Origin of the sequence: Methylocystis rosea (genome assembly GCF_003855495.1) — a bacterium.
Lineage (GTDB): Bacteria > Pseudomonadota > Alphaproteobacteria > Rhizobiales > Beijerinckiaceae > Methylocystis > Methylocystis rosea_A.
Genome location: NZ_CP034086.1, coordinates 1,235,992 through 1,346,486, shown reverse-complemented (window position 1 = coordinate 1,346,486; position 110,495 = coordinate 1,235,992). Strand labels below are relative to the sequence as shown.

Sequence of the window (110,495 nt, the reverse complement as noted above, 5' to 3'; positions counted from 1 at the left end):
GAATCGAAAGCGCCCCTGGCGAGGGGACCAGAGCGCGAATTTATCTGCCGGGACACGCGCCGCTTCCATCCCCAGCCGCCAAAGACCAGCCGCCGACCGGGGCGAAATTCGATTCCCCCTTCGCTACGCATCAAGGAAAAACCCTGGTCGTCGAGGATCAAGAGGAGGTGCGCTCTCTAATTGTCGGCGCCCTCGCTGAAATGGGCTACGATACAATTGAAGCCGGTGATGGGACGGCAGGATTGAAAATAATAGAGTCAGGCGAGCCGTTGGACCTCTTGATCAGCGATGTTGGCCTCCCCGGGTTGGGCGGACTTCAATTGGCTGACGCCGCCCGAGCCGCGCACCCTGATCTGCCGATCCTGCTTATCACCGGATACGCGGGCAAATCGACGGAGACATTACAACTGGCCCCGAATATGGAGCTCTTGCGCAAGCCATTCACGCTCGATGAATTGGCCGAGAGGGTTCAGGCGATGCTCAAAGGGACCTTCCATGCAGAGTGACCCGACTTGCGACGCCGTCCACACGCCGCTGAGTCATCGGTGAGTTCCTCGATTACATTGAAATTCGCAAACCACAACGCGGTTCCGCCAACATCACGCGTCGCGCGAAGAGCTGATTCTGACCTTGTTGCAGCGGCACGCCTTCGCGCACCGTCCCGCCGCGCTGCATGAGATTGACGCTTCCGCCGCGCCGACGCTAAGCCAACACAGTCTTCGACGCCACCGTCGAATCGGCGTTGAGCTGATAGATGATCGGAACGCCGGTCGTGAGTTCGAGGGTCGTTACGCTCTCGGGCGTCATCTGTTCCAGCACCATGCAGAGCGCGCGCAGCGAATTGCCATGCGCCGCGACCAGCGCCCGTTCGCCGCGCATCACGGGGGGCAGAATTCGCTGGACATAGAAGGGCACGACCCGCGCGACCGTGTCCTTCAGGCTCTCGCCGCCTGGGGGCGGCACGTCATAGGAGCGGCGCCAAAGATGCACCTGCTCTTCGCCCCATTTGTCGCGCGCTTCGTCCTTATTGAGCCCGGAAAGGTCGCCGTAATGGCGCTCGTTCAACGCGCGGTCCTTGATGGTCGGGACGTTCGTCTGGCCCAGCTCCTCGAAAATCAGATCGATCGTGTGTTGCGCGCGCAACAAAGCGGAGGTGAAGCCGACGCTGAATAGAATGTCCCGCTTCTTCAGCTCGCGGCCGGCGCGGCGCGCCTCTTCGATGCCGAGCGGCGTCAAATCAGGGTTTTTCCACCCGGTGAAAAGGTTTTTGGCGTTCCACTCGCTTTGACCGTGGCGTACCAGAACGAGGGTGCGATTCATGCTCATAAATACTCGTCGATCAGGCGCCGGAAAGGCCAAGCACGTCGGCCATCGAGTAGAGCCCCGGGGCCTTCTCGCGGGTCCATAGCGCCGCGGCCAGGGCGCCGCGGGCGAACACGCCCCGATCCTCGGCGCGGTGCGAGAGTTCGATGCGCTCGCCGGCCCCGGCGAAGACGACCGTGTGATCGCCGACGACCGTGCCGCCGCGCAGGCTCGCAAATCCGATCTCGCCGATCCGCCGCGGACCTGTCAAACCATCGCGCCCACGCGCGCTGTTCTCGCCGAGATCGATTCCGCGACCGTGCGCGACCGCCTCGCCGAGCAGCAGCGCCGTTCCTGATGGCGCATCGACCTTGAGGCGGTGATGCATTTCGACGATTTCGGCGTCCCAGGCCGGTCCAAGCGCGCGCGCCGCGCGTTCGACCAGCACGGCGAGGAGATTGACGCCGAGGCTCATATTGCCGGAACGCACGATCGCCGTTTCGCGCGCGCATTCGGCGATGGCGGCCAGATCTTCCTGAGACAGTCCGGTCGTGCCGATAATGTGCGCCACCCGCACGCGCGCCGCCGCCCGAGCCATTTCCACGCTGTTGCTCGGAGCCGAGAAGTCGACGATCGCGTCAGCGTCGCCGAGGGCGGCGCCGACGTCACTCGTGATCGGCACGCCGTTCGGCGCGCCGCCGCCGCTGTCGGCGCCGAGCGCCGCGGAGCCGGGACGCTCCAAAGCGGCAGTCAATCGGACGCCCAAAGTATCGGGTATGATCTGGGTCAGCATACGGCCCATGCGGCCCGCCGCGCCGACTACCACCAAACGCAGTTCGTTCATGTTCAGTCGCCCTCGCCTCCCGCAGCTAAGCGGCTTCGATTCGGTTTTTCTGACGCGCCATTTTCCTATACAGGCGAGGCGCCGCGATGAGAAGCGCGCAGCTTGGATCCGGACGTCTGACGCTGCCCGAACGGGCGGCTATTTGGCTTTGGGACGGAAGCTTTTGACAAGCGCCGGATCGGTCTCGACATAGGCCGCGCCGATGAGATCGAGGCAGTACGGCACCGCGGGCATGACGGCGTCGAGACAGAGTTCGATCGCCCTTGGCTTGCCCGGAAGATTGATCACCAGACATTTGCCGCGATGGGCGGCCAATTGTCGCGACAGGATCGCAGTTGGCGTCTGCGCCAGGGAGACCTGTCGCATCAGCTCACCAAACCCAGGCAGTTCGCGCGAGCAGGCCGCGAGCGTCGCCTCGGGCGTCAGATCGCGGGGGCTCGGGCCTGTGCCGCCGGTCGTGACGATGAGGTCGCAGCCGACAGTATCGGCTAGGTCGATAAGCGTATCGCGCACGCTTTCAAGCCCATCGGGGATGATCCGCCTCTCGATGCGGAAAGGCGTCGTCAGCGCCGCGCGGAGATAGGCCTCGACCGCCGGACCGCTCTCATCTTCATAGACGCCGGCGCTGGCGCGATCGGAAGCGGTGACGACGCCGATGATCGCGGCGCGCTTTTCGTCTGTCATTGGCGAGTCTCCCCGGCGCGCATGTTTGCCGCCTCTGCTCGCTCTTGTCACTCCCCGTCGCCGCAGCGCTTAAGCCAGTTTAGACTGCACAATTGTTGCGCAAAAAGCAATACGTAAAGGTTATTTAGCGCCAGCAGATCGAATACATCGGCAAGCAGCCGAGAATAATTGGCACTGTCATGAGCTAGTACGTCATTATATTGGCAACACATATTTTGCCACATTTCACAATTAACTAATTTGTCTTCGCCTCCATTCAGACGGATGGAAACTGTGCGCTTGACGAAGCCAACGCGCTCGTCAGCATCCCTCACGCATTGTGCGTAAACGGAGCAATCCTGAATGAATCGTATCTGTGGCGTACTGACGATCCTTGCACTGACGACGGCGCCGGCTCTGGCGCATCACCATCACGCCTCACGCCATGCTTCGCATCACGCGGAGGCTTCGCAGGGCTTCACCGCCAACGCGTCATTCTACGGCGGCGGCCCGCGCCGCTACGAACCCAACAGCCACACCGCTAATGGCGAACTGTTCAACATGTGGGACATGACCGCGGCGCACCGGAGCCTGCCGATGGGCACGCGTCTGCGCCTGACCTACGCCGGGCGTTCGGTTGTCGTGCGTATTAATGACCGCGGACCGGCGGTCTGGACGGGGCGCAGCCTCGACGTCTCGCGCGGCGCGGCGACCCAGCTCGGCCTCATCGAACGCGGCACCGGACAGGTGCGCGTCGAGGTCATCGGAAAGAGCTAAGCAATTTAAAGCGCCCGGTTTCGGCCGGGCGTTTTTTCGCCTTAAGGGCCTACTTCGCCTCGACGTATATGCTGGCACCCTTTTCCAAAAATTCCGCGCTCTTTTCGGCCATGCCCTTCTGGCGTTCGATCTCTTTCGCCTCCTCGCGCAGGTCGCGAGTGATCTGCATCGAGCAGAATTTCGGCCCGCACATCGAGCAGAAATGCGCGACCTTGTGCGCCTCTTTCGGCAGCGTCGCGTCATGGAATTCGCGCGCCGTGTCGGGATCGAGTCCGATCTCGAACTGATCCTCCCAGCGGAAATCGAAACGCGCGCGGCTCATCGCGTCGTCGCGTTCGCGCGCCGCCGGATGACCCTTGGCGAGATCGGCGGCATGCGCCGCGATGCGATAGGTGATGACGCCGGTCTTGACGTCGTCGCGATCCGGCAGGCCGAGATGCTCTTTCGGCGTGACGTAACAGAGCATCGACGTGCCGAACCAGCCAATCATCGCGGCGCCGATGCCTGACGTGATGTGATCGTAGCCCGGCGCAATGTCGGTGACGAGCGGACCGAGCGTATAGAACGGCGCCTCGCCGCAGACTTTCAGCTGCTTGTCCATATTGGCTTTGATCTTGTGCATCGGCACATGGCCGGGGCCTTCGATCATCACCTGACAGCCCTTGTCCCAGGCGATCTTCGTCAATTCGCCAAGCGTCTCCAGCTCGGCAAATTGCGCCGCGTCATTGGCGTCGGCGTTGCAGCCGGGGCGTAGACCGTCGCCGAGCGAGAAGGACACGTCATATTTGCGCATGATGTCGCAAATCTCGTCGAAGCGCTCGTAGAGAAAGCTCTCCTTGTGCTTCGACAGGCACCAGCGCGCCATGATCGACCCGCCGCGCGAGACGATGCCGGTGACGCGATTGGCGGTCAGCGGCACATAGGCGAGGCGCACGCCGGCGTGGATGGTGAAGTAATCGACCCCCTGCTCCGCTTGCTCGATCAGCGTGTCTTTAAAAACTTCCCAGTCGAGCTTCAGCGCATCGCCGCCGACCTTTTCCAGAGCCTGATAGATCGGCACGGTGCCGATCGGCACGGAGGCGTTGCGGATGATCCAGTCGCGGATGTTGTGAATGTTGCGGCCGGTGGAGAGGTCCATCACCGTGTCGGCCCCCCAGCGGATCGCCCACACCATCTTTTCGACCTCATCCGCAACGGACGAGGTGACGGCCGAGTTGCCGATGTTGGCGTTGACCTTCACCAGGAAGTTGCGGCCGATGATGACCGGTTCGAGCTCCGGGTGATTGACATTGGCCGGGATGATGGCGCGGCCGCGCGCGACTTCCGCGCGCACAAATTCGGGCGTGATGAATTCGGGAATGGCGGCGCCGAAGCTCTCGCCATCAGCGATGCGCTCGCTCGCGACGTCGAGCGCGCGCTCGCGGCAGAGATTCTCGCGATGCGCGACATAGATCATTTCTTCCGTAATGATCCCCGCGCGGGCGAACTCGAACTGAGTGACGGGGCTGGCCCCGGCCGCTCGATGAAGCCTGCGCTCTGCCGGGCAAGGCGGCACCAGACGCTCGCCTTCGGCGAAGCCATTGTCCTCTGGCTTGACGCCCCGGCCCTGGTAAGTTTCGAGACCTGTGCGCATCGCGAGCCAGGGACGCGCCGAGGGCAATCCCGCCGAAAGGTCGGGCGCAAAGGATGCGCAGGTATAGGGTCCCGAAGGGTCGTAGACCCGGAGCGGGGGCTCGCCAGAAGACGGGTCCAACGGGATCTCGCGACAAGGCACTCGAATGTCGTCGCGTCCCTTGGGCGAGGAATAGACCTTGCGCGATTTTCCGATCGGCCCGGTGGTGACGCTCGCCGGCATGCGCTTGTCGTGGATGTTCATGATCGCGCTCCTTCATCGCGCTTCTTCAAGGGAAGCGGACGCTGAGTCAGGAAGACGCAGGAGGGATGCGCTATCATAGCGTCGACGCGGGCGCGCCGTTCGCTCTTTCGCTGGCCTTCCCTACGCCGGCATGACCCGGATCAGGTTCGACGGGTGCTTCTCAGCCGCGCTAGCGGCGCCCCTCGCCATTATGGAAAAATTACCGCGTTCCCGCGCGCGTCGCAAGTTTCGCGCGGCGTACCGGCAAATAGCGTCTGGCCCCGCTGAGCCTAGACGCTGACAATTTAGAATTTTCAGGCCTGCTGAATCCTGGAGCGGCCTTTGAATACGGATCAACCGCGGTGGGAGCCCCATCAGCCCTTCGGCGACTCCCCCGTGTCCGACGCGACGTGAAAAAAGCGCTTGTGTTGCAAAGACGTAACAGGCGGACAAAATCTGCGCCTGCGAAGAGTTATTTACGCTGCACGGCCAGGCGCCTCTGGTAACCTCTAAAACAACGTGAGTATGCGTCGGTTCGGTGCGACGGGGCGAACGCCGCCACGCCGTTTGAAAGCGTTGCGCTTCGGGACTCGCCCCAATGAAAAACACTGTTTCGCGCACTTTCCTGTTCGCACTCACGGCCATCGCCGCGCTTGCGCCATCCCTCTCCTTTGCCGCCGACGGCTTTTTTGCGACGGGATACGGCCCGCGGCAGAGAGCGCTTGCCGGCGCCAGCGTGGCCGATGGTCGGGACGGCATGGCCGCCTCGGTCAATCCCGCGACCATTGTTGGCCTTGATCGGCAGTTTGCGTTTGGCGTCGCCGCCAATCTTGCTTATCGCGGTTACCGCACCGAAGGACTTCCGAGGCTCATCGCGGCGGGCGACGTGCAGAGCGGTCGTCCATGGACGCCAATCCCCAACTCGGGCAACATTCGTCCGATCGACGCCGACTCCGCGTGGAGCTTTGTCACCTATTCGAATGGCGGCATCAACAGCGCCTATGACGTGAGATATGCTCGGCCGCCGCTGGGTGGACCGTTCGGCGGCGGCTTCGTTGGCCTAGATTTGAGACAAGCCTTCGCCAGCGTCGATTATGCGCGTCGCTTCCACACGGCGATCGGCCCTATTACGATCGGCCTTGCGCCGACGATCGCAGTGCAGATGTTGAACGTTCAGGGTGTGAAGACGTTCGCGCCCTTTTCAATAAATCCGTGGGAGATGTCAGACATGGGGTTTGACTGGTCCTACGGCGGCGGCTTTCGCTTAGGGTTGCTGTGGGGAATCACGGACAGCCTGCGCTTCGGCTTTTCCGGCTCGACGCCCATGTGGATGTCGCGTTTCGACAAATATTCGGGTCTTCTCGGCGGCCAGGGCAGTTTCGACATCCCCGCCCAATTGCAGGCCGGATTCGCCTACGACATCCTGCCCAACCTTACGCTCATGGCGGATTGGCGACATGTCTTCTATTCCGCCGTTCCCTCTTTAGGCAATTCCAACGCGCCCCTGTTTGTGCGCTCGCTCGGCGACAGCGCCGGCATCAATATGAAGGATACGGATTCGGCATCCTTCGCCGCCGAGTGGCGCGCGACGCCGACGCTGGCGCTTCGACTCGGTTATCATTACGCCACCAGCTCGCTGATCGCGCGTTCGTTGAACTTTGCGGTGCTCTCGCCGAGCGTGAACCGGCATCATCTCGGAGGCGGGTTCAACTACGCGATCACGAAAAACTCGTCGTTCGATTTTTCCGTCCTTTGGGCTTTCAAGAATTCCCTGTCCGCCTTTGAGGCGATCCCGCAGTCGGCAGGACGGCCTTTTGGCGGGTTCAATCCCGCCGCCACTGTCAATGTGTGGGCCTATGGCGGCGCATTTTCAGTCGGCTACAATTACAAGTTCGACCAAGGCGACGATTCCTGGTTCCCGACGCATTTCTGAACTCCCTGACGGCCGGCAGCGATCGGCCCGCCTGGCGCGCCTCCCTAAAAGGAGGCGCGATTTTTTTACGGATGCGCCCTCTCTAATCGACGCGGGTGGCGATCCACCAGGTTGTGCCGCCGGCGTCCTTGACGCCGCCGCGTTTGTCTTCGTCGTGTTTCTGCACGGGCGCCTGAACAGACGCCGCGCCAGCCCGCAACGCGCGCGCATAAGTTTCGTCCACGGAGGGCACATAGACGTGGACATGCGCTTCGATCGCTGGCCATTGCGGGGCGGCGTCGGCGAGCATGATAACAGTATCGTCGATGCGCGCCTCCGCATGCATCAATCGCCCATCCGCATCAGGAAAGGTTCGAAGCACGGTGGCGTCGAAAACGGCCTGAAGGAATTTGATCGTCGCGGAGGCGTCGGCGACGACCAAATAGGGAGAGACGCTGTTTTGTCCTGCGGGCTTGAAGGACATTCGACTCAAGCTCCGTCAAGTTCAGCCGACGACGATCTTTGGCGCAGCGCGCTGTTTTTGCGTTTCGAGCAGCGTTTTAACCTTCGCCGCAAGATTGAGATAGACGGCGGCCTGTGGGCTGTCGGGCTCGGCGCCCACGACCGGACTCCCGGCGTCCGAGGTTTGACGGATCTTGATGTCGAGCGGCGCCTCGCCAAGAAAAGGCACGCCCATCTGTTCGGCGTCATGGCGCGCGCCGCCATGCGCAAAAATTTCCGAGCGGCCGCCGCAGTGCGGGCACAGGAAGTAGCTCATATTTTCGATGACGCCGAGAATCGGCGCCTCGACTTTCTGGAACATCGACACGGCGCGCCGCGCATCGATCAGCGCCAGATCCTGCGGCGTCGAGACGATCACCGCGCCGGCGAGCGGCACCTGCTGCGCGATGGTGAGTTGAACGTCGCCCGTCCCAGGCGGCATGTCGATGACGAGCGCGTCGAGTTCTCCCCAGGCGACTTCGCCGAGCATCTGCGAAATCGCCTGCGACACCATCGGACCGCGCCAGACCATCGGCACGTTCTCGTCGACAAGAAAACCCATCGACATGATCTTCAAGCCATAGGCTTCGAGCGGCGCGAGCTTGCCGCCTTCGACCTTGGGTTTGCCGGTCAAGCCGAAAAGCCGGGGCATCGAGGGGCCATAGACGTCGGCGTCGAGCAGGCCGACGCGCCAGCCCTGAGCGGCGAGGCCGAGCGCCAGATTGGCCGACGTCGTCGACTTGCCGACGCCGCCCTTGCCCGAGGCGACGGCGACGATGAAGCGAATTTTTTCGAGCGCCGGAATTCCGGCTTTTTGCTGAGGCGGCGGCGCGCCGGGCCCAGGCCCATGGGCATGCGCATGGGCATGGGCTTGAGCCCGAGGCGCCGGAGCCTCGGGGCGCGAGGCGCGTTCAGCCGTCAGGGTCACGATCGCCTGCTCAATGCCGGGCGCCGCCTTGATCGCGCGCTCGGCCGCAACTCGCGCCGCCTCCCAGGCCTGCGTCTGGCTCGGATCGCCGGCCAAAGAAACGAAGGCTTTGGCGCCCGATAGGTTGACGCCGCTCACCGCGCCGGCGAGCGGCGCGCCGCCCGGCCCGTAGAGCCCCTCCAGAGCCTTCAAAATGTCAGCTTCCGTCGCCACGCGCCCGCTCCTTGCCTGTTTAGAGCTGTTCCAGGCAAGCCATATGCCGCGATTAGGGACCCGCGTCCATCGGCGCGCCGCAACAATCGCCCTCCTTCTGCACGGGCGGGCATGGAACGTCGCCATAGGAGCAGAACACGCAGCAGTCTCCCGTCTTTGGCGTCAGCCGCGCGCCGCAGCCGGCGCAGACATGCACGACGACGCAGGCGTCCTGCGGCATATCGAGCGTTTCCGCGCGCGCGCAGTGCGGACAGGTGAGGGTCGACTGAAGCGTCAAATCACCCATTGTTACGCGAACATCATCGCCGGATGTTCGATGACATGTTTGAATTCCGCCAAAAGCTCGGCGCCGAGCGCGCCGTCGACGGCGCGATGATCGCAGGAGAGCGTCACGCTCATCATTGTCGCCACAACGGGCGCGCCGTTCTTCACGATCATGCGCTGCGCGCCCTGCCCGACCGCCAGGATCGTCGACTGCGGCGGATTGATCAGCGCGGTGAAACTCTGCACGCCATACATGCCGAGATTGGACACCGCCGAGACGCCGCCTTCATATTCATGCGGCTTCAGCTTGCGCGCGCGGGCGCGGCCGGCGAGGTCCTTGATCTCCTCGGAAATCTCGCGAACCGATTTCGCCTGCGCGTTACGGATGATCGGCGTGACGAGCCCGCCGGGGATCGACACGGCGACGCCGATATCGGAGGATTTGTGGCGCAGCAACGCGTCCGGCGTGTAGGTGATATTCGCTTCGGGCTTGCGCTGCAGGGCGATGGCGAGCGCCTTGACGACGTAGTCGTTGACCGACGTCTTCCATGTCGGCTTGCCGTCGGACCCCAGCGGCGCGGCGGCGTTGAAATCCTCGCGCAGGCGCAGCAGCGCGTCGATCTCGCAGTCGACGTTGAGATAGAAAAGCGGAATGGTCTGTATGGCCTCAGTCAGCCGTCTCGCGATGGCCCTGCGTACATTGTCATGCGGGATTTCTTCGAAGGAGCCGGCTTCGAAGAATTTGCGCGTTATGTCGGCCGAGGGCGCCGCGGCGAGCGGCGCCGCCTTCGTCGTCTCTCCGCGCGCGAGCGCCGTCTGCACGTCGCGTTCGATGATCCGGCCGTGCGGCCCTGAGCCTTGCAGCGCGGAAAGATCGAGTCCGCCCTCCTTCGCCAGACGGCGCGCGAGAGGCGAAGCGAAGATGCGGTCGCCGGCGGGGAATTGAGCGGGAGCGTTCATCGTGCGGAATCGCCTTTGGCGGCGGAAAGTTCGCTATATATTAGAGGCCTTGCCGGGAGCAGTCCATGAACGCGCCGCGCCGAGCGAATAAATCCCCCGAGGCAAAAATGGCCGCGAGCCAGCTTTACGACCGAGATTTTTACGCCTGGGCCAATGAGCAGGCGGCGCTGCTGCGCGCCGGAAAGCTCAGCGAGGCGGATATCGAGCATATCGCCGAAGAGGTGGAGAGCTTGGGCAAGACCGAAAAGCGCGAACTCGTCAGCCGCCTCATCGTCCTGATGGTTCACTTGCTGAAATGGCGCTTTCAGCCGAGCCTGCGCGGGCGCAGCTGGAAGCTGAGCGTCGACGAGCAGCGAATCGCGATTGACGCGCATCTTGCGGACAATCCCAGCCTCAAGACGGTCATCGCTGAAGCGACGGCCCTCGCCTATCGGCAGGCACGGATCGGCGCGCAGCGCGAAACCGACCTCGACGCCTCTCTGTTCCCCGCGCAGTGCCCCTGGACCTTCGAAGAGATGATGGCCGAGGACTTCTGGCCGGAGGGGTAGCGTGGCGGGCGCTTGGATATGTTGACGGCGTTGGCGAGATCCTAGTTATTCTGCCACACGACGCCACTGATCTAAGATAGTTTCGCACACTCTGCTGTTACAGAGCAGGCCGCTATCGAGAACAGGTAGCATGAAGATTAAACCCAAGAGCGAAATTTTTTTTGCGGTCACCTTACGGGCATTCGGGTTCGCGCCTCGCGCCGAGAGGTCGGCTTCGACGTGCGCGGGATTTCTGAATATATAATTCGACGGCACCACGGCTTCGCGCCCGATAAATTGGGTCATTTCAGAAATTGGAGGAGGCTCATGTTCAAATGCTAAAATTACGCAGCTATCCGAAACTTTCGAGACCCGCACCGAACGGACATTTCTATATAAAGTCTCCCTGATCGTGCCAAAAATTTTATCTTGGCCCCTTCGTCTGATCAACATGCACAGACAAATACCGTCAGAGTGACCGACATAAATATACCTTTGACTAAAAAACATGAAAGTGAATACAATCGCCAATATACAGAATAAACCGAATAAAAAATCTTCAGCCGAGAAACTTGATTTCGATCCAACACTATTTACTGCGTAAACTAATATTATAAGACTAATTGAAATCTTGGCTCTGTCGATCACATATAAACACATATTCGGCCGCGCGAGCCAAATGATGGCACGTCCGTCTTGGTCGAAACGAAGGCTCATTTCTAACAAGCGCCTTTGTACATTTAGAGCAATTGATCTCAGCCGATTTCTGGAAGTAAGCAGGAACGCTGCCCAAGTGATTGGTCAAGTTTTCTCGATCACCGATACAACACCGCCTTCGCCGCCGTGATGACATCCGCGACGCTCGGCAGCGCGAGCTTTTCGAGATTGGCGGCGTAGGGCATCGGCGTGTCCTTGCCGGTGACGCGCAGCACCGGCGCGTCGAGATAATCGAAGGCCTCTTGCTGCACGCGCATGGCGATCTCGGCCGATACGCCGCACTGCGGCCAGCCTTCTTCGATCGCGACGCAGCGGCCGGTCTTCTTGACGGACTCGATGATCGTCGCCGTGTCCATCGGACGCAGCGTGCGCAAATCGATCACCTCGGCGTCGATCCCCTCTTTGGCGAGTTGTTCGGCGGCCTGCAGCGCATAGGTCATGCCGATCGAGAAGGAGACGAGCGTCACATCCTTGCCGGGCCGGGCGATGCGCGCCTTGCCGATCGGCAGAACGAAATCCTCCAGCGCCGGCACTTCCGACGTCTTGCCGTAGAGAATCTCATTCTCGAGAAACACGACCGGATTGTCATTGCGGATCGCCGCCTTCAACAGTCCCTTCGCGTCGCTGGCGTTCGACGGCGAAATCACGATCAGTCCCGGCACCTGCGAATACCAGGCGGAATAATCCTGGCTGTGCTGCGCGGCGACGCGGGCCGCGGCGCCATTCGGTCCGCGGAAAACGATCGGACAGTTGATCTGTCCACCGGACATGTACAGCGTTTTCGCCGCCGAATTGACGATGTGGTCGATGGCCTGCATCGAAAAATTGAAGGTCATGAATTCGACGATCGGCCGCAGCCCGGCGAAGGCCGCGCCGACGCCGACGCCCGCGAAGCCATATTCGGTGATGGGCGTATCGACGACGCGTCTGGCGCCGAATTCCTGCAGAAGGCCCTGCGTGACTTTGTAGGCGCCCTGATATTCGGCGACCTCCTCGCCGATCACGAAGACGCTCGGGTCGCGCCGCATCTCTTCGGCCATCGCGTCGCGCAAGGCTTCGCGCATGGTCATCGACACCATCGTCGTGCCTTCCGGCACCTCAGGGGCGACGCGCGGGGATGGCTGCGCGGCGACGCTTGTCGCCTTGGGCGCGGGCGTCGCGGCCTCGACAGCGGCTTTGGTCGCGGCCTTATTGGCTTCGCCGGGTTCGTCCTGCGGCGCGGTCTGGCCCGGAACCGGTGGGGCGGCTTCAGCCTGCTTTTGCGCTTTGTCCTCTTCGCCGACGCGATCGACCGGCGCGTGGTCGGCCGTATCTGCGACCTCCTCGCCCTCCTCGGCGATCACCGCGATCGGCGTGTTGACGGCGACATTCTCGGTGCCGCCGGGAACGAGGATGCGCGCCAGCACGCCTTCGTCGACGGCCTCGACCTCCATCGTCGCCTTGTCGGTCTCGATTTCGGCGATGACGTCGCCGGCTTTCACCGCGTCGCCTTCGTTCTTGAGCCATTTGGCGAGCTTGCCCTGCTCCATGGTGGGAGACAGCGCCGGCATGAGGACATTGACGGTCATTGACTCAATCCCTCACGACGCCAGCACGTCCGTCCACAACTCACTCGGGTCCGGCTCCTTGTCCGCAGTGGCGAAATCCGCGGCTTCGGCGACGATCTTGCGCGCATTGGCGTCGATCTTCTTGAGTTCGTCCTCGCTCATGCCGTCGGCGATCAGCCGCGCGCGGACTTGCTCGATCGGATCATGCTCCTCGCGCATCTTCTGGACTTCTTCCTTGGAGCGATATTTCGCGGGGTCGGACATCGAATGGCCGCGATAGCGATAGGTCTGCGCCTCTATGAGATAGGGGCCCTTGCCGGCGCGGCACCATTCGATCGCCTCGTCCGCCGTAGTCTTGACGATGCGCACGTCCATGCCGTCGATCTGCTTGCCCGGAATGCCGAAAGCCGCGCCGCGTTTGGAGAGGTCGATTTGCGCGGAGGCGCGGGAAATCTCTGTCCCCATCGCATAACGGTTGTTCTCGACAATGAAAACGACCGGCAGTTTCCAGAGCGACGCCATGTTGAAGGCCTCATAGACCTGGCCTTGGTTGGCGGCGCCTTCTCCGAAAAAGGTCAAAGATACGCGGCCGTCGCCGCGATAGGCGTTGGCGAAAGCGACTCCCGCGCCGATCGGCGCCGGCGAGCCGACGATGCCGTGCCCGCCGTAGAAATTCGCTTCGCGCGAAAACATGTGCATCGAGCCGCCCTTGCCCTTGGAATAGCCGCCGCGCTTTCCGGCGAGCTCCGCCATGACGCGCCTGGGCTCCATCCCTGAGGCGAGCATATGTCCGTGGTCGCGGTAGCTCGTGGTGAACTGGTCGCCGTCGCGCGCCGCCATCTTAACGCCGACGACCACAGCTTCCTGGCCGATGTAGAGATGGCAGAATCCGCCGATGACGCCCATGCCGTAAAGCTGTCCGGCCTTTTCCTCGAAGCGCCGGATGAGCAACATTTCGCGAAAGGCGGTGAGCTCCTGCTCGCGGGTGAAAGGGGGAATCATTGGCGCGCTTGCTGGAGCGACGCCGCTTTCCTCGACCATTTCACCGCTCCCGTCGCTAAGCTTTGCTGTGCAGCATAATCGAAGACGCCGCCGAAAACGAGCGTCTCGCCTGCATTCAATTTGGGGAGCGCGCTAGCGCGCGTCGAGCTGTGACTGAAGTTCCTCGGCGAAAGCTGCGATTCTTTTGGCGTTCACGCCAAAGTCATGGCGTCCGTAACGCGACGCCGAGCGCAGATCGATGCGCGTCTGACCGGGCAGCGGCTTGAAGCGGACGGTGATGTCGTCGTCAAATCCCATGACGAGCGTTTTGTCGATGAAATCGATATGGCCGTCGCCGCTGCGTCCGCCCGGCGGCCGCTTGTCGACGAGCGTCCAGCCGCGGGCTTTGGCCGTTTTCAGCACCAGAGCATAGGCCTCGTCCGTGTCGAGATCGACGACGATCGGTTCGACGTCGGGATAGGCCGGCCGCTGCGCCTCCCGCGCCCGGGACGGGAGACCCGGAGGCTGGAAGCCGCTGCGCGCCTCGAAGGCGGCTTTGGAGAAGGAAAAATAAGGAGGATCGGCGACGTCCGTCGAAATGTCGGAAAGCACCGGCAGCCGCACCGCCTCGAAAGCCAGATAGGCGGGGTAGCCCAGCGTCAGCGCCGCGATGACGAACGCGGTCGCCGCTGCGCCCGCCCCCCGCCGTCCCGTCCGCCAAATCACGTTGCAAGCGGCGAAAAACAGAAGCAGTGAAACCAGCGCCAAGGCCATGGCGCCGCCCAGCGACGCGAGCGCGGACGCCGGGTCAAGGGCGCCAAGTCGCCCTAGCAGAATCGCCAAAATCGCCACAGTTGCGGCGAAAATCGCGAACCGTCGGCTCCACAGCGCGACTTTCGACCAGGGCTCGGGCGGAAGATGACGTCGCATCGGTTCAAAGACTCGCGTGACCGCCGCCAAGGGGCCAAGGGGTCAAGGGGTCAAGGGGCGGCTCGGGCGCATTTTTCGCAATTTCACGGCGAATGCAACGGCTCTCGCGCATTTGAAAAAAAGTTGGGCGAGCGCCGCCTCGGCCCCGGTTCCTTAGCGGCTCGTTAACTTGCGAAGGACAATCCTAGGAAAACGTCCCTTGAGTTCCCCTCCTGTCGTCGAGCGCGCCCATGTCCGACAAGTATTCCGTCGAGTTCAACGAGCCCCAATCCAGCGGCCATCCCCATGACCTTCTCGCGCGGCTTTACCGCGAGATCGGCATTTCCGCCGTCGCCGCGGCGCTGGAAGTCGAGCAATTCGCTCAGCAGCCGACGGCCACCGTCGAGCGCCTAGACGAGCGCCGCCTGCCCGCGGTGCTTCTGGGCGACGAACTCGCCGCCTGAGCTGGCGCGAAGCAGGGCGGCTCTTGATACGCCTTTTACGGCTGCCGGCCTGCTTCCTTGTGACCCCGGACCCCTATATGCTTCGGGCAGGAGGACAACGCCATGCGCAAGGCTGTCGCCCTATTCCTGCTCATCGTCCTCGCCACGGTTGGTCTGACAACCGCCGCCGCTGCCGACGTGCGCGTGCGCGGCGCGCACGCCCGGGTTCATCGCGTGGTGGCGCCGCCGCCATATGCTGACGACGGCTATTTCGCAGACTATGTGACCGGACCAACGGGAGCGCCAACCCCCGTCATGCAAGTGCCGGGCTCCACCAGCGTCATCACGCGAAAAATGATGGACGACTTCCAGTCGCGCAATCTCTGCGACGCGCTGCGGCTCGCGCCGGGGGTCAGCGGCGGAGGCTGCTAGTCACCGGCGTTCGCTCCCAGCTATTCGTCGGCCTACGATCGCGCGCGTTACTCGAAGAGTTCAGGACGCCGAAGACGCAGCGCCTGAACCAGCGCGAGCGTTTTCATGTCAATGATGCCGTCCGCCGCCATCAGCTCGGAAAGTTCCTTGAGGCTCAGTTCGACGACGCGAACCTCTTCGTCTTCATGCGCGACCCCGCCGCCGTCGCCGACGCGATCCTCGGCCCGGTATTCGGCGAGATAAAGCGTCATGCGCTCGGTCGAGACGCCCGGCATCGACCAGGCGGTCGCGACATGCTCCAGCGCGCCAAGCCGCAAACCGCCTTCTTCGAGCGCCTCGCGTTTCGCCGTGGCCGCCGCGTCATCCTCGCCCTCGACGAGACCGGCGATCGCTTCTAGCGAATGCGTCGCGCCGACCGCGATCAGCTGAGCGGCGCGCAGCTGCTCGACGAGCAGCGCCGTCTTGCGCGCAGGATCGTATGGCAGCACGGCGGCCGCGCAGCCATGGTCCTCGACATCGCGCAGTAGGGTTATTCCGTCGGGCATGCGGATGGTCGCGATCGACATCGTCGCCCAGCGCTCATGCGTGCGTTCAAGTTTGACGACGGACGGCTTCATCGCGGATGTCTATCCTCGCCGCTGTCAGAAATGGGTCTAAAAATGAAGGGGCAAGAGCGCGGCTCCTGCCCCCTTTATCCTTTAGCGCGCTACAGCGACGATTACTCGATGATGCTGGCGACGACGCCGGCGCCGCATAGGAATGCGGTTGATCGCATTCCGTCGTCGCATCGATCATTCAATGATCGATGCGACCACTCCAGCTCCAACCGTTCTGCCGCCTTCGCGGATGGCGAAGCGCAGCTTCTCCTCCATGGCGATCGGCACGATCAGCGCGACTTCCATCGTCACATTGTCGCCCGGCATCACCATCTCCACGCCCTCGGGCAATGTGACGATGCCGGTCACGTCCGTCGTGCGGAAGTAGAATTGCGGGCGATAGTTGGTGAAGAACGGCGTATGACGGCCGCCCTCTTCCTTGGTGAGGATATATGCCTCAGCCTTGAACTTCGTATGCGGCTTCACCGAACCCGGCTTGCACAGCACCTGGCCGCGCTCGACGTCCTCGCGCTTCGTGCCGCGCAGCAGGCAGCCGACATTGTCGCCCGCCTCGCCCTGGTCGAGCAGCTTGCGGAACATCTCGACGCCCGTCACCGTCGACTTCGTCGTCGGACGGATGCCGACGATCTCGACTTCCTCGCCCACCTTGATCACGCCGCGCTCGATGCGCCCCGTCACCACCGTGCCGCGGCCCGAAATCGAGAACACGTCCTCGACCGGCATCAGGAACGGCTGATCCTTCGGACGCTCCGGCTGCGGGATGTAGGCGTCGACCGTCTCCATCAGCTTCAGGATCGCGTCATGGCCGATCTCGGGGTTCTTGCCCTCGAGCGCGCACAGCGCCGAACCCTTGGTGATCGGAATGTCGTCGCCAGGGAATTCATATTTGCTGAGCAGCTCGCGCACTTCGAGCTCGACGAGCTCCAGAAGCTCCGGATCGTCGACCATGTCGACCTTGTTCAAGAACACGACGAGCGCCGGCACGCCGACCTGGCGGGCGAGCAGGATGTGCTCGCGGGTCTGCGGCATCGGGCCGTCGGCGGCCGAGACCACCAGAATCGCGCCGTCCATCTGCGCCGCGCCGGTGATCATGTTCTTCACATAATCGGCGTGGCCGGGACAATCGACATGGGCGTAATGGCGGTTCTTCGTCTCATATTCGACATGCGCCGTCGAAATCGTGATGCCGCGCGCCTTCTCTTCCGGCGCCTTGTCGATCTGATCATAGGCCGTAAAGGTCGCGCCGCCCGTCTCCGCCAGAACCTTGGTGATCGCCGCCGTCAAAGACGTCTTGCCATGGTCGACGTGCCCAATCGTCCCAATGTTGCAGTGCGGCTTCGTGCGTGAAAACTTTTCCTTGGCCATGATCCTCGTTCCGAGTGGTCACGAGCCCGTCGCTCGCGCGCGGCGAGGCTTTAAGGCTATTGGCGGAATTCTTCAAGGGGCGGAAAGCCTTCGGCTCGCAACAGAAGTTTGAGCCAAAGAGCAATCGCGGAAATCACCTACATCCGGAATGACAGGTTACTTCCGTAATCACCGGCTTCGTTTCGCCCACCGTATTGACGTCGATGACGACGTCCTTGCGCTTCCAGCGAAAAATGCAATTGGCCATTCCCGTTCCGGCGCAAGACACCGTCTCGGGTCGTCCCTTGCAGCGAGGATCGCCTTTTTGACAGACGAATCCAGCCTCGGGCGCGTGAACAGGCTTCCAACCTTTTTTGAGGAGAGCCTGGCGCGCCTTCGCGTAAGGCTCATCCTTTGGAAAGCTCGGAACGTGCGCGAGCGCGCTCGAACAGAGAGAGATTGCGACGAAAACGGCGGCTGTGGCGAAAAGCGCTTTCATAAATTCACTCCTAATTCTTAGAAGCCTTAATTCTTAGAAGCAGTCATATGTTCATAAGGCGGCTCACGCATTCCTCAAGAGTCGCCGATAGCCTTCCCAGGAGCATCGTCGCAGGAGCCCTCGCCTTGTCTGGCGTTTGTTCAAGCGGACACCGCTGCACTGCTCGCGTTGAAATCGCCGCCGCGCGCGCCAACTGGTTGTGTGGCGGGGCCTAAATGCGGCTTTAAAAAATTGCGCTACGATTTCTTCGATGATCCGGTCGATTGGGCCTTCGCCGCCCTGTTCGCCTTGCTCACCCTCGTCGCTTGGGGTCTGCGGCTGTGGGAGCCGTCGATCGGCGGACCGCTCACAAATCTGGCGCTGAACTTCGCCGCGCTCGTCGTCATCCTGCTCGCCGCTCAATATCTGTGGCGCAGCTGGTTTCCGAACTACCCTTTCGGGGTCGGCGCGGCCTGGAGGCGGTTCGCCGCCTATCCCCTGCGCCAGTTCGTCTATGCGGCCGCGGGCCTGCTCATCGTCAGCGGCGGATTCGAAGCGATTTTCAGTGGCGCTGCGTTTGACGTCGTGGGGATCTCGGTCGGATCGCCGGCTCTGGCGGATCCTGGCTTCGCCGAAGTCGCACGCGCATTGAACCGGATCGCCGCTTTCGCGCTGCCGGCCGGATTGATCGCCTATCTCGGCTTCGTCGCTTTGGCCGGACCGGCGCGGCGCGTGACGTCGACGGCGCTTGTCGCCGCCGCGCCGCCAAAGATGACGTTGACGATTTCGCCGGAATCAGTCCTGGTCGGGCAGGATCTTGGCCGTCGCATCCGCCTCATGGGTTGGCTCGGATTTTGGCTGGATTTCGTTCTGGCGTTCCTGACCGCGCCGCTCCTCGCCTTTGGCGCGGTTGGCCAATCCATCAGCTCCACCGTCTGGGTCAGCGATCCGATCCATTGGGGGTATTTCGGACTGGGACTCTTATTCGCTTCGCTGTTCCTGGATCTCTTCTCGACGATCGCCTCGGGCAGGCTGATGCGCGATCCGGCCAGCGTGCTCGGCGCCGACCAGTCCGCGGCGTTGTGGTTTCTTGGGGTCGGTTCGCTCGTCAATGTGCTGGGCTCGGTGGTCTCGTTCATCGGCGTCGGCTTGAGCATCGCCCTGCTTGTCGCCAAGACCGTGTCGCAGCCGCCGGGGATCGCGATCACCGATCCGGACAGGATCGTGCGCGCGCTCGACGTCTTCATCTTAATGGCGAACTTTAACTTGCTTCTTGCTCATTTCGTTGGGGCTGGAGCTGCAGTCTGGCTCAGTATGCAGGCGCTGAAGGCGCGACATAGGTTCGCTGTCACATTGGGATAAAGGGCTACGAGGGCGCAAAAAAAGGGCGCCGGACGGAACCTCGAACGGTCGCAGCGGTTGAAGGCGAGCTGGGGATAGGACCAAAGGAGAGTGTCATGACTGATAGCTATGGCTGGTTCGTTCCCGCCTGGATCCTGGGCGCGCCGTTTCTGCTGATGATCGCGGAAGCCGTCCGGTCGTCGAGCCGACACGTCCGCTGACTCTGGCCGGCGACAAGCGCCAAGCGCTGTCGCGGCCTTTATTCCTCGTAGACGATTGCGCCCCCGACGACGGTCGTCTTGACCACGCCCTGGAGCAGCGCCCCATCGAACGGCGTGTTCTTGGATCGCGAGTGCAGCGTTGCGGGATCGACGACGAAGGGCGCGTCGGGATCGAAGCGTATGATGTCCGCGGGGGCGCCTTTTTGCAGTCTGCCCTGCCGTAGCCCTAAAATTCCCGCCGGGCGCGACGTCATCGCCTCGAGCAGGCGCATCAGCGTAACGTCGCCCGAATGCACGAGTCGAAGCCCCGCCGCGAGCATCGTCTCGACGCCGATCGCCCCATATTCGGCTTCCGCGAAGGGCAGCCGTTTGGTTTCGACGTCCTGCGGATCATGATCGGATACGATGACGTCGATCAGACCTTCGCCGAGCGCGCGAACGAGCGCCTTGCGTTCATCCTCGTGGCGCAACGGCGGTCTGAGCTTGAGGAAGGTGCGGTAGTCGCCGATGTCGTTCTCATTCAGCGTCAGATGATTGATCGAGGTCCCGCAGGTGACGGCCAAGCCCTCGTCCTTGGCTGTGCGCAACGCGTCCAACGAGAGCGTCGTCGTCACGATCGCCGAGTGGTAGCGCGCGCCGGTCAGCGCGACGAGCCGCAAGTCGCGATCGAGCATGATCGCCTCTGCTTCACGCGGCGCGCCGGCGAGGCCGAGCCGATGCGCAAATTCGCCTTCGTTCATGACGCCGACGGAAAGGTCGGGGTCTTCGGCGAAATGAATGACCAGCGCATCGAAATCTCGCGCATAGGTGAGCGCGCGTCGCATGACCAGCGCACTTCGCACGGAGCGCGCGCCGTCGCAGAAAGCGATCGCGCCGGCCTGCTGCAGCAGGCCCAGCTCGGCGATCTCCCTGCCCTCGCGGCCTCTGGTCAGCGCCGCCATCGGGGCGACGCGCACGCGCCCGGTGTCGCGCGCGCGGCGCAGCACGAAATCGACGACGGCGGGATCGTCGACGGGCGGCGCCGTCGCTGCAGTTGACACGATGGTCGTCACGCCCCCCGCCGCCGCGGCGAGAGTCGCGCTGGCGATGGTTTCGCGATGCTCCGCTCCCGGTTCGCCGACAAAGGCCTGCATGTCGATGAGGCCCGGCGCGACGACGTCGCCGGCGCAATCGATGACGCGCGCGCCTTCGGGAGCGTCGCCCTGACGAACGGATTCGCCGACCTCCGCGACGACTCCGTCGAGCGTCACGAGACCGCCGCGCATTTCGCGTCCCGAGCCCGGATCAATCAGCCGTGCGTTGAGAAAGAACAGCGGCGCTGGGGCTTGTGTCGGCGACATGGCGTCTGCTTAGGCCATTTCTCGGCGGTTGAAAATGCGCCTGGGTCGGGGGTATTGGGGTTGAACTCGCCCCGCCAGCGCCTAGCTACCGCAAGTTGGGGCTGCGAGCGGCGCGCGCCGGGCGCCCCCGGGGAAATCGTATGCGTTCCCTCAGCCCTCCAGACTCATTCGCGCCAAGCGTAGCGGAAGGCGAAGAACGCCCTGATCTGCCCCCGATCTTGAACGCCGCCTTCGACGGAAACATTGCGCTCGACGAGCAAGGCGTGGTGCGATCGATCAGCGCGGAAGCGGCGTCGCTTTTCGGCTACGCGCCCGGCGACGTTGTTGGGCGGGATTTCGGCATGCTGACGCCAGAGGCGAACCAGCGCCACCGCGACTATCTGCGGCGGGGAACTCCAAGCATTCGCCACGAGATCGAAGGCTTGCGACAAGACGGTTCGGTGTTTCCCGTGGAGCTCGTCGTCAGCGAAGTCGCCTGCGACGGGGAGCGGCTTTTCATCGCTTTGATCCGCGATCTCAGCTCCAGGCTCCGCTGCGAGCAGGGGGTTCAGGAACTTCAGGCGAACCGCCTTGAGTTGATTGAGAATATGGCGACCGGATTGGCCCATGAGCTCAAGCAGCCTTTGACGGCGATCGGCGCCTATCTCAACTTCGCGCGTCGGCATTTGAACGAAAAAGACCTCTCGATTGAGAAGGTCGAGGAGATGTTGGACAACGCCGATGCGCAAGTCTTCCGCGTCGCCGAAATTATGGACAATCTGCGCCAGTTCATCGCGCGCGGAGAGACCTCAAAAGCTCCCCAAAATCTGAACGCCGTCATCCGAACCGCCTGCGAGTTCACCGATGCGCTCGCCAGGGAACATCATGTCCAAACCGCAATCGACCTCGAAGCGTCGCCGGACACGGTGGTGATCAACAAAGTTCAGATTCAGCAGGTCGTCGTCAATCTTAAGCGTAACGCCGTCGAGGCGATGCAAAACTGCGAGCGACGCGAGATGAGGGTGTCGACCCGCCTGATTGAAGGCAATCTCATCCGCGCCGATGTCGCGGACACCGGCCCAGGATTGCCCGAGGAGATCAAAGACAGGCTCTTCGAGCAGTTCACGACGACGAAGCCGCACGGTCTGGGGGTCGGCCTCTCCATTTCGCGCTCGATCATCGAAGCGCATAATGGAAAGATCTGGGCGGAGCCCAACCCCGAGGGCGGAACCATCTTCAGCTTCGTATTGCCTCTAGAAGATCGCTGACGGGTCAGGCGGGTGATCGTGACGCCGCCGGCGATCCGCGGCGCGAAGCGCCGTCGCATGCATAGAAGCTCCAAGACAAGAGATCGTTAAGAGTGATGATGGCTAAGCAGGGGTGAACTGCTATTGTCGCGACTCGCGCATCCGTCCCGAGCGTCATTCGAACCCCCGCCGTTGGGGCCATCTTTGGGGAGAAGACGGCGTCGTGTTGACCTTTGAGAATGTCGGCTTGCGCTATGGCGTCGGCGCCGAAACGCTCCGAGACGTGAATTTCCAGATCGAACCGCGTTCTTTCCAGTTCCTGACGGGCCCGTCAGGCGCAGGCAAGACCACCCTGATGCGATTGATCATCATGGCGCTGCGGCCGACGCGCGGGTTGATCAATATCTTCGGCAAGGACACGGCGGCGCTCAGCAATGAAGACGTCGCCGAGACGCGCCGCAAAATCGGCGTCGTCTTCCAGGACTTTCGCCTTCTGGATCATCTGACGCTTTACGAAAACGTCGCCCTGCCCTTGCGCGTGCTCGGGCGCGAAGAGTCGACCTATCGCGCCGAGGTGCTCGAACTGTTGCGCTGGGTGGGTCTCGGCGAACGCGCGCATGCGTTCCCAACGGTCCTTTCGGGCGGCGAGAAGCAGCGCGCGGCGATCGCCCGTGCGCTGATTTCGCAACCCAAACTGCTGCTTGCCGACGAACCGACGGGCAATGTCGACCCGACGCTCGCGCGCCGGATCCTGCGCCTCTTCATCGAACTCCACCGATCCGGAACCGCCGTCATTATCGCCACTCATGACTTGAGCCTGATGGACCAGTATGAAGATGCGCGGCGTCTTGTGCTTGCCGACGGCCGGCTTCACATCTTCGAATGAGCAGACGATGGCCTTGATGCGATTTTGGTCCTCGATTCGCCCGGCCGCGTCTGACGTCGATGAAGACGCCGAAGAGTTTCCGGCGCAGAGCGCGCTGGTGCCCGCCGATTCCGTCGCCGGCCGCTCGCTCGTCATCGTCATCGCGATCATGACGTTTCTCGCCGCGCTCGCGGCTAACGTCGCCATTCTGGTCGCCGATGCGAGCGTCGAATGGCGCAGCGACGTCGCGCGCGAAGCGACCGTGCAGGTGCGTCCGGTCCCCGGCCGCAACGTCGAGGCCGATGTTAAGGAGGCGGCGGAGGCGATGCGGCGAACGCCCGGCGTGCGGGAAGCCCGAATCTACGGCAAGTCCGAATCCGAGGCGCTGCTGACGCCGTGGCTCGGCGAGGGTCTGGATCTCTCTGAATTGCCTACGCCCCGCATGATCGTGCTGAAGCTCGACGTCGAAAATCGGGCGGATCTGGACAAGCTGCGCATGGAGCTCGAGCGCGCCGTTCCTAACGCCGTGCTCGACGATCATCATGTCTTCATCGAGCGTCTTGGCGATATGGCGCGCGCCGCCGTGGCCATAGCCGCCCTCATTTTCGTTTTGATCCTCGCCGCCATGGCCGTCGCCGTGGCCTCAGCCACACGCGCCGCGGTGGCGACTAATCGCGAGATCGTCGAAGTGCTGCATATTGTCGGGGCCGCCGACTCGTTCATCTCGCGAGAATTTCAGCATCGCTTCATGGCGCTCGGCTTTCGCGGCGCCCTGATCGGTGGCGGCGGCGCGATCGCCTTTTTCGCCCTGGCGCAGTTCCTGGCGCAGCGGTGGCGCGCGACCGGCGGCGGCGATCAGATGGAGGCCCTGTTCGGCGATTTCTCGATTGGCCCGAGCGGCTTTGTCGTCATCGTTCTGCTCTCGGGCGGCGTCGCCGCGCTGACCGGCTATCTCTCGCAGTTCATTGTGCTGCGCCACCTGCAGCGGCTCGGTTAAGCGCATTCACCCAAAACAGCCGCCCCGATAACATCGGCGCAGAAATAGCCCTATAGTCGCGTCAGAATCGCGCCTCGCGCGTTTTGGGCAGGAAGCATGGGCGAAGGACCCCAAGATTGACGACCTCCGCACGCCAGGGAGTGAAGAATGGGTAGCGCCGTCCGCAAGGCCGCCTGCGCGATCCTCGCCGGCGGCGCCTTTCTCGCCGCGGCGCTCCTGTTGGGTTTTGTGGGCTTCGCGCTGTCGCTGCCGCGAGAGGAGTTCTCCATTCCGGTGCAGGCGGAAGGCGTGGTCGCGCTGACCGGCGGCTCGGATCGCGTGCTCGACGCGGCGACGCTTCTCGCCAGCGGTCAGGCGCGACGCATGCTGATCACCGGCGTCAATCCCTCTACCCGCAGCTCCTTGCTAGCGAAAATACTGCCCATGTCGCGCGAGCTCTTCGACTGCTGCGTCGACCTCGGCTATCAGGCGCTCGACACCGCCGGCAACGCCAAAGAGACGCGCGATTGGGCGCGCGAGCACAACATCACCCGCACGCTCATCGTGGTGACGTCGAACTACCACATGCCGCGTGCGCTGGTCGAAATCTCAGCCGCCTTGCCGAATGTCGAGCTCTATCCCTTTCCGGTGGTCAGCGAACATATCGACGTCGCCGACTGGATCAGCGATCTGCGCGTCGCCCGATTTGTCGGAAAGGAATATGTGAAATACGTCGGATCGCTGCTGCGCACCAAGCTTTTCAGGAGATACGAGGAGTCGGAGCCTCCCCCGCAGCTTCGCCACAGCGTCGCATCTGAGTGAGAGCTTGTTCCAACGCCTCCTGGCGCCGTAAAAGCGCGCCACGCTCCTCCGCCCAGATCTCGCCCATGCTCCTCCTGCGCTCCCTCATTTTCCAGATCGTGTTCTTCTTGAACATGTTCACGCTCATGATCGTCTGGCTGCCGGGCCTGATGATGCGGCGCCAGATCAACCAGGAGCTTGGACGCACTTGGGGACGCACGACCCTCTGGCTGCTCGACAAGATCTGCGGCGCGAAGGTTGACTGGCGAGGTCTCGAGAATATCCCCAAAGGCGCAGTGATCGTCGCCTGCAAACATCAGTCGATCTGGGAAACCTTCGTTCTGCCGATTAGATTTCCCGACTTCAGCTACATCTTGAAGCACGAACTGATTTGGCTGCCTTTTTTCGGCTGGTACCTGCTGGCGGCCGAGCAGATCGCCATCGATCGCGCAAAGGGCGGCAAGCTGCTGCCGCAGCTGATCGCCAAATCCAAGAAAATTTTCGCCCAGGGACGGCAGCTCTTCATTTTCCCCGAAGGCACGCGTCGCCCGGCCGGCGCGCCGCCGCAATATAAATTCGGCATCGCGCATCTTTACGCGGCGACCGAAACGCCGGTGCTTCCCGTCGCCGTGAATTCCGGGCTGTTTTGGCCGCGCCGCTCGTTCCTCGTCCGGCCGGGGACCGTCGTGATCGAGTTCCTGCCGCTGATCGCGCCCGGCATGGAGCCGCGCGCCTTTTTCGACAAGCTCTCGACGGAGATCGAGGCCGCGTCCGACCGATTGATCGCCGAAGCGCTCGCGAAAGACCCTTCCTTGGCGGAAATCGTCGCCAAAGGACGTGCGAGCGCTCAAAGTATGGCGTCGGCGCAGGAATGAAGGACGCCGTATCCTCCGGCCGAATCTAAAGAGTGTCCTGTTCAAGGTTGAGATGCTGCTCGACCCGCCGAAGACGCGCTTCAAGTTCACTGATAAGGACGCCGTGGCCGATCGCGGACGTATGATATTTGATCACCGCTCGGCGCAATCGACAATCTGCTCGCTTAAAAAAGCGGTTCTTAATCTCCTGCAATTGTTTACCCGTTTCTGCGTGCGCCTAACCTCGCGCCGTTCCTGTCAGCGCTTGCGGCGCCACAAGCAGCGGATATTCCGCCTCGACGATGTAGGGGCCGCCCCCCACGGAATCGCGCGACGAATAAAGCACGAAGCGCTCCGCCGTGAACCGCAGCGGCGGGAAATAGCCGCGCGCGCCGAGATAGGCGGCGACGGCGCCAGCGCTGGCGCCGCGCAGACGCGCGAGCGTCACATGTGGGATGAATTTGCGCGGCTCGGGCGGCGCGCCGAGCCGACGCAATAGCCGCTCCTGCTCCGCCTGCATGTCCATGAGGGTCGGCTCCAGCCGCGCGCGCGCCACGATGGCGCGAGGCTTGTCGCCGCCAAACGACGTCAGCTGGTCGAAGGTGACGGTGACTTCCGGACGGCGGATGAAGGAGAGCGCATTCGCCGCGTCGCGCGCGAAAGCGTCATCGACGTCGCCGATGAAGCGCAAGGTGACGTGATAATTCTCAACGTCGATCCAGCGGCCGCCGGGGATTCCGCCGCGCAGGCGCGCGAGGCTTTCGGCGATTGATCGGGGAATCTCCAGGGCCGTAAACAGTCTGGGCATGACATCCTCCCCAAGCGGGATCGCGCAGCCTCATTGCGCGCGCGAGGTCCTACTCGCCCCCATGGAAACGAGCGTTCTTTCAACATAGGGTGCGATTTTTTTGACGATCTTCGCCACGCCAGCGGCGTTGGGATGAATGCCGTCCGAGATGAGGAGCGCGGGAGAGCCCCAGACGCCTTCCAAGATAAAGGGCACAAGCGGCGCCTCATGTTTGGCGGCAAGATCCGGATAAACCGAATCGAATTCCTTCTTGTAAGCTTGCCCGTGATTCGCGCTCGAGACCATCGCCGTCAGCACCGGGCGAACGCCTTTCTGCTTCAACGTCGCAAGAATCCGGTCGAGATTGGCGCGCGTGATCTTCGGATCATGCCCGTTCAGCATGTCATTGGCGCCAAGTTCGACGACGGCGATGTCGAATGGTCCGGCGCCGAGCGTATAGTCGAGGCGCGCGAGCCCGGTCGTCGTCGTGTCGCCGGAAACGCCCCCTTGGACGACCTCGACATTATATCCGTCGTCGCTCAGGCGTCTCTTGAGCTGCGCTGGAAGCGAGTCTTCGGCGCCGATGCCGGGCCCCGCCGTCAGGCTGTCGCCAAAGGCCAGGATGCGCACGGGTTCGGCGCGCGCCGATGTAAGCGCCATCGTCAACAGGGCCAAGGACGCGAGAGCCGCGGCTTGGAGAGAACGGCGGAAAGCGCAATAAGTCGACTGGACTGCGGGCGTCGAATGCGGCGCATCATTCAAGGTTTTGCTCCGTGCTGCGACAAGTCATCGAAGTTGAAGGCGTCGATCTCACGCTCGGCGAAGGCGCCGCCAGCGTGCATGTGCTCAAGACCGTCAGCCTGAGCGTACACCAGGGCGAAACCGTCGCTCTTCTGGGACCGTCCGGCTCGGGCAAATCGACTTTGCTCATGACCCTCGCCGGACTGGAGCGACCCGACGCCGGAAGCGTCAGGATTGACGGGCGCGATCTTGGCGCCCTTTCGGAAGACGCGCTCGCGCGTTTCCGCGGAGAAAACATAGGGATCGTTTTCCAGTCTTTCCAGTTGATCCCCACCATGACGGCGCTGGAGAATGTCGCCATTCCACTGGAACTCGCCGGGAAATCAGACGCTTTCGCGCTCGCCGAGGCCGAGCTTGCGGCGGTCGGGCTCGCTGAGCGCCTGGCCCACTACCCGGCTCAGCTTTCGGGAGGCGAGCAGCAGAGGGTGGCGCTCGCCCGGGCGCTCGCGCCCGACCCGCTGATCCTCGCGGCGGACGAGCCCACGGGCAATCTCGATTCGGAAACCGGGGCCGCCGTGATTGAACTTATTTTCGCACAACAACGGCGCCGCGGCGCGACGCTCGTGCTCGTCACCCATGATGCGGCGCTCGCCGCCCGCTGCAGCCGACGCGTTCTGCTGCGCTCGGGCCGCATCGAGGCGAGCGAGCGGGCGGCGTCATGAGAGCGTTACGATTCCCCGCCCTGCCCTTCGCCTTGCGCTTCGCCCTGCGCGATCTGCTCGGCGACCCCCGCGGGTTTGGGGTCTTCATCGCCTGCATCGTCATCGGCGTCGCCGCGATCTCCGGCGTGTCCGGCCTTTCACGTTCCCTGGCGCAGGGGCTCGCGCGGGAGGGCCGAACAATCCTGGGCGGCGACGCCTCCTTCAGCCTCGTCTCGCGGGAGTTTTCCCCGGAGCAACGCGCCTTCTTCGAGGCGCGCGGCCGCCTTTCCGAAATTTCGCTGATGCGGGCGATGGCCCGGCGCGACGACGGCGAGGCCGCGCTGGTGGAGATCAAAGCCATTGATCCGGCGACTTACCCAACTTTCGGCGCGGTCGCGCTCGATCCCGACATGGCGTTGGCCGAGGCGCTGGAGATACGAGACGGGCTGCCGGGCGTCGCGGTCGATCCGATGCTGCTCGCACGCCTCGACGCCAAGCTTGGCGAAACCGTGACGATCGGCGTTTCGCGCTTCACGCTGCGCGCAATACTGCACAGCGAACCCGACAAGCTCGCAGGCGGCATTGGCTTCGGACCGCGCGTCATGATGACGCGCGCCGCGCTCTCAGGCGCGGAACTGGCGACGCCCGGGTCGATCGTGCGGCATGTCATCCGCGTCACGCTCCGCGAGGGCGCCGACGCCGACCTCAAGGCGTTCGCCGCCGCCGCCGCGAACGCCTTTCCGCAAGCCGGATGGGAGTCGCGCACGCGGGACGCCGTCTCGCCGCAGTTCTCACGCAATCTCGACCGGTTCGCCCAGCTGCTCACCCTCGTCGCGCTCACCGCCCTCGTCGCCGGCGGCGCCGGCGTCGCGAACGCCGTGCAGGGCTTTGTCGAGCGCAAGCGCGCACAATTCGCCATTCTCAAGGCGCTCGGCGCCGAGGGCTCTCGGGTCTTCCGTATCGCCCTCGCTGAGGTTTTAGCGGCGGCGTCCTTGGCCATCCTGCTCGGACTCGTCGTCGGCGCGGCGATTCCATGGGGCGCGGCGCAAGCGCTGCGCGATCTCGCCGATCTCCCCGTATCGGCGTCGCTCGACGCGCAAGGCGCGCTCTATGGGGCTCTGTACGGGCTGCTCGTCGTCCTGATCTTTGCGCTCGTTCCTCTGGGCCGCGCGCATGAAGTTCCCGTAGCGGCGCTGCTGCGCGACGACCAGCGGGGCGCGACGCTCGCACGCTACCGCGCTGGCGCAGGGGCCGCGGCGATTGCGCTCGCGGCCCTCGTAATGGCCACGTCCTTTGACGTGAAGCTCGGCGCGGCCTATGTCGCCGCCGCTGTCGCGGCCTTCGCCCTGCTGCGCGGCGCAGCCTGGGTCGCCATGCGGCTGGCCCGCAGCTTTCCCCGTTCGCGTGACGCGCGGCTGCGATTCGCGCTCGCCAACATCTGGCGGCCGAAAAGCCTGACGCCGGCGCTGATGATCTCCATCGGCCTGACGCAAACGCTGCTCATTTCGCTCGCGCTGGTGGAAGGCGCGATTCACAACGAGTTGGCGCGGGCCGACTCCGGAGAAATCCCCAACTTCTTCTTCATCGACGTGCCGAAGGCGCAAACTGAGGCTTTTGTTGATTTCCTCTCTGCCGAGGCGCCCGGCGCCCGCATTGAACACGTGCCGATGATGCGGGGCCGCATCGTCGCCGTGAAAGACGCGTCTATCGACAAGACCGCGGTGGCGGACGACGTTAAATGGGCGCTCGAGGGCGACCGCGGCGTGACGTTTTCCCCCAAAATTCCGGCGAACTCCGCGCTCGCCGAAGGAGAATGGTGGCCGGCGAATTACGTCGGTCCGCCGCTCGTATCGCTGGAGCAGAAGGTCGCCGAAGGATTGGGTCTGACCGTTGGCGACTCGATTCGAGTCAATGTGCTCGGCAGGGAGATAACGGCGAAGGTCGCCAATCTGCGCCGGGTGGACTGGCGCAGTTACGCGATCAATTTCATCATGGTGTTTTCGCCCAATGTTTTTGCCGGGGCGCCCTACACCGAACTCTTCACCGTGGCTTACGGCGCGCCATCTGTGGCGGCCCGCGACGCCAAAGACGCGCGGCTCGCGCGCGAGGCGGCGAAACGCTTTCCGAGCATCGTTTCGGTGCGGGTCAAGGATGCGCTCGCCGCGATCGACAAGATCGCCGGGCAGTTGGCGCTGGCCGCGCGCGCCGCGGCCGGACTCGCCATCGTCACGGCGGTGCTGGCGCTTGCGAGCGCGCTCGCGAGCGGCCAGCGCGCGAGGCTGCATGACTCGGTGGTGCTGAAGACGCTCGGCGCGACCCGCCTCTGGCTCGCCTCAGCCTACGCTCTGGAATTCGGGCTGGTCGGCCTCGCCGCCTCCCTGATCGCGGTGGCCGCGGGATCCGCCGCCGCCTACGCGATGACAACGATCCTCATGAAGATCGATTTCGCTTTCCTGCCCTGGACCACGGCGCTGATCTCGCTCGCCACTCTCGTCGTCACCATCGCCCTCGGCCTCACCGGCGCCTGGCGGGCGCTCTCCAGACGTCCCGGACCGGAGCTGCGCCGGCCTTAGAGCGCGTCCCGGTCACATGGAATCATTTGATCGGGGCTCAGGCGGAGAGGGAGGGCTCGACGATGAAGGGAAACGCGCCCTCCACGATCGTTCCATCCGTCGCGAGCACACGATAGTCGACTTCATAAAGTCCGGGCTGCAGAACCGGCGTGTCGAGGATCAACTCTTTAGAGGCTTGTTTCTGGGTCGCTTTGGCGACCACCATGCCATTTCTGCTCTTGAGCGTTATCGTTGAGATGACGGCGTCGGCCTTCCCCTCAAACACCAGCTTAATCTGACTCACTGGCTTAACGACCCGCTGTCTAGAGGCAGGGAAAGATTCGACGAGGAATTGATGATGAGCCAGCCCGGCCGTCGCAGAGCACAAGCCCAGCCCGGCGGCGAGGAACGCCGCCCAAGCGTATCTGATCAGCTTCATTTGTCTTTCTCCTGACCGGCAAACCGCCGCCCGCCTCGATGTCTGGAGAATTAACTTTCCCACGCGCGATTTGTTCGAGCGCGGGCGCACGCATGAAGCGCGGCGCGACGAGAGGAAATTTGCCGGAAATTTGCCAACGGCTGCGCCGCCTTGCCCTTTGGGCTGCGACCTCCTAAAACCCATGAGCGTCGACGGCCCCGCCGGGCGGCGCCTTTCGCGTCATGCGCCAATGCGCGACGCGCCGTCAGCGGAACCCAGACTTGTCCGACAAGAACGCCCTCTCCTGGCCGAATTTCGCCGTGTCGATTCTCGGCGGCGTCGCAGCGGCCGTGATCTTCGCCGTCGTCGCGCGCGGCGGCGTCGGCGGGCTCCTCTTGGCGCATCTGGCGCCCCTGCCGATTATGATCGTCGCCTTCGCCTTTGGCCTGATCCACGGCGCGACGTCGGCAATCCTCGCCACGATCATCCTGGTTTTCTGGCCGCATCCGGTGATCGGCATGGGCTATGCGCTGCTGATCGCTGCGCCGGCGTGGTCGGCTGTCTACGCGGCGCTCGGGGCGCCCCGCGGCGGCCGGAACAGGCTGACGCGTTATCTGCCGGCCTGGTCGGCGCTCGCGCCAGCGACCTTTTTGGCGACGGCGATCATTCTCTGGCTGATTGTCGCCACCCTCGCGTTCGGATCGCTCGACGAAGCGCTAAATCCGATCCGGGCGCGCGCTTTCATCCTGCTCGACATGATGGTGAAAGAGCGCGACCTTGGCGATAAGATCGATCCGACGACGCTTTCAGGGTCCGTCGCGCGCGCTATCCCCGCCTTTCTTGCCGGTTATGGCCTGCTGATCCACGTTATCAATTTGTGGCTCGCCGCAAGAATTGCGCAAGCTTCCAAGCTGCTCAGCCGCCCCTGGCCGGACATCGCCAATGAATTCCGCCTGCCCAAGCCGGTGGGCGGCCTTTTTCTGAGCGGAGTCGCGCTGGTCTTCTTCCAGGGCCTCGCCGGCGCGATTGGACTGGTGCTGGCGACGACCATGGGATTGCTCCTTGCGTTCCAAGGGCTCGCCGTCGCGCATATCTACCTGCGCGGTTCGCGCTCGAGCGCTCTGGTGCTGGCGGTCATCTATTTCACCCTCGGATTTTTGGGGTGGCCCCTCCTGTTTTTCGCCGCACTCGGCGTCGCCGACCTGATCTTCAACTATCGCGCCCGAAAGACGGACGCCGGGCCCACCGCGATGCAAAAACCGGATTGACTTTCGCCCGGTTTTTCTCGACATAGCCCGCAATCTCGGAGAAGTAGCAAAGATGGACGTCATTCTGCTGGAACGCGTGGCCAAGCTCGGCCAGATGGGCGAGACCGTGCGCGTGCGCGACGGCTACGCCCGCAATTTCCTGCTGGCGCGCGGCAAGGCGCTGCGAGCGACGGAAAACAACAAGAAGCATTTCGAGACGCAGCGGGCGCAGATTGAAGCGCGCAATCTCGAGGCTAAGAAAGAAGCCGAAGCCGTCGCCGAAAAGCTCAACGGACAAAGCTTCAATATCATTCGCCAGGCGGGCGAGAGCGGCCAGCTCTATGGCTCGGTTTCGGCGCGCGATATCGCCGAGGCGGCGACCACGGGCGGCTTCTCGGTCAATCGCGATCAGATCGTCCTGGTGCACCCCATCAAGACTCTCGGCCTTCATCAGACGCCGGTGCATCTGCATCCGGAAGTCGATGTGAAGATCACGATCAACGTTGCCCGTTCGGAAGAAGAGGCTGAGCGGCAGGCGCGTGGCGAAAGCGCTACGATCCGGGAAGAGACGTCGATGGACGATCTCGGCTTGGAAGTCGGTGCGGCTCTTGCAGAAGCCGGCGACGTCGAGATGTAATCTCCCGTAATGCGAACGCATCGCCGGCGGCCTTTTGGCCGCCGGTTTCGTTTTCCCGGGCCGATCTCTGATTCTCTTTTCAATGCAAGAGGAGTCGGACACGCGCCGAGCGAATCTTTTTTCACCGTGTGAATAAGACTCGCTTCTCGCCGCGGCGGACAAAAGCCTATGGCGGCGCCGACGCGTTAATGTATTGTTAACGGCGTCTCAGGCTCGCGCGTCGCGTTTGCAGCCCGGAACAGTCTCAAACAAGTCCGATCATCGATGCCACCAATCGAACAATTGGCGGGCCGGCGCGCGTTTCAGGTCGCGCAGCCGGACGCGCCTGCCTATCGCGCGCCGCCGCACAATATCGAGGCCGAGCAAGCGCTGCTCGGCGCGATTCTCGTCAACAATGACGCTTTCGACAGAGTTTCGGACTTCCTGAAGCCCGAGCATTTTTCCGAGGACTTGCACCGGCGCATCTTTGAACTTGCGGCGCAGCTCATTCGCGCCGGCAAGCTCGCGACCGTCGTAACGCTGAAGACGTTCCTCGCCGACATCGAGCTTCCCGCCGGCGTGACGATCCAGGCCTATCTCGCCCGACTTGCCGCCGAGGCGACGACGATCATCAACGCCGAGGACTATGGCCGCACCGTTCATGATCTCGCGGTTCGCCGGGATCTCATCGTCATCGGGCAGGACATCGTCAACACGGCCTATGATTCGCCGATCGATTCGCCGCCGCGCGCGCAGATCGAAGAAGCCGAACGGCAGCTCTATTCGATCGCCGAGACGGGACGCTATGACGGCGGCTTTCAGCGATTTGCCGAAGCGCTCACCACGGCGCTCGACATGGCGAGCAGCGCCTATATGCGCGACGGGCATTTGTCCGGCGTCGCCACGGGCCTGCTCGACCTCGATGAAAAGATGGGCGGTCTGCAAAAATCCGACCTCATCATCGTCGCCGGGCGACCGGGCATGGGCAAGACCGCGCTCGCCACGAACATCGCCTTCAATGTCGCGCGGGCCTATCAATTCGACGCTGAGCCCGACGGAACGCATAAGACGATCAACGGCGGCATCGTCGGCTTCTTCTCTTTGGAAATGTCGGCCGAACAATTGGCGACGCGCGTCATCGCCGAGCAATCCGGCGTGCCGAGCTATAAGATTCGCCGCGGCGACATCAATGAGGACGATTTTCGGCGCATCGCCGACGCCGCACGGGAAATGCAGAGCATTCCCTTCTACATCGATCAGAGCGGCGGCATCTCGATCGCGCAGCTCACCGCGCGGGCGCGGCGCCTCAAACGCCAGAAAGGCCTGGACCTGCTCGTCGTGGACTATCTCCAACTGCTCGCCGGTTCGCGATCCCGCAATGAAAATCGCGTGCAGGAACTCACCGAAATCACGACAGGCCTCAAGGCGCTTTCCAAAGAGCTCAATGTGCCGATCATCGCGCTGTCGCAGCTCTCACGCCAGGTCGAGAACCGCGACGACAAGCGGCCGCAGCTTTCCGATCTGCGCGAGTCAGGCTCGATCGAGCAGGACGCCGACGTCGTCATCTTCGTCTATCGGGAAGAATATTATCTTCGTAACCGCGAGCCGCGCGAAGGCACCGAAGAACACATTCAATGGATGGCGGAGATGGAGCGCGCGCATGGCCGCGCCGAAGCGATCATCGGCAAGCAGCGTCACGGTCCGACGGGAACGGTGCAGCTCGCCTTCGAGGCTGAGGTCACCCGCTTCTCCAATCTTGCCGACGAGGACAAGCTGCCGGCGCGTATGTGAGCGCTAGTTGCGCATGATTGGCCCGTGCCAACCGCGCCGGATGAAGGCTCGAAACGATCCGCATGCGCATCTGTCGACGCCGCCGTCATGCTAGCATCTGGCGCCCCTGCTTGAGAATAGCAGTGGCGCGGTTCGCATGATCATCTTGCGACCAAGCCACTCCTTTAGGCCGGTCAATTTGCCTGCGAGCGACGGTGTCGGCGTCGGCTTCGCGCGCGTCTCTGCGATGATGCTTCCGCCAACCTTCGAAGGTACGGCTCAACAATCCAGTCAGGCGGCGAACTCGTGAGCTAAGCCCCGCACCGCGGCGAGGCTTAGCTAGAGCGTCGACGGCGGCGGTTACTTGCTGCCGAGCGTCCAAAGGCCCTTGTTCTTGTCGAAGCGGAAGCCCGTTGCGTTCTTCAGCTCGTCCTTGGTGGCGTTGATCGTCAGCCACCATTTGTTGTTGCGCTCTGTGGCGCGAAGATCGCTGAAGGCGACGGCGATGTCTTTTTCGCCCATGCCAAGGAAGCCGCCGACTGAGATGATCGCCGCGGTGACTTTGCCGCCGCGATCCAGCACGAGATCCTTCACTTCGCCGATCTTGTTCTCCTGCGGATCGTAAACGTTCTGGTCATGGATATTTGAGACCAGCAGCGCATTCTGCGGAAGCGTCGTCAGGAAATCCGGACGACCGGCGGCCCCAGTGGTCGAACGATCCATCGTCCCGGTCGTTGACCGGTCCATCGCCCCGGTGGGACGGTCAGTCGTGCGATTCATCTGCTCGGCCAAAGCCGCGCCTGACAGCGTCGCGATAAGCGCGCCTGCGAGGAGGTAGGACTTGAGCATGGTTGTCTCCGGTGCATGTTGTTAGCGCCACAGCGAACGGCGTTCGTGTGTGTGCCTAGAACAAGCATCGAAGACCCGATGTTCCAAGCTTCGCGGCAGATATCCGACAGGAGGACAGGCCGCCGTGCGCGTCTGGAACAGTTCAGCCGATCAAATCGGGTCCCAGAGACCGGTGGCTTTGTCGAACTTATACGCGAGGGCCTTCTTCAGCAGGTCCTTCGTCGTGTTGAGCGTCAGCCAGGTCTTGTTATTTTTCTGGGTGATGGTGATCGCGGATACGGGAATCGCAATATGCTTCACGCCGAGCCCGAGAAAGCCGCCGACGTTCAGCATCACGGCGTTAATGGAGCCGTCAGCGGAAAACAGCATGTCCGCGATCGAGCCGAGCTTCTTTTCATTGGGATCATAGACCGGCTGCTTGTACCAGGCGGAGACCACCGAACCGTAGACCGGCAGCCTTTCGAGCGGCACGACCACAACGGTTTCGGTTTGGGCATTCTGGGCGCCGGCCGGTAGCGGGGCGAAAGCGGCAATGGCGAGCGAGGCTGTGACGAAGACGCGTTTCAGCATAGAAAAAATCCTTTTTGGAACGAGCGGCAGCCGGACGGCGCGCTACGCGAATTTCTCACGGCGCGGCGCCCTTGCTACTTCACCTTCCAGGCGTGCTCGGCCGCATCATATTTGTAGCCGGTCGCCTTCTTCACGATGTCCTTTGTCGTATTGATGGTCAGCCAAGTCTTGTTGTTCTTTTCCGTGACCGTGATGTCGTTGGCCGGAATGGCGACGTGCTTCGCGCCAATGCCGAGAAAGCCCCCGACGTCGAGCATGACGGCGTTGATCTCGCCACCTGAAAACAGCATGTCGGTGATCACGCCGACCTTCTTATCGTTCAAATCGTAGACGGGCTTTTTGTACCAAGCGGAAACCAGCGAGCCATAACGCGGCAACGCTTCCATAGGCACGACGACCTTGCTGTCCGGCGCGGCGGTTTCCGCGCGGACGGGATGGGCGACCGCGATGGCCATGCAGAATGAGAGCGCAACAAGCAAAGTTCTGTTCATTCGACCAATCTCCCCAACATCCTTGATACGGCTGCGATCATAGCTGATTCATCGCGGCAGCACGCCCCAATAATCAAGATCAAGCAGCACCGCCGGATCGGGCTTGCCGTCGGCGCCGTGGAGCGGAAAATCGGCGCAGGGCTTGTCCTTGGTTGCGACGAGCCGCAGGCGCAACGCGCCGATATCCTGACGGCCGGGAATCTCCGCCTTCTCCAGAACCTCCGACCAGGCGAAGACCGTGCCCCCCGCGAACAGCGGATTGACGTGGCGTCCGCCGTTCACGGCCGAGATATGGAAGACGTTCTCCAGGCCGTTGAAGGAAAGCGCCCGGGCGAGGGAAATCACGTGGCCGCCGTAGATGATGCGCTTGCCGAAACGGCCCTGCGCTTCATAGTACTGATTAAAATGAACTTTCGAGTTGTTCTGGTAGAGCCGGGTCGCGAGTTGGTGCTCCGCTTCCTCGACTGTCATGCCGTCGATATGGTCGATTTTCTCGCCCTGGTCGTAATCTGCCCAAAAATAGCGGGAGCCGGCGAGCGCCTTGTCATAGGCGCCGACATTGATCGCCGGCGCGGCCTTGCCAAGTTCGGAAGGGGCGACGGATTTCGGCAGATCGGGCACGATCTCCGGTCCCACGGGGGCGTCACGGTCGCGCTTTTTCACCATCACCCAGCGCGCATAGCTCAGCACGGTCTCGCCGCGCTGATTGGCTCCTGTCGTGCGCACATAGACGACGCCGGTTTCCTTGTTGGAATTCTCCTTAAGGCCGATGACTTCCGAGGTCGCCGACAGCGTGTCGCCCGGATAGACGGGGATCAGAAATTTGAAATCGGCGTAGCCGAGATTGGCGATGGCGTTGAGCGAGACGTCGGGCACGGTCTTGCCGAGCACGAGATGAAAGACGAGCAGATCGTCGATCGGCGCGCGCTCATAGCCGATCGCCTGCGCAAAGGCGGTCGAGGACTGCACGGCGAAGCGCGGCAAATACAGCGCCGTATACAGTGCGACCTCGCCGACCGTGACCGTGCGCGGCGCGGCGTGACGAATGATTTGGCCGATTTTAAAGTCTTCGAAAAAATTGCCGACATTGATCTTCGACTTGCTCATGTCCTAACCGTGTGTTGGCGCCAGCTTCGCCAGCGCATCGAGATAGAGCGCGGGCGCGCCCGCAACGAAAACTGTTTTGACGCGGCTGGTCGCGCCGGCGCGGATCGAAACCGCGCTTTTAGGGGTTCTTAGCGTCGAGGCGATCAGCGCGATCAGCGCCGTATTCGCCCGGCCGTTCTCCGGCGCGGCGCGCACCCGCGCCTTCAGGACGCTGCGACCGTCGGCGAGAGTCTCCACGCCTTCGACGGCGTCGCGTCCGCCTTTCGGCGTCAGCCGCACGTATAGCGCGACGCCTCCCGATTCGATCGCCCAGGCGGAAGATGCATTCTCCGCGCCTCCTTCACCCAAGCGCGTAGGCGCCGGCGCTGTTGGCGATGAGATCGCGGAGGAACTGCATGAGCAGCAGCAGAATGAGCGGGGAGATGTCTAATCCGCCGACGCTGGGCAGCACCGAGCGGATCGGACCCAGCAGCGGCTCGGTCATGGCGTTCAGCCATTTCCAGATCGAATAGGCGACGTTCGAGCGCATATTGATGACGTCGAAGGCCGTGAGCCAGGACACGACCACCGTGGCGAGCAGAATCCACCAGTAAATATCGATGATCGTGAGAAGAAGTTTGACCATAGCGTAGGACATGACGGCTTCCAGCGGATGAGGTTCCGCCCTGTCTAGCCTCCCTGCCCCGTCGCGGCAATCCTTCGGCGTCCCCCTCATGCGACAGGAATTCGCGATGGCAAGCGCTGGGCGGCGCTTGGCGGCGCCAAGCCGATTGACAGGATATCGCCCCCCGTGTACCCCACGCGCCGGAGCGGGGCTGTAGCTCAGATGGGAGAGCGCTGCAATCGCACTGCAGAGGTCCGGGGTTCGATTCCCCGCAGCTCCACCACCCGATCGATGGATTGAACGGCTCAATCGCCGCAAACCGGCCGCAGTCCGCAAAACGCGCGCCGCCTCATCATTGTTTCGAGCGGGTCCCGCGCCATATCCGGAGAATCTCCCGGAGCGCGCCGATGTATCGCAAAATTCTGCTGCCGATCGATCTCACCGAACCTGAGATGACCGACCGGGCGATCTCCGTCGCACAGGCGCTGGCGAAGGCGTTCGACAGCGAGATGCGCGTCGTCAACGTGCAGTCGCTCCTGCCCATCTCTTTTCTCGACTACGTGCCTGAAAATTTTAATGTTCAGGTGCGTCACGGCTTGGAGAAGGAAATAGCGGCGATCGCCGCCAAGTTTGACTGCGCGCCCGAACGCGTGTCCACGACGCTGCTGTTCGGCCCCGTTTATCAAAAGGTCTTGGCCGAGGCCGAGGACTGGGGCGCCGATCTCATCGTGCTGTGCTCGCATCGGCCGGGCATGGACCGTTTTCTCATTGGCTCCAACGCAACGACCATCGTCAATCACGCGCAATGCTCGGTTCTGGTGGTGCGCGGGCTCGTATCTTAAGGCCTCCAAAACTTCGGCAGCCTTGGTTCGGGTTCGCCATTGGCGACCGCGGCGACGCCCGCGCGTGTGAACCTAAAGTGGCGCCTCGGTGACGCGGGCCTTCACGAAACTCTCATCACGCTCTCACATGACTTTGCTACCGACGCGTCGATGCGGCGATCAGTGATGTCTCGCGAGGATGCCATGTCGAAAGAGGCGATGCAGAACGCCGGCGGTTCGGCGACGGAAAAACCTGAGAGCAACACCGGCAAGATCGTCGGCGGCGCGATCGCCGCGGCGATCGGCGGCGTCATCGGCGCGCTGCTGATGGGCAGTTACGCAATCCTGCCGGCGGCGGTCGTCGTCGGCCTGCTTGGCGTCGCGCTGGGCGCGGTGTTCGACTGATCACGCTGCATTTGGGCGGAATCGCCCCAATGCAGATAACGTGATCGATTGCCAAAGTTTAGAGCGCTCTCTACGCGAAAAACCGGTTCCCACTTTTTCGCAGCGCGCTCTAGCAGAGTTTCGGGCCGGGCGTTGCGCGCACGCGCGTCCGGCTCGGAAGCGTGCGTTTCGAGTTCGCGCGTGAGAAACTTGGCGGCTGAGTCTTCCTTAACCGGCAGGCGAAGCCGCTTCTTTTTTGCCTCGACATGTTCTTTTGCCCCGCCCCCGAGCGCGACCGATAACTCTAATGAAATTTGGTCGGCGCAAGCTCGGCCTTTCGCTTTGCTAAAGCCAGGCGTAGGAATATGTGTATTTCGAGGACTGCGGTGTTGGGCGGAACTGTTTCGCTCCGGTTTCGTTAGTCTTCGGAAACACGGGCCTTGCTAATCGGCCCAGTTTTCATCTGGGAGGATAGATATGAAGAAAATTATCGGATTCGCAGCGGCGGCTGCCGTTCTGTTCGGCGCTTCCGCTTTTGCCAGCCCGCTCACCAGCGCCGCGAACGTCCGGTCCGGCCCGAGCCCCAAGTGGCCCGTCATCGGCCAGCTGCCCGCCGGCGTCGACGTCACAGTGCTCGATTGTGGCGGCGGCTGGAAGCGCGACTGGTGCCAAATCCAGGCCGGCGACATGAAGGGCTTCGTCGCCGCGGGCGTGCTCGGCACGCAAGGCAACAATGTCGAAATCGCGCCGGTGACCACCAACAACGACGTCGCCATCTACAAAGGCCCTGGGGTCAATTACAAGATCCTCGGCAGCATCCCCGAGAACACGACGGTCAATATCGGCTCCTGCGTTTATGGCTGGGGCGAGACGACCTGGTGCAAGGTGAACTACGGCGGAAAAAAGGGCTATGCTCTGCAATCCGAGCTGCAGCGTCAGAACTCGCTTTTCCCGATGTAATCTGCGCGGCGTGGCGCTGGGACGTCCCACCGCCGCGCCGCTCTTTCGAGCGCGCCTCCGACGCCTTATGATGCTTTGCGGCCCCTCGGCCGCAATGAGGGCGCCGTCATTCAAGCCGGAACACACCCAGACGTTTCGGCGCGCGTCTCACCGCTGACGCGACGCGCACTTGCGCCAAATCCCGGTCCGTTCACCTACAGGGGAACATGCAGCTACCTCGTCGGAAACGGCGATGTGGCGATCATCGACCCTGGACCTGACGACCCGCGTCACATCGGGGCGCTGCTGGCAAGCATCGGCGGCGAAAGACTGCGTTACGTGCTGGTGACCCATACGCATCGCGATCACTCGCCGGCGGCGCGCGCCTTGAAGGAGGCGACGGGCGCCATAATCGCCGGCTGCGCTCCCCACATGCCCCGCGAGTCGCAATCCGTCGACGCCCCCAACCTCGACGCAGCCCACGATCGGAGCTACGCGCCGGATATCTTGCTGAGAGACGGCGATACGCTCGAAATCGGAGGCGCTTCTCTTGTGGCCCTGGCGACGCCGGGCCATACGGCGAATCATCTCTGCTTCGCGCTCGCGAAGGAGCAGGCGCTCTTCACCGGCGACCATGTGATGGCCTGGGCGACCACCGTGATCGCGCCGCCGGACGGCTCCATGGGCGCCTATATGGCGTCGCTCGAACGGCTGCGCGGGCGCGGTGACCGCATCTATTGGCCGGGGCACGGCGAACCGGTGCACGATCCCCAGCGTTTCCTGCGCGCCCTGCTTCATCACCGGCGCGCGCGCGAGGCCGCCATTCTTCAGCGTCTTGAATTGGGGGACGAAACGATCGCTGAGATCGTCGCCCACATTTACGAAGGCGTCGACAAACGTCTCCACGTCGCGGCGGCGATGACCGCCCTCGCCCATCTTGAAGATCTGATCTCGCGGGACCTTGTCGACTGCGCGGGACCGCCCGGCTTGCAGGCGCGTTTCTCGCCGCGCCGAGGTTAGGGCGCGCCCGGCGCCGGCAAAAAGATCACGACGTCGTTCTTGTGCGCCCGCCCCAGTCGCTTGCGCGCCTCCTCGTCGAGGATGTCGGCGTCTACGGTCTCGCCCTTGATGAGCGCCAGGCGACTTTCCCAGTGCATGCGTTGAAGCTTGAGCAGGTTGCGCTCCAGACGCAGCTGATCGAGCTTCTGCTCGTATTCCTCGCCGATCTTCAGCCCGCGCTGGCCGTTAACGCCGTGCCAGATGAAATAGGCGGCCAAGACGCCAGCCACTGTGTAGAGGCTGAGCGGGAGGACGAGCGTATGAATCATGACTCGGAGCCGATGCATGGCCGCGAGGATAGCTTCGACCCGTTTAAAGCGTCGTTAAGGCTGACTGGGTTTGCGCGCCGAAGCCGCAAGACGGTTTGCAGGCCGGGCGATCCGTTCGATTTCGGCGCGCACCAGCTGCTCCACGAGCGACGGCAGATTCGCCTCGAGCCATTGCCGCAGTATCGGCTGCAGCAATTCTTTTGCGCATCTGTCGAGAATGTCGCTCTCACTGAACGCTACGCCAGCGGCGAGCGCTTGAAATTTTGACGCGACCGTCGCAGCGGATTTATCTGACAGCAACGCCTGCTCGACAACCGGCGCAACATCGCCGATCTCCATGCCCGCCTCTTGGCGCTCAACCACGCGTTCAATCTCCCATGACTCTTCGGCTTCCGTCAGCTCGGGTCCCGTTTCCTGAGGAGCGTCGCCCGCGACATACATCAGCCGAACGTCCCCTGCTTCCGCGATCTCGTCGAGGTCGCCGTCAAGGAGCGACAACGGCGGTTCGTCCTCGCGTCGCTCGAGCACGGGCGCTGGATAGGCGCTGCGCGCCCCGTCGATGTCGCGCGCACGCCGGCGATCATCGCGACGCGCGTCCGGCAGGCTGTCGTCGTCGGCGATGATCCGACGGATGGAAGCGAGAATTTCCTCCATCGACGGCTCGTTCGCGCGCGCTTCGTCCTGCAACGAATGCGACGGGGCGGATGCGTTCGCTGCGCTCATGGAGTTCTGCCGCTTTGCGCGGAAAGGCCGCGCATGAGGGTGAACCGGATCTCTGACCGCGCGAAATCCGCGAATCAACTCGGTCCGAACGAATTCCACACTTTTCGCGCTATGATGTCACCCGCATTCGCGAAATTCTTATCGGCCGTCGGGCGTGTCGAGACCGAACCACAGGTCGTGCACCTGATTGAGATGAACGCTCGGGTCATAGAGCGCGACCGCGAGGTCGAGTTCTTGCGCCGACAAGCGTCCGATCGACCCCAGCGCCGCATAAGAGGCGACGACCCGATCGCGCTGCGACGTGACGAGGTTGACCCTGGCGTTGAGCAGCGACTGCTGCGCGTTCAACACATCGAGGGTGGTGCGTTGCCCGACCTTGGCCTCCTCGCGCACCCCGGCGAGCGCGGTCTCCGCCGCCTTCACCGCCGCCTGCCCAGAGATAATCGACGCCTTGGCGGTGTCGAGCAGCCCGTAGCTCGAAACGACGCTGGCGCGGACGCTCTCGCGCTGAACGTCGGCGTTAAGCCGCGCCTGGCCGAGTTGCTCCTTGGCTTGGCGAACTGAGGCATATTCGACGCCGCCCTGATAGAGCGGGACGTTCAACTGCGCTGTCGCCGATGCTGTGAACTGCTTCGATCCCGGCAATCCGAGAAACGAGTCATATTGATTTGACACCTGGCCGTTGACGGAGAGATTGGGCGCCAGGGCGCCTTCCGCGACCTTGACCGCGAGCGCCGCCGCGTCCACCTGGTGAAAGGCTGCGGTCACGCCGGGATGCTCCACCAATGCGATGGCGATCGCCTGCTCCAAAGATTTTGGCAATAACGGCTCGAGGCTGCGCCCCGGCTCAAGGTGTTTTGGCTCGGCGCCGATGATTTGGCGGTAGTTCGCCATGCTGTTCTTGAGCTGCGCCTGCGCGGCATAGAATTCCGAACGCGCCAGCGCGACCGAGGCTTCGGCCTGGGAGACGTCGGTTCGAGTCACTTCGCCGACCTGGAAACGGTCGCGGCTCTGCTTGAGCTGTTCCTCAAGCACCGAAATATTGTTTTTGCGCAGCGACACCACCGCCGTGTCGCGCAGCACGTTCATATAGGCGGTTGCGCCGTTCTGAAGGGTCGCCTGCTCGGTCAGGCGCATCGTCGAGCGCGCCGCGAAGACGCCCGATTCCGCCTGGCGCACGGAGTTTTCAGTGCGGAAGCCGTCGAACAGCGTCTGCGACATGTTCAGAGTCGCGCCGCGTGGGTAACCCACGTAGGTGTCCTGAAAATCGCCGCTCGCGCCGGCCGCGGCGCCGGCCTGCTGGCTACTGCTGCCGCCAAAGGGAATCTTGATCGCCGCATATTGCGCGCCAGCCTGTGCGGTGATGCTGGCTTTCGGTCGAAGGCCCGATTTCGCTTTCGGCGCGTCTTCGTCGCGCACCCGCACATTGGCGCGGCTCTGGTTGAGATCCGGGTTGCCGTAATAGGCACGCGCCAGAGCCGACCTAAGGCTCTCCGCAGAGGCCCGGCCCGGCGATAGAGCGACCGCTGCAAGCGCCAATGCGGCGGCGGACGTGCAGGACAGGACGTTGGCCGACCGCCGCCACCCGAGGCCATACCCGTCGATTGTCATTGTTCTCAACCTATCTTCGCGCGTCGACACGCACGCCAATCTACGGCGGCGATCAGTCTCGACGATGACACCCGAACGCTACGCTAGAAACGCGATTAAGGCGAAATGGCGGCGCTAGAGGTTGAAGGCGGGCGCCTGTTCGAAGCCATCGAGCACCGGCGCCGTCGCCGAGAACAACGGCAGTTCGCCCGCCGAACGGCCGTCCTGGCGCTCGAAGCGTACGACCTGCTGGCCGGCGCGCGTCTCCGGCGTGACGATCGCCAGCAGTCGACCATCGGGCGTCAGCTGTTCGAACAACGCCTCGAGTCCTGCCTGAACGCGGCCTTGAATAATGATGACGTTGTAAGGGGCGCCGCCTGCGAAGCCCTTTTCCAAAGGCCCCAGCTCAAATTGCACGTTTTCGCAGCCCAGAGCCGCGAGGCCAGTCTTGGCGCGGGCGGCCAGACCGGAATCGCATTCCAGCGCGACAACCTTTTCGGCGAGGCCAGAGAGCAGTGCGGACGAGTATCCCACGCCCCCAATATCGAGCACCCTATCCGTCGCTTTGACGTCGGCGCTTTGAAGCATCCGGGCCAACACGAGCGGCGGAAGCAGGTTGCGTATGCGTCCGCTGGCGCCCTTTAGGGAAACCGCCATATCCGAATAGGCGAGCGAGGCGAGTGAGTCCGGCAGGAAAATCTCGCGCGGCGTCTCGAGGAAGCGCTCAAGCAAAGGCACATCGGTCACATCAAACGGACGAAGCTGGCGTTCGACCATGGTGTGGCGCAAAATCGCTGTCGCCTCGCCCGTCTTCGTCACTTGCGCCACCCTGTCCAACATTCGCTTTCCGGCCTTAGCCGGCCCCTTGGAGGAGATGCTGCGGCGCGGAACCGCGCCGGCGTTTTATAGGCGCCGGCTCACGCCATGTCCATGGCTTGGCGCGCAGCTTCCCCACCGACGAGCAGACGGACGCCGTCGCCGCTCTCGCCCAGTCCGCGCATCTGCTCAAGCGAAGTCTTGTCGAGCACTTCGGCGATCGCCTCTCTCGCGCGCAGCATGACCAGGCGAACCGCGCATCGCGTCTCGTCCGTGCAGTCGTCGCAACGACGATACACGGTTTTACTGGCGCATTGGATGGGCGCCAGCGGTCCGTCGAGCGCGCGCACAATATTGCCGACGCCTATGTCTGAAGGCGGCCGCGCCAACATATAGCCCCCGCCCTTGCCTTTTTTCGAATGGACGAAACCGGCATTGCGCAGTTCGCCCAAAATTGCGTCGAGAAACTTTTTCGGAATTTGGTTTGAGGCGGCGATGTCCGCGACCAAAGCGGTTTCTCCCGGCCGCACCCCCGCCAAGTGAACCATGGCCTTGAGGCCATATTTGGCTTTTTTTGTCAGCATTTCCCTTTTTGACCTTTAGGGTCTAGGTCCGGACCGGACGCTCTTTGCGCCGGCATACTACTGCAGTCGACCGGCATGTTCATCTTTCCCCAAATGTGGCGCGTCAGATTTGACAAAGTTGACTAGATTTATAGAGTAGGATTAGCACTGCCGACGAAAGAAAGAAATGCCCGCCTTGTTGGACGCGCTCAGCGCGATCAATCTCCTTTATTCCGCTTCTGGCTTCTTCGTTGGCGCGCTTGTCGGCTTTACGGGCGTCGGCGGCGGCTCGCTGATGACGCCGATCCTGATGCTGGTTTTCGGCGTGCCCCCGACGACCGCCGTTGGCACCGACCTGCTTTACGCCGCCGTCACCAAGACGAATGGCACGCTCGTTCACGCCCTGCACGGGACGGTCGACTGGCGCATAACCCGCCGGCTGGCCTATGGCAGCGTGCCCGCGAGCGTCGCGAGTCTTCTCGTCCTCTCTTGGCTCGGCAAGTCCGGCGGCCATGCGGCGAATGGGCTCATCACCTCGGCGCTTGGATTCGCGCTGCTGCTGACCGCCTTCTCGATTCTCTTCCGGCGGTGGATCCTCGATCACATCGCGAAACACACGAACGACATGAGCGATCGGCGCTTGTTGTGGTTGACGGCGATTCTCGGCGTTCTTCTCGGCGTGCTGGTCTCGATCTCTTCGGTCGGCGCCGGGGCGATCGGCATGACCGTGCTGCTGGCGCTGTATTCGCACACGCCGACGGCGCGTCTCGTCGGCTCCGACATCGCGCATGCCGTGCCGCTGACGCTGATCGCCGGCTTCGGGCATTGGCTGATGGGCGGCGTCGACTGGTTGCTGCTGCTTTCGCTCCTCATCGGATCTCTTCCAGGCATCGCCATTGGCGCCCATTTCGCTGCTCGGGTTCCCGACCGCTATTTGCGGCCGGCTCTTGCCAGCGTCATGGCTCTGGTCGGAATCAAACTCTCAATCTAGATCTATTCTTCTTTCCCTGGGGGCGAGACATGTCGCAGGCAGCACCAAGCTTCACGCCGCCGGCCAAACCTGGCCGAGGCCGAATCTATGAATCCATCACACAGACGATCGGCGATACGCCGCTCGTCCGGCTCGATCGGTTCGCGCGAGAGCGCGGCGTAAAGGCGAATCTCCTCGCCAAACTCGAATTCTTCAACCCGATCGCGAGCGTCAAAGACCGCATCGGCGTCAGCATGATCGAATCGCTCGAAAAGAGCGGCAAGATCACGCCGGGGAAAACGGTGCTGATCGAACCGACGTCGGGCAACACCGGCATCGCGCTTGCCTTCGTCGCCGCCGCGCGCGGCTATCGACTCATTCTCATTATGCCGGAATCAATGTCGATCGAGCGGCGCAAGATGCTGGCGCTGCTCGGCGCCGAGCTTGTGCTCACCCCCGCCTCGCAGGGGATGAAGGGGGCGCTCGCCAAGGCCAGTGAACTCGCCGCCCAAAATCCCGACGCCGTGATTCCTCAACAGTTCGAGAACCCGGCCAACCCCGATATTCACCGCGTGACGACGGCGGAGGAAATCTGGAACGACACGAATGGCGAGGTCGACTATTTCGTGTCGGGCGTCGGCACCGGCGGCACAATCACGGGCGTCGGCCAGACGCTGAAGGCGCGCCGGCCCGGCTTGAGAGTCGTGGCTGTGGAGCCCGAAGATTCCGCCGTGCTTTCCGGACGTCCGCCCGGTCCGCACAAGATTCAAGGAATCGGCGCGGGCTTCGTGCCGCCCATTCTCGATCGCAGCGTCATCGACGAGATCATCACGATCGGCAATCAAACGGCGTTCGAGACGGCGCGGCTGCTCGCTCGGCTGGAGGGAATTCCCGGCGGCATCTCATCGGGCGCCGCCGTCGCCGCCGCCTTGGAGATCGCCGGGCGACCTGAGGCCGAGGGCAAGAATATCGTTCTGATCATCCCGTCGTTCGCCGAACGCTATCTTTCCACGGCGCTGTTCGAAGGGCTGTGACAGTCACGGCGCGGGCGGGCATTTGTAGGCGAAGCCCGCCTTCGCATCCGAGCGAAGCGAACTTTCGCGAAAAAGCAGGATTGTGGATTTCCGACCGCTACGCGCACTCTGGCGATGAGCGGCTTTTCTTATCGGCATTCTTGCGTGCGAATGAGCGCAAACCTCGAGCCGTCGAACCCCTCGGGAAACTTTGTCGCGCAATCAACCGACGCGTTTTTCAAGTTCGCGCCGGACAGGTCCGCACGCGACAGATCGGCGCCGCGCATGTCGACGCCGCGCAAATCGGCGTTGCGGAGATTGGCGCCGCGAAGCGACGTTCCGTCGAACGTCGCCTCCCGCAAATTTGCCTCGGAAAGATTGGCGCCGTCGAGCTTCGTCCCGACCAGCCGCGCGGCGCGCAGGTCGGCATGGCGCAGATCAGCGTCTTCCAGGTTGGCGCGAGAGAGGTCGGCGCGCGTGAGCCGGGCGTCGAAGAGGGACGCCTGCGGCGCGACGAAACCGCGAAGATCGGCCCCGGCGAAGGCGCATGAAACACAAGTGAACTCTCGGGCTTCGACGCCCGACAGATCGGCGGCGTTGAATTCGACTGAATGAAAAAACGCCTTGTTCAATCTGGCGCCGGCGAAATCGCCCCCCTCGAAGCCGACATGGATGAAGCGGGAGCCGGTGAAGTCGGCGCCGCGCCCATCGAAATTTTGATAAAAGACGACCTGGCTCAAGATAGTGTTTGAGAGGTCTGAGTGGTTAAAATCGTCGCGGCTGGCGAACGTTAAATAGCCGGTGCCGTCGTCTTCCGTTGCCTTCTTACGCGGCTGCCTCAACTTTATATCGAGCAATTCCGCACGTGCGCGCAGATCGGGCGACTGCCACGCCTTGCTTTTTGCGGCATACGCTTCCTTAGGCTTTCCAGCCGCCGTAAGGGCTTCCGCGAGACGCAGTTGCGCCAACGGATTATCGGGCCAGCGGCGCGCGACCTCCCTCGCGAGCGGAAGAGCGAGCGCAGGCTCCTGCCAATAGAGATAATGGGCGAGGAGCGCGAGCTGCGCATCGGAATCGTCCGGCGCGGCGCGCGCTTTCGCCTCCAGAGCTTCGCGTTCGGCGGCGAAATTCTCGACCAGGGGCGACGACAGTCCGCCAAAACAGATTGGCGACCAGTAGAGAACTGCGCGCGCACGTTTAAGCAAACTCAAAGGCGCCTTTTGCGCCGTCGCACCGATCTCGGGAATGCTCGTCGCGCAGGTGCTGTCTCCGCCGAATTCGACATCGAGGCGCGCGCCGGTCTTCGCGCCTTTCCAGCCTCGGGTGACCCTGACGGTCGCGATTTTGTCGGAAGGGTCGGGCCCCGGCCGCAGCTTCTCGACGACGTAATCGGCGACGACATCCGCTTGGCGCAGATTTCCCGCCCAGTCCTTCACGACCGGCGACGGGCAGGAGCAGGCGCGCGCCGCGGGCGTCGCCAGCAACACGAGGAGAAAAGCACAAGCTCTAAAAAAATACGTCATGGCGCCGCCCAAAACGTCCGACGCGCAGGCCAAACGACGATTGAGCGCGTCACAGTCGGCGTCGAATACAGCTTACAAAGCGAAGCGGCGACGCCGCAAGCCTCCCTCTTTCGCCGAGCGCTATCTTTCGACGGCGCGGTTCGAGGGGCTGTGACAGAAGCGCGCCGAAAATCGGCGCGCATTCCTCTACGATCAGCTGCGCTTGCGCTTTTGCGGCTGCTTGGTCGCCGCGCTCGCGGCCTGCGGCTTCGCCACGGGGCTCGGCGTCGCCTGCGCGATCTTGCGGCGATGCACCGCCCCGCGCGCATAAGCGCCTGTGACATAGCCGACGGCGACAATGACGATGTAAACGATCACCAGGAAGCCGCCGCGCTGATTGGCGGACGCCGCCCGTTCGAGAAGGGCGATGACTTCCGTCTGGTCAATGAATTTGTCGGCGATGATGCCGCAGACAATGCCGACGATTGGCACGAGCCAGGACGGCAGCCGGAAATAGCCGAGCGCCGCGGCGAGAAGAAACGCCACGAGCCCGAAGACGTGCAAAAACTCGATCAAGATTGACTGGATGATGAGCCCAACAAAGCGGATGAGCTTGATCATTTCTACTCCCCTACCATCATTGATTTTGGAGAAGCTTACACATTTGGCAGGTGCTGCGCGAGCGCTTCGAGCACCGCCATGCGCACCGCGACGCCCATCTCGACCTGTTCGCGGATAAGCGAACGCGGGCTGTCGGCGACGGCGGTGTCGATTTCCACACCGCGATTCATCGGCCCGGGATGCATGACCAGCGCATCGGACGCCGCATAGGCCAGCTTCTCTTCGTCCAGCCCGAAGAAGTGAAAATATTCGCGGGCGCTCGGCGTCAGCGCGCCGGCCATGCGCTCGCGCTGAAGGCGCAGCATCATAACGATGTCAGCGGCCTCAAGTCCGCGTCGCATGTCGTGAAACACCTCGACGCCCAGCCGCGACAGACTATCCGGCGCAAGCGTCGAAGGCCCGACGACGCGCACCCGGGCGCCAAGCGCGCCAAGCAGCAGAATGTTTGAGCGCGCGACGCGCGAATGGAGAATGTCGCCGCAGATCGCGATCGTCAGCCCCTCGATGCGCCCCTTATTCCGCCTGATCGTCAGCGCGTCGAGCAGCGCCTGAGTGGGATGTTCATGCGCGCCGTCGCCGGCGTTGACAACGGAACAGTCGACCTTGCGCGCCAGAAGATGCGCCGCGCCTGCATGCGCATGGCGAACGACGATGATATCCGGCCGCATTGCGTTCAGCGTCACCGCCGTGTCGATCAGCGTCTCGCCTTTCGACTCCGAGGAGCGCGCGACCGACATGTTCATCACGTCGGCGCCCAGACGCTTGCCGGCGATCTCGAAGGACGCCTGCGTGCGCGTTGACGATTCGTAAAACAGATTGATTTGCGTCCGCCCGCGCAAACTCGAACGCTTCTTGTCGACCCGCCGCGACACTTCGATCGCCTCCTCGGCCATGTCGAGAAGGGTGACGATGTCAGGACGGCTCAATCCTTCAATGCCGAGAAGGTGGCGGTGCGGGAAAGAAGCTGGCGTCGCCCCTGATTGCATGCGCCGTCTATAGCAGTTTTGGCCCGCGCCGAAAGCGCCATCCGCGAAGCCAGAACGATCCCCCCGCCGATCCTTCCCTTGACATATACTCGTGCCGAGCACATGTCTTGCGTGACGAAGTTGCGAGATCCTCGTCCGCGGCTTAGTTTTGAAAGCTTGAGCGCTCCGAGCGGGGATCCGTCTCGGAAATTTATTGGGGGCTACTTATACTCACTCTGAGTATAAGCGTGAGGCGCCAGACAATGACACTCCTGACCAGCGACGTTCGAAGCGCGCCGAGCGCGAGGCGCGAGCCTCCGGCGAGCGCCCTTGGCGTTGGCCCGCGGGGCCGCTTTCCGGCCCTTCCCCGCCCCGCTCTGGAATGGACGCCGGAGGTCGAGGCCGCGACCGCTCACCTTTACGAGCGCGTGGCGCGGGTCATCCCGCCCGTCGAATGGCCATTCCATGCCCCTTACGTGAAGGCGATCAACGATCTCAAACATGTGCGCAACGCCACCATCCTTGCGCACAACTACATGACGCCGGAGATCTACCATTGCGTCGCCGATCACATCGGCGACAGCCTCCAGCTCGCCAAACTTGCCGCGAAATCCGACGCCGACATCATCGTTCAGGGCGGCGTGCATTTCATGGCCGAAACCTCGAAGCTGCTCAATCCGAACAAGGTCGTGCTCACCCCGGACATGAAGGCGGGCTGCTCGCTTGCGGAGTCGATCAGCGGCGCCGACGTGCGCGCGCTGCGCAAACAATATCCCGGCGTTCCCATCGTCGCCTATGTCAACACCTCAGCCGATGTGAAGGCGGAGGTCGACATCTGCTGCACGTCGTCGAATGCGGTCAAGGTCGTCGAGAGCCTCGGCGCCGATCGCGTGATCATGGTTCCCGACCGCTATCTCGCGCAGAACGTCGCCGCGCAGACGAAGGTGGAAATCATCGCCTGGAGCGGCGCCTGCGAGGTGCATGAGCGCTTCACCGCCGAAGAGATCCAGAACTATCGCGCCGATCATCCGGGCGTGCAGGTGCTCGCGCATCCGGAATGTCCGCGCGAAGTTGTGGAAGTCTCCGATTTCGCCGGCTCGACGGCGGCGATGATCGATTTTGTGCGCAGCAGGAAGCCGGCCCGCGTGCTGCTCGTCACCGAATGCTCGATGGCCGACAATGTCGCCGCCGAAACGCCGGACGTCGAATTCGTGCGGCCGTGCAACTTCTGCCCGCATATGAAGCGCATCACGCTGCCGAAAATCCTCGACAGCCTGCTTTACGTCCGCGAAGAAGTGATCGTGGACCCCGCAGTGGCCGAACGCGCGCGCCGCAGCGTGCAACGTATGATCGATCTGGGCTAGGCTGGGGCCTGACTTGAACAGGGCGGACAATGCTGGCGCTCGATGCGACGATTGCGGCCATCGACGCCGCCAATGCCGACGATCCGCGCCGGCTCGAGGGCCGAGCCTTTGAGCAGGTCTACGCCGAGCGCATGAGCGCGCGGCTTGCCGCGCTCTATCCCGACGCCTCCGATCTCCTGAAGATTGCGACGCGCGCGCAACATCTGCGGCGCTGGGAGATCGCCCGTGCGGATTATGAGGAAGGCCGTCGCGGCTACAACGAGTGGCGGCGCGCCTGCCGCATCCACCATGCCCATCTGGTCGCGGAGATCATGTGCGCGCATGGCTACGACGAAGCGGCGATCGCGCATGTCGGCGCGCTGATCCGTAAGGAACAGCTCAAGAAAGACCCGGAGTCGCAGGCGCTCGAAAACATCGCCGCGATCGTCTTTCTCGAGCATTACTTCGACGAATTTCTTGAAAAGCACCGGGAGTATGCCGACGACAAGCTCGTCGACATTCTCGGCAAAACCTTGTGCAAAATGTCGCCCAAGGGCCATTCGGCGGCCCTCGCCCTGCCCTTGCCGCCGCGCGCGCGCAGCCTGGTAGAAGCGGCGATCGCCCGTGAGGCCGCCGCGCTCGCGCGGCTCGCTGCAGTCGCGGTCGACTAAACGGTCGATGCGCGAGAATTTGCCTCCCATCCTCATCATCGGCGGCGGACTCGCAGGCGTGTTCTGCGCGCTGAAACTGGCCCCGACACCGGTGGCGATCTTCGCGCCGACGCCCGTCGGATACAGCGGCTCGTCCTTTTGGGCGCAGGGCGGCATCGCCGCGGCCGTAGAAGAAGGCGACACGCCGGAAAGCCACGCCGACGACACGGTGGCGGCGGGCGGCGGCCTCGTCGACCGCGACATCGCGCTCGGCATGGCGCAAGAAGCGCGCGCGCGCGTCGAAGACCTCGCGGCGATGGGAACCCCCTTCGATCGGTCGGCCCTCGGCGCCTTTCTCCCCTCGCAGGAAGCGGCGCATTCGCGTCGGCGCATCGTGCGCGTCCAAGGCGATGTCGCCGGGCGGGCGATCATGGACATTCTGGCCAAGGAAGTCGCCAGAACCCCATCGATCCAGATCGTCGAAGGCTATTCCGCGCAGGAGATCGTCGTGCGCGGCGGTCGCGCGGTTGGCGTGCGCGCCCGCGACAACGCCGGCATGATCCACGAGACGCCCTGTTCGGCGCTCATCCTCGCGACGGGCGGGATTGGCCATCTGTATCGGGTCACGACCAACCCGTTGGAGGCGCGCGGCATCGGCGTCGCTATGGCGGCGCGGGCGGGCGCGCTGATCGCTGACGCGGAGTTTGTTCAGTTTCACCCGACGGCGATCGACATTGACGCCGATCCGGCGCCGCTCGCGACCGAGGCTCTGCGCGGCGAAGGCGCGACGATCGTGGATCGGGATGGCCGACGCTTCATGCTCGACATCGATCCAAATGGCGAGCTTGCGCCGCGCGACATTGTTGCCCGCGGCGTTTTCGCCAGCGTCAAGGCTGGAAAAGGTGCGTTCCTCGACGCCCGTTCGGCGATCGGCGCCGAATTCCCGACGCGCTTTCCCACCGTTTACGCGAGTTGCATGAGCGCCGGGATCGATCCCTCGCGCGAACTTATTCCGATCGCGCCGGCGGCGCATTACCATATGGGCGGCGTCTGGACCGACGACCGCGGGCGCACGAACCTCGATGGCCTCTGGGCGGTCGGCGAAGTCGCTTCGACCGGCGTTCACGGCGCGAACCGGCTCGCCTCCAATTCTCTTCTCGAGGCGATCGTTTTCGGCGCCCGCGTCGCTGCGGACGTGCGCGCGACGCCCCTTTTGCCGGTCGAATGGCTCCCGAAGGCGGAGCGTATCGAGCCGGCGCCGCGCGACAAGGATTTCGCAGTCATCGAAGAGCTGCGCGATCTCATGTCCGCGAATGTGGGCGTCATCCGTAACGGCGCTGGGCTCGCCGTCGCGGTAAGGTCGATCCGGCGCATGATCTCGCGAACCAGCGATATTGAGGCGCGCAATATGTTGACCACGGGTCTGTTCATAGCGGCGGCCGCGCTCCAGCGACGCGAGAGCCGCGGCGCGCATTTCCGCTCCGACTTTCCGCAGCCCGTCCCGGCGCTCGCGCGCCGCTCGCTCACGACGCTCGACGCCGTCCTGCGCATCGCCGACGAGGTTTAAGTCATGATCCCCGATTTGCCCCCGCTGCTGATCGAGGAGGCGGTTCGCGCCGCGCTCGCCGAAGATTTGGGGCGCGCCGGCGACGTCACGACGCAGGCGACGATCCCCTTGGGCGCGCAGGCCAGGGCGGGGATCGTCGCGCGCGACTCGGGGGTGGTCGCCGGACTTCAGGCGGCGCGCGCCGCCTTCGCGCTGATGGACCGAGAGATCATCTTCGAAGCGCAGGCGGCCGATGGCGCCCGCGTCGAGCCGGGAACGCTGGCAGCGATAATTTCCGGCCCGGCCCAGCCCATTCTTTCCGCCGAGCGTGTGGCGCTCAATTTTCTTGGCCGGCTGTCGGGCGTCGCCACGCTCACGGCGCGCTACGTCAGCGCCATCGCCGGCACATCCGCGCGAATCTGCGACACCCGCAAAACGACGCCCTTGTTGCGCGCCTTTGAGAAATACGCCGTGCGATGCGGCGGCGGCGTCAATCACCGCTTCGGCCTCGATGACGCCGTGCTCATCAAGGATAATCACGTCGCCATCGCAGGCGGCGTTCTCCCGGCGCTCAGAGCCGCCAAGCGGAATATCGGCCATCTCGTCAAAGTCGAGATCGAAGTCGATACGCTCGACCAGTTGCGCGAGGCCCTCGACGAGGGGGCGGACGCCGTGCTGCTGGACAATATGACGCTCGACGATCTGCGCAGCGCCGTGGCGCTCGTCGGCGGCCGGATGATCTGTGAAGCCTCGGGCGGCGTCACGCTCGCGAGCGTGGCGGAAATTGCGAAAACCGGCGTCGACTTTATTTCCGTTGGCGCGCTGACGCACTCCGCCCCAGTCTTCGATTTCGGTTTAGACGTTGAATTCGTATGAATTTATTCGTCAGAGGGACATAAGCGGCTGGCTGCGGCCGATCGCTTCCTTGGCGAGGCTTGCGCTGCTATAAGCCGTCAACCTTTCGCGGACCCTTGAGAAACATCAGGAGCCATGCCCTCGTTCTTCGCCCGAAAGTTGATCAATCGCGTGCGGCGAAGGCTTTGGAGCTCTCCAATCTCTTCAATGCCGCCGCCGCTTCGCGCCGAGGCGACGCGCGACAAAAGCCTCGCCGCCGAAATCGGGGACTATGAGCGCGCCTTCGGCTACGCCCATAGCGCGGGATCGATGCCGCTTCGCACTTTGCTGCGCATCGAGCGGCTGCTGACCGGAACGCAGATCTTCTCGGCCGAAACCGGCTGCGGAAAATCCACGATCTTTCTTTCGCGCATCGCCGAACGGCACAAGGTTTTCTGCTTTGACGATCGTGGACAAGACGCGTCAAGCGTCGACTACTTCATGAACTGTCCCGCGACGCGTTCGGACCGCCTCGACCTTGTCTTTGGGCCAACTCAGCTCACGCTGCCGCGACACGACGACCATTTTCGCTACGACCTTGTCCTGATCGACGGTCCGCACGGCTTTCCGTTCCCCGAACTCGAATATTACTACTTCTACCCGCACCTGAAGATGGGTGGGCTGCTCGTCGTCGACGATATTCATATCCCAACCATCAGCCGGCTCGCGGACTTCCTGAGCGAAGATCAGATGTTCGAAAAGGTGGAGTTTGTCGGCTCGACCGCGATCTTCCGCCGAACCGACGCGCCGGTCTTCGATCCACTGGGCGACGGATGGTGGCTGCAGGCCTTCAACCGCCGACGCGCGTCGTTCTCGAAAGACATCTATTTGGAGGACGGCAAGAAACGGGCGCCGATCTCATTTGAAGGGATCTACTGAGCCGCCGTTTGCTCGGCGCTTAGGTTCCGGTTCGCCTGCGATAGACGACCCAAACGCAGGCCGCGCTTCTCCAGCATCTCCGGCAGTCGAGTCGACAGCAGGAAAGCAAGCTCCTGCTCGCGCGTGATCGTCACCGGATCGAGCCTTCGAAGCTCTTCGTCCACATGGCCAGGATGGCACATGATGAGATGTCTGCTGCCGGGCGCTCGAAGGTAGCTCTGAAAGATCTTCGCGTAATCGAAGCTCGGATGGAAATTCGAGAATCCGGCGAAGCCATCGTTGACGCCGAAGCCGCGCTGGCGCACCTCCCGGCGAAAGCCGCCGGCCAACGAGAGCGCAGAGAGCGCCTTGCGGGCATTGGCTCCGCGCACGAGAATGCGGTGTAAGCCATCCCCGGCGTCGCGAACCCAGGCCCGGCCGCCAAGCTTTCGCGCCTCCATCGCGTCAAGCAGCGCCGTCCTGATGCCGGGAAGGACGTGTATGTGCTGGTGGCCGTCGACATGGTCCGGCGGGCGGTCGATCACCGCTTCGAAGCGGTCGAACTGACGATCGATCTCTGTGCGAATCTCGTCCATTGGCAACCGCCGGCCGAAAGCCATCTGGACAACTTTGGAAAGCGGGGGAAACTCTCCATTGGGCGCGAACTGCGGCATGGACGAAAGAGGCCGCCCGAGGGTGAGATTGAAATGCAGGCCAACGTCCGCGTTTCGCCCGCGGCGAGACAGCTCTAGCCCCATGGCGGGCCAGCGGGGGCCATTCACCAAAGCCGAAACCGCAGTGAGCCTCCCCGCGTCGAGCGCTTCCAAAATGCCGGCGCTCACCCCATAAGACAGGCTGTAATCGTCCGCGCAAACCGCAACAATCTGGTTTTCAACCATAGCCTGCTCCCTGCGCCGCCCGACGACTTCGCCTATGCTGCGCCCGTTAATCCTATGCTCCGCCTATAAATATTGGTTTAAACGCCGCCATGAACAGGCCCGATATATCGCTCGTGATCCCCGTCTTCAACGAAGCGCAAAATCTTCGCTCTCTCGCGGCCAGACTCGCTCCGGCCGTCGACGCATGCGACGTCTCCTATGAAGCGATCTTCGTCGATGACGGCTCCAGCGACGAGAGTCTGGAGATATTGCGCGACCTCTGCGTCGAGGAGCCGCGCTTTCGCGCCCTGTCGCTTTCCCGCAACTTCGGCAAGGAGGTGGCGATCGTCGCCGGGCTTGACGATACGCTGGGACGCGCGGTCGTCATCATGGACGCCGACCTGCAACACCCGCCGGAAGTCATCCCGCTGTTCATCGAGAAGTGGCGGGAAGGCTACAAGAACGTCTACGGAGAGCGCATCGACCGAGCGACCGATCCCAAGCTGCGCGCGGCGTTCACGCATGTTTTTTACCGTTTGCTGGAGGACTTTGGCGATGTGCGCCTGCCGCCAGGCGCCGGCGACTTCCGCCTTCTCGACCGGCGGGCGGTCGACGCGCTGCTGTCGATGCGCGAGCGCGCGCGCTTCAATAAGGGCCTCTTCGCCTGGATCGGATTCAAATCGATCGGCGTTCCCTTCTTCGTCGAAGACCGCGCTGGCGGAACGTCAAAATTTAATTTCTTTCGGCTTGCGCGATTTGCGCTCGACGGGCTGATGTCCTTTTCGTCGATTCCGCTCAAGGTGTGGACCTATGTAGGCCTAGCGATTTCCGCCTTCGCGATCGCGATGGCCGTCTACTATTGGGCCCGCACCATGGTTTTTGGCGTGGACACGCCGGGTTTTCCCACTCTGGTGGTCTCGATCGCCTTCTTCTCCGGCGTTCAGCTGATTTCGCTTGGCGTGCTCGGCGAGTATGTCGCCCGCATCTTCAATGAGGTAAAGGGAAGGCCGCTCTATCTCGTCGCCGAGAGGCTGGGCGAGAACGAAGTAACCAACAGCAAAGCGGGCGACTAGGGCGTCGACAAACTGAAAGCGGGCTTTCACAGATGCGTCACGCGCTGCGACGGCACGAAGGGACGAGGCGTGAATCCATGAACACCGAGCGCCGTTCGCCATTGCGCGGCAGAAACCTCTTGATCGCCGCGGCCCTGATTGCGCTATTCGCCGCCTTCGGCGTCCGCATGTGGCGCTTCGTGGCGGCCCCCGCCCTGCCGACCCTGCTCGACGGCCTCCCCGAATCGAAAACCGAGGCCGATCAGCGGGTCTTCCAGGCGCGGCTCGCCCAACGCTTTCACGTGGGTTCGACGGAAGTCGACGATCTCATTGATGAACTGCGCGACGACGGATTCACGGTCGATGCGGATCAGGATGTCGCCACATATGAGCGCCGAGCCGACATTTCCGACAAATGCCGACGCAGCGCCAACATTCGCTGGTCGCGGGGCGAAGGCGACGAGCTTGCCACGATCGCCGGCGGATACTCCCTGCACTGCCCGCAGCACTGACGGGAGCGCAGGCTTAACCGAATCCTGATAGGACGATTGCGATGATTCGCAATCTGCTCTCGGTTGGCGGCTTCACCCTGCTCTCGCGCGTGACGGGCTTTCTGTCGCTCGCCATGCAGTCGGCGATCATGGGCGCCGGCGCTGTCTCGGACGCCTTCTTCATCGCCCAGCGGCTGCCTAACAGCTTTCGCGCGATCTTTGGCGAAGGCGCGTTCAACGCGGCTTTCGTTCCATCTTATTCGATGGCGATCGAGCAGAAGGGCGACGCGGCGGCCGAGGAATTCGCCGGAGAAGTGTACACGCTGCTCCTTGCCTCGCAGATCATATTGCTCGCCATCGTCTGGACGCTGACGCCCCAATTCGTCTCGCTGCTCGCGCCGGGACTCGACGACCGGCCGGAAAAATTCGAGCTGGCCGTCAATCTGACGCGCATCACCTTCCCCTATCTGCTTTTCATCACGCTCTTCGTCTTGCACATGGGCGCCCTGAACGCGCGCGGCCGCTTCGCGCTTCCCGCATTCGCGCCCAACCTGATGAATTTCTCCGTGATGGCGGCGCTCGCCGTCGCCTTCCTTTTTCCAAACGCCGGCTATGCGGCGAGTTGGGGCATCACCATCTCAGGCGTTCTGGAGCTCGGGCTGTTGATGTGGCAGGCGCGGCGTATCGGCGTCCTGCAGCGGTTACGCAAGCCGCATTGGGCGCGCGTGCGGGATTTCTTCATTCGCCTGGGGCCGGCGATCATCGGTTCGGCCAGTCCGCAGATCGCCGTGCTCGCCGACACAATTCTCTCATCGATGCTTCCCGATGGAGGCGTCTCGTCGATTTCTTATGCGGAGCGGCTGTATCAGCTTCCCGTCGGAGTCATCGGCATCGCCGCCGGCACGGTGCTGCTGCCCGAAATGAGCCGCCGGCTCGCGGCGGGCGATGAGGCGGGCGCGCATCACGCGCAGAGCCGAACCATGGCGCTCACCGTCGCGCTGGCGGCGCCATTTTTTATCGCCTTCGACACGATTCCCGAACTGATCGTCGCCGGGCTCTTCCAGCGCGGCAAATTCTCAGCGGCCGACGCCTACGCCGCCGGGGACGTGCTCGCCGCCTATGGCGCCGGTCTGATGGCGCTCGTGCTGATCGCTTCGGCGCGCGCGAGTTTTCAGGCGCGCGGCGACACAAGAACGCCGATGCTCATCGCGCTGGCGGCGCTCGCCGCAAATGTCGCGTTGAAGATCGTGCTGTTTCGCCCGCTCGGGGCGGTTGGGCTGGCGACGGCGACATCCGTCGGATTGTGGATCAACCTCGCCGCGCTCGTCGGACTCGCGCTCGCCCAGGAAGGAATGCGATTCGACGCCGTTTTCGTCAAGACGCTCGGCGCGACATTTGTCGCCTGCGCCTTTCTCGCCGCTGTCGCCATTTTCGGGCGTTCATCCGCCTTGGCGCTCGGCGCGCATTTCGGCGCTCTCGCCAATCTCGTCGCGCTCACCGCGCTCGCGCTCGTCGGCGCGCTCGTCTACGCCGGCGTCCTTCTCGGGGCGCTGCGCGCGAGCGGGGTGACGATCGCAAGCCTTAGACGATAGGGATCAAACGAACTGCGCGATGCCGGGGATCGAATCGACGATCTCCCGCAGCTTTTCCGGCCCGACTTGCTCTTCGGCGTAGCCGAAAATCTCATGGCCCAGTTTTGGAATCTGGCTCATATCGACGCCTGCGCCATTCAGCTTGGCGGCAAGACCCATCAGCCCGCCCATGCCGCCCATCAAACCTCCAAGCCCGCCCCCGCCGCCTACGGATTCAGCGGACTGGATCGCCTCAGGGGCGCCGGGAAGCTTATCGAGTAGCTCCGATACGGCGCCGTCACGCGATTCCTTTTGAAGGAATCCCAGAACAAGACCCACCGCCGTCCTGGCGACCTCTGCGTCAACGCCAAGAGCCGCCGAGACGCGCGCCACCAGTTCATCCATTGCAGGCCTCCCCTTCGCAAACCGAAAACCGCCAGACTGTCGCCGCGACAGGGAGGAAAATCAAGCGCTCTAATTGCGCTAAACGCCGCCAGATGGCTGACGCGCGCGGCGCGCGCGTCAGTCAAATTGTTATGCCGAGTGGCGTAGATCCGTCGGCAAGTCGCTGCGCTCACGCAACGCGGGCAGAATGCTCTTGATCTTCTCGGCGCCCTCGGCCCCAAGAATATTTTCAGCGCGATTGACCACTTGGCGAACCAAGGCATCGGTCTGCGCTTCACTGATCCCGAGCTTTTCGAGCTGACCAGCGAGAATATTCAGATCTGCGCGGCCGTGGCCAATAAAGCTTGTCATGCCTTCGATGACCTGCGTGACCCCGCCGTCACCGGTGTACTGAGCTGTATCAATCGCCTCTTGAGCGCGCGGCATCTTGGCGATCATTACCTGCATATTGCCCGTCGTATCCTTGTCGCGAAGAAAACCGAGCACAAGGCCGAGAGCCGCTTTGGCGACCGTCGGATCGAGCTTCGTCTCGGCGACGACGCTCTTGGTAAGAACTTCCATTGGACATCCTCCACGCGAACCATTGTGGCAGCGGTAGATGTCGCGGCAACGCTCGCTTTCAAGCGTAGCGATACTGCTCGCCTAAGCGGCGTCGAGGCCGTAGAGCGAGTGCAGCGTGCGAACGGCGAGTTCGGTGTAGGCCTCGTCGATCAATACCGAAAACTTGATCTCGGACGTGGTGATGGCGCGAATATTGACGCCCTTCTGCGACAGGGCGCGAAACGCCTCAGCGGCCACGCCGGCGTGGCTGCGCATGCCAATGCCGATCGCGGAAATCTTCGCGACGTCTTTTTCGCCCGTTATGCTCGCGAAGCCGATCGCATCCTTGACCTTCTCGATGATCGCAAAGGCGCGCTCGTAATCAGCGGTTCCTACGGTGAAGGTCATGTCGGTCATGCCCTCCTCGGAGACGACCTGCACAATCATGTCGACGTTGATTCCGGCCTCAGCCAAGGGCATGAACACCGCTGCCGCGACGCCCGGCTTGTCGGCGACGCCGCGAAGCGTGATCTGCGCTTCGTCGCGCGAGAACGCGATGCCTGTGACGACTTGCGCTTCCACAATGTCCTCCTCGTTGCAGATTAACGTCCCCTGCCCCGGATTTTCCGGATCGTCGAAGGACGAGCGCACATAGGTCGGCACGCCGTGCACCATGGCGACCTCGACCGAACGCACCTGCAGGACCTTCGCGCCAAGCGAAGCCATTTCCAGCATCTCTTCAAAAGCGATCTTGTCCATGCGCCGCGCCTTCGGCACGACGCGCGGATCGGTGGTGTAAACGCCGTCCACGTCCGTATAGATGTCGCAGCGGCTGGCCTTGATCGCCGCCGCGATGGCGACGGCGCTTGTGTCCGAGCCGCCACGTCCGAGCGTCGTGATCCGCCCGGTTTCTCGGTGCACGCCCTGAAAGCCGGCTATGACGGCGACTTCACCGCGGTTGAGGCCCTCGATGATGCCCGAGCCGTCGATCGATTCGATCCGCGCCGCGCCATGCGTGCAGTTGGTGTAGATCGGCGCCTGCCAGCCGAGCCAGGAGCGGGCGGGCACCCCCGCCTTCTGCAGCGCCATCGCCAGAAGCCCGGCCGTCACCTGTTCTCCCGAGGCGACGACGGCGTCATATTCGCGCTGATCGCAAAGCGGCGCCGCCTCCTTGCACCAGGCGACAAGCTCATTGGTCTTGCCGGCCATCGCCGAGACCACCACAGCAACCTCACGCCCAGCATCCACCTCGCGCTTCACATGGCGCGCGACATTGTGGATGCGTTCGACAGTGGCGACCGAGGTGCCGCCGAATTTCATAACCAGGCGTGACATGGAGACCGAAAATGGGCGAGGCGCTCGCGTCTCGCGGGAAGCGGCGCTATATGTGTCCGCGTCGGCGGACCTGTCAACGGCAGCGCTCCGCCAAGGGAATCATGCGCAAGCTTTCGTCCTTCGAGGCGCGGGCTTCGCGCGCTCCTCAGGATGAGGAGCTTGCACATATTTCTCCGCATCTTCGCGAGGTTTCTATTGCCCCAACAGTCCGCTCCCCACTCCGCCAGCGTCGACCCCGAAGACGTCGCGCGTTTCAACCGCCTGGCCGAGCTCTGGTGGGACAAGAATGGCAAGATGGGGATTCTCCACGAGATCAATCCCATCCGAGTCGCCTATATCCGCGATCACGTGCGCCGGCTCATCCGACATGACGCCGGCGCATTGAACGCGCCCGGCGACCGACCGCTGGAGGGCGTGCGCATCGCGGATATCGGCTGCGGCGGCGGCATATTGAGCGAGTCGCTGGCTCAGCTCGGCGCTCAGGTGACCGGGGTCGACCCCGCGACCAACAACATCGCCATCGCGAAACGGCACGCCGAAACGTCCGGGCTGGACATCGATTATCGCAATATCACCGCCGAAGACCTCGCCGCGGCCGGCGAGCAGTTCGACGCGGTGGCGGCGCTCGAAGTCATTGAGCATGTGGAAGGGCCGCGGGAATTCGTGGCCATGCTGGGGCGGCTGCTGAAGCCCGGCGGGCTCCTCTTTCTGGCGACGATCGACCGGACGACGAAAAGCTATCTGCTGGCCATCGTCGCCGCCGAATATGTGCTCGGCTGGGTGCCGAAAGGCACCCATAACCATGACAAATTCATCCGCCCGGACGAACTCTCCTCATGGGTGCGTCAGGGCGGCATGCGGGAGATTGATCGTGTCGGGATGAGCTTCCAGCCGCTGACCAGGAGCTGGCGAAAAAGTCACGATACGGACGTCAATTATCTGATGGCGGCTCGAAAAGAGGGTTAGGCTCCGGTCGGCGGCGTAGCGAGAATGCGCTGAAGCTCTTGTTCGCGCCCCCTGTCCTCGGTAAAATCTGAGCCTATGCTTAGAGATTCTCGCACGCGCTCCCGTCTTCTCCTCGCTGTCGCCGCCATCGGACTGGCGATCGCTTTCGCTTTTGACGCTGCCGAAGCGAAGCCCAAGCCGGGCGCGGAAGACGCTCCGGCCGAGGATGCAAGCGGCAAAGCCAACAAGCGAAAGCCGGCCAAGAACGAGAAAGCCGAGAAGGCCGAGAAGCCGGCGGACAAAGGCTCGGACAAGCCGGAACAGCTCGGAAACTTCGGAGAATGGGGCGCCTACGCCGCCCAAAGCGGGCGCAACCGAACCTGCTATGCGCTCGGGCAGCCCAAGGAGCGGACGCCGAAAGCGAAGCTCAAAGACGCGACCGCCTACATCTTTATCTCGACGCGGCCGGCGGAAAATATCCACAATGAGGTCGCGATCAATCTGGGTTATGCGACGAAAGACGGATCCGCCGCCGTCGCCGATATCGACGGCGACAGCTACGAACTGATCACCAAGGGAACGAACGCCTGGGTGAAGGATCAGTCGCGGGAGAAAGAATTTGTCGGCGCGCTGCGCGGCGGCGCCAAGCTCATCGTGAAGGCCGCTTCGTCTAAAGGGACGAGCACCACCGACAGCTATTCCCTCAAGGGAATGTCGGACGCGCTCGCGCGCGCCGTGCAGGAATGCAAGTAGCTCCTAGCGCGGCTGGCCTGCCGGTATCGGAACGCTTTTGACCGAAGCCGCGATTGAGCGGATCTCGGCCGCTACGCCAGGATATTTCGACGCCAGTAGATCGAGATCGCCGATCTCAACGTCCTGCGGCGTGACGCCTGGCCATTCGGTGCTCGCGCCCAAAAACCAGCGTCCGCCGCCCAGAAGCCGCGCCGTGTGAAAAGTGTCGCCGGGAATTAGCAGCTGAACCCTCTGGCCGGCGCGCAGATCCGGTCCGACCACCACGCGCTCGGTTGAGCCGTCGCCATGGAGCATGAACAGCTCCAGCGGATCGCCGAGGTAATAATGATAGAGCTGATCGTTGCGAATCCGGTGCAGCCGAACCGGCGCGTGCGGCGTCACCAAAAAATAGAGCGCTGAACCCACTGGCCCGCTGCGCGCGAAGGGCGCCGGCAAGGCGTCCGCGCCCAAGGACAGCTTGCTCGTATAGGTGATGCGGACAAAGCCGCACGTCGCATTGGGCTCGAGCGCGAGCAGATCGACGATCTCTTCATAGCTCAGAGCTTCGGACATGGCGGCCCCTTCGGCTTGAACGAATGGCGATGGCTGAAAAGTCGATAGCACGCGGGTAAGCCGAACGGCAGGGCTTCCAGCGTCTCGCGCGACGCCTGGATCCAGCAAGTATAAGTTTCATGATACCAAGTATTTGACCAACGGAAATACTGTCTGTGGTCCTTGTTTCCGCGGACCGTTTTCGCAGACTACGCCCAGCCATGGCAGTCCCCCTGTAGCTGTCCTGGTGGACGGCGGCGGTTTTCATCGCTGCATCATCCGCCGCCGTCCCTGTCCTTCCGGCGAAAGCCGAACAACATAGAATGGGAGAGGCAAATGGCGGTTAATGTTCACGACGGCGAAGTCGGCAAGATCCTCGTGTATCTGATAGGCTTCACCGCTTTCGTCATCGTCGCTCTTACCTGGGTTCCGCATTGGATCTCGCCTGACAGCGCGAATATCACGGTGGAAACCGGCAACACGGCGCGCATGATCCAGTGACGTCGCGACGCTCCGGGAGCCGTCCCTTCCGGAGCGTCGACGCAGGCGCGTCGCGCCAGTTGCAAAGCAAATTTGTTTCCGGCATAACGACGCCCGCGACGGCTGCGCGACTTGCTTTGCCGGCGCGACGGATGCGGGTGTAGCTCAGGGGTAGAGCACAACCTTGCCAAGGTTGGGGTCGAGGGTTCGAATCCCTTCGCCCGCTCCAATTCAACGCTCCGCGAATCCCCCACTTGCGGAGACCGGGGTCAGATGCTGACGACGCGCGCCCCCGCGAAGATCAATCTTACGCTTCATGTTCTCGGCCGTCGGGAAGACGGCTACCACGCGCTCGAAAGCCTCGTGGCCTTTTCCGGCGCGGGGGACACATTGTCCTTCACGCCGGACGACGCGCTGTCCCTCGAAATTTCGGGCCCCACCTCCTCGGCCGCCGGCGCCGGCGACGACAATCTCGTGCTGCGCGCCGCACGGCGGCTCGCCGAAGAGATAAAGGGGCTGCGGCTCGGCCGATTTCGACTTGAAAAGCGCCTGCCTGTCGCGGCGGGCATTGGCGGCGGCTCGTCGGACGCCGCCGCGGCGCTGCGGCTTTTGGCCAAGGCGAATCATCTCGCGCCGGACGACCCGCGAATCCTCGCGGTCGCGCGCGCCATTGGCTCGGACGTGCCGGTCTGCCTCGACCCGCGGGCGCGGATGATGCGCGGCGCCGGCGAAACGCTCGGCGAACCGATTCGCCTGCCGCTCCTGCCGGCCGTGCTGATCAACCCCGGGGCGCCGGTCGCAACCGGACCGGTCTTCGCGGCGCTGGGACTGCGACCCGGCGCGTTGCGGGAAGGCGCCGCGCATGCCGACATCGCGGCGCGACCAGGCGCGGACGAACTCCTTGCGGCGCTGGCGAAGGGGCGCAACGACCTCGAAGACGCCGCCTGTCTGCAGGCGCCCGTGATCGTCGACGCGCTCGCCATGTTGCGCGGCGCTCGGGGCTGCAGGCTGGCGCGGATGTCCGGCTCGGGCGCGACATGCTTCGCGCTGTTTTCGGCCCGGCGCGAGGCTGTGCGCGCCGCCAGCGTCATTCGCGCCCAGCATCCGGGATGGTGGGTCAAGACGGCCGTGCTGAGATGACCCGTCGGCCCCCGCCAAAGGACCGCAGCGGGCATGAGCGGGGCCGCCGCACGACGGTCGCACGGTCCGAGACGCGCAGCCCATTCCGCGCCGCCTCGCCCGACCTCGTCACGCTGTACGGCGCTCACGCCGTGCGCGCCGCGCTGACGGCGCGCAAGCGCAAGCTGCTGACGCTTTACGCGACCGACACCGCGCTCCCGCGCATCAACGAGCTTGCGCAGGCGGCGGGACTCGAGCCGCGCCTCGTCGATTCGCGCGATCTCGAGCGGCGGCTCGGCGCAGATGCCGTGCATCAGGGCTTGCTGCTCGAAGCGCGCCCGCTGCCGGAAGCGGATATTTCCGACATCGTCAACGTCAGCGGCGTGGTGCTGGCGCTCGACCAGATCACCGATCCGCATAATGTCGGCGCGATCCTGCGCACGGCCTGCGCCTATAACGTCGACGCGGTGATCGTCACGGAGCGGCACAGTCCGGAATTTTCCGGCGTCCTCGCCAAAGCGGCCTCGGGCGCGCTGGAGTTCGTGACGATCGTCTCCGTCGTCAATCTGGCGCGCGCGCTCGACGACCTCGCCGAGCGCGGCTATGCCCGCGTCGGGCTCGATTCGGACGGCGCCGAGTCGCTCTCGACCCTAACGCTGTCCAAGCCGCTGGTGCTCGCGCTCGGCGCCGAGGGCAAGGGATTGCGGCGCCTCACGCGCGAACGCTGCGACGCCGTCGCGCGGCTCGATCTTCCGGGCCCGATCAAGAGCCTCAATGTGTCCAATGCCTGCGCCGCCGCGTTGAGCGTTGTGACAACCCGCCTTGGATAAAACCCGGGATTGACCTCTCCGCCGGCTTGGACGCATAGAGAAGTCGCGCGATGCGCCTGGATGACGCCACGGGCCGGTTTAGCTCAGCTGGTAGAGCAACTGATTTGTAATCAGTAGGTCAGGGGTTCGAATCCTCTAACCGGCACCAACAAAATCAAACAGTTACTGGAAATTTCCCGCGAGTTGCGTCCAGCCAAACGCCATGTGGACAACGCTGGGGACAACAATAGAGAAATTTCGTCAGTGGGGTTCGGGCCCCACAGCCCATTGCCGAGTGCCAACAAGGAGCCCCATGCCAACGTTAGCTGTAAATCTGACCTTGGAACTTGCGGCTCCGATCGTCTTCCATCGCTGGCTACCCATGAGATTGCCGGAAGAGTCCATCGAGATGGTCGAGGAGGGCGTCCAACTCGCAATAATGTTTCCTCTGAAGAGCACGCGGTGGGCCTTCCAACCCTCCGAAGAGGAAATTCTTCGAACACAGAACAATCAGGCCCACCGGGTAATGGTCGAATTGACAGTCGAAATATCTCAGCCGCTGGCTGATTACATGCTGCAGGGAACGAAGGAAGCCGGCGCGATTGCCGATGAATACAAGCAACTTGGCCATAATCTTCAGAGAATCGTAACGAAGCGCGTCAATCGCTTGCTCGTATACGCGCGATCTGTGAAAGGGCAATTCTGGCTCGAGGAGTTCGAACCTGACATCGATAACCCAGGACAATTTTTTATCAGGAATGACGGACGAGCAACGATCGATGGCACCCCGACAAGATTTAACCCCGACCAAGTAATTACCCTCAGGGCGTCCGTGCACTCGGTCGAGCACATGCTAACAGCTCAAGATTGGCCCGCGGTTCGTGAGTTCGTGATCGGAGAGAGCCGCCCTCCGCTTATCGGATCTCTATTGGCGAACGCTCGTCACCTCGCCAGGCAGGGGAACCGACGAAATGCCTTGGTTGAGGCGGTGACAGCGCTCGAGGTGGCGTTGGGAAAGTTTACTCGCCGAGTTGACGCTGGCGCGCTCGAGCGATTCAGGCCCGGCCTAGAGGTGGCCAGCATCAAATCTTTGCGTGAGAAAGTTGGCTTCAGGGGCTCCTTCGGCATCGTGATACCTTTGCTTTTTTCCGAAGCCGAGTTCCCTGCCGCACTGCTGGAGACATGTCGTGAAGCAATAGACCTGAGGAATAACGTAGTTCACAACGGCAAGCGCGACGTCAATTCCGATCTGCTCTGGAAAATGATTTCGGCCATAGAAAGTTCTTGTCGCATTCTGCAGAGCCATGCCACCTCAAGCGACGATAGGCCGGCCCTACATCATGCCTCTACGCATCCGTAAAAGCGCAGAGTCCTTCGCCGTCGAGGATGCCGGCGGCGTCGCCCTCGCCTATGTCTATTTCGAGGAAGATCCGGGTCAGCGCGGCCTCGTCAACCGCCTCTCCGGCGTCGACGCCAAGGCCGTGGCGCAGGCGATCGCCCGGGCGCTGACGGCGGAAGCTGTTCAGGCGCTTCCGCTGGCCGGATGACCGCCTTGGCGGCCTGCCACCTCGAAATGCTTGTGCTCTCCCCGCCACGTTAATATCGTGCCGGCCAGGATCGGCTGGGGAGTTGGAGAGAAAAGTGGCTTGGGTTGCCAAAGTTCATAGGCTCTCGACTAAGCTCCAGGGTCCGCAGGCGTGGCTTGTCGCCGGCGCGTTCTTTGGAGCGAGTTTGGCGATTCGAATCGTGCTTACGCCCTGGCTCGATCCAATAAAATTTCTGACCTTCTATCCCGCGATCGCCGCGGCGACGCTGCTTTGCGGATGGACGCGAGGCCTCGCCGTACTGCTGCTTTCAGCAGCGACGGCCTGGTACTTGTTTTACCCCCCCGCATATAGCTTTGAGATTAAGGACGCGAGTACGGTCGTCGCGCTCGTTGGCTTTCTTCTGGTCGGCGGTTTTCTCGTCGTGCTGGTGGCTGGGATGACGGACCTCATCAAGCGGCTCGAATTCGCCAACCTAGCGCAGGAAAGCCTCTTCCAAGAACTGCAGCACCGCGTCGCGAACAACCTGCAGGTCGTTGTGGCCATGCTGCAGGGTGTCAGACGCGATTTGTCCGACGAAGCCACTGCTGAAGCCATTGCGAATGCCCAGGACCGCATCGCAATGATGTCCGATTTGCATCGCCGTCTCTATGATCGGACGGCTTACGAAAACGGTTTGGCGCCACTGATGACGGACGTGCTCCACGAAGTTTTTCGTGATTTGCCCGTTCTTGTCCGCGTCGACATCGCATCGGACATCGATCTTTCGCTGGACCAAATGACGGCGATCTCCCTGCTCGTCAATGAGGCTGCGATGAACGCGGCTAAGCACGTTTTTCGGAAGGGAGCGGGCACGACCTTCAAAGTCGAATTGCTAAAGCAGACAGACGGATTGCGTTTGCTTATCCATGATGACGGACCAGGAATAAGGCGGGATTCGGCGGGCGAACGTCAGTCGTTGGGCATGAGCATCATGCAAGCATTTGCCCGCCAGCTTGGCGGCTCTCTGCGATTAAATGGTCCGACGGGAACAACTCTCAAGGTTGAATTTCCATCTCGGTCTAGTCACTGAGAAGAGACGGCGGCAATAAGCCGACGTCGATGCGCGCGCACGACACTGGCGGGCGGCTTCGCGTTGATCAATGAGCTGCGACGCGCGAGAGGCTTGGGCTTCCCATTCCAAAGCACCAATACTTTAGTCCCTGCTAACGCGTTATTTTTCAATATTTTTCGAGGAACAATTGATTTTTGACGCTGTTTTTCTTTTCTTCAGGAGGGACGCGTCATGCCAAGCGAAGACTCGGGCGACCGCGGGGAGTTCACCTATTTCGCGCCCCAACTGCAGTTCACCATCCTAAAGGCGATCGGCGAGCTTCTGCGGGTCAATCTAGATAGAGTCGTGCATGAGCCGCTACCCAATGATGTGGTCGTTCTGCTGACCGAATTGGAATACAGAGGCAACCGGAAACGACGTTTGGGGTAAGCTTCGGCGCCGCTTATATGGTTCTGAGCGGCGGCGTGACAGCCAACTTGCGCGCTTTCTTCGTCGAAAGGCGACCGAGTCGATGCAGAAATAAAACGCCCCCGCCCTCTGCTCTGCCCCTGCGTACCCGGAAGGCCGCCGAATCGTTCGTTGTGGAAGACGCCGGCGGCGTCGCCCTAGCCTACGTCTTGAGCCGGCGCGGGCTCGTCAACCGGCTCTCCGCCGCCGACGCCAAGGCCGTTGCGCAGACGATCGCCAGGGCGTTGACGGCAGTCGGGGGATAAATATATTTTGACGGAAATCCTCTCGGTCGACCCGATCGCAGATTTGAGAGGCGCCGCTTCGGCGGCGTAGCGCGGTAAGGCAAGGCCCTTCGGGCCAGGGTGACGCGAGCGTGATCGGGGCGTCGCCCGGCTCCTTCAATTCGAAACCCTCGAAGGAGTTAGCCATGTCGAAATACAAAAGCGGCCATGCGCCGGGCCATTATCGCGATTGCTTCGAACAAGCTGTCGAAGCCTTCATGAGGTGGAACGGACGCGGACCCGAGCCGATGGTCGAGTTCGAGATCAATTACGTTCAGACAAAAATCTCCGTGTCACAGGCATGTGGGTTGTTGTGGAACTGCACGGACATTTTGCCCGGGTGGATCGTGGACGAGATCGAAGAACTCGGACTAAAGTCGCGAACCTACGCCGCCGGCGCGCATGCCATGCGACGTTGGATCGCCGAACGAGCCTAGAGGCTCGAAGCCTCGTCATACGCGAAAGAACGCCCCGACCGTGATGATGCAGCGGCGGGGCGTTTTTTGTAGGGTCGGGCGGCCGTGTTGGCGGCGCGGGTCGCCGCTCTTCGACGCTCTCGCCGAAGCACTCGATCGTCAGGGCGCGGGGTCGCGACATTGCGCGAAAGCGGAAATCGCCCCCGAATTATTGCGCATGGCCGCCAGCCGGCGCTCGGCGAGCGCGAGCGCCCTCCTTGCCGCCTGCTCTTCTCGGGGGCGCTTGGCCATCCTGGCGGCTATGGCGAGGCTCAGGAGCCGTTCAACGATCGCCTCAAGCTGGTCCAGGGTCGCCGCGCTGATAGCGCGCTCAGTGGCCGCCAGAGCGGCAGTGCGGCGTCTCTCCTTTGCTGATGAGGCCGATCCCTGTGGTTTGGCCACGATCACTTCGCCTTCTCGACGACCTCGCCAGTAAGGCGCCGTAGCTCAATCCTCATGTTCTGGTCCTGGTTGCTGGACAATTTCGAGCATGTTCATGATTGCGGCGTTAAGTGGAGCTCACGCCGATGAACTATAAACAGATTGCCCGATGGGTGGGCGTATGCATTTCCGCAGTGTCCGTCCTTTTCGCCATTCTCACATACCTCGGCGTTTGGAATGAATGGCGAGGAGACAATGCGCTGGCCGACGTCGCGGCCCGCTTCGACAGTTCTTACTCAAAAGACGCTGGACGGCCTGTGAGACCTGGCGATAACGCGTGGCCGGCCCTCATGAGAGTGATCGCCAGCTATTCAAATGCTCAACTTCCAACAGGAAGAGAGCCGAAAGTTTTTGCTCGTTTCGCCGCGATTGCCTCGGCCCAGAACGATCGCGGCGAATGGACAGCGCCAACGACCTCTGTCGTGCTGCTCTACAGGGAATGGCCCGCACCCGGAACCGGTGAAGTGCCGCCAAGAGATTTCGTGATCGTCGGAACGATCGGGGATTTGCACAACTGGATACAATGGGACAAAAGCGACTTCGACTATTTCACAAGGAATATTCTTTTCGGCGCGTTGTCCGCTGTCGTCGGTTTGTTCTTAGCGTTGCCTGACGATCGCAAGAGAGCTGACGGCGGCAGCTGACAGCAGCTTGGGAAAGAAGAAACGCCCCGCCGTTACATCCACGGTCGGGGCGTATCGCTTTTGCAGTTCCGGCAATGAAGTTTATGCAGCTATGCGGTCGTTACCCCGCCAATCCCCATTGTCATTCCCGCATGAGCTTTCGTCAGCCGTGGAACCACGATGGAATTCAAACCGCAGTTCCTCATTTGGATCGAACACTGTCTCGATCTTCAACGAAAGAAACCACCGATGAATTACTGCCGCGCTAATCTTAGCCTCTTTTGAAGGCTTGGGTTGCCTTAACAATTCTGCAGGTAAAAAGAAGGCGCTAGGATCCTCCAGAAAAGACGACACGTATGCAGCCATTCTAAAGTGTTTCTCGCTTGCTGCCGAGAATGCCTTGGCTCCACTTTCACACCGCGAGAAGTGCTCTGGAGTCATGTCGAGAAATTCAGCAACACTTCTTGATTTCGCTCCGATCGACCTCCGAACGAACTTGATTTCTTCACCTGAAAGCTTTCTCGGATGAAGAACTCGTGCTCGCACAACCGCATTGATCAGCGCGAAGGGATCCTTGATGCAAACGGTTTTCTCTCCCGAGTTGTCCACACCAAAGGTTACACCGTCGTGAAGGAGGACTTTGAATGGCGCTCCCAGCGTCACGGCATTGTAGGGCCACTCGACCGCAGGAACGCCCTTCACACGTTCGTGCATCATCTCATTTCTCCTCTCGTCGATTGATTCTTATTGCTTTTACGACTTTCACAGTGAGCGTCTCCGAGATCACCACAATCTCGGCAACGATATAGCCCCCATCGCCATCGTCTCCCTCGACAATCCAGGTCGCACCCGGACCATTCAGCTTATCTGCATACGTAACGTCCGCATTTCTGAAGACGTTGCGAATATCGACTAGGCTGATCCTTTCTCGCCAAAAGGCATCCGACGAGTATTCGATGCCGGACTCGCAATGCATAAAGGCCTTTGCATATTCGCGGATCCAATCTGTCTCGAACTGGTATGCGCGCTCAACCTTGGCCTGCATTCTTGCCTCCTAGCTTCACCGAGACAGATTAAAACTTTCTTGATCTTGGATCAAGATATGCCGATCATCTCCACGGATCAAGCTGAGATTCCGAGAACCAGCCTATCGCGCCCGCGGCTCAACTGGTTCCGTGCCTCTCACCCGTCGTCTCGGCCTTGGCGCGTTTCTCGGTGCCTCTTCTGCTTCGCCAGCCGATGCGCGCGCCGGCATGCAGAACGGAATCTTCTATCGGCCGTGCGCGCCGCGACGATCGGCGTGCCAGCCGTCGCGGCGCTCGTATGCGGCTATCGGCTTGCAGCCATCGCTGCAATAAATCTGTTTGCCACCCGGCCCTGTCCGCTGCTCGGAGCGTGTCGCACACCGGAACTTTTTGTCGAAGGCGCGCGAGCAAGAGAAAAACGCCCCGCCGTTACATCCACGGTCGGGGCGCTCGGACAGGGGCAAAAGCCCGTCAGCTGAATGGACCTTATCTGCATCCCGGCGAGGGCGGTCCGCGACCGCCGCCCTTGGCGGGCGGCGGCTCTTTCACAACGGGCGACCGATGCGCCGCGACCCGGGAAAGCGGCGCTCGAATGGATCAGCGGGCTTGCGTCCCCAGGCGCTGTCTTGCGCCTGTCGCCCATTGTCGCCAGCGTCGGCGGCCGAGACGAGTTCCTCGCCCAGGCGTCTCAACTGTGCGGCGTCGAGATTTCTCGTCGCCCACTCGACAACTTCCGCAATTCCATCTTCGCTGTCGGCGCTCAGGTTACGTCCGACCGCCTCTCGCGCAACGCTCCCAGCGCCGACCCCCAGCGCCGCGGCAAGCCCGGCGACGAAGTTGTCAGAACTAATTTTTCGTTTGGCCATGATGTTCTCCTTTCGAAAGAGGATCGGCGCCCCGGCCGCAAGAGCCGGAGCGCCGAAGGTGGCCAGCCGCCCCAGGCCAGCCTGTGGTCACGAGCAGAGGAACCAGAACCGTGACCGGCGGGAGTTACAGGCCACACCCCGCTGGGCCATTGCCGCCGGCGGAAGCCGCACCGGCGGTAATCTGATCAGTCCGGCAACCGCGCGTCGGCGTCGCGTTCAAGCGTCGCCAGCGCGGCTGCCCAATCCTTGCTCGCCGGGTTGTTGGCCCAGTGGTCAAGAGTCGCGGAGCGTGTCGGAAACGCGTGGCCGTCCAGAAGTCGCTCCACTTCGGAGCGCAGGGCGACGGCGACGCCGTCATTCCTGAGCAGGAAGGCGAGGCCCAGACGTCGCCGAATGACCTCGCGTTCGAGATCAATCAAGCCGGTAAGCAAACGCTCAGTCGCGCCGGAAGAGCGCAGAACGCCGCCGATCATGCGCCTGACCCGCATTTCGCCGAGGCCGATCGCGCTCTTGCGATTCTCGATCTCGTCTTGTGCGGTTTGACGGGCTTGGCGAACAGCATCCAATTCGCGTTCCAACGCCGCAATCTCAGTTCGAGCCTCTTCGGCCGGCGAGCTGCGCGACCCGAGGCACTCACCGCGCAGTAGCGCGCCAATGACGCTATCGCCGGAGGCATTAGCCTTCGCAGATGACGCCCGCTCCGTTAGCGCGTCGACCTTCCGCCGTAATTCGATGGCGCGATCGGTCGCAAGATCAGCCGCGCGCTTCGCCTCGGCGAGGCGTTCCCGCGCGCTGTCGACGCCAGCGATCGCGTCGGCGAGCTGCTCTCGCGCGGCAGCGCGTTCGCCAAGGGCGTCGGGTTTAACTTCGTCGATCAGCATCGTTGGTTCTCCTGTTACGCAAAACCGATGCGACGCGACGACGGAAAGCGCGACGCGAAGTCTGAAGCGCCCGCGGCGTCCCCGGCGATCTTGGGGCGGCGATCGGCGGCGGGCGCATAGGCCGTGTCCCGCTCTTGGGATCCGTAGACTGAACTCATCAGGTGTTCTTCGACCTGGCCGTAGAGATCGGCAGGCAGATTGGCCGACAAGAAATCGAGCAACGCCTGCAAATTCTCCTGGCGCGACGGACCGTCGACGCGCGGCTTTTTCGGCGCGCTGGCGGGCGCTAGGAGCTTGCGAGGCGCGAGGCCCGTCACGGAGTCGTAAGCAGCGACGACAGGTGAACGAACGAATTTTGCGGGGACGTATAGACCTTCGTGATTGCTGCCTTTCGGCGACGGCATGGGTCGAAACATTTTTTGCTCCTCAAGTTTCAAATCAGCCCCATTTCCAAGCGTCTGATCATCGACTCCGAAAATTCCATCAGCTGCTTCCCGCCAAGCGCTTCGACCAACACGCCGCAAACTACATTCGCGTAATCATCATGGTTGGCGGGACCAGGCGGATGATCGATCGAATCCTTACCGCCACGAGCCGTCCGGCGTTCGAGCGCGCAAAGCTGCGAGATCAATTTCGGGAGGTCGAGAAGCTCGACACGCCCAGCATTCAAGAGCGGCAGCGCTTCGCGATAAAGATCGCTCTTGCTCTTCTCGCTTGGACGATAGGTGATCCCGGCCGCCCTGAAGCGCTCGCGCGGCCACTCTCCGCCATATCTGTCGCCGGTGACTTCGCGGATGCCGTAGCCTTTGAGAGTAGCGGCAAATTCATTGACCACAGCGTCGGGACTGAAGGGCGGCTTCACCGCGCGCACACAATCGAGAACAACTCGCTCGCCCTCGCGATGCGCGATCCCAAGCGTCATATCGTCGGCGCTGCCGCCGCTCGGATCACAAAAGCCGACGTAGCGAACGCCCGCGATGCGCGGCAATTCGTGGCGATCCGGAATGACGGCCGCTTCGACGACTTCGCGGCTGATGAAGGATTCGACGTCCGTGCGAAATTCAGCGCCATATTCGGCGGCGGCGCTTGCAGGATCTCGTTCGTAAGCGCGCTGGACAACTTTCTCGCTGAGCGAGGGATTCATGACACGCGACGCCGCCTTCGCGACAAGTATGGCCTGATCGCCGTTGGCGCCGTAGTCGCGCTTCCACGTATTGTAAAGCTCGCCCCGCCTTGCATATGGCGAGCTAATCGCAGCGAGCATGCCGCCCGTCGTGGCGAGCGCCGGGCGCAACGCGTTCATGATCTCGGTGTCAGGATTTGCCGAACTGTCTGAACGCCAGAATGCGACCTCGTCCGCGACCGCGGCGCAGAAAGTGCCACCACGCGACGTCCGGAAGCTGGCCGGGCGAATTTCAAGGTCAACGCGTGTGGATAGGCTGATCGTGTCTGCGGTTTCGCTTTCGACGAGCTGCGCAAACGCCGGAACGCTTGAAAATATGCCGCTCAAGAACTGTTTCGCCCGGCTTGCTTGCCAAGTCGACGCCGACATGATGGGCAGCGCCGCTCTCTCGCCTGGCGCGAGCACGTCCGAGTAGTCGACGAGGGCCGCCAGATAAGCGCCCAGCACGGCCACAGCGCGCGTCTTGCCGCCTCGACGGCCGATGATCGCCCAGAACTCTTCCACGCGCTCCAGTGGCTCGCGTTCGCGCCCTGTCAGCGTTGCGAAGATTACCCGCTCCTCGTCGGTAAGCGGCTCGCCCAGCGCGGCGATCAGCAACACGCGCCAAGCCGCCCAACTTTCGCCGGGCAAGATCGAACCGAACAGCGCGGGATCGGCGAGCGCGCGCCGCATGGTGACGAGCGGCCTCATCAGCACCGCTCCCAAGACCAAGCGAGCCCGTGAGCGCAGACCTCGGTTAGGGCGAGTTCAAACATGCTGTCGTAGCCCGAGCGGTAATCAACGACGCCGACAAGGCGGTGCGCGACCTCTTCCACGTCCGCGGCGTCGCAATGGGGGCGCAACGTCGACATCGCTTCAGCGACGCACGACCGCACGATCGGAAACGCCGCCCATCGCCGATCGCCGAGCGCGGCGGCGCGATGTAGCGCTTCGCCAAGGCGACCCAGCTGCGCGCGATCGGCAGGGGCGAGCGTCGCAATCATCAGGCCGGACCCTCGTTGCCGCCGTCGCCGGCGGGCGGTGCGGGGGTGGCTGCGGCGGCCCGGCGCGCGGCTTCATCTGCCTCTCGCCGATGCCGGGCGATGATGTTCGCGAGAGAATTGGCGGGAGGCGTCATCGCGACTTGCGCCGCGCGCCGACGGCGAAGAGAACTCTCGAGCCTCGCAATCGAGTGGGACAGTCGAACAATCGTATCTGCCGCGTTCGGGTCGCCCGCGATCGCCGCCGACTGCATTCCTTCCAGCGTCATCCGGAGCGTCGATAGCTCCCGCACTTTCGTCGTCGGCGCGTCGGGGCCAAACTCCTTCATCACCTCTTCCGCGATATCGCGAAATCGGCGGCCGTGCGCGCTGTGCATCGCAATACCCGCCAGACGGCGCGGGTCATTCGTGACGACCGCACGGGCTTTCTTCATGTTCCGCTCAGACTTTGCCGCTGCCGCCGTCACGTGATTTTCCTTGCGTCGTTACATCGGCAACACTTTGCCGACGGATGACCCACTGTCCGATTAAATCGCCAACGAAATCCGGCGAATGTTGTCCTCGCGTTGTCCTAATGCTGCCACGCCCAACCGAACTCCGCAATTCTAACAGAGCATAACAATTGATATCATTTGCGTATATCTAAACGAACAAGGACCGTGATCATCTGATCTCTGATCGCATGCTCTCCTCGATTCCATGCAGCGAACGTGTCGCGCCGGCGCGCCCAAAATCGCGATGCGGTGGGGAAGACCGTGCGGCCCTTCTCTCCCATCATCGATCAATTTTTCGTCGGCTCGGGTTGCGAGGGAGCTCATGATCCGCGTGATGGCTGATCCCTGTTTTGTGGATTCGGAGTTTGTCGCCGGCGCAGCCGCTGCGGGGGTGGGCCGCGCGCGCTGCGCGCGCGTCCTTGGCCCTTGTCGGTTACTTCGGGGTGGGTTGGCAGTGTGTTGTTTTAACGACCCTGAAGTTGAGGGGGGCGCTGCGTCGCTGCGATCGCGTCCGTTGGCCTGCCCGCCTGGCTCTGCATCTGACGCCCTTCTCGGAATTGGCGCTTACAGCTCGGGCTCGTCTTGGCCGTCTTGGTTTTCTGTCGCAGGGGGATTGTTCTCGCCCCGCCGCTGCGCGCGGTAGGCCGCGCGCGCGGCCCCCTCCCTGCCCCTGAGTGTCCTTTGTCGTGTGTAACCGGCATGGAGGAGTTTGAGGCGCTGCCCCGGTGGTAGCGCTCCGCTGGCCGGTCATTGTCGAAGCGGCGAGGATTTTTTCGACGCGCGGGTTCGACACGCTTCGCGCGCGGTTTCGCCTCTTGGGGCAACATCGTTCGTCGTCGAGCGGCTGGGGCGGACAGGCCCTGTCTCTTTCGCGGAGCGAACGTCGGTCGGGAGACTGGGCGGCCCCCTCTCTAATCGTCTCACAGCTGCTTGCGCACCCACCTGGCAAACTAGGTGTGTCGCGCAGGAGCGACTGAGCTGACACCAATTTTGGCCATTACAGTCGCGCAGGAGCGACTGTTAGCAAGGCACAGTCGCGCAGGAGCGACAACATAGTCGCGCAGGAGCGCCTATGCGTCGCGCAGGAGCGACTATGGAATCTGGCCGATAGTCGCGGAGGTGCGACTGAAATGGTCAACGCGCCGGGTATCCCAATAACGGGGACACGTAGTTGGGAAATTACGGGCAGCCCCAAGTTCCGTTACGTCACGAGCATCGCAGTGCAACTCGCGGAGTGAAGGAATGAAGCTGCTACGTTTTGTCGATTTGGTCGCAATGGGCGTCTTCACCAACCGCATGTCCCTTAAGCGTGCGATCGACAACCAAAACTTCCCAGAAGGATTCTTGGTCACGCCGAACGCGCGCGCATGGCGCGAGGATGAAGTTCTCGAGTGGTTGGCGACACGCCCGACAGGCCGCAAGGCGGTCGCCGTCAAGGCGGGCGAGGTGGCGTGAATGGCCGCCCCAAAAAGCGCGAGGGCCGCTCCGCAGCGTGACGCATCGGGCGGCCCTCTGAAAATCGAGCACCTTGGCCGGCGGCTCGATCATCGCTCTACCAAATGGGACGCGTTACGTCACGCGGAAACTCCGGCGGCGCGCTTATCGCCGATTCGGCCCGATGATCGCGCGCAGAGCAAGGAGGCGCTATTAACTCGCTTCTCGCGCCGACCGGCAATCTGCGCCGTCTTCGTCCGCACCAAGCCCGCGCGCTCGAAGCCCTGCGCGCATCGCTGCGCGCCGGCCACAAGCGCCCGCTGCTTCAGGCCCCGACTGGATTCGGCAAGACTTTAACGGCCGCACACATCATCGCGCGCGCGTTGGAAAGGGACCATCGCGTCATCTTCGCGGTGCCGGCGCTCAGCTTGGTGGAGCAGACTGTTTCCGCCTTCTGTGGTGAGGGACTCGGCTGCATTGGCGTTGTCCAGGCTGATCACGTGCTGACTGACCCGAGCCAGCCCGTCCAGGTGTGCTCCGTCCAGAGTCTCGCGCGGCGCGAAAAGCCGGAGGCCGCGCTGGTCATCATCGACGAAGCGCACCGCATGTTCGCAAGCGTCAACGAATGGATGACTGACCCGGAATGGGCGAATGTTCCTTTCATCGGCCTTTCGGCTACGCCGTGGGCGCGCGGACTCGGGAAATATTACGATGACTTGATCATCGCTGCGCGCACCGCCGAGCTAATCGAAGCGGGCTATTTGTCGCCGTTCATCGTCTTCGCGCCGAGCGAGCCGGACCTTTCGGACGTGGCGACGATCGCCGGCGAGTTTCATCAAGGCGAGCTGTCTGATGCCTGCAACAAATCGACGCTCGTGGGCGATGTTGTCGCCACATGGCTTGCGCGTGGCGAGAAACGCCCGACGCTCTGCTACGGCGTTGACCGCGCCCATGCCGAGCATTTGCAACAGCGTTTTCTAGAGGCTGGCGTGGCGGCCGAATTTGTCGACGCATATACGCCTGTCGAAGAGCGCGAGCGCATCTTTCGCCGCTTCCGCGCCGGCGTGACGAAGATCATCACCAACTGCGCCACGCTGACGACCGGCGTCGATTTGGACGTCCGCTGCATTGTCGACGCCAAGCCGACCAAGAGCGAAATGCTTTTCGTTCAGACGATCGGCCGCGGCCTTCGGACGGCTTCCGGAAAAGATAAATTGATCGTCTTGGATCATGCCGGCAACCATCTTCGCCTCGGGCTCGTCACCGACATCCATCACGAGCATCTCGACGATGGCAAGCCAAAGAAGGCCGGCGAAGATGATCGCGAACGTAAGGCGCCGCTGCCGCGTATCTGCGATGGTTGCTCGGCGGTCATGCCGCGGAAAGCCGCTGTTTGTGAGGCATGCGGAGCCGTTCGCGAAGCCAAATGCGAAGTCGACGCCGTTGACGGCGAACTCGTCGAACTCGGCTCGGGGACGCGCGCGGAGAAGTGGGCGCCGACCGCCAGCGAAAAGCGGGAATTTTTCGGAGAGCTTCGCTTCATCGCCGCGGAGCGCGGCTATTCGGATGGTTGGGCGTCGCACAAGTTTCGGGAAAAGTTCGGCCATTGGCCGAACGATGCATGGACGCGTAGCGCCGGGCCGACCGCGCCATCTCTGAAAACCCGGAATTGGATACGCTCGCGTGCAATCGCCTTCGCCAAGGGGAGGCGCGCGAATGGCGAGACATGATCGAAAGGGACGGTCGAAAGGCGACGCACGGCACGTTCGCGTTTACGAATATTTGGAACAAACGCCCGCGTGGCGCGACCTTTCCGGGATCGCCGCCAAGGCGTGGATCACGATCGGGTTGATGCACAACGGCACGAACAACGGAAAAATAGCAGTTTCGTCGCGCGAACTCGGAAAGCGGATTGGAGTGCACCATTCGGTTGCGGCGCGAGCGATTCTGGAGCTGATCAACGCCGGCTTTTTGCGTCAGACCAAGGCGTCGTCGTTCTCGCAGAAAAAGCTTGCGGCTGAGTATCGTTTAACGCACTTGCGAAACGATATTACCGGCGAGCCTCCCTCCCGAGAATTCAAAGTAAAAGCGCAGCCAATAGATGAAGTGCCGGAAGGCTATCGCGCCGCTGCGGAATGATCTTCGCCCGCGAGCAGGTCGGAGCACCAATTCTCGGCACTCTTGCGAGCGATTTCGTCTTCGAGCCCAAGGGCCACAGTCGCCATCGTTGCGAGGGTTCCATATAGGAAAGAACCGTAAATTTTGTGCATCATACGTCCCAATGCGCGCACCCGCGCGCGCGTCTCATCGTCGCTCCTTTCTCGAGCGCTGCGCGACAAAAAGTAGGGGCTCTTCGGATCAAATACGCTCGCGCGATCCTCGAAATACTTAGCAACCACCGCCAGCGAGCGGGCCAAATCGGCATTGTTGGCGGTGTCGTGCTCCGGAACGGAGCGGCAGCACTTCACGACGTCGCCCCACATCGCGACCGACGCCTGGGCGTGCGCGCTCGTAATTATTGTCCTCTTCTGCGCGAATTCGATTACGACAAAAGCGAAAAGCGCAGCGCATGCCCGGTCCTGGGGGGAAACGTGGCGGTCGTCGATATCCCAATGATTTAAGAGATATCGATCGTTGACCGCCAGCGGCAAGGGTTCACGCCTTCCGAGTTCTCGCCAAACGCCGACAATCCTGTCGTCGCTCAAGAGACGCTCGGCGACATCCCTGCCGATCGGTAGGACGCGAGCCATTTCGACGACGGCCGCCGGCGTCGCGCTTCTGATCTTCGCGTCGTCGACCATCGCCATCACCGCCGCCCCGCCGACAAAGGAATGACGTTGCTCGCGGGCATGTCATCGACGATCGCCTGTAGGCGCTGCCCCCACATATCGAGCGCGCGGCGCTTTTCAGCGTCGCGTGCATGGCGGTCGTAAATTTGAGTGACGCCGCCTTCTGAATGATTGAGCAGTTTACTGATGACGATGCGGTCGACGCCGAGGCGCGCAAGATTCGTCGCGCACGTCCGGCGAAGATCGTGCAAACGCCAATCCGGCAAGGTGACAGGTGCCGTCTCGCCTTTCTCGTCAGCATCCTTTTGCAACTGCGCGAGCATCGCTCTGTCGAGCGCAACCTTCGACTTGCTCCAGCCTGCGATGGGGATATCGCCGCGCGTCGTGAACGGAAACGGACCGAGCCGCGGACATTCCCCCAAAGTGGCCAGCGCAAGGTCGCTGAGAGGCACTTCGTGCGCGCGATCAGCCTTTGCCCGTTCGCGAGGGATTGTCCAGCGACGGGCTTCGACGTCGACCTCTCGCCACGGCATATCGCCCACTTCTGACAGGCGTTGACCTGTCGCCAGCAGGAAGCGGAAGGCCCGACCGAAGGCGCCGAGGTCGCCGCAGGCGATCCAGAAGGCTCTGATCTCCGCGTCGGACAATACTCGGTCGCGCTTCACCGCGCTCGACAGCGGTTTGATGCCCGCCGCCGGGTTCGCATCGATTCGCTCTTCGTCTGTCGCCCAAGAGAAAAATGTCTTCAAATAGGACAGAATCAAACTCGACGTTCTCGGGGCCACCTTGTCGATTTCCCGTATCAGCGCTTTGACGTCTGCACGCCGAATTTCAGCGATTGGCCGCGGGCCCCATTTTGGGATGACGTGCCGTTTGATATCGCCCGTGGCCGCCTCGCCGGTCTTAATGCGGGATAGACACTCCGCTCGATAATCTTCGAAGACGGCGCTGAACGTATTGGCTTGGGCGTTAGCTTCTTCCTTCCGCCGAAGCTCCTCCTCGCAGCGCCGCTGCTCCTCTTTCACCTTGGGGTCGATTCCCTGCCTGATATCTTCACGCCATTCTCGGGCGATTTCTCTGGCCTCCGCGAGCGACGTGATGGGGTAGTCGCCAATACGACGGGGCGCTGGGTTCTTGCTGCCGCCTGGCCAGCGCGCGACCAAGACAAAGGCGCCGATATTATCCTTCGTCGATTTGTCTCCGACGCGAAGGCCGAACTGCGGCACGACGGCGTCCATGTAAATGACGCGCTTCCCCGGTTCGGCGGGCTTGATCGACCGCAAAAACCTGTCCGTGAAGTCTTTCTTGGCGGCCATCCCCCGACCCTCTGACGATTTGTCGTCTGATCGTTTGCCCCGATCGCTGGACAACGGTCGGACAACAAAATTGAGCGATAGTAGTTGTTACGCCCGGTGATCACACGATAGCCGTTTCTGGCTGTATCGCAAGGGACTGCTGGAATTTTTGTTGATTGGTCGAGTGCGCTTGATAGTCGCTGTGACAACGGATTTTGCGATTTGTAATCAGTAGGTCGCGGGTTCGAATCCTGCAACCGGCACCACTTAGAGCTATCAGGCCCTATCAGCAACAATCAAAAACATCGGAATTCTCTGGCATTGCGGGCGCAAACGCGCTCACGGGCTATCGCCCCATATTGCCTAATCTCACACCATAGGTAACATCGGCGGTAAGGTTTGGATTCGCGAGATTAAGCCGTGGCGCTGAATAAGCTCACAGACCGCAAGGCCAAGGCCTTTCACGGCCCTGGCCTGCTTGGCGACGGTGGCGGATTGTTTCTTCAGGTGACGCCTTCGGGCTCGCGTTCATGGATTTTCCGCTTCAAGACGGCCGGCAAGGTTCGCACAATGGGGCTTGGAGCCTGCCACGCCGTGACGCTCGCCGCGGCGCGGGAGAAGGCGGCCGAATGCCGCAAGCAGCGCGCCGACAGTCTCGACCCATTGGAGGAAAGACGCGCAGCCGGCGCCGCCCGAAAGGCGCAAGGCGTCACCTTCAGGGAGGCCGCCGAATCATGCATTGAAACCATGCAGGGTGGCTGGCGCTCGGCCAAAACCCCGTCGATCTGGAAATACACGCTAGCGACATACGCCTATCCCCACTTCGGCGATTTGCCTGTGTCGCTCGTCACACTGGCGCGCGTCGAGGCGGCGCTAAAGCCAATATGGGCCAAGCGCGAGGAAGCCGGCAAACCCGAGACGGCGCGCCGGCTGCGCCGCTTCATAGAGGCGGTTCTAGATTATTCGACCGCGAAAGGGTGGCGCTCGGGAGACAACCCCGCGAAGCTAGACGGCCCATTGCGCTTTCTCATTCCAAAGCTCGAAGAGGCGGCGACGGTCACACATCACGCCGCAATGCCTTATGCGGAAGTGCCTGCGTTCGTCGCGGAATTGGCTGCGCGTGACGATCTATCGTCGATAGCGCTGCACGTTTTGATCTTGACAGCTTGCCGAACAAGCGAGGTGTTGAACGCGAAATGGGACGAGGTCGATTTAGAGAAAGGTGTTTGGACGATTCCCCTTCGCCGCATGAAAACCGCCAAAGCGCATCGGGTTCCCCTCTCCACGGCCGCCATCGCGGCGTTTGAAGCCGCCACGCGCTTTCGGCGCGAAGGCGACGATTGGGTTTTCCCCGGCGCGAGACACGGCGCGCCGCTGTCAAACATGTCCTTGTTGCAACTCTTGCGGCGCATGCGGCGGCAAAACGTCACGGCCCACGGCTTCAGGTCATCCTTCAGGACATGGGCCGAAGAAACGACGCACTACACTCACGACGTGAAAGAGGCGGCGCTCGCACACTATTCGGGCTCGAAAGTCGAACGGGCCTATCAGCGAAGCGATCACTTCGCGAAGCGCAAGCCGCTCATGAATGATTGGTCTGAGTTTTGTGTATCCACTATTGAGTATTAATGGCCAACCGGCAATATAACGGAGGAGCGTATACGTGCCAAAAACTCCAAAATATATTGAGAAACTACATCAGCTCATTCGTAGTGAGCCAACCCCACAACAGATAGAAAATATTGAAAACGAGTTGTACCTTTCAAGCAGCGATCGAGCCGCAGCCATAATGTGGTCTTCTTTTTTGGAGGTAGGACTTGAGCGCTTACTAGCATGTATGCTGCGTAACGATTTAAGTCCAGATGATCGCAAAAATGTTTTCGGATTCGGAGGTGCGTTAAACAGTTTTTCGTCAAAGATCGTCATGGCCTATGCCCTGAAGCTAATTGGCCCGCAAACACGGTTCGATTTTGACCAAATTAAATTTCTCAGAAATGTGTTCGCCCATTCTTGGACTTCAATATCCTTCGAGACCCCCGAAGTTTCCGCGGTTTGCGATCAACTAAAAATGCCGGATACGCCACAGACCTACGTTCCGCAGGCTTACTTGAGCAAGCTTCCAGAAAGTCAGCGAGCAGCAGCTTCTGATATAAACCACCCCAAGACAAGATTTATAACAACGTGTCACACGATTGCATACCGGATGCTAATTGCAAATAGGGGTGTTCGGCCGGGGGATTCTGTTTTTCCTGATGACGAACCTTTACCTTAGCGACTCGTTGATTGGATTGGTAGCTTGGGAGCATGTCTGTCGCGGAAACGTGATGACGACGATGGTGATAAGAAAACACGTGCGCCCTGCTCCGCCCGATCGCCGATCTGCGAAGCCAAAGCGTCCGCGGCACCCGCGCATTTTGCCTGAATGGTGGGCCTCCGGTAAATGCGTTAGAACGAGCCATGTCTTCTGACGGGCCTTATGACGCACGCGCGGTTTGCAACCTCATGCTCGACATGGCGGCCTTGGACGGCATCGCTGTGAGCAATCTCGCCCTTCAGAAATTGCTGTATTTTGCCCATGCCCGTCATCTGGTCGAGACGAAACAGCCTTTGGTGACCGGGTATTTCGAGGCGTGGCAATATGGGCCGGTTCATCCGGCGGCTTATCAAGCGTTCAAGGCGGCTGGTGATGCGCCGATCTTGTTTCGGGCTGCCCGCCGAGAGCCTCTTACGGGGCAAGAATCGATGCTCCCCTCCCCTCAAAGTAGCGCAGTTTCGCATCTGATCCGGTCCGTGATGCTCTCATACGGTCGGTTGACGCCCGGTCGCCTCGTCGAGATATCTCACGCCAAAGGGGCGCCATGGGAATTTGTTGTGAACCAAGCGCGAACACATATGGCGCTAGGGCTCAGGATCGGCGATGATGTGATTAGGGAACGTTTCAAATTCCACAAGATCAGCGTTGGCGCTGAACCAGTGGCAGGAGAGCCGGTTGAAGACACGCCCTTTACCTGATTTGGACTTGGCACGCATCGCGCCGTTGCCGACCGATCAAAAATGGCACGAACTCAAGCTGATGAAACTGGGGTATCCGCCCTACTCATATCAACCAACGCGACGGTCACAGCTCGAAATTCTGAACGTAGACGCCGGGCCACTCGGTATTGTGCCGCGCGCGCCCTGGGCGCAGATCGCCGAAGAGATATCTAAGCGGGCTCGGACTGATGCGGAAAAGATCGCCAATCTGACTGTCGCCCACGCCCTGTATAACTTCGCTGACGATCATTCCATCGCCGGGCGGCGACACGAATTTTTCTCGCTGGCTGTGGGGCTTTCTGGAAAGGTGTCATATTGGGTTCCGGCAGTTATCTCGGTGGACGGCCGACCTACCATCCCTTTCATTGACCCTCGGCGGGGTAAGAAACTCACAAGAGAGGGGCGACGGTTCGCGTTTTCAGTTATGCACGAGCGCATCCGTGCTGCTGATCCCGACTTCTCAGAGGTGGAACTGGCAATCATCCAGTTTGGCACGCACGGGAAAGGGGAGAGCGTCGTGCGGACCCCCAACCTGCATACAGCGACGGGAGTTAAGCTTTTCGATTTCGACACCGTCGACGCGATGGTGCGCGAGACTTACGAAATCTGGCACGCGGTCCTGACCGAACGCGAGGCGGAAGCTCGCCGAAAGGGAACGGGAACCACGGGGCCGCTCGGCGTGTGATCTCGGCTACGGGCTTTCGGCAGGCTCAACCTTCAGGGATTGAGCCGCGGAGACGACGCACTCTCCGAATCACGTCGTCGAGATGGCCTTGGCGCATTCGATCGGGAACGCGGTCGAGGCGGCTTATAGGCGCGGCGACCTGTTCCAAAAGCGGCGGGAATTGATGGCGGATTGGGGCGAGTATTGCGCGGCGGTATAAAGTGCCAAAACGCAAAACGCAGGCCCATCTCTGGCGCCTGCGCTTTTTTTAACGGGGGTCCCTCGGGATTACCCCAACCGCACCCTTTTTCAAGGTAGCGGCCGGCTGGCGTGGATCGCTCCAGTCAGCAAGTGGCAGGGAAAGTATGTCGGAACGTGTCGCCTGTCAAGGGGCGGGTCCAATGAAAGCACGGGCCATATCCCGCACTCCACATAAATCACCCTCCGAAATTGCAGGGATTGAAGGCCTACCCAAAACCACAACCTGCCAAAGTCTGGAAAGAGACACGGTATATATGTGATCACAAATCGCCCACACATCTTTATCTTTGCTGAAAAAAGGATATTTTCCAGCCTCAAATTTATGGTTCATCAATTTTCCATCGTTGTATTCCTTCATACTGACAGGAACAACAGTGCATCTATCTTTGCATGAACTAGAGCGGCCTGAGATCACGATCGCACGACGCTCTTTGACCATTTCTGGTCGTGACAAGTGAGTAAAATCACACATCACAACGCTTCCCGCACGTGGGGCGTATCTTACGATAACTCTTGGATGCGCGTCACGACGCGTCACTACAGCGGGGAAGATTGTATCCAACAAGAATTGCGCGCGTTCCACATGTATTTTCGCGCGGACAATTTTAAATTTTAGATCGGCCTGATCAAAATGAATGTTAAATTTTTCCGTTCCATAACAATTTCTCAGAGCTTCTGCGATTGCTTCCGAAGCAGCCTCTTCGAATCCGCCATCAAAAAGGATATTGGCCACCTTTTCGCGAGAGAACCTAGCGCCTTCGGTTCTAGCTTGTTCAACAATTGACGCGATAGCATCTGACTCGGTGTCAGAAAATCCGTTGCCTTTCAATACCTTGTATATGCGAAAAGCGTGCGGCATTATCGGACATGAACCTCTCGTAAAACGATAATCAACTGAGGTCATAGCGCGGTCCTGGCCGCAAATAAACGCTTCGTGGTTTCATGAACGAACGCGTAGTGCAACATTGGGACAAAGCGAGGCTACACCCTGCCCGGCGTTGTCCCGTTCGATGCGCTGCGGAACGCCGCAGAGATTCCACTTATCCGCTTTTGGCGCGGTCCCGCCGCTTCGTCCGTTCAGCGTGCGGGTCGCGCGACGTGCATCTAATGCCATACTGAATGCCCCGCCGAGGCAAAACTTACTTGGATAAGGCGGCGCGGGCGCGGATAGCGGCCGAGATTGCGGGTTTTTCTCGCCGCATAAAAATCTTCAGGCACTTAAAGGTCGTCTTGCTCGTGATCGCCGCGGCAAGCTTCCCGTGCCAGGCTTCTGCCTCCGTAATCATGGCAACAGCCTCAACGATTTTTTCTCGGACGATGTCCGATGTGACCCTAGGGAAAAGCCCGCCGTTGATCGCGGCGGAATAAGCCTCCAAAAAATTCAAAAATTCAATGAAGGCCTGGTGTTGCTCGTCTTCCGTTGTCGCTCGCAAAAGGGCGTTCTCGTGTTCCTTTGCGTCGCGCAGGAACGCCTGAAGCGACTGAACGTCAGATGTTTTCCGCGATTCCCGGATTTGCCACCAGATCGCGCCAAGGCCAATGACCGCGGCGGCGGCCTGGATGCATTGTCCGGTCGCCGACGCCAAATCTGTTGCGACGCTCACTTCTTCGACGCATCCTGCGGGCTCGAACTCGAACCTTGTGAGCTATTCCCCTGCGATGTGCCCGTGTTGGTGGGCGAGGCGGGAGGTTGTGCCGGTTTGCTCAAAGCTGTTTGGAGATTGCCGGAACTTAGGCCCTTTTGCAGCATGGCAGAGCTCAGACTGCCGTTTTCAATGTGCGGTCCGTTAGATTTTGGATTTGTCATGGTTCCGTTTTGTCCTTCTGGCTGGAAAGCTTGAACCGCCACATTACTCTGGAATAAGCCTTTTCACTTCAGATTCTGCCGAATAGGGTTTGTTATCCCGCTCGAGCTGTCGAACCTCGGCTACAATCTTCTTCGCTCTCTCGATCTTGTCCCGCCGCCATTGCTCAGAAGGAGACGTGGCGGATAGCGCGTCAAATGCGGAAAATAGGTAGTCGCGCTGGTTTGCGCAGCCGTAAAAATATTGATTCAAGATCCATTTCTCGAATGAGAACGACTCAAACACATAATCGTTTTTTGCATTCCAGAATTTAGCCAGACGGATCGTCGGCTTAATGAGATAGCTATTGTTTTTATTAGAATTTTCTAATGTTGAATTGAAGTCGTTGGGGTTTGTCGACTGCCAGTTATTTAGGCCGCTGGGAATGTCATAGCTGCCCCACCCCGTGGAAAGAGCAGGGACAAGATCGAACCTTATATGGTTGAGCTCCAAAACAACCGTCGGGCTCGATTGATAAATTTCTGACCGGCTGTAATAGGTCTCTACAAATCGCTTGAGACGATCAAGGTAGGTCTGCGGCGCATAGCCCCTTTCGGAAAAAACAATCATATAGTCGATGTCTGAATGCGCGTCCATCGCACGCGGTAAGATCGTGCCACGCGTAGAAGAGCCGAACTGGAAGTGCTCGGACACTTTCGAGCTGAAGTGGACGTTCAGGCGGGTTTTTAGGGTCGTTATGGATGTAGAGATGGATGATTTCTCATCGGATGAAAGTACTGCATCACTCGCCCGTTTCTCCAGATAGCTCAGAACCGACATTAAAGGACTCCATGATCAACTGCGTGAGTGGCTTCGCCTTGGGAAATGCCCTTTCTGGCTTTCTCGAAATCGCGGCGCGAGAATTGAAGGCTGGCTTGGTTTAATTCGTTCCGTCGGCTGGTGAAGCTGCTGATGGCCTCTGTTGCAGCCTGAGCGGTTGTCGCTTGCGGCAGCTGGATTTCTCGAAACACACGGGCGTCATTTCGCAAGGAAAGATATTGATCGCCTGAGTTCTTATGAGCACCTGCGATCTTGGAGGGTTTGAGAAAAGTCATGAGCCCCGTCAGCACCGAAACGGTCGTGGCCATAGCGCCCGCCGCAATCGGATAGTCTTTGAAAAACGCCGCCCCGGCCGCTGCACTGAGCACCACAGATGGAAGACCCAACAAATAGTTGTAGCGGTTCCATCTGGCTGCAGCATTGAAATGGGCTTTCCCCGAATGAATGCAATCTTCTTCGATGCGCCTAAATTCAGCGGTGATGGCTTGCAGGGTTGCGGCTAACTTTTGATCTGAATCGTCACCTTCCATAAAAGCCTCCTCCACGCGCCGATTGTTCCGCTCTCGCAGCCCCAACAAAAAACCGGTGGCGTGAGGTGTTAGGGGTGCGGGCCGCTTCTCTCCCTGTCGACGGCCGTAGGTTCAAATCGCGGCGGGCACGGCTCTCCTGAAGGCGAGCTGCCGCTACTGATCGACTCAAGAGGCAGAGTTGGCGCGAAACATGGGGCCGACATGACACGGTTTCAAGGCCCCGCTCTCGTCTGTCGACCGTTAGCACGCCATGCACGGCCAATCAGCCCCCCGAGCGTCAAACAAAAAAAAAGCCTCGCCTGTGAGGGCGAGGCCAACGGGGAGCAGAAAATTGCCGCGTTCAACTTGGCAAGGTTGCTCTGTCTGCGTCCGCCGGTCAACGGCTTGTCTCTAATTCTGTTGACTTTTCCATAACTTAACGGACACGCGGCTCTTGTGCGATCAATCGTCTGTGGCCGCGCGGAACGGAATAACCTTGCCTTCGTCATCCCCGATCGCGGTCTTGATTTCCCGCGCTGCGGCTTGCGCGGCGTCGTTGAACGTCAAATCGGCTTCCCGCTTAAATGCCCCGGCCATCGCCGCACAGGCGCTTTGGAAATGTGTCCGCGCGATATCCGCCAAGTGGTTTGCCTCGCCGTCGTCATCGGCGTCCAGCGCCTTTTCGAGCGCGCGCACCTGGAAGGGCGCGAGCCGATCGTAAATCGCGCAATCAAAAGCCGCGCAAAGCATCCGATCGGCGACAATCCATTCGTCAACGGCAGGCGTAATGCTGGGGCGTTCAACTGCATTGCTCATATGTTGGGCTCCTAACCGTTTGAGAGAAATTCAGGCGGCCCTCGCCGCGGTTTGTGATTGGCGAGCGGCAAGGTCACGCCGGTCGCGTGCGACGCGCCAAGCGTAGGTCAGGCATTCCGACCAACTATCGACACGCGCCGCCGTCGAAAGCTATGAGCGGCGCGCATCACGGTTGCGCGATCGATCGGCGCGACACGTTCGGATGTTTTGCGCATTGCCCCAAGCTCCTTTCCGGCTCACCATTCCGTGACGGCCTGAAGCTTAGCTAGCGTATTCATACAGACGAGTCAAAGCTTTTTTATTTCTTATAACTTGTGCGTGTCTCAGTTCTACATATCACAACATTTGTACAACAAATAATAGAGACAAAAAAGCGCCGCCAACCTTTCGGCCAGCGGCGCTCCCCAACTACTCAGGAGATTTTGCTTGATCCTGGGGGCAGCATGACTGCGCTCGTTTGCAACGCGCCGGGCACTGCCCACAGGTTCATGTCGTCAAGCGCGACATTGGAGTGCGCCCGGCTAACCGCGAAACTTGTGGAGGTCTGGAAATCTTTCAGCGCGCAGATGGCGCGGCGTGCGCATGTATCGAGCGACTTGAATGGCCCCAATGACGACGCCCGAGAGGAAGCACGTCGACGCAAACCACGCGAACGCCGTCAGGATCGCAAGGACGATTTGCGCGGAATGAGGTAAGTCGCCGATCGTCCGGCCGCCGTCTGCATCACGCTTAGACGCCAAGCTGCTGAATAGCGCGTTTTGCGGCGGCGTCTACCGCGGCAACATCCGCTCCGGCTTCATAGAGCGCCTTCACAATATTTGTGCCAAAATGGCTGTGCATCTTGAGTCCGTTGCGAAGCCGGCGCGATTCGACTTTTGCGCGCGCGTCGCCATGTTCTCCACTCAACTCCAAAGCCGCGGCGCGAAGCTCCGCCGCGCGCACGATGATTGCGTGAGCGCGGGCCATGGCTTCGGCAGGGGTGTTGTCAGACATAACGTTAGACTCCTTCAGTGAAATTTCCGCCGGCAGGGCGGCGATTATCGAAATTGATTGGTAAAGCGGTTTGGCTTCGCCATGCATTGCAAGGAACGATCGGGTCGCAGCCGGCCTTAGCGCGCATTCAGGATGCGAGAGAAGCGCCGCAGCATAAGAGGACAAAGGTTCTTGCTCTTGGGGCTCCTGTGACTGCGCTGCTTTCGCCGTCACCAACGGCATGCGATCTTTCTCCCTAGCGATTTCCGCTTTGTCGGATGCCGAAAGTCGCGGCCGGCGCTTAAAGTCAGCATCCGCTTTCTCGCAAGCGGCGCGTTCCGCGTCTAAAATCTTGCGCATCGAACGCGGCATGTTTTCGATCGCAAGGCCGGCTCGCTCAGCTTGTTCGCGCCTGCCTTGCAACATATCGGCGTAGCGAACAATCTCCTGTCCATTGTCCAGGGCGTGATCGAGAAATGCGACGCGCTTTATTATCGCCCCAAGGGCGTGGGCTTCTGTGAGTGGCATAACGCCAATCGAGGGAATGAATGCGGCCTCGATCGGCTCGGCGTCGTCATTGTCGGATAGATGACGAAGGCCGAGCGCATAGGCGGTAATGTCTTCTGTCATCGGCTAAGCTCCGTAAGGCATGTGACGACGTGCGTAAGGACCGGAAGCGCGGACTGCGAATCGTCGCCCATACGGTCCATCGCTGCAGATGGCTTCGGCCTCGCGAATCCATTGCTTGAGCGCGATTGCATCGCCTCTTCCATATGAAACCCAACGCTCATTGAATCGGACTTCAATCGCGTTCTTACCAGCGAGTAGTTGCAGATATGCCGCGCGCGCTTGCGGCAATGCTTTGCAGATGTCTTCGACGCTCGCCAGTGCATCCAGTCCCGACGATGAGGCACAATTCGGATTGTTGGGGGCCATCGTCAGTTTCCTCCCCCGGTGTTCGCGCTCTCATTCGCGCGCCCCTGCGCCACCTGCATCGGATGTCTAATCCCTCGCGCGTTCATGTATGCAATTTCTGCCTGCAAAGCGTCTACGGCCTGTTCAAAGTCGATGCCGCGCTCGCTGTATACTTCCTGCAAACTCTTTGCGCCAAGCGACAGTAGTGTTTCATCCGCTCTCGCTTGTTTGGATTCGTCGGGCTGCACTTTCGCCGGGCCGCTCCATTTCGCGTTACAGATGTCGTCCTTGTGCTCCAAGAAGTCCACGCTCGCCGGCAACTCTATAGCGCCCGAGTTCACAAGCTCCTCAACAAGACACTCATATACTTGTTGCGCGAAGCGAAAGACGACTTGCTCACGACGACGAAGCGTTATCAAATGAGGCAAATATGTCGACATGCGCGACGAAGAAAACGAAACGTTTTCCCAACGCCCCACGGTTTGATGCACATCCGCGCCGAAGGCGCACGCCGCGCGCGCGCCAAGCGCAAAGTCGAATTTATCCCATTCCTCGCCAGCGCGTTTGTCGGCTTGGATGATTTCCGCTTTTTCGTTCGGAAGGAGATGCAGCACTTGAGCGGGCTTCGGCGCGACCGTCTTTCCTCCGCCGTATCTGGCCTCTTTCAAATCCATCCATGCTTCGAAAGAAGGCACAGACGGAAGGTCTGGCGTCGCGTCGACCATATCGCGCACAACCGGGGTCGGCATGTCGCTCGATATGGCGAGGGTCGCCGAAGTCGAAAGCAACTGGCGCGCGATGCTGTATTCAGCAATCGTCTCCCGGTCGTGCGCACTCGCGATTGCGGGCGCAAGCGGGCTCAGGAAGCGCGTCGAGCGTGGGTCGGTCGCGACGCCGGCATGGATGATTTTTGTGCGACCCCACGACGTTCTCACGCTGACAGTTTTGGTTTCTGTCGCGCGGCCATAAGTCTGGCCTAGCGGAATGTCGCGCAGCGCAACGTGAGTCCATCGGCCATCCGTAAAACCTATCCCCTGGAAATAACAGACGCCGTCCTGTTCCTTCGTAAACGTACGATCTATTTGCTCTGGCGCCAGGAGTTGAATGGCCGTCATCGTCCGCTTGCCGGGGCGCTGGCGCCAGGTCAAGGCCGCAACGCCTTCTCCTGCTTTGCAGAAGCTTTCGTAAAAGACTCCCGCTAAAGCGGCAAAGTTGAAACGGCCGGAGTCGTCGCACTCTTGGGGATTGTTCGCCCACTTGCGCCAAGCCTTCTCCAACTTACTGGCGAGACCCCGCGCTTCCTCGGCGGTAATGCCGAGCGCCTCGGCGTCCGGGCGCGCGGACAGCGTGGGGCCGTAAGGTCCGACTGCGACCGTCGTCTGGTTCAATACCAGGGTGGCGAGAAGGTTGTTTGATACACCGATCTCCTGAAGCAGCCTTGCCGCTTCGGTAGCGTCTCGCGCCTGTGGACCACCGTGGAAACTCCACACAGGGCCAAAGAATCCATGACCGATCGCCGAGTTCTGAAAGCTCAAACGCCTTTCGCCCGGATTCGCGATGCTGTCGATTATTCCCGCATTTGCCGGCGAGACATTGAACGAATGAGTGACGGCCGTCGGGAGCGCCCTATTGCCGGCGGCGTCGGGCAGGCGCGCAGTTCCGCCGGACGATGCGCCGTCGCTTTGTGTGATTTTTACCATTGCCGACGACTCCTCAATCATCGCGCCTTCACGTCGACGCCGCGCGCCTTCTCTCGTGAGACATATCCGTTAAGGGTGTTGTGCGCGTGGGTTGCGGCTTCGAGTTCCGCCAAGCGCGCCTTTTTCGGGTCGATCGCGCCGCCTTCAGACAACGGCGCGTTAACGTCAACGCCGCCCTCAGTGTTCATCGCTGCGAAGAACGCGCTCGCGCTCGCCGCCGCAGGCTTTGGCGCGCTTTCGAGCATGGACGCGATTTCTGCCCCGGACAAACTGGTTTCGACCAAGAGGCGCGTCGCAAGCTCAAGGCGCCCGGCGCTTGCGGGGTGCTGTAAGACTTCCTGCATTCGCAGCCGTTCGGTCATGCGAATCACGTTCGCGTCCGCTTCGGAAATGTTGTGGGAATTGTTCGGTTTAAGAGCCATGATTTTTGCTCCTTTCAATGAGCATGAAAATATGAACGCCCCACGTGTTTTTTTGGGGCGGTCGGTTCGGATAATTACGGGATGCGTAAACGGTCGCTATCTACCGCCGATTTAAAGCGGCGAGCCGAGATGCGATGTCGGCGGCCGTTTGCTTTGTATTTTCGCGCGGTGTTTGCGCCTTAGGCGATTGAACGAGACGCCACGCTGCGAGGTTGTATCCGATAAGATCGAATGCTTCATTCGCGCGGCCGGGCGTTTTCACCCATTCGTGAATGGTGCCCTTGCGCGTGTGGCGCACCTCCAAGGTTTCCGCCGTCAATTCTTCGAACCATTCGGGCGGGAGATGCTTGGGGGTGAATATCGCGCCATTCCTCAAGCCGGCGGCCGTGCGCATCTTCAAATTCGACACGCCGAGAATTAGGCCGGTGATCTTACCGCGCAAGCGTGCCGATTTTTTCAGGTCCGGCAGTTCCCAATTGGCGCGCCCCAAAGTGATGTGGCAATTATGGCCTTTGCCTCTTTGGCGCAGAACTGCGCGAAGCACGGATTCAATCAAATAACCGCCGTCGACGAAGCGCACTTGCGCCGCGCGTCTCTCCCCGTTGGCGAATGTGAATGCGCGATCAAACGATTCGTCCAACATCTGGAACGGCGCCGGGCCGGTCGTGTCACCCCACAAATCCTTGCTGTCGAGAATCCAATGCTGCGCGCCGTCCGACGAGTGCCCCACCCATTGAACGACAATCTTGGATTGTTGCACGTCCGCAGCGGCGGTTATCGACTCGATTTCCTTCGGTAAGGGCTCCTTTATTTCAATACTGCGCGACATGATGTCGCCAACTTCAAGCGCGACAGCTTTTCGAGCTTCCCAAGGCAACCCAGCGCACAGACATTGCAGCGTGCGCTGCGCCTCCAAGGTTTTTGCGCCGTCGATAAGCGCCGCCACCTTGGCGATTGAACTAAACTCCGAGTCCAACTCCGCGAGTTGCACGCTGATATGGTCGGGCGGCGCGGCCGGGTTTGTGGGGCGCAAATCGCCATGCGCGATCATATGCAGGCGGCACCCTTCGTCATGAAGCGCGCCGCAACTCTTGCACTTGAGCAAGGCGTCTTGAGGCCGGCCGGACTCGAAAACCACGCGATCTAACGTTAATATGTCTTCTTCGCCACAGTCGGGACATTTGATGAAATGGCGATGTTGCGAACCTGCTAGAAACTCTTGCCAGATGATGCCCTCGGGAAAGAGCGGGCTTGAGGTGAGAATAAGCAATGAGTCGCGCCAAGTATGAAGGCGTCGCCGCAAGAGTGAAACAGGGTTGCCCTCGCCGTTCGAGGTCAACGAAGGCCATCTCGAAACTTCGTCCCCAAGAGCGACGCGGATGGCGCGTCCGGAAAGGTCCTCGGCGCGATAGGCGCTGCAAAACGCCAGTGAGAAATTAGGGCCGGTTATTCCTTGAGCGTTGATGTCGGTGATTTGCTCTTTTAACGCCGGCGAATTGAGAAGGAGAGGCCGCAGATGCTCCTTAAACCAGTTTTCAGCGTCCGATGTCGTGGGGCGCACCGCCGCGAGCGGTCCGCCTTTCATCATCGCGTGCGCGAGCAACACAAGTCCGAGCGTGGTTTTGCCAACTTGCGCTGCGCTGGCAAGCGTCAGCTGCCGAACTTCCGGCGTCACCAAGTCCGCGACCTTGGCCTGGAGCGGCGTAAGCGTCAGTTTGCCCGCCCGTGAATTGGCGACGCGCGGGAGACGCAGCATCGACGCCACCTCGGACGGTTTTAGGTCTGGCGGCGGTTTGACCGCATCAAACATCGCCTGAAAGAGGTCGGAAGCGTCGTCAAATCTCACTGTAAGCGTATCCTAGCGAATAGCGGTCAATGTCGGCGGCAGCGTTTAGGGTCGCGCGGATTTCTCTGTCCAAGATGCGCTGAATTTCATCGGCGCTCTTCGCCCCAATCAACAAATGCGCAACGCGAGCGCCAAAGCTGAGCCATTCGTTTCGGATATGAAGGGCGAACTCGCGCGCGGCATTGTTCGCGGCTTCCCGCGAGATGAGCTTGCCTTCTTCCTTGGCGAGGGCGATTTCCATCTTGCGAATGCGCAGCCGCTCCGCTTCCGAGCGCGCGATCGCCAAGGCTTCAAGATTGCTGTTCGTGGGCGTATCGCTGCCGCGGCCGGCGAGATGATTCCCCGTGGCTTTTGAGGCGTCGACGAAGGCGCTCAATGCGTGGCGGGCTTCTTCGGCGTTATACAGTCGGTGTTGATCGCGCTTCACACCCGCGAGTTGGAGAACGCGGCGGGCGCGGTCGCGGCTGATTCCGGCTTCCTCAGCGAGTTCAGTGATATTCAGGCGCAGCGGCGGATTGCTCACGATTGCTATTTCCTCGCTTTGAAATTGTTGGCGCGCGGCTGCGCGCTCGCGCAGCATTCATATGTATTTTCTATGATGGACTGTGGCGTTCGCCGCTTGGCACTAACCAAAAATCGACGAAAAGATGTCGAAAAATTGAGGGCCGGGGCTGCCCCCGGGTCGACGAAGCCCCGCCGGGAGGACCCATAAACCGCGCACAATGATAGATATCATCTATTGATCGTCGTTCACGCTTGCCATCCGCGCGCCGCCATCTCGCCGTCTGCACAACCGAAAGTTGCTCAGAATGAACGGCCGAGAAAAGCCAAACAGCGTATCTGATGCGCACATTGCAACGTGCGTTCGCACGGCGGTTACGCCAGCAATGCGCAGGCTGATTGCATAGCGCGCCCCGTTGGCCTAAGCCAAGCGCGCAAGCGCAGCGCCAAGCGCAATGCCGATCCTTAAACCAGTCTCGAATGCGTGACGCTCAAGCGCCTCTAGGCCGCTGCGTGCCTGCTCAATACATTGTGGAATCATCGTCCAACTTTTTTCCAACTATCGACAGGCGACAATAGGTGGGCGGGAGATAGAACTGTCAGCGTTCGATCTTGTCCGGCGCCCGCAACACGCGCCTATCGTGTATCTCGCCGCGCGCCGTGACGACGGAAAGATTGAGTCGTATTTCGTCGCCTGGACGAATGTTCGCGCCATGGATCAAATGCCACAACGCGACAGATGCTTGCTGTTGAATCTTCGAAATATAAACTTCATCGGCTTGAGGCGGCGGATGCGTGAAGCTGTCGCCCCGCTCTGAACTTTCCAATGTCATGGTATGAACCTTCGCTCGCCGAACGGCGAAGCGTGTTGAATAAGATGCGCGCGCCGTGTCTCGCGACTGGGTGAACGAGAGACGGCGCGCCATTGGCGGAGCGCGAGAAATGGCGAACGCGCCGCGACGCCAAACACAGAACTGCAGATGCGCGCCGCCGTCGCCGTCTGCGGAAAGCGAACAAGCGGCGCGCACGGCGTCGTGAAGCCCTACGACGCCGATCTAAGAAGGGGGTAGTCTCAACCAGGGTAGCGCGCCGCGAGCGCGAGGACCGTCGTTAAATCCCGTTGCTCTCGCATTGGATCGCGTTCGATCGCCTCAAGCGCCGGTTCGATGGACAACTCACGTTCGGGCTCCGCTGGCGCGTGTCCCAGCATCCGCAAAACATCGGACTCGCGATACATCTCACGCCCGGGCGCGGCGACTGGCGCCGGCAGGAGCCCGCGATTGCGCCAATTGAAAATTGTTTGAACCGTGCGCCCGGCAAGCCGCGCAATGTCGACCTTGTCCAGAAGGCGTTCGCCGTCTAGCGAATATACGGCGTGTTTCGACACGGGATTGCCTTTCGGAATTTTGTGGGGCTACAGCCGCGCCACACAATCGAGGAATACATCTCGGGCTTCTTTCGCCCCGAGCCCCACAAGTGCGCCGGCTTCGGTGAATGTCGCATCGTCAACAAGGATCGCGCCGAGCATTGTGCGTTCACGTTCCGAAAAGAGCGCCGCGATTTTTTGTTGGCGCCTCGCGCGGGCGAGGCGCGCCGCGTGATCGGGCGGAGAAACCGTCGGCGCCGAGCCGCAACGCGCCTCGCCATAAACCGCAGCGCGTTCGAGCATTCGGCCCTGTCCTGTTGGCGTAGCGTCGGCGAGCGTTTCGGCAAGCGCACATGCCTTGTCGAATTGTTCGACACGTAGCGCTTGCTCTGCAAGCCGAATCCACTCGATTGGCGACATCGCGCGATCGCCGTAGCTCTCCTTGGCGGGGCGCCGCAATGCGTCGATTTCCTCTAGCGACCATTTCGGCCGATGGCCTGGCACGTTTTCGATTGGCTCGGGAAATCTGCCAGCTTTGCGCCGAAGCCGAATCGACTCAGAGGTAACGCCAAGCCGCTCGGCGGCTTGCGTCTGCGTCAACAATCGCATCGTGAAAACCATCAAACAAAAGCAAGGCGAGTTCCGCCATCTGAACGTCAGATAGATCAGCTTGGGGTTTCTGTCAAGCGGATATTTGAATATTTTTTGCGAATATTCTATTCGACTGGTTATCTCACAACATTGCAAGGTTATGCTTGCACGTTGCAAGGTGTTTGTAGGTAGTTATTACTTTTCGGGTTTTGACGGCTTTGTGTTGTGATCGGCGCTCGGGGCGGCGGCGAGGCGTACTGCGTAAGTGGTTGGGGCGGGGTTTTTGACCCCCTTATTGCCGTTCGAGCCGGATCGGAAATGCCGAGGTTATGACGCCAGTGGTCCCAGGCGGAGCAGTCGTCGACTGATCGATCAGCGCAATCACAGACCCACCGCCAGTCGACGAGTAACGGTATAGAGCGCAAGGCCGCCGCAGCCCTTGGGCGCGGCTTGGTTGCTCCCGATGGCTTGGGTCGCCCCCTGAGGCTTCCGGGGCTGTGATCGGCGCTCGGCGGCGGCGGCACGTCCAAGGTCCTGGCAGTCGCGGCGGCGAGCGCCCGGCGTTTCAATGTCCGGCGGGGCGACTCCTTTCTCCCGGCTATGAGCGCGGCTTGTGAATGCCCCATTCCTTCTCTTGCCGCGATAGACTTTATGCTCGCTCACCTGATCATTCGCCCGCTCTGCTCGCTCACCCTCCCCCTCCAGGGAGGGGAAGGGGTGAGCAAGCGAGCAAGAATGGGCCTTTTGCCCGGTGAGCAAGCGAGCGAGCAAAGGCGTTTATTATATAAATCAATGATATACAAGATTCGTCTGCTCGGTCTTGCTCGCTTTTTGCTCGATGTTCGCTCGCTCCTTTTTACCCCTTGATTTGGGGCGAGCGAGCAAACACAAGCTTAGCCTTATTCTGGCGCCTTCGAACGCTCAAAGGCGGACCTTTGAAAGTGTGTTTTCGGCGCGGACCTTTCGGGGTAGCCGGGAAAAAGAAAGCCCGCCGATCGGGGCGGGCGTTTCGATTTTGATTTTGACGGCGGGCGGCGTCGGATCACAAGTGGGCGTCATCTTCCTCCGGCACGGCTTCGAAAGTCCGCTTCGCGGCCGTCTCCGCCTCTGCCAGCTTTTGGCGTCCGGCGTCCGTCAGAACGCGCTTTCCGTCCATGAGCGCTAGCAAGCCCTGCTCCTTTAATTTAGAGAGACGCCGCTGCGCGGCCGGTCTGCTCACGCCCATCGTTTGGCTCAACACATCCTGCGTCGCCTCGGGCGCGCGGCTGATAGCGTGAAGCCATCGGGCGTCAACTGACAGGGCGTCGCGTTCCTCTCTCGCCCTGGCGCTCGCCGCGGCTTCATTGTCCATGATTCGAGCAACCGGCAACCACCTGCGCCGGCCCTTGGCGTCAAGCAATGAAGACTCGAAACCCGAGATATCGAGCGAGATGGGGCTGAAGGTAGAACCCCGAAATTTGCCTTGATAATGCAACGTGGCGACATTGCTGCTTTGCGGCTTCCAAAGCGTGTAGTTGCCATCCACGTAATTGAGCAGCGCGCCGCCGCCATACGGGACTAATTTGTCCTTGTCGGCGCCCTTGACCGGGTGCGCCGCCATGATGACGCTCGGGCGGCCTTCAAGCAGGGTGATCGGGTGAATGCCTTGGGCGAATTTCTTGACTTGATCGTTTGAGTTCGAGTCGTCCCCCTGAAAAGCCGCCTGCAAAGTGTCGATGATTGCGAGGGCATATGGGCCGCTCCGCTCAGCGTTCTTGCACAACGCCTTTGGATCGCGGAGCACGTCGAGAATGTTAAAGTTTGCGTTGATGGCGCCGAGTTCGATTCTATGCGCTTCCGCGGCGGCCATCAATTTCACACGGAAATCGTCCGGGTTCTCAAATGAGCAATAGAGCACCCGGCCTTGCGGCGTTTCTCTCCCAAACACGTCATCGCGACCCGCCGCGACCGCGAGCGCTAGCGACGCCAGCATAGTCGTCTTGCCCGCCCCGGTAGGCGCGGTCATTGTGTAGAGTTTGGCGCGCTCGATAACGCCGTCCAACAAGAATTCGACAGGTGTGTATTCCGCACAAAACTCAATCAGGGATTTGACGCCAGCCTTTTTGGGCGACGCGGATTGATCCGCGCCATCTTCACCTTCAATCGCAGTGAACGCGCTACCATCTGACGGCGCGTGTTGGGCGTAATAATTCATCTGCGCCTTCGCAAACTCGCGGGCTATATCGCGTGTGTCGTATCGGCCTTTCTGCGCTTCCGCTGGGCGCTTGCGTTTCTCGGGATCAAACGTCCCCGCCCCTTCGAACTCGCTAAGGAACGCCGCATACTGAGCGGCCGTCAGTTCGCCAGGAAAGGCCATCGCAAGATGATTTGCGAGCGCCATCCGAGCCGCAGAATGGTCGCCGTCTACATCGGACTCCCATGCTGCGCGCAAACGCGCGTTCTCGCTAAGGGCCGCCTCAAAATCAAGATCACCAATGGGGGTTACGATTTCATCGAATGATGGAATCGGAGCGCCGTCGACTTCTGCGCGCAGCTTCGCAATCTCGATGTCGTCAACATCTGTCGTCGCCTTGCTGCGGTTCGCGCCGACCCATTCGCGCAACACTTGCGGGACTAAGGGAATCGACTTCGAAGCGTAAGCCGTCGCGAGGTCTGCCGTTCCCTCAATCGCTGCATACTCGCGACCATCGGTCAGCAAAGTGTTGGGGGCGACCGTCTGCCCGCCTGCGGCGCGAAGGTCTATGCCTGCGATCCTCTTTCCGTCGTCAGATTTCCAGCGCTTCAAACCCGCTGCCGTTCGCGTCGGCGACGCCGCGTCGTCTGCAAAGTAAATGTGCCACCCCCCACTTTGCGTTTTTACCTGAGGACATTGCGAGAGGTCGATATCGTTTTCCTCGCAAAACTCGCGAAACCATTCGACGGCTTCGGCGCCATCGCAATCGATGACGAAGAGTCCGCTTGGCCCGGTCGAGATAGACCAACCATAAGGCGTGCGCCATGGATCGATCGCTTCGCCGATTTTCTTGAGTCCAAAGCGATTGTTGGTCGCGCCGATATACGCTGGCTCGCGGCCGTCATGCTCCTTTCGGAAATCCGCGACGACAGCGGCGCGCTGTTCGTCCGTCAACTCCGAGTTGAGTTGCGTCCATGCGCTCGCGATCGGTCTTTTCTTTTTGTCCGGGGTGACGTGAACAGGAAATATGGCAAGGCCCGCATCAACAAGCCGGCGGCCATTGTCGTGGTTCCCACGGACAATCTTGTGTTCCGGTTTATGATTGCCGGAAGGCGTTACGGCGTCCGAATTATCTGTCAAGACCGGCTTGACTATGATGTTTGTATCCAATATATGAAACCCCGATTATTGCTACAGGACTTCGCCCGGCCGCGCCCCACGCGTTGCCGGGCTTTTTCGTTGGCGCTCACGCCGGCTTCACTTCCGCCGTTTTTGCCGCTCGTAAGCGCACGTGCATCGCCTCAATTTCCGACCTCGCTATGTCTGCAAAGTTCGGATCGTCGCTTGTGATGATTTCCTCTGCGAACGCCAGTTCGCGGGGCTCACTTCCGGGCGGTCCGAAGTCTAGCCGCAACACGCCATCGGCGTCCGGCTTCACGCTCGGCCAGCCGGCCTTGCGAAACTCCGAACGTTGGCGCTTCGCCAACCATTCTGCGAATTTGAAAGCAGAGTTCCGCCGCCAATTCTGCCCGAACCCTTCAGCATCGATAATTATTTCAGACGTTACCGGCGGCCCGACGTGAACAGGCTCGGGCGCTTCGCCCGGACGGACGCGCCATGCGACCACAGGGTGAAACGTTGGCGTGAGCAGGCCATCTTGCGGCTTTATCTCGACCACAGCCCAGCCGGTCGCCGCGCCGACAATCGTTTCGGCCGGCGGAGAGTCGAGGTCGGCAAGACTCGCGAGAAACCAACTCTCGCGCGTCGGCTCCCGGAAACGGACAAAATGACCTTGCGCCTCGCGTTCGGTCGCGACGCTCTTGATTGAGTCGCGTGGAAACATCCGCGCGTCGCCGTGTTCGGAAGTTAATTTTATGAATTGCGTCATAGGTAAATCTCCCCGCCCGCACGTTCGTAAATCACGAAGAAAGAAGGCAGGTTTCGCGTCGCGCCTTGCGCCGCGCGAAGGTGTCGGTCGTGATGCGTTCGCGAGCGAACTTCGGCGACGGTCCTAAACAGACCGCTCGCCGATTCGTCGTATCCCGGCGAAAGCAAAGCGTCGCGCCACGCGAGCGCAAAGCCCAAGTCGTCGAGTTCCATAAGTTCGATGCGCCGCTTTTCGGTTTGAAAGTCGAGAATTACAGCCATCAGGCGACTCCACGATCGCGCGCCAGGATTTCTCGCGTCGGCGGCTCCGGTCGGTTTTGACGCCACGCGCGCAAGTCGCGCAGCGCGGCTGCGAGCGCGTCGGCGGCAGCAACCGGATAAGTATCGGGCAGAAGGCGGAGCGCCTTGCTGAGCACGCGCGGGACGCCGTGACGAAGCGACGCGACGAAGCTGATAAGCCGTGGTGATTCGTAGGCGTCGAGAACGACGTCGCCGTTCAGAATGGCGAGGATTCTTTCGACGCGCGCGACCCTCTCGGCGTGCTGTTCCAGCATGTGTTGCGCAAACGCGTGGACATTGACGTTTCCGCCGATGCTAGAAAATCCGTCCATCTCAGCCGCCCCGGCGTCCAAAACGAGTGTTCGCGGCGGTGACATGAGCGCGCTCCTGTGGGCGTCTGATAACGGCTCGGCGCCGCGAGCGGCGACAAGAGCGGCTTCAAATCGTGCATGAGAGTTCATCGGCCGGCCTCCTGCGAGGTGGCGGCAGCGGCGCCCTTGAAACATTCGACGGCGCTGCGTCGCCAGCGCGGCACGCCGGGCACGCGAGCTGGCGGCGGGAGCCGCCCTTCCCGTTTCCATCTGTGAAAAGTCGGCGCGCTCACGCCAAGTTCGGCGGCGAAAGTCTGCCCTGTCACCAGTGGGTCGGCCGGCTGCGGCCGAGCACAGATATGCGTCATCTTCAGCACCCATTCGTCACCTCGCCCGCGCGTAGCGGTCGCGAGGAAGATTGTCGGATTGGACGGGAAGAGTGCTGACGCGAAAAAGCGCCAGACGCCCTTAGCGTCCGGTTATCTTTTTTCGCAGTGCCCGTGATAGGCGAAAGCTCGACAATTGTCAAGCCGTGTTGTCTGCAATCAGGCTCGCTCACGCCAAAAGATAGGCTAACGGTAAGGTCGAACTGTCTGACTGCTACACGCTACCAACTTGTATTCCAATGATTTTTGTCGGTTAGATTCTATGCCTGCAACCGGCACCATAAATTCAAATAGTTATGAAGAACGCACACATTTCCAAAGCAAGTGTTTTAAAAATTAGAAGCTGATTAGAAGCGATGGGTCGCGGGGTTTGGATATCAACAGATTGATCTGCTGCCAAACGGTCCAAGAAACGCCCTTCATTTTCCGATCGATTGAGGTCTCGCGAACCCCACTCGATTGTTTAAATTAGCCATAAAATCAAACCAGAGCGTCCGCTCTCGCATCCGCCAGCTGAAGCGCATGACGCGCTATGATCTGTTCCTCGTTGGTCGGAATGACAAACACCCGCACTGAAGACTTCGCGGAGGAAATGACTTCCTTCTGCTGCTCATTCGCGTGGCGATCGAGCTCGACGCCGAGCCATTCCATGCCTTCGAGCACCCGCTCGCGCACCCGCCACGCGTTTTCACCGATGCCGCCGCAAAAAACGATAGCGTCAATTCCCTGCAGAACAGCCGTTAGTCCGCCGAGTTCGCGCCGAATGCGAAACACAAAATATTCGATCGCTTCTCGCGCTTCGGAGGCATCCGAAGCTTCAAGTTGACGCATGTCGTGAGAGATCCCGGATAGGCCTTTCAGACCCGACTCCTTATAGAGGAGGTTCGATATCTCCTCGGCTCCCAGCTTTTTCTCCTGCATCAAATAGAGAACGACGCCCGGGTCGAGTTGGCCGCAACGTGTGCCCATTGGGAGCCCGTCGAGCGCCGTGAACCCCATAGAACTCGCCACCGATCGGCCGTTCTGCATCGCGCACATCGACGCACCGTTCCCCAGATGTGCGACCACCACCCGTCCTTTGGCGTGAGTCGGCGAGACCTTCCTGAGCCTTGTCGACACATACTCGTAAGACAATCCATGAAAGCCGTAGCGTCGAACCCCTTCAGCATAATATTGCCGCGGTAGCGCGAAAACGTCATTGACGAAGGGGTGACTGCGGTGAAACGCCGTATCGAAACACGCCACTTGAATAGATTCAGGCCAAGCGTCACGCGCAGCTTTGATCCCGGCGATGTTGTGGGGCTCATGCAGGGGAGCAAGCGGGACGAGCTTCTCGAGCCGATCGATCACCTCGCCGGTAATGATCACCGGGGCGTCGTAATGGACGCCGCCATGAACGACACGGTGGCCCACCGCGTCTATGTTCGCGCTGGGAAATGCTTCGTCCTGCCAGGAGAGGATTCGCCTCAAAGCTTCCTCATGGAAAGCCGCGCCATCCGTCTGCGACCAGACGTCGTCGTAAAGCGTTGCCCCAGAGTTATCTCGCACTCTTATCCGCCGCTCTTCTCCCGTCATCTCCGCGAGGCCCAGGGCGAGGGGCGACGCCTCGCCGTCCTCCGCCGCATACAAAGCGAATTTGATCGACGAGGAGCCGGCGTTCAAGGTGACGACATGGCGTCTCACTGTGCGGCTTCCCGCAGGGCTTCTTCCGCTTCGACTGCGCTTTGGCCCGTCGCTAGCCAATGGGCATAGAGGCTCGCAACGGCGCAGGAGAACAGACGGGATTGTTCGTCATCCGCGCGACTCGTCAATAGGATCGGAACCTTTGCGCCGATGATCAGGCCGGCGCCTTCGGCCTGAGCCGCATAGGTCAGCTCTTTCGCCAATATGTTGCCCGATTCGAGGTTGGGAACGACGAGAATATCCGCCCTACCGGCAACCAGCGAATGGATGCCTTTGCTGCGAGCGGCGGTGAGGCTGAGGGCGTTGTCCATCGCCAACGGCCCGTCGACGTCGCCGCCCCGGATTTGATTGCGCTCAGCCATTTTCGACAAAGCCGCCGCATCAAGAGTCGACTGAATTTTTGGATTGACCGTCTCGACAGCGGAGAGAACGCCGACCTTTGGGCGATCGATCCCGAGGGCGATGCCGAGATCGATCGCATTCTGAACGATGTCGACCTTTTCTTCGAGCGTCGGAGCGATATTCACTGCTGCATCAGTGACGAGCACAAGCTGTTTCAGCGTCGGCGCATCCATGATGAAGACGTGGCTGATGCGGCGGCCAACGCGCAAGCCGCCCTGCGATTTCACCACATGTTTCAGCAACTCGTCGGTGTGAAGATGCCCTTTCATCACTGCAGCCACCGCGCCTTGATGCACAAGTTCGACGGCTCGCGCCGCAGCAGCATCATGACTGCAGGCGTTCTCGATGGCGATGCCCGTAAGATCCGCGCCGCAAGACGCGGCGACGCTACGAATTTTCTTTTCGTCGCCGATGAGGATTGGCACGATCAGCTTTTCGCGGGCGCCGGCGAGCGCGCCGAGCAACGCATTTTCCTCCTCCGGAGCGACGACGGCCGTTGGCAGAGCCGCCAGCGAAGCGCAGGCGGCAAGCAGCCGATCCATATGCACATGGCGCTGCAGCGTCAGTCCAGGGAGCGCCTCTTCATCGATTGTCTGCCGGATGGTCGGGGCGAGCACCTCGGCCATACCGTCGACAACGAGTTCGGAACCACGATGGACCTGGGTGCGCAGCATAACGGTCGAGGGCGGTCGCAATTCCTCCACTCGCACCGAGACGAGGAGCGAGTCGCCGATATGGGCTCTGACGTTGAACCGAAGGGTCTGCGACAGATAGCTCGTTCCGGCGCCCGGCAGTAAATTGCCGAGAACTGCGGAAAAAAGCGAACCGACCCACATTGCGGGGGCCACCGCTTCCGAACCTCGATCATTTTTCTCGTCCGGAAGGTGGGCGGGATTGAGGTTGCCGCTGGCGTGGGCAAACACGATGAAGTCCTCGGGCGCGACGACTCTGGCGATCGACGCTTCCTGCCCCACCGCTAATTCATTGAAGAGCTTGTTCGAGCGCATATCTCTAACTCTTGCTTCAAGCTTGCAGGGACTTTTCTCGCGGCTCAACAAGCGCTTGCGTTTGCAGCGTCTCGCGCAGAACAGCGATTAGCCTTGCCGTCGCTTCGGCCATCTCCAATGGATCGCCGGCGATTTCTTCAACGAGCGCGATCGCGCGCTGGCGTTCTTCCAATGTCGGCAACATCTTGGGCAACACCGCAATCGCGGCGTCGGGCTCGAAGTCGATGATGAGCGTCTGCTCATGAATTATGGCTGAGCGGAGTTCGTCCCCGAGGCTCTTGAACGGCTCCGTCGATCGGAGGACGAGGTTGGATCGCTCAAGCCTGCTTTGGCGCACCGCGCCGCGCGAGCGGGCCATCAGGATCAGCATGCGGACGACCGCCTCGGCGAAGCCACCCTGATCAATTTTTGCGAGCGCAGCCTCCACCTCTGGCAATTCGCGCAGCGTTTCGCCAAGCTTGGCGTCCGTTTCGGGCGTGTATCCTTCATTCATCCGCATCAGGAACGGGTTTGCATAGAGGCTGATAAACATCAGTTCCTTGGCGGCGGCGCCGACGTCGCTCCAGAACTTCAATGTTTGCTCGATCAAGCCGGCGGCCAACGCCTCGCTCTTCAGGAAGGGGTTGGACGGATCCGCGGGCTTGCGCTCTTTGCGCACCGTCTCGGCGAAAGTCCCGATCGGCGCCACCGCCGGATTCTTGTCCGATAACAGGTAGCGGCGCGCGCGGAGCGGATGCGACCATACCAATGCGTCCGCGAGGGCCGGCGAAGCCAGCGCCTTGACGTAGGGACGCGCTCCGAACTCGTATGCATTGACCCAGAATTCCGACAAACGCGCGACCAACGCAAAAGACTTCTCGTCGCCAGCGCCATCATCCAGCGCGCGGATATCGGCGACGCCCCTTTCTTCGCAGGACATGACGTAGTAGGCGCTCGTGCCTTCACCAGTCTTTTTCTCGATGCGCATCTCATAAAGGCCGGGCGCCAGGGATTCGATCATCTCCAACGTCGTGACGATTCTGTCGTGCTGTTTTTGTGCGACTTTGGCCGATACAAAAATGCCCAGATGGCCGACGTCCTCGTGGACCATGTAGACGATCCGCTGGCCGCGCGCCCGTATTTCGCGCTCGTCGCCATAGACCACCGGAATCCAGTTCAAGGCCTGCTGCGGCGGCGTGATGTCGTCGCCTTGGCTGGCGAACACAATGATGGGAGCTTTGATTTTCCTTAAGTCTACTGGGGCGCGCCCGCCGAGGAATGCCTGACTGCCTTGAAGCTTGTTGCCGATAAACAGATTTTCGACGATCCAGCGGATCTCGGCCTCGTTCATGAAATAGAAGGTCGACCACCACCGTTCGAACCCCTTGAAACGCGGCCCTTCGGTGTCCGCTTTTGCGAACACGTCGTAATATTTTGACCACCAGGTGTTGTGCGGGTTCATCAACTCGAAGTTGAGGACCAGATGCGCGCCATCGAAAACGCCATTGCCAATGTCCGACGTGATCACAGCCGGCAGCGCGCCGAACGCAAGGCCTCCTGAATAGCGGAGCGGATTCTTTCCCCGCACGCCCGCCCAGTAACTGAGAGGCGCGCCGGACGCGACCACTGGGCCAGTCAGATCGGGATTGGACGCGGCAAGCAGCATTGCCGCCCAGCCGCCCTGGCAATTGCCGATGATCACCGGCCGAGGCGCGACGGGATGACGTTTGGCGATCTCGCGCACGAAAGCGCCTTCGGCCATGCAAACATCGGCCAAGGTCTGACCGGGCTGAGGCTTGGGAAGGAAGATCACGAAATAGACAGGATGGCCATGCGCAAGAGCGACGCCGACCTGACTATCGGACTTGAAGCCTCCGATCCCTGCTCCGTGGCCCGCGCGCGGATCGATGATCATATAGGGACGCAACGTCGGGTCGGTCTGGACGCCTTCGGGCGGCTGGATTTGCACAAGCAAGTAATTCGTCGGGCGCTCGAGCGTGCGGCCGTCGATCACGACGTTAAAGTCGTAAACCAGGACGAGCCGCTCGCCGCCCTCCATTTGCTCAACGGCGAAATTCCCGACTTCCCGCATGATGTCGAGAAACAAGATCCAGCGTTGGCCGGCGTCGGTCACATATTCTGCGAACTTCCCAGGCAGATCTCCTGACTGCGACAGTTCGCGGCTTATGATCTGCCATTCGCCAAGGTGTGTGCGCGAGGCGTCGCCATAGCTGGAGGCGATCTTCTCGAAATGACTGCCGCTCAGTTCGACGAGAGATTGAGCCAGCTCCGCCAACTTCGATAGGTCGCCATTGAGGAGAGCTCCTTTTTGCGCAGCGCCCGATTTGTCATCCACGTCGAAGGAGGCCAAATTTCTAGGCGAGACGTTCAACATGGCAGGCTCTCCAAAAGGATCGCTCGGCAGCGATGCGGCAGCGGTGTCGACCACGGGGCGGACGCGTGCGCCTCAGGCGGCCACGCGCTCAGGCGAAACGATCGGCATTGTCGGCGTATCGCCGTCGAGCAACAGCTTGGCTCCCGTGCTTGCGACGACCGTGTCCACGCTTACGCCGGGCGCCCGCTCCCGCAATACCAGCCCCTCGTCTGTAGGCTCGATCACCGCCAGTTCGGTGACGATGAGGCTGATGCGCCGCGCCGCCGTGGGCGGAAGCGTTAGAGCCTCGACGATTTTTGGTTGCCCCTTGGCCGTGTGTTGCATGGCGACGATGACGCGCTTCGCGCCGGCGACGAGGTCCATTGCGCCGCCCATGCCTGGGACGAGTTTGCCGGGCGCCATCCAGTTCGCGAGACGGCCGCTTGAATCGACTTGCAGGCCGCCGAGAACGGTCATGTCCAGATGTCCGCCCCGGATCAGCGCAAAACTGATCGCGCTGTCAAATGCGGCGGCTCCGGGGAGAGCGGAAATGTATCCGCCCCCGGCGTCTGTGAGGTAAGGATCCTCCAGACCATCCGGCGGCGGCTCGCCAAAGCCGATAATGCCGTTTTCGCTCTGAAACGCCACCGAGATTCCCGAGGGCACGTAGCACGCAACGAGCGTGGGCAGACCGATGCCCAAATTTACCAGGGTGCGGTCACGCAATTCGAGAGCGACCCGACGCGCGATGACCTCTTTAGCGTCCATCACTGCGGCCTCCTCACGAGATGATGCACGAGCACGCCAGGCGTGCGCACGGCGTCCGGCGGGATCACGCCGACCGGAACGATCTCTTCGGGCTCGGCAATGACGCAGTCAGCGGCGAAGGCCATCACCGGATTGAAGTTCGCCGCCGTCAGCCGGTAGGTAAGATTGCCGAAATGATCCGCCTCATGCGCACGCAGCAGCGCGAAATCGGCGCGCAACGGCATCTCGAGCAGAAAGCTCTCGCCGTCGATTTCCAACACCTGCTTGCCTTCTGATACGACGGTTCCGACGCCTGTTCGCGTCAATACGCCGCCAAGCCCGCTGCCGCCGGCGCGAATTCGCTCAGCGAGGGTTCCCTGCGGGACAAGCTCGACTTCAATTTCGCCCGAAATCATTTTCTTCTGCGTAATCGGGTTCGTCCCGATGTGTGACGCTTTGATGTGTGCGACGCATCCGGCCTCGATGAGCTTGCCGACGCCTCTTCCTGGCGAGGCGGTGTCGTTGC

Annotated in this window: 120 protein-coding genes, 3 tRNA genes, 1 pseudogene and 1 riboswitch (2 of these 125 only partly in view); of the genes and pseudogenes, 53 read left to right on the top strand and 71 right to left on the bottom strand. The window is 61.5% G+C overall.

Annotation, left to right across the window (positions count from 1 at the left end):
* A protein-coding gene (locus EHO51_RS06515; protein WP_124738217.1) for an ATP-binding protein crosses the window boundary here: on the top strand, window positions 1-506 show its end. Its footprint begins 1,081 nt before the window's first position; only the last 506 of its 1,587 coding nucleotides appear in the window; the start codon falls outside the window, past its left edge; the stop codon is at window positions 504-506.
* A 196-nt stretch (window positions 507-702) separates the two neighbouring features.
* Here EHO51_RS06515 and EHO51_RS06510 read toward each other — a convergent pair whose 3' ends face one another.
* From EHO51_RS06510 to mog, 3 genes are all read right to left on the bottom strand, one after another.
* The gene (locus EHO51_RS06510; protein ID WP_018408349.1) at window positions 703-1,326 is read right to left on the bottom strand and encodes a 2,3-bisphosphoglycerate-dependent phosphoglycerate mutase; all 624 of its coding nucleotides are present in this window, start codon (window positions 1,324-1,326) and stop codon (window positions 703-705) included.
* A 13-nt stretch (window positions 1,327-1,339) separates the two neighbouring features.
* On the bottom strand, window positions 1,340-2,146 hold the full coding sequence (dapB, locus tag EHO51_RS06505; protein WP_124738216.1) for a 4-hydroxy-tetrahydrodipicolinate reductase: 807 nt from the start codon (window positions 2,144-2,146) through the stop codon (window positions 1,340-1,342).
* Between the two features lie 138 nt (window positions 2,147-2,284).
* A complete protein-coding gene (mog, locus tag EHO51_RS06500) occupies window positions 2,285-2,830 on the bottom strand; it encodes a molybdopterin adenylyltransferase (RefSeq protein ID WP_124738215.1) in 546 nt (181 codons plus the stop codon).
* A 342-nt stretch (window positions 2,831-3,172) separates the two neighbouring features.
* Between mog and EHO51_RS06495 the strand changes: the two genes are divergently transcribed.
* Complete coding sequence (locus EHO51_RS06495) at window positions 3,173-3,586, top strand: septal ring lytic transglycosylase RlpA family protein (protein WP_124738214.1); 414 nt, start codon at window positions 3,173-3,175, stop codon at window positions 3,584-3,586.
* A 49-nt stretch (window positions 3,587-3,635) separates the two neighbouring features.
* On the opposite strand, the gene thiC is transcribed toward EHO51_RS06495, so the two are convergent.
* On the bottom strand, window positions 3,636-5,462 hold the full coding sequence (gene thiC, locus EHO51_RS06490; RefSeq protein WP_124738213.1) for a phosphomethylpyrimidine synthase ThiC: 1,827 nt from the start codon (window positions 5,460-5,462) through the stop codon (window positions 3,636-3,638).
* Window positions 5,463-5,561: 99 nt separating this feature from the next.
* Window positions 5,562-5,655, bottom strand: a riboswitch (TPP riboswitch).
* A 384-nt stretch (window positions 5,656-6,039) separates the two neighbouring features.
* Between thiC and EHO51_RS06485 the strand changes: the two genes are divergently transcribed.
* Window positions 6,040-7,374, top strand: coding sequence for an OmpP1/FadL family transporter (locus EHO51_RS06485; RefSeq protein WP_124738212.1), 1,335 nt, complete (start codon window positions 6,040-6,042; stop codon window positions 7,372-7,374).
* An 82-nt stretch (window positions 7,375-7,456) separates the two neighbouring features.
* Here the strand turns inward: EHO51_RS06485 and EHO51_RS06480 are convergent, their stop codons facing one another.
* Genes EHO51_RS06480 through EHO51_RS06465 form a run of 4 tightly spaced genes read right to left on the bottom strand, consistent with a single transcriptional unit; the run spans window position 7,457 to window position 10,219 of the window.
* Window positions 7,457-7,837, bottom strand: coding sequence for a VOC family protein (locus tag EHO51_RS06480; RefSeq protein ID WP_124738211.1), 381 nt, complete (start codon window positions 7,835-7,837; stop codon window positions 7,457-7,459).
* A 21-nt stretch (window positions 7,838-7,858) separates the two neighbouring features.
* Entirely contained in the window at window positions 7,859-8,995 is a 1,137-nt protein-coding gene (locus EHO51_RS06475; protein ID WP_124738210.1) for an Mrp/NBP35 family ATP-binding protein, read from the bottom strand.
* Window positions 8,996-9,047: 52 nt separating this feature from the next.
* Window positions 9,048-9,281: a GDCCVxC domain-containing (seleno)protein gene (locus EHO51_RS06470; RefSeq protein ID WP_124738209.1), complete on the bottom strand. Its 234-nt coding sequence runs from the start codon at window positions 9,279-9,281 to the stop codon at window positions 9,048-9,050.
* Between the two features lie 2 nt (window positions 9,282-9,283).
* A complete protein-coding gene (locus EHO51_RS06465) occupies window positions 9,284-10,219 on the bottom strand; it encodes a 2-oxo acid dehydrogenase subunit E2 (protein ID WP_124738208.1) in 936 nt (311 codons plus the stop codon).
* Window positions 10,220-10,284: 65 nt separating this feature from the next.
* Between EHO51_RS06465 and EHO51_RS06460 the strand changes: the two genes are divergently transcribed.
* On the top strand, window positions 10,285-10,767 hold the full coding sequence (locus tag EHO51_RS06460) for a DUF29 domain-containing protein (protein WP_245434777.1): 483 nt from the start codon (window positions 10,285-10,287) through the stop codon (window positions 10,765-10,767).
* 45 nt (window positions 10,768-10,812) lie between these two features.
* Here the strand turns inward: EHO51_RS06460 and EHO51_RS06455 are convergent, their stop codons facing one another.
* The 4 genes from EHO51_RS06455 to EHO51_RS06440 form a co-directional block, all read right to left on the bottom strand.
* A complete protein-coding gene (locus EHO51_RS06455; RefSeq protein WP_124738207.1) occupies window positions 10,813-11,463 on the bottom strand; it encodes a hypothetical protein in 651 nt (216 codons plus the stop codon).
* Window positions 11,464-11,561: 98 nt separating this feature from the next.
* Window positions 11,562-13,031, bottom strand: coding sequence for a pyruvate dehydrogenase complex E1 component subunit beta (locus EHO51_RS06450; RefSeq protein WP_124738206.1), 1,470 nt, complete (start codon window positions 13,029-13,031; stop codon window positions 11,562-11,564).
* Window positions 13,032-13,043: 12 nt separating this feature from the next.
* Window positions 13,044-14,051 carry a pyruvate dehydrogenase (acetyl-transferring) E1 component subunit alpha gene (gene pdhA, locus EHO51_RS06445; protein WP_124738205.1) on the bottom strand — a complete coding sequence of 336 codons (1,008 nt, stop codon included), beginning with the start codon at window positions 14,049-14,051 and terminating at the stop codon, window positions 13,044-13,046.
* 93 nt (window positions 14,052-14,144) lie between these two features.
* Window positions 14,145-14,921, bottom strand: a complete 777-nt coding sequence (locus EHO51_RS06440) for a DUF1499 domain-containing protein (protein ID WP_124738204.1) — start codon at window positions 14,919-14,921, stop codon at window positions 14,145-14,147.
* A gap of 230 nt (window positions 14,922-15,151) precedes the next feature.
* Here EHO51_RS06440 and EHO51_RS06435 point away from each other — a divergent pair, with 230 nt between their 5' ends.
* A complete protein-coding gene (locus EHO51_RS06435; protein ID WP_124738203.1) occupies window positions 15,152-15,364 on the top strand; it encodes a hypothetical protein in 213 nt (70 codons plus the stop codon).
* A gap of 102 nt (window positions 15,365-15,466) precedes the next feature.
* Window positions 15,467-15,775, top strand: a complete 309-nt coding sequence (locus tag EHO51_RS06430; RefSeq protein ID WP_124738202.1) for a TonB-dependent receptor plug domain-containing protein — start codon at window positions 15,467-15,469, stop codon at window positions 15,773-15,775.
* 47 nt (window positions 15,776-15,822) lie between these two features.
* Here the strand turns inward: EHO51_RS06430 and EHO51_RS06425 are convergent, their stop codons facing one another.
* The 3 genes from EHO51_RS06425 to EHO51_RS06415 form a co-directional block, all read right to left on the bottom strand.
* A complete protein-coding gene (locus EHO51_RS06425; protein ID WP_124738201.1) occupies window positions 15,823-16,392 on the bottom strand; it encodes an NUDIX domain-containing protein in 570 nt (189 codons plus the stop codon).
* A gap of 174 nt (window positions 16,393-16,566) precedes the next feature.
* Window positions 16,567-17,757: an elongation factor Tu gene (gene tuf / locus EHO51_RS06420; RefSeq protein WP_018406022.1), complete on the bottom strand. Its 1,191-nt coding sequence runs from the start codon at window positions 17,755-17,757 to the stop codon at window positions 16,567-16,569.
* 133 nt (window positions 17,758-17,890) lie between these two features.
* Complete coding sequence (locus tag EHO51_RS06415; RefSeq protein ID WP_124738200.1) at window positions 17,891-18,235, bottom strand: hypothetical protein; 345 nt, start codon at window positions 18,233-18,235, stop codon at window positions 17,891-17,893.
* Between the two features lie 231 nt (window positions 18,236-18,466).
* Between EHO51_RS06415 and EHO51_RS06410 the strand changes: the two genes are divergently transcribed.
* Window positions 18,467-19,576, top strand: coding sequence for a DUF3611 family protein (locus tag EHO51_RS06410; RefSeq protein WP_124738199.1), 1,110 nt, complete (start codon window positions 18,467-18,469; stop codon window positions 19,574-19,576).
* Between the two features lie 238 nt (window positions 19,577-19,814).
* Here EHO51_RS06410 and pyrC read toward each other — a convergent pair whose 3' ends face one another.
* Window positions 19,815-21,116, bottom strand: a complete 1,302-nt coding sequence (gene pyrC / locus EHO51_RS06405; protein ID WP_124738198.1) for a dihydroorotase — start codon at window positions 21,114-21,116, stop codon at window positions 19,815-19,817.
* A gap of 140 nt (window positions 21,117-21,256) precedes the next feature.
* Between pyrC and EHO51_RS06400 the strand changes: the two genes are divergently transcribed.
* From EHO51_RS06400 to EHO51_RS06380, 5 genes are all read left to right on the top strand, one after another.
* On the top strand, window positions 21,257-22,363 hold the full coding sequence (locus EHO51_RS06400; protein ID WP_245434776.1) for a two-component system sensor histidine kinase NtrB: 1,107 nt from the start codon (window positions 21,257-21,259) through the stop codon (window positions 22,361-22,363).
* A gap of 202 nt (window positions 22,364-22,565) precedes the next feature.
* Entirely contained in the window at window positions 22,566-23,228 is a 663-nt protein-coding gene (ftsE, locus tag EHO51_RS06395) for a cell division ATP-binding protein FtsE (RefSeq protein WP_018408375.1), read from the top strand.
* Window positions 23,229-23,244: 16 nt separating this feature from the next.
* Complete coding sequence (locus tag EHO51_RS06390) at window positions 23,245-24,204, top strand: cell division protein FtsX (protein ID WP_432431926.1); 960 nt, start codon at window positions 23,245-23,247, stop codon at window positions 24,202-24,204.
* A gap of 147 nt (window positions 24,205-24,351) precedes the next feature.
* A complete protein-coding gene (locus tag EHO51_RS06385; protein ID WP_124738196.1) occupies window positions 24,352-25,005 on the top strand; it encodes a YdcF family protein in 654 nt (217 codons plus the stop codon).
* A gap of 65 nt (window positions 25,006-25,070) precedes the next feature.
* Window positions 25,071-25,859: a lysophospholipid acyltransferase family protein gene (locus EHO51_RS06380; RefSeq protein WP_124738195.1), complete on the top strand. Its 789-nt coding sequence runs from the start codon at window positions 25,071-25,073 to the stop codon at window positions 25,857-25,859.
* A gap of 217 nt (window positions 25,860-26,076) precedes the next feature.
* Here the strand turns inward: EHO51_RS06380 and thpR are convergent, their stop codons facing one another.
* Window positions 26,077-26,646 (bottom strand): RNA 2',3'-cyclic phosphodiesterase, encoded by a 570-nt coding sequence (gene thpR / locus EHO51_RS06375; protein ID WP_029651285.1) that lies wholly within the window; start codon window positions 26,644-26,646, stop codon window positions 26,077-26,079.
* A gap of 30 nt (window positions 26,647-26,676) precedes the next feature.
* Entirely contained in the window at window positions 26,677-27,285 is a 609-nt protein-coding gene (locus EHO51_RS06370; protein ID WP_245257156.1) for an arylesterase, read from the bottom strand.
* Window positions 27,286-27,398: 113 nt separating this feature from the next.
* Here EHO51_RS06370 and EHO51_RS06365 point away from each other — a divergent pair, with 113 nt between their 5' ends.
* Entirely contained in the window at window positions 27,399-28,088 is a 690-nt protein-coding gene (locus EHO51_RS06365) for an ABC transporter ATP-binding protein (protein WP_124738193.1), read from the top strand.
* Window positions 28,085-30,640 (top strand): ABC transporter permease, encoded by a 2,556-nt coding sequence (locus EHO51_RS06360; RefSeq protein WP_124738192.1) that lies wholly within the window; start codon window positions 28,085-28,087, stop codon window positions 30,638-30,640. Before EHO51_RS06365 ends, EHO51_RS06360 begins: the two co-directional genes overlap by 4 nt.
* Window positions 30,641-30,677: 37 nt before the next feature.
* On the opposite strand, the gene EHO51_RS06355 is transcribed toward EHO51_RS06360, so the two are convergent.
* A complete protein-coding gene (locus tag EHO51_RS06355) occupies window positions 30,678-31,058 on the bottom strand; it encodes a copper resistance CopC family protein (protein WP_124738191.1) in 381 nt (126 codons plus the stop codon).
* A 260-nt stretch (window positions 31,059-31,318) separates the two neighbouring features.
* On the opposite strand from EHO51_RS06355, the gene EHO51_RS06350 reads away from it, so the two are divergent.
* From EHO51_RS06350 to EHO51_RS06340, 3 genes are all read left to right on the top strand, one after another.
* A complete protein-coding gene (locus tag EHO51_RS06350; protein ID WP_124738190.1) occupies window positions 31,319-32,305 on the top strand; it encodes a DUF2232 domain-containing protein in 987 nt (328 codons plus the stop codon).
* A 52-nt stretch (window positions 32,306-32,357) separates the two neighbouring features.
* Window positions 32,358-32,921, top strand: coding sequence for a 50S ribosomal protein L9 (gene rplI, locus EHO51_RS06345; RefSeq protein ID WP_018408386.1), 564 nt, complete (start codon window positions 32,358-32,360; stop codon window positions 32,919-32,921).
* Between the two features lie 264 nt (window positions 32,922-33,185).
* A complete protein-coding gene (locus tag EHO51_RS06340; protein ID WP_124738189.1) occupies window positions 33,186-34,691 on the top strand; it encodes a replicative DNA helicase in 1,506 nt (501 codons plus the stop codon).
* Window positions 34,692-35,030: 339 nt separating this feature from the next.
* Here the strand turns inward: EHO51_RS06340 and EHO51_RS06335 are convergent, their stop codons facing one another.
* From EHO51_RS06335 to EHO51_RS06310, 6 genes are all read right to left on the bottom strand, one after another.
* Window positions 35,031-35,519, bottom strand: coding sequence for a PRC-barrel domain-containing protein (locus EHO51_RS06335; protein WP_124738188.1), 489 nt, complete (start codon window positions 35,517-35,519; stop codon window positions 35,031-35,033).
* A 150-nt stretch (window positions 35,520-35,669) separates the two neighbouring features.
* Complete coding sequence (locus EHO51_RS06330; protein ID WP_124738187.1) at window positions 35,670-36,089, bottom strand: PRC-barrel domain-containing protein; 420 nt, start codon at window positions 36,087-36,089, stop codon at window positions 35,670-35,672.
* A 74-nt stretch (window positions 36,090-36,163) separates the two neighbouring features.
* Window positions 36,164-36,580, bottom strand: coding sequence for a PRC-barrel domain-containing protein (locus EHO51_RS06325; protein WP_040573441.1), 417 nt, complete (start codon window positions 36,578-36,580; stop codon window positions 36,164-36,166).
* Window positions 36,581-36,628: 48 nt separating this feature from the next.
* A complete protein-coding gene (locus EHO51_RS06320) occupies window positions 36,629-37,687 on the bottom strand; it encodes a MaoC family dehydratase (RefSeq protein ID WP_124738186.1) in 1,059 nt (352 codons plus the stop codon).
* Between the two features lie 3 nt (window positions 37,688-37,690).
* Window positions 37,691-38,035, bottom strand: coding sequence for a DUF167 family protein (locus tag EHO51_RS06315; RefSeq protein ID WP_124738185.1), 345 nt, complete (start codon window positions 38,033-38,035; stop codon window positions 37,691-37,693).
* The gene (locus EHO51_RS06310; protein WP_026222972.1) at window positions 38,028-38,324 is read right to left on the bottom strand and encodes a YggT family protein; all 297 of its coding nucleotides are present in this window, start codon (window positions 38,322-38,324) and stop codon (window positions 38,028-38,030) included. Before EHO51_RS06310 ends, EHO51_RS06315 begins: the two co-directional genes overlap by 8 nt.
* 174 nt (window positions 38,325-38,498) lie before the next feature.
* Here EHO51_RS06310 and EHO51_RS06305 point away from each other — a divergent pair.
* The 5 genes from EHO51_RS06305 (at window position 38,499) to EHO51_RS06280 (ending at window position 41,455) form a co-directional block, all read left to right on the top strand.
* Window positions 38,499-38,574: transfer RNA gene (locus tag EHO51_RS06305), tRNA-Ala, on the top strand.
* 124 nt (window positions 38,575-38,698) lie between these two features.
* Window positions 38,699-39,133: a universal stress protein gene (locus EHO51_RS06300; protein ID WP_124738184.1), complete on the top strand. Its 435-nt coding sequence runs from the start codon at window positions 38,699-38,701 to the stop codon at window positions 39,131-39,133.
* A 165-nt stretch (window positions 39,134-39,298) separates the two neighbouring features.
* On the top strand, window positions 39,299-39,517 hold the full coding sequence (locus tag EHO51_RS06295) for a hypothetical protein (RefSeq protein WP_124738183.1): 219 nt from the start codon (window positions 39,299-39,301) through the stop codon (window positions 39,515-39,517).
* A 456-nt stretch (window positions 39,518-39,973) separates the two neighbouring features.
* Window positions 39,974-40,456: an SH3 domain-containing protein gene (locus tag EHO51_RS06285; protein WP_124738181.1), complete on the top strand. Its 483-nt coding sequence runs from the start codon at window positions 39,974-39,976 to the stop codon at window positions 40,454-40,456.
* A 75-nt stretch (window positions 40,457-40,531) separates the two neighbouring features.
* Window positions 40,532-41,455 carry an MBL fold metallo-hydrolase gene (locus EHO51_RS06280; protein ID WP_124738180.1) on the top strand — a complete coding sequence of 308 codons (924 nt, stop codon included), beginning with the start codon at window positions 40,532-40,534 and terminating at the stop codon, window positions 41,453-41,455.
* On the opposite strand, the gene EHO51_RS06275 is transcribed toward EHO51_RS06280, so the two are convergent.
* The 5 genes from EHO51_RS06275 to EHO51_RS06255 all read right to left on the bottom strand — a co-directional run bounded on the left by EHO51_RS06275 (window position 41,452) and on the right by EHO51_RS06255 (window position 45,476).
* Window positions 41,452-41,712: an FtsB family cell division protein gene (locus EHO51_RS06275; RefSeq protein WP_239754504.1), complete on the bottom strand. Its 261-nt coding sequence runs from the start codon at window positions 41,710-41,712 to the stop codon at window positions 41,452-41,454. The genes EHO51_RS06280 and EHO51_RS06275 overlap by 4 nt on opposite strands.
* A gap of 105 nt (window positions 41,713-41,817) precedes the next feature.
* Window positions 41,818-42,486 carry a PopZ family protein gene (locus EHO51_RS06270; RefSeq protein WP_245434774.1) on the bottom strand — a complete coding sequence of 223 codons (669 nt, stop codon included), beginning with the start codon at window positions 42,484-42,486 and terminating at the stop codon, window positions 41,818-41,820.
* 138 nt (window positions 42,487-42,624) lie between these two features.
* Window positions 42,625-44,097: a TolC family outer membrane protein gene (locus EHO51_RS06265; RefSeq protein WP_124738178.1), complete on the bottom strand. Its 1,473-nt coding sequence runs from the start codon at window positions 44,095-44,097 to the stop codon at window positions 42,625-42,627.
* Between the two features lie 114 nt (window positions 44,098-44,211).
* The gene (locus EHO51_RS06260; RefSeq protein WP_124738177.1) at window positions 44,212-44,916 is read right to left on the bottom strand and encodes a protein-L-isoaspartate O-methyltransferase family protein; all 705 of its coding nucleotides are present in this window, start codon (window positions 44,914-44,916) and stop codon (window positions 44,212-44,214) included.
* A 77-nt stretch (window positions 44,917-44,993) separates the two neighbouring features.
* Window positions 44,994-45,476 carry an RrF2 family transcriptional regulator gene (locus tag EHO51_RS06255; protein ID WP_123176196.1) on the bottom strand — a complete coding sequence of 161 codons (483 nt, stop codon included), beginning with the start codon at window positions 45,474-45,476 and terminating at the stop codon, window positions 44,994-44,996.
* 166 nt (window positions 45,477-45,642) lie between these two features.
* Here EHO51_RS06255 and EHO51_RS06250 point away from each other — a divergent pair, with 166 nt between their 5' ends.
* Window positions 45,643-46,446, top strand: coding sequence for a sulfite exporter TauE/SafE family protein (locus tag EHO51_RS06250; protein WP_109026639.1), 804 nt, complete (start codon window positions 45,643-45,645; stop codon window positions 46,444-46,446).
* Window positions 46,447-46,475: 29 nt separating this feature from the next.
* Window positions 46,476-47,459, top strand: a complete 984-nt coding sequence (cysK, locus tag EHO51_RS06245) for a cysteine synthase A (RefSeq protein WP_124738176.1) — start codon at window positions 46,476-46,478, stop codon at window positions 47,457-47,459.
* Window positions 47,460-47,587: 128 nt separating this feature from the next.
* Here the strand turns inward: cysK and EHO51_RS06240 are convergent, their stop codons facing one another.
* From EHO51_RS06240 to EHO51_RS06230, 3 genes are all read right to left on the bottom strand, one after another.
* The gene (locus tag EHO51_RS06240; RefSeq protein WP_124738175.1) at window positions 47,588-48,961 is read right to left on the bottom strand and encodes a pentapeptide repeat-containing protein; all 1,374 of its coding nucleotides are present in this window, start codon (window positions 48,959-48,961) and stop codon (window positions 47,588-47,590) included.
* 192 nt (window positions 48,962-49,153) lie between these two features.
* On the bottom strand, window positions 49,154-49,561 hold the full coding sequence (locus EHO51_RS06235) for a hypothetical protein (protein WP_029648188.1): 408 nt from the start codon (window positions 49,559-49,561) through the stop codon (window positions 49,154-49,156).
* 35 nt (window positions 49,562-49,596) lie between these two features.
* Complete coding sequence (locus tag EHO51_RS06230) at window positions 49,597-50,547, bottom strand: aspartate carbamoyltransferase catalytic subunit (protein WP_124738174.1); 951 nt, start codon at window positions 50,545-50,547, stop codon at window positions 49,597-49,599.
* Between the two features lie 242 nt (window positions 50,548-50,789).
* Here EHO51_RS06230 and nadA point away from each other — a divergent pair, with 242 nt between their 5' ends.
* From nadA to EHO51_RS06205, 5 genes are all read left to right on the top strand, one after another.
* Window positions 50,790-51,890 carry a quinolinate synthase NadA gene (nadA, locus tag EHO51_RS06225; RefSeq protein WP_124738173.1) on the top strand — a complete coding sequence of 367 codons (1,101 nt, stop codon included), beginning with the start codon at window positions 50,790-50,792 and terminating at the stop codon, window positions 51,888-51,890.
* A gap of 29 nt (window positions 51,891-51,919) precedes the next feature.
* On the top strand, window positions 51,920-52,540 hold the full coding sequence (locus tag EHO51_RS06220) for a DUF4202 domain-containing protein (RefSeq protein ID WP_124738172.1): 621 nt from the start codon (window positions 51,920-51,922) through the stop codon (window positions 52,538-52,540).
* A 7-nt stretch (window positions 52,541-52,547) separates the two neighbouring features.
* Entirely contained in the window at window positions 52,548-54,086 is a 1,539-nt protein-coding gene (locus EHO51_RS06215; protein WP_124738171.1) for an L-aspartate oxidase, read from the top strand.
* Between the two features lie 3 nt (window positions 54,087-54,089).
* Window positions 54,090-54,941 carry a carboxylating nicotinate-nucleotide diphosphorylase gene (nadC, locus tag EHO51_RS06210; protein WP_124738170.1) on the top strand — a complete coding sequence of 284 codons (852 nt, stop codon included), beginning with the start codon at window positions 54,090-54,092 and terminating at the stop codon, window positions 54,939-54,941.
* A gap of 186 nt (window positions 54,942-55,127) precedes the next feature.
* Window positions 55,128-55,838 carry a class I SAM-dependent methyltransferase gene (locus EHO51_RS06205; RefSeq protein ID WP_124738169.1) on the top strand — a complete coding sequence of 237 codons (711 nt, stop codon included), beginning with the start codon at window positions 55,128-55,130 and terminating at the stop codon, window positions 55,836-55,838.
* Here the strand turns inward: EHO51_RS06205 and EHO51_RS06200 are convergent.
* Window positions 55,832-56,716, bottom strand: a complete 885-nt coding sequence (locus EHO51_RS06200; protein ID WP_124738168.1) for a ChbG/HpnK family deacetylase — start codon at window positions 56,714-56,716, stop codon at window positions 55,832-55,834. The genes EHO51_RS06205 and EHO51_RS06200 overlap by 7 nt on opposite strands.
* A gap of 89 nt (window positions 56,717-56,805) precedes the next feature.
* Here EHO51_RS06200 and EHO51_RS06195 point away from each other — a divergent pair, with 89 nt between their 5' ends.
* The 3 genes from EHO51_RS06195 to murJ all read left to right on the top strand — a co-directional run bounded on the left by EHO51_RS06195 (window position 56,806) and on the right by murJ (window position 59,830).
* The gene (locus EHO51_RS06195) at window positions 56,806-57,768 is read left to right on the top strand and encodes a glycosyltransferase family 2 protein (RefSeq protein ID WP_124738167.1); all 963 of its coding nucleotides are present in this window, start codon (window positions 56,806-56,808) and stop codon (window positions 57,766-57,768) included.
* A gap of 77 nt (window positions 57,769-57,845) precedes the next feature.
* Entirely contained in the window at window positions 57,846-58,259 is a 414-nt protein-coding gene (locus EHO51_RS06190; protein WP_124738166.1) for a hypothetical protein, read from the top strand.
* Window positions 58,260-58,300: 41 nt separating this feature from the next.
* Window positions 58,301-59,830 (top strand): murein biosynthesis integral membrane protein MurJ, encoded by a 1,530-nt coding sequence (murJ, locus tag EHO51_RS06185; protein ID WP_124738165.1) that lies wholly within the window; start codon window positions 58,301-58,303, stop codon window positions 59,828-59,830.
* Window positions 59,831-59,833: 3 nt separating this feature from the next.
* Here the strand turns inward: murJ and EHO51_RS06180 are convergent, their stop codons facing one another.
* From EHO51_RS06180 to EHO51_RS06170, 3 genes are all read right to left on the bottom strand, one after another.
* Window positions 59,834-60,214, bottom strand: a complete 381-nt coding sequence (locus EHO51_RS06180) for a DUF2267 domain-containing protein (protein ID WP_124738164.1) — start codon at window positions 60,212-60,214, stop codon at window positions 59,834-59,836.
* A gap of 129 nt (window positions 60,215-60,343) precedes the next feature.
* Complete coding sequence (locus EHO51_RS06175) at window positions 60,344-60,775, bottom strand: hypothetical protein (protein ID WP_124738163.1); 432 nt, start codon at window positions 60,773-60,775, stop codon at window positions 60,344-60,346.
* An 81-nt stretch (window positions 60,776-60,856) separates the two neighbouring features.
* Window positions 60,857-62,089, bottom strand: a complete 1,233-nt coding sequence (locus tag EHO51_RS06170; RefSeq protein ID WP_124738162.1) for an aspartate kinase — start codon at window positions 62,087-62,089, stop codon at window positions 60,857-60,859.
* A gap of 195 nt (window positions 62,090-62,284) precedes the next feature.
* Here EHO51_RS06170 and ubiG point away from each other — a divergent pair, with 195 nt between their 5' ends.
* Both ubiG and EHO51_RS06160 read left to right on the top strand, forming a co-directional pair.
* Window positions 62,285-63,055, top strand: a complete 771-nt coding sequence (ubiG, locus tag EHO51_RS06165; RefSeq protein ID WP_124738161.1) for a bifunctional 2-polyprenyl-6-hydroxyphenol methylase/3-demethylubiquinol 3-O-methyltransferase UbiG — start codon at window positions 62,285-62,287, stop codon at window positions 63,053-63,055.
* Window positions 63,056-63,130: 75 nt separating this feature from the next.
* A complete protein-coding gene (locus EHO51_RS06160; protein ID WP_124738160.1) occupies window positions 63,131-63,787 on the top strand; it encodes an invasion associated locus B family protein in 657 nt (218 codons plus the stop codon).
* A 3-nt stretch (window positions 63,788-63,790) separates the two neighbouring features.
* Here EHO51_RS06160 and EHO51_RS06155 read toward each other — a convergent pair whose 3' ends face one another.
* Entirely contained in the window at window positions 63,791-64,339 is a 549-nt protein-coding gene (locus EHO51_RS06155) for a cupin domain-containing protein (protein WP_124738159.1), read from the bottom strand.
* Window positions 64,340-64,654: 315 nt separating this feature from the next.
* Here EHO51_RS06155 and EHO51_RS20490 point away from each other — a divergent pair, with 315 nt between their 5' ends.
* The 11 genes from EHO51_RS20490 to EHO51_RS06105 all read left to right on the top strand — a co-directional run bounded on the left by EHO51_RS20490 (window position 64,655) and on the right by EHO51_RS06105 (window position 71,595).
* Window positions 64,655-64,819 carry a hypothetical protein gene (locus EHO51_RS20490; RefSeq protein ID WP_018408438.1) on the top strand — a complete coding sequence of 55 codons (165 nt, stop codon included), beginning with the start codon at window positions 64,655-64,657 and terminating at the stop codon, window positions 64,817-64,819.
* A gap of 133 nt (window positions 64,820-64,952) precedes the next feature.
* Window positions 64,953-65,027: transfer RNA gene (locus tag EHO51_RS06150), tRNA-Gly, on the top strand.
* Between the two features lie 44 nt (window positions 65,028-65,071).
* Complete coding sequence (locus EHO51_RS06145) at window positions 65,072-65,938, top strand: 4-(cytidine 5'-diphospho)-2-C-methyl-D-erythritol kinase (RefSeq protein WP_124738158.1); 867 nt, start codon at window positions 65,072-65,074, stop codon at window positions 65,936-65,938.
* Window positions 65,935-66,747 (top strand): TrmH family RNA methyltransferase, encoded by an 813-nt coding sequence (locus EHO51_RS06140; RefSeq protein ID WP_124738157.1) that lies wholly within the window; start codon window positions 65,935-65,937, stop codon window positions 66,745-66,747. The genes EHO51_RS06145 and EHO51_RS06140 overlap by 4 nt, the downstream gene beginning before the upstream one ends.
* A 72-nt stretch (window positions 66,748-66,819) precedes the next feature.
* A tRNA-Thr gene (locus EHO51_RS06135) sits at window positions 66,820-66,895 on the top strand.
* Window positions 66,896-67,039: 144 nt separating this feature from the next.
* Window positions 67,040-68,086, top strand: coding sequence for a hypothetical protein (locus EHO51_RS06130; RefSeq protein WP_124738156.1), 1,047 nt, complete (start codon window positions 67,040-67,042; stop codon window positions 68,084-68,086).
* On the top strand, window positions 68,067-68,273 hold the full coding sequence (locus tag EHO51_RS06125) for a hypothetical protein (RefSeq protein ID WP_124738155.1): 207 nt from the start codon (window positions 68,067-68,069) through the stop codon (window positions 68,271-68,273). The genes EHO51_RS06130 and EHO51_RS06125 overlap by 20 nt, the downstream gene beginning before the upstream one ends.
* A gap of 184 nt (window positions 68,274-68,457) precedes the next feature.
* Entirely contained in the window at window positions 68,458-69,342 is an 885-nt protein-coding gene (locus EHO51_RS06120) for a histidine kinase dimerization/phosphoacceptor domain -containing protein (protein WP_245434773.1), read from the top strand.
* A gap of 213 nt (window positions 69,343-69,555) precedes the next feature.
* Window positions 69,556-69,753, top strand: coding sequence for a hypothetical protein (locus tag EHO51_RS06115; protein WP_124738154.1), 198 nt, complete (start codon window positions 69,556-69,558; stop codon window positions 69,751-69,753).
* 448 nt (window positions 69,754-70,201) lie between these two features.
* Window positions 70,202-70,492, top strand: a complete 291-nt coding sequence (locus tag EHO51_RS06110; protein WP_124738153.1) for a hypothetical protein — start codon at window positions 70,202-70,204, stop codon at window positions 70,490-70,492.
* A gap of 545 nt (window positions 70,493-71,037) precedes the next feature.
* A complete protein-coding gene (locus EHO51_RS06105; RefSeq protein ID WP_124738152.1) occupies window positions 71,038-71,595 on the top strand; it encodes a hypothetical protein in 558 nt (185 codons plus the stop codon).
* Between the two features lie 81 nt (window positions 71,596-71,676).
* Here EHO51_RS06105 and EHO51_RS06100 read toward each other — a convergent pair whose 3' ends face one another.
* From EHO51_RS06100 to EHO51_RS06065, 8 genes are all read right to left on the bottom strand, one after another.
* Complete coding sequence (locus EHO51_RS06100; RefSeq protein ID WP_124738151.1) at window positions 71,677-72,291, bottom strand: hypothetical protein; 615 nt, start codon at window positions 72,289-72,291, stop codon at window positions 71,677-71,679.
* Window position 72,292: 1 nt separating this feature from the next.
* Window positions 72,293-72,619, bottom strand: coding sequence for a hypothetical protein (locus EHO51_RS06095; RefSeq protein WP_124738150.1), 327 nt, complete (start codon window positions 72,617-72,619; stop codon window positions 72,293-72,295).
* A gap of 525 nt (window positions 72,620-73,144) precedes the next feature.
* Window positions 73,145-73,465, bottom strand: coding sequence for a hypothetical protein (locus EHO51_RS06090; RefSeq protein ID WP_124738149.1), 321 nt, complete (start codon window positions 73,463-73,465; stop codon window positions 73,145-73,147).
* Window positions 73,466-73,650: 185 nt separating this feature from the next.
* Entirely contained in the window at window positions 73,651-74,346 is a 696-nt protein-coding gene (locus EHO51_RS06085) for a hypothetical protein (RefSeq protein ID WP_124738148.1), read from the bottom strand.
* Window positions 74,347-74,360: 14 nt separating this feature from the next.
* Window positions 74,361-74,762, bottom strand: a complete 402-nt coding sequence (locus EHO51_RS06080; RefSeq protein ID WP_124738147.1) for a hypothetical protein — start codon at window positions 74,760-74,762, stop codon at window positions 74,361-74,363.
* Window positions 74,763-74,779: 17 nt separating this feature from the next.
* The gene (locus EHO51_RS06075; RefSeq protein ID WP_124738146.1) at window positions 74,780-76,219 is read right to left on the bottom strand and encodes a hypothetical protein; all 1,440 of its coding nucleotides are present in this window, start codon (window positions 76,217-76,219) and stop codon (window positions 74,780-74,782) included.
* Window positions 76,219-76,512: a hypothetical protein gene (locus EHO51_RS06070; protein ID WP_124738145.1), complete on the bottom strand. Its 294-nt coding sequence runs from the start codon at window positions 76,510-76,512 to the stop codon at window positions 76,219-76,221. Before EHO51_RS06070 ends, EHO51_RS06075 begins: the two co-directional genes overlap by 1 nt.
* Entirely contained in the window at window positions 76,512-76,943 is a 432-nt protein-coding gene (locus tag EHO51_RS06065; RefSeq protein ID WP_124738144.1) for a hypothetical protein, read from the bottom strand. The genes EHO51_RS06070 and EHO51_RS06065 overlap by 1 nt, the downstream gene beginning before the upstream one ends.
* Window positions 76,944-78,245: 1,302 nt before the next feature.
* On the opposite strand from EHO51_RS06065, the gene EHO51_RS06060 reads away from it, so the two are divergent.
* From EHO51_RS06060 to EHO51_RS06050, 3 genes are all read left to right on the top strand, one after another.
* On the top strand, window positions 78,246-78,458 hold the full coding sequence (locus EHO51_RS06060) for a helix-turn-helix transcriptional regulator (protein WP_124738143.1): 213 nt from the start codon (window positions 78,246-78,248) through the stop codon (window positions 78,456-78,458).
* A gap of 191 nt (window positions 78,459-78,649) precedes the next feature.
* A complete protein-coding gene (locus tag EHO51_RS06055) occupies window positions 78,650-80,167 on the top strand; it encodes a DEAD/DEAH box helicase (RefSeq protein ID WP_348629948.1) in 1,518 nt (505 codons plus the stop codon).
* A 52-nt stretch (window positions 80,168-80,219) separates the two neighbouring features.
* On the top strand, window positions 80,220-80,576 hold the full coding sequence (locus EHO51_RS06050; RefSeq protein ID WP_124738141.1) for a hypothetical protein: 357 nt from the start codon (window positions 80,220-80,222) through the stop codon (window positions 80,574-80,576).
* Here the strand turns inward: EHO51_RS06050 and EHO51_RS06045 are convergent.
* Together EHO51_RS06045 and EHO51_RS06040 are read right to left on the bottom strand one after the other, a co-directional pair.
* A complete protein-coding gene (locus EHO51_RS06045; protein ID WP_124738140.1) occupies window positions 80,555-81,244 on the bottom strand; it encodes a hypothetical protein in 690 nt (229 codons plus the stop codon). The two genes, EHO51_RS06050 and EHO51_RS06045, sit on opposite strands and share 22 nt — an antisense overlap.
* Complete coding sequence (locus EHO51_RS06040; protein ID WP_124738139.1) at window positions 81,244-82,542, bottom strand: tyrosine-type recombinase/integrase; 1,299 nt, start codon at window positions 82,540-82,542, stop codon at window positions 81,244-81,246. Before EHO51_RS06040 ends, EHO51_RS06045 begins: the two co-directional genes overlap by 1 nt.
* Before the next feature lie 399 nt (window positions 82,543-82,941).
* Here EHO51_RS06040 and EHO51_RS06035 point away from each other — a divergent pair, with 399 nt between their 5' ends.
* The 5 genes and pseudogenes from EHO51_RS06035 to EHO51_RS20825 form a co-directional block, all read left to right on the top strand.
* Window positions 82,942-84,150: a tyrosine-type recombinase/integrase gene (locus EHO51_RS06035; RefSeq protein WP_245434771.1), complete on the top strand. Its 1,209-nt coding sequence runs from the start codon at window positions 82,942-82,944 to the stop codon at window positions 84,148-84,150.
* A gap of 34 nt (window positions 84,151-84,184) precedes the next feature.
* Window positions 84,185-84,793: a hypothetical protein gene (locus EHO51_RS06030; RefSeq protein ID WP_124738138.1), complete on the top strand. Its 609-nt coding sequence runs from the start codon at window positions 84,185-84,187 to the stop codon at window positions 84,791-84,793.
* 185 nt (window positions 84,794-84,978) lie between these two features.
* Window positions 84,979-85,533 (top strand): type VI toxin-antitoxin system SocA family antitoxin, encoded by a 555-nt coding sequence (gene socA, locus EHO51_RS06025; protein ID WP_124738137.1) that lies wholly within the window; start codon window positions 84,979-84,981, stop codon window positions 85,531-85,533.
* The gene (gene socB / locus EHO51_RS06020; protein WP_124738136.1) at window positions 85,511-86,239 is read left to right on the top strand and encodes a type VI toxin-antitoxin system SocB family DNA replication inhibitor toxin; all 729 of its coding nucleotides are present in this window, start codon (window positions 85,511-85,513) and stop codon (window positions 86,237-86,239) included. The genes socA and socB overlap by 23 nt, the downstream gene beginning before the upstream one ends.
* Before the next feature lie 25 nt (window positions 86,240-86,264).
* A pseudogene (locus EHO51_RS20825) lies at window positions 86,265-86,438 on the top strand (integrase); the annotation flags it as partial.
* A 165-nt stretch (window positions 86,439-86,603) separates the two neighbouring features.
* Here the strand turns inward: EHO51_RS20825 and EHO51_RS06010 are convergent.
* The 23 genes from EHO51_RS06010 to EHO51_RS05900 form a co-directional block, all read right to left on the bottom strand.
* The gene (locus EHO51_RS06010) at window positions 86,604-87,383 is read right to left on the bottom strand and encodes a type II toxin-antitoxin system PemK/MazF family toxin (protein ID WP_124738135.1); all 780 of its coding nucleotides are present in this window, start codon (window positions 87,381-87,383) and stop codon (window positions 86,604-86,606) included.
* Window positions 87,384-87,618: 235 nt separating this feature from the next.
* Window positions 87,619-88,083 carry a hypothetical protein gene (locus EHO51_RS06005; protein ID WP_124738134.1) on the bottom strand — a complete coding sequence of 155 codons (465 nt, stop codon included), beginning with the start codon at window positions 88,081-88,083 and terminating at the stop codon, window positions 87,619-87,621.
* A 246-nt stretch (window positions 88,084-88,329) separates the two neighbouring features.
* Complete coding sequence (locus tag EHO51_RS06000) at window positions 88,330-89,103, bottom strand: SMODS domain-containing nucleotidyltransferase (RefSeq protein ID WP_124738133.1); 774 nt, start codon at window positions 89,101-89,103, stop codon at window positions 88,330-88,332.
* Entirely contained in the window at window positions 89,103-89,633 is a 531-nt protein-coding gene (locus EHO51_RS05995) for an SLATT domain-containing protein (RefSeq protein ID WP_124738132.1), read from the bottom strand. The genes EHO51_RS06000 and EHO51_RS05995 overlap by 1 nt, the downstream gene beginning before the upstream one ends.
* A gap of 441 nt (window positions 89,634-90,074) precedes the next feature.
* Window positions 90,075-90,428 (bottom strand): hypothetical protein, encoded by a 354-nt coding sequence (locus EHO51_RS05990; RefSeq protein WP_124738131.1) that lies wholly within the window; start codon window positions 90,426-90,428, stop codon window positions 90,075-90,077.
* A 729-nt stretch (window positions 90,429-91,157) separates the two neighbouring features.
* Complete coding sequence (locus EHO51_RS05985) at window positions 91,158-92,030, bottom strand: hypothetical protein (RefSeq protein ID WP_124738130.1); 873 nt, start codon at window positions 92,028-92,030, stop codon at window positions 91,158-91,160.
* A gap of 3 nt (window positions 92,031-92,033) precedes the next feature.
* Window positions 92,034-92,336: a gpW family head-tail joining protein gene (gene gpW, locus EHO51_RS21380; protein ID WP_124738129.1), complete on the bottom strand. Its 303-nt coding sequence runs from the start codon at window positions 92,334-92,336 to the stop codon at window positions 92,034-92,036.
* Between the two features lie 2 nt (window positions 92,337-92,338).
* The gene (locus EHO51_RS05975) at window positions 92,339-94,015 is read right to left on the bottom strand and encodes a phage portal protein (RefSeq protein ID WP_164479356.1); all 1,677 of its coding nucleotides are present in this window, start codon (window positions 94,013-94,015) and stop codon (window positions 92,339-92,341) included.
* A 17-nt stretch (window positions 94,016-94,032) separates the two neighbouring features.
* Window positions 94,033-94,437, bottom strand: a complete 405-nt coding sequence (locus EHO51_RS05970; RefSeq protein WP_124738127.1) for a hypothetical protein — start codon at window positions 94,435-94,437, stop codon at window positions 94,033-94,035.
* A gap of 100 nt (window positions 94,438-94,537) precedes the next feature.
* Window positions 94,538-96,283, bottom strand: coding sequence for a terminase gpA endonuclease subunit (locus EHO51_RS05965; protein ID WP_124738126.1), 1,746 nt, complete (start codon window positions 96,281-96,283; stop codon window positions 94,538-94,540).
* Window positions 96,273-96,806, bottom strand: a complete 534-nt coding sequence (locus EHO51_RS05960; protein ID WP_124738125.1) for a hypothetical protein — start codon at window positions 96,804-96,806, stop codon at window positions 96,273-96,275. The genes EHO51_RS05965 and EHO51_RS05960 overlap by 11 nt, the downstream gene beginning before the upstream one ends.
* A gap of 577 nt (window positions 96,807-97,383) precedes the next feature.
* Window positions 97,384-97,617 carry a hypothetical protein gene (locus tag EHO51_RS05955; protein WP_124738124.1) on the bottom strand — a complete coding sequence of 78 codons (234 nt, stop codon included), beginning with the start codon at window positions 97,615-97,617 and terminating at the stop codon, window positions 97,384-97,386.
* Window positions 97,618-97,856: 239 nt separating this feature from the next.
* Complete coding sequence (locus EHO51_RS05950; protein ID WP_164479355.1) at window positions 97,857-98,171, bottom strand: MerR family transcriptional regulator; 315 nt, start codon at window positions 98,169-98,171, stop codon at window positions 97,857-97,859.
* 27 nt (window positions 98,172-98,198) lie between these two features.
* On the bottom strand, window positions 98,199-98,750 hold the full coding sequence (locus EHO51_RS05945) for a helix-turn-helix transcriptional regulator (protein WP_124738122.1): 552 nt from the start codon (window positions 98,748-98,750) through the stop codon (window positions 98,199-98,201).
* Window positions 98,751-99,783: 1,033 nt separating this feature from the next.
* Entirely contained in the window at window positions 99,784-102,054 is a 2,271-nt protein-coding gene (locus tag EHO51_RS05940; RefSeq protein ID WP_164479354.1) for an AAA family ATPase, read from the bottom strand.
* Window positions 102,055-102,160: 106 nt separating this feature from the next.
* The gene (locus EHO51_RS05935; protein ID WP_124738120.1) at window positions 102,161-102,802 is read right to left on the bottom strand and encodes a hypothetical protein; all 642 of its coding nucleotides are present in this window, start codon (window positions 102,800-102,802) and stop codon (window positions 102,161-102,163) included.
* Complete coding sequence (locus EHO51_RS05930) at window positions 102,799-103,062, bottom strand: hypothetical protein (protein ID WP_124738119.1); 264 nt, start codon at window positions 103,060-103,062, stop codon at window positions 102,799-102,801. Before EHO51_RS05930 ends, EHO51_RS05935 begins: the two co-directional genes overlap by 4 nt.
* On the bottom strand, window positions 103,062-103,412 hold the full coding sequence (locus EHO51_RS05925; protein ID WP_124738118.1) for a hypothetical protein: 351 nt from the start codon (window positions 103,410-103,412) through the stop codon (window positions 103,062-103,064). The genes EHO51_RS05930 and EHO51_RS05925 overlap by 1 nt, the downstream gene beginning before the upstream one ends.
* Before the next feature lie 845 nt (window positions 103,413-104,257).
* Entirely contained in the window at window positions 104,258-105,460 is a 1,203-nt protein-coding gene (locus EHO51_RS05920) for an acetate/propionate family kinase (RefSeq protein WP_124738117.1), read from the bottom strand.
* A complete protein-coding gene (locus tag EHO51_RS05915; RefSeq protein ID WP_124738116.1) occupies window positions 105,457-106,869 on the bottom strand; it encodes a bifunctional enoyl-CoA hydratase/phosphate acetyltransferase in 1,413 nt (470 codons plus the stop codon). The genes EHO51_RS05920 and EHO51_RS05915 overlap by 4 nt, the downstream gene beginning before the upstream one ends.
* A gap of 16 nt (window positions 106,870-106,885) precedes the next feature.
* Window positions 106,886-109,243, bottom strand: coding sequence for a DUF3141 domain-containing protein (locus tag EHO51_RS05910; protein WP_124738115.1), 2,358 nt, complete (start codon window positions 109,241-109,243; stop codon window positions 106,886-106,888).
* Window positions 109,244-109,315: 72 nt separating this feature from the next.
* Window positions 109,316-109,990, bottom strand: coding sequence for a 3-oxoacid CoA-transferase subunit B (locus EHO51_RS05905; RefSeq protein WP_124738114.1), 675 nt, complete (start codon window positions 109,988-109,990; stop codon window positions 109,316-109,318).
* On the bottom strand, window positions 109,990-110,495 hold the 3' portion of the coding sequence (locus EHO51_RS05900) for a CoA transferase subunit A (RefSeq protein ID WP_205789000.1). 148 nt of this gene lie beyond the right edge of the window; only the last 506 of its 654 coding nucleotides appear in the window; its start codon lies off the right edge, out of view; it ends in the stop codon at window positions 109,990-109,992. Before EHO51_RS05900 ends, EHO51_RS05905 begins: the two co-directional genes overlap by 1 nt.

Coding starts and splice junctions, on each gene's coding strand:
- EHO51_RS06510 (WP_018408349.1), bottom strand. CDS start 1,326: ATGAGCATGAATCGCACCCTCGTTCTGGTACGCCACGGTCAAAGCGAG.
- dapB (WP_124738216.1), bottom strand. CDS start 2,146: ATGAACGAACTGCGTTTGGTGGTAGTCGGCGCGGCGGGCCGCATGGGC.
- mog (WP_124738215.1), bottom strand. CDS start 2,830: ATGACAGACGAAAAGCGCGCCGCGATCATCGGCGTCGTCACCGCTTCC.
- EHO51_RS06495 (WP_124738214.1), top strand. CDS start 3,173: ATGAATCGTATCTGTGGCGTACTGACGATCCTTGCACTGACGACGGCG.
- thiC (WP_124738213.1), bottom strand. CDS start 5,462: ATGAACATCCACGACAAGCGCATGCCGGCGAGCGTCACCACCGGGCCG.
- EHO51_RS06485 (WP_124738212.1), top strand. CDS start 6,040: ATGAAAAACACTGTTTCGCGCACTTTCCTGTTCGCACTCACGGCCATC.
- EHO51_RS06480 (WP_124738211.1), bottom strand. CDS start 7,837: ATGTCCTTCAAGCCCGCAGGACAAAACAGCGTCTCTCCCTATTTGGTC.
- EHO51_RS06470 (WP_124738209.1), bottom strand. CDS start 9,281: ATGGGTGATTTGACGCTTCAGTCGACCCTCACCTGTCCGCACTGCGCG.
- EHO51_RS06465 (WP_124738208.1), bottom strand. CDS start 10,219: ATGAACGCTCCCGCTCAATTCCCCGCCGGCGACCGCATCTTCGCTTCG.
- EHO51_RS06460 (WP_245434777.1), top strand. CDS start 10,285: ATGAACGCGCCGCGCCGAGCGAATAAATCCCCCGAGGCAAAAATGGCC.
- EHO51_RS06455 (WP_124738207.1), bottom strand. CDS start 11,463: ATGAGCCTTCGTTTCGACCAAGACGGACGTGCCATCATTTGGCTCGCG.
- EHO51_RS06450 (WP_124738206.1), bottom strand. CDS start 13,031: ATGACCGTCAATGTCCTCATGCCGGCGCTGTCTCCCACCATGGAGCAG.
- pdhA (WP_124738205.1), bottom strand. CDS start 14,051: ATGGTCGAGGAAAGCGGCGTCGCTCCAGCAAGCGCGCCAATGATTCCC.
- EHO51_RS06440 (WP_124738204.1), bottom strand. CDS start 14,921: ATGCGACGTCATCTTCCGCCCGAGCCCTGGTCGAAAGTCGCGCTGTGG.
- EHO51_RS06435 (WP_124738203.1), top strand. CDS start 15,152: ATGTCCGACAAGTATTCCGTCGAGTTCAACGAGCCCCAATCCAGCGGC.
- EHO51_RS06430 (WP_124738202.1), top strand. CDS start 15,467: ATGCGCAAGGCTGTCGCCCTATTCCTGCTCATCGTCCTCGCCACGGTT.
- EHO51_RS06425 (WP_124738201.1), bottom strand. CDS start 16,392: ATGAAGCCGTCCGTCGTCAAACTTGAACGCACGCATGAGCGCTGGGCG.
- tuf (WP_018406022.1), bottom strand. CDS start 17,757: ATGGCCAAGGAAAAGTTTTCACGCACGAAGCCGCACTGCAACATTGGG.
- EHO51_RS06415 (WP_124738200.1), bottom strand. CDS start 18,235: ATGAAAGCGCTTTTCGCCACAGCCGCCGTTTTCGTCGCAATCTCTCTC.
- pyrC (WP_124738198.1), bottom strand. CDS start 21,116: ATGTCGCCGACACAAGCCCCAGCGCCGCTGTTCTTTCTCAACGCACGG.
- EHO51_RS06400 (WP_245434776.1), top strand. CDS start 21,257: ATGCGTTCCCTCAGCCCTCCAGACTCATTCGCGCCAAGCGTAGCGGAA.
- EHO51_RS06390 (WP_432431926.1), top strand. CDS start 23,245: ATGCGATTTTGGTCCTCGATTCGCCCGGCCGCGTCTGACGTCGATGAA.
- EHO51_RS06385 (WP_124738196.1), top strand. CDS start 24,352: ATGGGTAGCGCCGTCCGCAAGGCCGCCTGCGCGATCCTCGCCGGCGGC.
- EHO51_RS06380 (WP_124738195.1), top strand. CDS start 25,071: ATGCTCCTCCTGCGCTCCCTCATTTTCCAGATCGTGTTCTTCTTGAAC.
- thpR (WP_029651285.1), bottom strand. CDS start 26,646: ATGCCCAGACTGTTTACGGCCCTGGAGATTCCCCGATCAATCGCCGAA.
- EHO51_RS06370 (WP_245257156.1), bottom strand. CDS start 27,285: ATGGCGCTTACATCGGCGCGCGCCGAACCCGTGCGCATCCTGGCCTTT.
- EHO51_RS06360 (WP_124738192.1), top strand. CDS start 28,085: ATGAGAGCGTTACGATTCCCCGCCCTGCCCTTCGCCTTGCGCTTCGCC.
- EHO51_RS06355 (WP_124738191.1), bottom strand. CDS start 31,058: ATGAAGCTGATCAGATACGCTTGGGCGGCGTTCCTCGCCGCCGGGCTG.
- rplI (WP_018408386.1), top strand. CDS start 32,358: ATGGACGTCATTCTGCTGGAACGCGTGGCCAAGCTCGGCCAGATGGGC.
- EHO51_RS06340 (WP_124738189.1), top strand. CDS start 33,186: ATGCCACCAATCGAACAATTGGCGGGCCGGCGCGCGTTTCAGGTCGCG.
- EHO51_RS06335 (WP_124738188.1), bottom strand. CDS start 35,519: ATGCTCAAGTCCTACCTCCTCGCAGGCGCGCTTATCGCGACGCTGTCA.
- EHO51_RS06330 (WP_124738187.1), bottom strand. CDS start 36,089: ATGCTGAAACGCGTCTTCGTCACAGCCTCGCTCGCCATTGCCGCTTTC.
- EHO51_RS06325 (WP_040573441.1), bottom strand. CDS start 36,580: ATGAACAGAACTTTGCTTGTTGCGCTCTCATTCTGCATGGCCATCGCG.
- EHO51_RS06320 (WP_124738186.1), bottom strand. CDS start 37,687: ATGAGCAAGTCGAAGATCAATGTCGGCAATTTTTTCGAAGACTTTAAA.
- EHO51_RS06310 (WP_026222972.1), bottom strand. CDS start 38,324: ATGTCCTACGCTATGGTCAAACTTCTTCTCACGATCATCGATATTTAC.
- EHO51_RS06300 (WP_124738184.1), top strand. CDS start 38,699: ATGTATCGCAAAATTCTGCTGCCGATCGATCTCACCGAACCTGAGATG.
- EHO51_RS06295 (WP_124738183.1), top strand. CDS start 39,299: ATGTCTCGCGAGGATGCCATGTCGAAAGAGGCGATGCAGAACGCCGGC.
- EHO51_RS06285 (WP_124738181.1), top strand. CDS start 39,974: ATGAAGAAAATTATCGGATTCGCAGCGGCGGCTGCCGTTCTGTTCGGC.
- EHO51_RS06270 (WP_245434774.1), bottom strand. CDS start 42,486: ATGAGCGCAGCGAACGCATCCGCCCCGTCGCATTCGTTGCAGGACGAA.
- EHO51_RS06265 (WP_124738178.1), bottom strand. CDS start 44,097: ATGACAATCGACGGGTATGGCCTCGGGTGGCGGCGGTCGGCCAACGTC.
- EHO51_RS06260 (WP_124738177.1), bottom strand. CDS start 44,916: ATGTTGGACAGGGTGGCGCAAGTGACGAAGACGGGCGAGGCGACAGCG.
- EHO51_RS06255 (WP_123176196.1), bottom strand. CDS start 45,476: ATGCTGACAAAAAAAGCCAAATATGGCCTCAAGGCCATGGTTCACTTG.
- EHO51_RS06250 (WP_109026639.1), top strand. CDS start 45,643: ATGCCCGCCTTGTTGGACGCGCTCAGCGCGATCAATCTCCTTTATTCC.
- cysK (WP_124738176.1), top strand. CDS start 46,476: ATGTCGCAGGCAGCACCAAGCTTCACGCCGCCGGCCAAACCTGGCCGA.
- EHO51_RS06240 (WP_124738175.1), bottom strand. CDS start 48,961: ATGACGTATTTTTTTAGAGCTTGTGCTTTTCTCCTCGTGTTGCTGGCG.
- EHO51_RS06235 (WP_029648188.1), bottom strand. CDS start 49,561: ATGATCAAGCTCATCCGCTTTGTTGGGCTCATCATCCAGTCAATCTTG.
- EHO51_RS06230 (WP_124738174.1), bottom strand. CDS start 50,547: ATGCAATCAGGGGCGACGCCAGCTTCTTTCCCGCACCGCCACCTTCTC.
- nadA (WP_124738173.1), top strand. CDS start 50,790: ATGACACTCCTGACCAGCGACGTTCGAAGCGCGCCGAGCGCGAGGCGC.
- EHO51_RS06220 (WP_124738172.1), top strand. CDS start 51,920: ATGCTGGCGCTCGATGCGACGATTGCGGCCATCGACGCCGCCAATGCC.
- EHO51_RS06215 (WP_124738171.1), top strand. CDS start 52,548: ATGCGCGAGAATTTGCCTCCCATCCTCATCATCGGCGGCGGACTCGCA.
- nadC (WP_124738170.1), top strand. CDS start 54,090: ATGATCCCCGATTTGCCCCCGCTGCTGATCGAGGAGGCGGTTCGCGCC.
- EHO51_RS06205 (WP_124738169.1), top strand. CDS start 55,128: ATGCCGCCGCCGCTTCGCGCCGAGGCGACGCGCGACAAAAGCCTCGCC.
- EHO51_RS06200 (WP_124738168.1), bottom strand. CDS start 56,716: ATGGTTGAAAACCAGATTGTTGCGGTTTGCGCGGACGATTACAGCCTG.
- EHO51_RS06195 (WP_124738167.1), top strand. CDS start 56,806: ATGAACAGGCCCGATATATCGCTCGTGATCCCCGTCTTCAACGAAGCG.
- EHO51_RS06190 (WP_124738166.1), top strand. CDS start 57,846: ATGAACACCGAGCGCCGTTCGCCATTGCGCGGCAGAAACCTCTTGATC.
- murJ (WP_124738165.1), top strand. CDS start 58,301: ATGATTCGCAATCTGCTCTCGGTTGGCGGCTTCACCCTGCTCTCGCGC.
- EHO51_RS06180 (WP_124738164.1), bottom strand. CDS start 60,214: ATGGATGAACTGGTGGCGCGCGTCTCGGCGGCTCTTGGCGTTGACGCA.
- EHO51_RS06175 (WP_124738163.1), bottom strand. CDS start 60,775: ATGGAAGTTCTTACCAAGAGCGTCGTCGCCGAGACGAAGCTCGATCCG.
- EHO51_RS06170 (WP_124738162.1), bottom strand. CDS start 62,089: ATGTCACGCCTGGTTATGAAATTCGGCGGCACCTCGGTCGCCACTGTC.
- EHO51_RS06160 (WP_124738160.1), top strand. CDS start 63,131: ATGCTTAGAGATTCTCGCACGCGCTCCCGTCTTCTCCTCGCTGTCGCC.
- EHO51_RS06155 (WP_124738159.1), bottom strand. CDS start 64,339: ATGTCCGAAGCTCTGAGCTATGAAGAGATCGTCGATCTGCTCGCGCTC.
- EHO51_RS20490 (WP_018408438.1), top strand. CDS start 64,655: ATGGCGGTTAATGTTCACGACGGCGAAGTCGGCAAGATCCTCGTGTAT.
- EHO51_RS06145 (WP_124738158.1), top strand. CDS start 65,072: ATGCTGACGACGCGCGCCCCCGCGAAGATCAATCTTACGCTTCATGTT.
- EHO51_RS06140 (WP_124738157.1), top strand. CDS start 65,935: ATGACCCGTCGGCCCCCGCCAAAGGACCGCAGCGGGCATGAGCGGGGC.
- EHO51_RS06130 (WP_124738156.1), top strand. CDS start 67,040: ATGCCAACGTTAGCTGTAAATCTGACCTTGGAACTTGCGGCTCCGATC.
- EHO51_RS06125 (WP_124738155.1), top strand. CDS start 68,067: ATGCCTCTACGCATCCGTAAAAGCGCAGAGTCCTTCGCCGTCGAGGAT.
- EHO51_RS06115 (WP_124738154.1), top strand. CDS start 69,556: ATGCCAAGCGAAGACTCGGGCGACCGCGGGGAGTTCACCTATTTCGCG.
- EHO51_RS06110 (WP_124738153.1), top strand. CDS start 70,202: ATGTCGAAATACAAAAGCGGCCATGCGCCGGGCCATTATCGCGATTGC.
- EHO51_RS06105 (WP_124738152.1), top strand. CDS start 71,038: ATGAACTATAAACAGATTGCCCGATGGGTGGGCGTATGCATTTCCGCA.
- EHO51_RS06100 (WP_124738151.1), bottom strand. CDS start 72,291: ATGATGCACGAACGTGTGAAGGGCGTTCCTGCGGTCGAGTGGCCCTAC.
- EHO51_RS06095 (WP_124738150.1), bottom strand. CDS start 72,619: ATGCAGGCCAAGGTTGAGCGCGCATACCAGTTCGAGACAGATTGGATC.
- EHO51_RS06090 (WP_124738149.1), bottom strand. CDS start 73,465: ATGGCCAAACGAAAAATTAGTTCTGACAACTTCGTCGCCGGGCTTGCC.
- EHO51_RS06085 (WP_124738148.1), bottom strand. CDS start 74,346: ATGCTGATCGACGAAGTTAAACCCGACGCCCTTGGCGAACGCGCTGCC.
- EHO51_RS06080 (WP_124738147.1), bottom strand. CDS start 74,762: ATGTTTCGACCCATGCCGTCGCCGAAAGGCAGCAATCACGAAGGTCTA.
- EHO51_RS06075 (WP_124738146.1), bottom strand. CDS start 76,219: ATGAGGCCGCTCGTCACCATGCGGCGCGCGCTCGCCGATCCCGCGCTG.
- EHO51_RS06070 (WP_124738145.1), bottom strand. CDS start 76,512: ATGATTGCGACGCTCGCCCCTGCCGATCGCGCGCAGCTGGGTCGCCTT.
- EHO51_RS06065 (WP_124738144.1), bottom strand. CDS start 76,943: ATGAAGAAAGCCCGTGCGGTCGTCACGAATGACCCGCGCCGTCTGGCG.
- EHO51_RS06060 (WP_124738143.1), top strand. CDS start 78,246: ATGAAGCTGCTACGTTTTGTCGATTTGGTCGCAATGGGCGTCTTCACC.
- EHO51_RS06045 (WP_124738140.1), bottom strand. CDS start 81,244: ATGGCGATGGTCGACGACGCGAAGATCAGAAGCGCGACGCCGGCGGCC.
- EHO51_RS06040 (WP_124738139.1), bottom strand. CDS start 82,542: ATGGCCGCCAAGAAAGACTTCACGGACAGGTTTTTGCGGTCGATCAAG.
- socA (WP_124738137.1), top strand. CDS start 84,979: ATGTCTTCTGACGGGCCTTATGACGCACGCGCGGTTTGCAACCTCATG.
- EHO51_RS06010 (WP_124738135.1), bottom strand. CDS start 87,383: ATGACCTCAGTTGATTATCGTTTTACGAGAGGTTCATGTCCGATAATG.
- EHO51_RS06000 (WP_124738133.1), bottom strand. CDS start 89,103: ATGTCGGTTCTGAGCTATCTGGAGAAACGGGCGAGTGATGCAGTACTT.
- EHO51_RS05995 (WP_124738132.1), bottom strand. CDS start 89,633: ATGGAAGGTGACGATTCAGATCAAAAGTTAGCCGCAACCCTGCAAGCC.
- EHO51_RS05990 (WP_124738131.1), bottom strand. CDS start 90,428: ATGAGCAATGCAGTTGAACGCCCCAGCATTACGCCTGCCGTTGACGAA.
- EHO51_RS05985 (WP_124738130.1), bottom strand. CDS start 92,030: ATGACAGAAGACATTACCGCCTATGCGCTCGGCCTTCGTCATCTATCC.
- gpW (WP_124738129.1), bottom strand. CDS start 92,336: ATGGCCCCCAACAATCCGAATTGTGCCTCATCGTCGGGACTGGATGCA.
- EHO51_RS05975 (WP_164479356.1), bottom strand. CDS start 94,015: ATGGTAAAAATCACACAAAGCGACGGCGCATCGTCCGGCGGAACTGCG.
- EHO51_RS05970 (WP_124738127.1), bottom strand. CDS start 94,437: ATGGCTCTTAAACCGAACAATTCCCACAACATTTCCGAAGCGGACGCG.
- EHO51_RS05955 (WP_124738124.1), bottom strand. CDS start 97,617: ATGACATTGGAAAGTTCAGAGCGGGGCGACAGCTTCACGCATCCGCCG.
- EHO51_RS05935 (WP_124738120.1), bottom strand. CDS start 102,802: ATGACGCAATTCATAAAATTAACTTCCGAACACGGCGACGCGCGGATG.
- EHO51_RS05930 (WP_124738119.1), bottom strand. CDS start 103,062: ATGGCTGTAATTCTCGACTTTCAAACCGAAAAGCGGCGCATCGAACTT.
- EHO51_RS05925 (WP_124738118.1), bottom strand. CDS start 103,412: ATGGACGGATTTTCTAGCATCGGCGGAAACGTCAATGTCCACGCGTTT.
- EHO51_RS05915 (WP_124738116.1), bottom strand. CDS start 106,869: ATGCGCTCGAACAAGCTCTTCAATGAATTAGCGGTGGGGCAGGAAGCG.
- EHO51_RS05910 (WP_124738115.1), bottom strand. CDS start 109,243: ATGTTGAACGTCTCGCCTAGAAATTTGGCCTCCTTCGACGTGGATGAC.
- EHO51_RS05905 (WP_124738114.1), bottom strand. CDS start 109,990: ATGGACGCTAAAGAGGTCATCGCGCGTCGGGTCGCTCTCGAATTGCGT.